This window comes from Fuerstiella sp. (genome assembly GCA_022447225.1).
Taxonomy (GTDB): domain Bacteria; phylum Planctomycetota; class Planctomycetia; order Planctomycetales; family Planctomycetaceae; genus S139-18.
Map to the genome: position 1 here is coordinate 260643 of JAKVAZ010000008.1, position 115343 is coordinate 375985.

Genomic DNA, 115343 nt, shown 5'->3' on the forward strand with positions numbered 1-115343 from the left:
ATTTCCCATCGGTAAACCCGCACCTCCTCGAGTGACTCTCCCGGGAAAATTTCCCATCGGTAAACCCGCACCTCCTCGAGTGACTCTCCCGGGAAAATTTCCCATCGGTAAACCCGCACCTCCTCGAGTGACTCTCCCGGGAAAATTTCCCATCGAATCGGGAAAACCAAATCGAGGACTGGAACAACTCAAAGATGTTCTCAGAGACCGAGTAGGTCCCAAACCGGATCTGACAAAGCAGGTAAACTGGAAGGAACTTCGTGGCAACCTGTCACGGATACGTAACCGCAGTTCATATCACACAAAACTTGGCCTGACGAATCGTTATCGACAGGCTCGCAATGCAGCGTTGATGCATTTGCCGCTAGGGGTACACGGCCAATGGTGGCTGGACTTTGTCGTCGGATACTGCTGGGACATTCACCACTGTCACTGGTGGGACTATTGTGTAACCCCAGGCTACTGGTCCTGCTGGACGCCTTGCCATTTTCGCGTGATCCATTGTCCGCCCAGGGCGGGAGTGGTTGCCACAAGCTGGTATTTTGGTATCGACTGCATTCTGATTCCCGATCTGTCTGCATACGGGATTCAGGAAATCGACGCCGGTTCCCCCGCAGAGGCCGTTGGGTTAGAAGTGGGTGACATGATCGTTGGAATCAACGGCAGTCCGATCAGCAGCGAGTTCGATCTTTCCGAAGCAATCGCGGTTTCGGGTGGACATTTGCAGCTGGACGTGATTCGAGAGGGAGCTGACACCTCTATCGAAATTCATGTGAATCTGGCGCGCCTTTTGGTCCAGTCCTATTGAGCGTTCCGGTGAAACTGTCCGGAACATCGACCGTTTCCCAGCTGCTGCGAGTAACTCGCAGCAGCTGTTTTTGTCTATCTGGTGAACTTGTCGTCTTTTTGTCCACATCACACACGAATGTTTCAATCGACTGCTGTCTGAACATCCTCGCTTATCTGGAAGTGAACTGGGTTACCCCGAATGAGTGAAAGCCGGCAGAACAGAACTTCAAACCGCGAACGGAGCACCCCGAGAAGTTACTCCCCCCCTGGATTTGTACTACTCTCGCCGCACGCCCCACACTGGTTGGCTTAGAGGATGCTGATCAGTGGAAGAAGGTCATCAAAGTGGTTCTGCTCCTCTGAAAATTCATCTGTGGCGGCGCCTCATATTGGCGAACCTGTACCTGCGGAATCGCCATAGAAACAGAATCTGAGTGGCGAACGAGAACAGACTGCCAATTCGACACCTGGCCCGACTGCGCATGCCGAACCCCACTGAAAATTAAGACACAACACGTTTTAAATAAAGGACTTACAACATCCTTTTCATGCCCGGCACGCTGTTTGCTGTTTGCACGCGAGAAGAGCCCATCACTGCCATCTCGAGTCAGAGTGTGTCCGAGAGTCCGGTAGGGAGAAGTTCCTGTCGAGCCGTCGATGTCCGATTTTTCATGGCTCAGCGGGAAATTCGTGATCGCAAATCGATCCGTAACCGGAAAGCGTCATTGCAGAGAAGCGGGTTCGCTGACAGCAGTTTTACAGTTCGGTGACCGAAGCCAGATATTGGCGGATGACTCGTTGAGGAGTAACTGTGGCTAAAATTTTAACATTCGACGAAGACGCCAGCAGAGGACTGTTGTCCGGCGTTGCAAAACTATCACAGGCAGTCAGCAGTACATTAGGGCCTCGCGGCCGGAACGCAGTGCTCGACAAAGGCTGGGGAGCACCAAAAGTCACAAAAGACGGTGTAACGGTAGCTGAGGACATCGAACTGGAAGACCCGTTTGAAAATGTCGGAGTGCAGCTGGTTAAGGAAGCAGCATCAAAAACAAACGATGTTGCTGGCGATGGCACGACGACTGCAACAATTCTGGCCCATGCCATTTACAAGGCAGGACTGAAGTACATTGCAGCCGGAACCGATGCGATGGCCCTGAGCCGCGGTGCACAAAAAGCCGTGGATGCGGTCGTTGAGGAACTGGGTCGCATGTCAAAAAACGTGAAGGCGAATGACAAAGATCAAATCGCCCGCGTAGCGTCGATTGCCGGCAATAATGATCCGGAAATCGGTGAAATCCTGGCCGACGCGTTGCTCAAAGTGGGCAAAGACGGCGTGATCACGGTCGACGAAGGTCGCAATGTCAACACAGAAGTGGACCTGGTCGAAGGGATGCAGTTCGACCGTGGATATCTTTCACCGCACTTTGTGACGGACCAGGACGCTCAGGAAGTCGTCTTGGAGAACTGCCGTATTCTGATTCATGAGGAAAAAATTTCCAATGCCCGTCAGCTGGTGCCGGTACTGGAAGCCGTGTCGAAAGACGGTGCTCCTCTGCTGATCATCGCCGAAGATATCGAAGGCGAAGCACTGGCAACTTTGGTTGTTAATAAGATGCGCGGCATTCTCAACGTGGCTGCTGTGAAAGCCCCGGGATACGGTGACCGTCGTAAGGCCCAGCTGGAAGACATTGCCGTCCTGACCGGCGGAAAAGCGTTCTTCAAAGATCTGGGAATCAAACTGGAGAATATCGAACTTGCGGATCTGGGACGGGCAAAGCAGATTCGTATCGATGCCGACAAGACAGTCATTGTCGAAGGCGGTGGCAAAAAAGGCGGGATCAGCGGACGAGCCGAACAGATTCGTCGCGAAATCGAAGTCACTGACAGTGAGTACGATCGCGAAAAGCTTCAGGAACGTCTGGCGAAACTGGCCGGTGGTGTGGCTCAGATCAAAGTTGGTGCGGCAACCGAAACCGAAATGAAGGAACGTAAGGATCTCACGGACGATGCGTTGTCGGCCACGCGAGCCGCTATTGAAGAAGGTATTGTGCCGGGTGGCGGGGTTGCACTTCTGCGTTCGGCAAAGGCCTTGGATGACCTGAAACTTAAGGGCGATGCGGCATTGGGTGTTGACCTTGTCCGCGACGTACTTGAAATGCCATTGCGAATGATCGCAGAAAACGCAGGCCTCCAGGGATCCGTGGTCGCTAACCGTGTTCGCAAAGAAAGAAAAGCGTCTGCGGGTTACGATGCATTGCATGATCGTTACGGTGACATGTTCGGTTTTGGCGTTGTTGATCCAACCAAAGTGGTTCGGTCGTCACTGCAGAATGCATTTAGTGTGGCGTCGTTACTGCTGACCACGGACTGTATCGTTGTTGACGAACCGGTCGAAGAGACCGACGATCACCACCACGATGACCATCACCATGACATGGGAGGTGGCATGGGTGGTATGGGAGGCGGAATGCCGGGTATGGGAGGCGGAATGCCGGGTATGGGAGGCATGCCGGGCATGGGAGGCATGCCGGGTATGATGTAACCTGCAGCGGCCCTCGGTATCTTCGATACTGAAACATCAGTACCGGTCACTTTGATTACAACTGAGTTCGAATTCTCACCAGGCCACAATCAATCATTTAATGGAATCGCTACGGAGTCAATCATGAAAATCAATCCACTTGACGATCGCGTTGTTGTGCGTACCAACGAAGCTGAAGAAACGACTGCCGGCGGAATCGTGCTGCCGGATGCCGCCAAGGAAAAACCTCAGCGAGGCACGATTGTGGCGGTTGGCCCCGGTCGTCTGCTGGACAGTGGCGAACGTGCATCTCTGAGCATCAATGTCGGAGACGAGATCCTGTTTGGAAAGTACGGCGGAACGGATATCGAAATCGATGGGCAAGAAGTCAAGATCCTTCGCGAGAGTGATATCCTCGCAAAGGTGTTGTAAAAGTTTCCGGCGGTTCTGATTCACTGGCTGTCACATGATTCGGGCAGCATTTTTTAGAATTCCTACTACCTCACAGCAACAAACACCGGCAGGAACAATCACGCTGGTGTGCTGCAGGAGCATTCACCGTGGCAAAGCAAATATTGTTTGACGATCAGGCACGTCTCAAACTGAAGCAAGGTGTCGATACTCTGGGTCAGGCCGTCGCAGTGACAATGGGGCCGACAGGTCGCAATGTCATCATCGACAAGAGCTTTGGCAATCCTGTTGTGACTAAGGATGGTGTCACAGTCAGCAAAGAGGTGGAACTTGACGATCCGTTTGAGCATATGGGTGCCAAGCTGGTTAATGAGGTAGCCAGCAAAACCAGTGATCTGGCGGGCGATGGCACGACCACGGCGACTGTGCTGGCACGTTCGATCTACCAGGAAGGCCTGCGCAGCATCTCGATGGGCGCCAACCCTACAGTCGTTCGACGTGGTATCGAAAAAGCTGTGGCCGCAGCTTTAAAGGCCGTTGAAAAACTGGCTCGCCCGGTTGAATCCAAGGAACAGGTTGCTCAGGTTGGTGCCATCTCCGCAAATAACGACCGTAAAATCGGAGATCTGATCGCTGACGCAATGGAACGCGTTGGTCGTGACGGTGTGATTACTGTTGAAGAGGGAAAAGCCAACGAAACGACCCTGGAATTCTCTGAAGGTATGGAGTTTGACAAGGGCTATATTTCTCCTTACTTCGTGACCGAAGCGGAAGGAATGAAGGCGGTTTTGGAAGACTGCCTGATTCTGCTGTTCGAAAAGAAAATCTCCAACCTGCGAGATCTGGTACCACTACTCGAAAAAGCAGCACAATCCGGTAAGCCACTGCTGGTTGTAGCAGAAGACGTCGACAGCGAAGCTCTGACCGGTCTGGTTGTGAATAAGCTGCGGGGAGTCCTGAAGATTTGTGCTGTGAAGGCGCCAGGTTTTGGTGATCGCCGCCGAGCAATGCTTGGTGACATGGCTGTTTTGACGGGCGGTACACTGATCTCGGAAGACCTTGGCATCAAGCTCGATACGGTTGAACTGAGCCAGTTGGGTTCTGCCCGGCGCGTCGAAGTCGGCAAAGACAGTTGCATTATTATCGAAGGTGGCGGAAGCAGTGATGAAATCGCTGCCCGAGTCAAACAAATTCGAGACCACATCGAGAAGACTGACAGCGATTACGACCGGGAAAAATTTCAGGAACGACTGGCGAAACTTACCGGCGGCGTAGCTGTGATTTCCGTAGGGGCTTCGACTGAAGCAGAAATGAAGCAGACCAAGGCTCGGATGGAAGATGCTTTGCATGCGACGCGTGCAGCAGTCGAAGAAGGTATCCTTCCCGGTGGTGGCGTTGCGTTGCTGCGTGCTGTGAAAGAAGTCAATAAAGTTGAAGCTGAAGGTGATGAAGCCATTGGAGTACGCATACTCGCGAAAGCGATTATGTCACCCTTGGAACAGATTGCTGACAATTGTGGCGAAGATGGTGCAGTGATCGTCGATGAAGTCAATCAGCTGAAGGGACCAAACGGCTACGACGCGTCTCAGGGTGAGTTTGTGGATATGCTGGCGTCCGGAATTCTGGATCCGGCCAAAGTGGTCCGCAGTGCGCTTTCCCACGCCGCATCAATTGCTGGATTAATGCTGACCACGCAGGTTTTGGTTACCAAAACTGATGATGCGGACGGCAAAAAACAGCCAACCGTGGAAGGTGCCGTTCGATAACGAACAGCTTCGTGGTGCAGGGAATCCGTCTGAAATTTCATACTCACCGGCGACTCGTCTGCAGGAACAATGTCATCCGCAAGGACGAATTTTGAAACGACCACGGGACACCAGATTTTGGTGTCCCGTTTTTCTTGCCTGTGACTTTTGGTGCCGCCGCTGTTGGCCGGGAATTTGAAAAATGCCGACACAACGCGACTACTATGAAGTACTGGGAGTCGCACGCAGCGCGACGGCAAGCGAAATCAAAAAAGCCTATCGAACCATTGCTCTGAAGAATCATCCGGACCGCAATCCAGGTGACGAAACAGCCATTGAACGCTTCAAGGAAGCCTCTGAAGCCTTCGACGTTCTGGGCGATGAAGATAAAAGGTCACGCTATGACCAGTTTGGTCACGCCGGTGTTTCCGGATCCCGTGGAGGAGGTACCGGTTTCCAGGATGTCGGTGATATTTTCAGTGCATTCGGAGACATCTTTGAGAATTTTGGATTTGGTGGCAGTGGAGGAGGACGTACACGGGGAGGACGTCGCGGATCTTCGTTACAGGCAACGGCTCAAATCGATTTGACCGAAGCTGCGGCCGGCTGTACTCGTGAGCTTCATATTTCCCGGCATGAACCGTGCGATACGTGTAATGGGTCCGGTGCACGGCCAGGCAGCCAGCCTGTCACCTGCTCCACCTGCGGTGGCCACGGACAGGTGATTCAGGCTCAGGGACTGTTCCGTGTGCAGACCACCTGTCCCGCCTGTCGAGGTGAAGGAAAAACAGTCTCCAGCCCGTGCGTTGACTGCAGCGGCAACGGTCGCACCATGAAGGAAGTCGTGCGAGAAGTCAAAATCCCTGCGGGGATTGACAACGGAATGCAGCTCTGCCTGCGAAGCGAAGGTGAAGCCGGTGCCAAAGGTGGTGCTCGAGGTGATCTGTATGTTGACGTGGAAGTTCGTCCACATCCGTTGTTCGAACGAGACGGAATGGATTTAAAATGTCGGGTTCCGGTAACGTATTCCCAGGCCGTTCTGGGAACAGAGCTGGAAATTCCGACGCTCACCGGACGAAAGGATTTTACTCTGCCTGCAGGAACACAACCTGGCAGCGTGACCCGTCTGCGGGGAAAAGGGATGCCGGATCCGCGGAATGGACATCAGGTTGGCGACCTGCTGGTTGAAATTCAGGTGGAAGTACCGCGAAAGACCGGTGGAAGACAGGAGGAACTGCTCAGAGAACTGGCCGAACTTGAGGCGGTGGACGTGATGCCGGAGCAAAAATCATTTTTCGGTCAGTTGAAGGAATTTTTCGGTGGCGGTGAAGAGGAACAATGACAGAAGAAACCAAAAATGAGCCGGAATTGCCGGAAGACGATGTCCCTGCAGCTGAGGCATCGGAAACGAGTGAACCTGCTGCTGAACCGGTGAATCCGGATGACCTGCGGTTACAGATCGAGAAACTTCAGGATCAGCTGCTCAGAGGACAGGCGGAACTGGAAAATTTTCGACGAAGGTCTCATCGCGAAGCAGATGAAGCCCGCAAATACCAGTCCCTGCCGATGGTACGTGACCTGCTGCCGGCACTGGACAATCTGGAACGGGCCATCCATGCGGCGGAGCAGACCGGTGATGTTGGAACTCTGCTGGAAGGGATCCGCATGGTGTCTCAACAGCTGTTCGACACACTGAAGGGACATGCAATTCAGCCAATCACTGCCGAAGGCGAGCAGTTCGATCCAAATCTCCATGCAGCGTTGAGCCAGGTACCAACTGACGAGCATCCGCCAATGACCGTGATTCAGGTGGTTGAATCCGGGTATCTCATGCATGATCGCATCGTACGACCCGCAAAAGTCATTGTCAGCTGCGCCCTTCCTGAAACGGAGTCAGACGCAACTCCCGCAGCAGATGCAGAAGAATAATAGGAGACAGACATGCCCACTTATGAATATCGCTGTAAATCGTGTGCGCACGAATGGGAAGAATTCCAGTCGATCAAAGCAAAACCGTTACGCAAGTGTCCGGAGTGTGGAAAGCTTAAGGCTGAACGAATCATCAGTGCCGGCGGTGGAATCATTTTCAAAGGTTCGGGATTCTATCAGACAGATTACCGCAGTGACTCATGGAAGAAGGGCGAAAAAGCGGACAAAAAGTCACAGGACTCGTCATCATCAGGTGACAGTAAATCGTCCGGCGACTCGAAATCGTCTGGTACAAAAACAGACAGTTCTTCCGATTAATTGATATCGACTGCCTCCGTTTTCGTGTCCTCTCGGAGGAAAGAACACGCTGCGGGCCTCCCTGTTGTTTACGTTTCCTGAAACCTCGTGCCTGTTCTCATCAGGCCATCGGAGATAGAGTGTTCTGACTGCAGGGAATCATTCGTCTTCGTGTGTTTTCTGCAACTGTCGACTGAAGTTCTCAGCACACTCCCTGTCTCCCGCCAGAGACGAACCTGATCGAGCAGACTGATCATGCATCCGACGTTACAACCGGCCGTTAAACAGCTGATTGACAAACAGGACTTGTCGGCAAATGAGATGAGGGACTGTGTCGGAGCGATCATGGATGGTGAGTGCGACGCAATTGATGTGTCATCGCTGCTCACAGCAATTTCCTGTAAAGGCCCTTCAGCGATTGAAATCGTAGGAGCGGCACAGGCCATGAGGGACCGGGCTTCCCGAATCGCGACGCAACGAAAACCTCTTCTGGATACGTGTGGCACCGGTGGCGATCAGCTGCACACATTCAATATTAGTACGGCCACGGCCATCGTGGCTGCCGCCTGTGACATTTCCGTTGCCAAGCATGGAAACCGCAGCGTCTCCAGCAGCAGTGGATCAGCCGACGTATTGGAAGCCCTGGACGTAAACATCCAGCTGACGCCGGAACAGGCTGCCAAATGTCTGGATGAGGTGGGTATTGCGTTTTGTTTTGCACCGTTGGTTCACGGAGCGATGAAACACGCGGCTCCGATTCGCAAAGCACTCGGTTTCCCTACCATTTTCAACCTGCTGGGTCCGCTCACCAATCCTGCCGGCGCAGAGTATCAACTGCTGGGTGCCAGTCGCATCGAACGAGCAAAACTACTCTCCGGCGCACTTAGCGAACTGGGGACACGCCGGGCACTGGTCGTCTGTGGCAATGATGAACTGGATGAAGTATGTCTGTGGGGACCGACAACCGTCTTTGAGGTCCATGCCGGACAGGTGAAACACAGTCAATGGACACCGGATGATTTTGGATTATCCACATGTGATGTCCGTTCACTGCGCGTGGATTCTGCTCAGGAAAGTGCAGAATTCGTTCGACTGGCGTTGGCCGGACAGGATTCTCCGGCAACCCGAATCGTAACGGCCAATGCTGCGGCCGCACTTTTGGCAGCAGAACGTTTTCAGGATCTCCGGCAGGCTGTGGGACACGTACAGGCTGTGCTGAACAGCGGTGCGGCAACTGAAAAACTTTCTGAACTTGCCGAATGGACTCGGATGCACCGGTAGCAGTTACGGGGAAACGGTCCAGCTGGCTCAACAGTTGTGCACGCACGCCCTTATGAAAGCAGCGGCGCAAACCGACTTTCGAAGACAGTTCCAAATTTTCCCGAGAGGATGATTGTTCCGGAAGCTGTATGATCTGTCCATTGACCGCCGCTGATGATGCAGTCGTCGATGACTATCCCGCTCATGCGCTCCGTTTTGAAATCATCGTTCGCTTTCCACAACACTTCCGATTCCGGTGCACTGGTAAGCAGCAGGACTCGACGTCTGCCGTCTCGCGTCAATACGGCCAACCACAGCTCGGTCATTTCGACTCCGTTACACAACGATGAGGGTTCAAGCTCGATGTCATGGTAGATTCCGGAAACCTGTTCCTCAGATTCCATCAGCCGCAGCAGCTGACGTGCCGGAACCGGCACCTTGCGAGACATGGATACGTCGGGCAGTGTCCGTTTTCCCAGTTGCTGCATCCAGGCATTTGCGATCTGTTGCCGGGTTTCCTCAGCCCCCTGTCGAAAATATCGACCTGTTTCCATCAGTAATGATTCGACTGCGGCGTCCGGGAGTGGAACTCGAACACAGCAATCGATCAAATCATCCAAAAACTCGGATGTCATCGGATCACTCGGATCGAGTTCGGGCGGTTCAAACACAGAGACATCGTCAGTCCTCAGTTCGCTGCACAGTGACGATGCCTCATCGGGGCTCAAACGACTGTAGAGTCGGCTGGACTGAATCGTGTCCAGCGTCTTCTGCTGTTCCAGTCCTCCGATATCTGTCAGGAACATATAAACAGCTCGTAACACGGCTCGCAGGCTGACCGACGGGTCGGGCGTGAACGTGACTGACGCCGGACTCAGTCTTATATCAAGGTGGTCCTCAACACTCGTCCGCCATCGTTCAACGTCTGCATCGCAGGCTCCGTGAATGTGTTTCTGAAAAAACTGTTCCAGTCGACCGGCAATATTTTCCCGCTCGTCACGCGTCAGAACCGTCGGGTCGGTCACCCGCAGGCCGGACGCTTTGTGTTCGGCGAGGCAGCGGTAAAGGTATATGCGATCGTACTCACTGCGCAGCGGCAGTGATGTAATCTCCCGCAGACCTGCCTGCAGGCTGTCACGTGACGGCGGAAACCGGTGGTGCAGTTCTGTGAGTTCAGCTCCATAGGCCCAGGCAGGGTCACGCTGACGAAGACCCGGACCGTACACAGCAGCCACTTCATTTCCAATCAGCCGCACGGCATCGCTGAAGAAGGCAACAGCGCGCTGATCGACGTAGTTTTCGATCAATTTCTTTGAACCACGACGTCCGAGTTCGGATGCCACCCACCACGCTCCCAATGTCAAAGGACTGGCTCCTGCAGCAATTCGGCCGGCATAAATTCCTCGACCAAGCCGCGTCATCCATGGAGACACGGTTTGCCAGGCTCCCCAGGCCGTCACGGCTTTGCGGACATAGTTGTAGAGCTCAGAAATCGTATAGTGCTGCACGTCCAATGGAAGCTGTTCCACAAGGACCAGTGCCTGAAGACACGTGCGACTGGCAGCACGTGCCAGCTGATCGAAACTGGTTTCCATGACCGGGTGAGCGCTGTCCGGTGAGTAAACACGGGCAACCCGCTGAATGATGTCAAAGACTTCCTCCCGGATCATGGACAAATTCAACTGATCCTCTGAGCGATACCCGTCGGCGCGAATCTTTTCGTAAATCCGAGCTGCCTCCGTTTCCAGAATACGATTGACTTCGCGGTCTTTTTCAGACAACTCCGGATCTAAGACGTCATTCGAAGTTTCAGGAGAATCGTTAGCCGGATACTCAAGAAATTCCCGGTATCGCAGCAGACGATCGTTCAACTGCTGCCGCTGCAGGTCCAGTTGCCGCCCCTGGTCTTCCAGTGACTGACACGCCTGTTCACGCCAGGCTTCAAACGTTGCCCGATCATCATTGTGCGAAGGTGAAACGACCGCTGCCACATTCCCGCCCGGATCCTTTCCTGTCTCGTCCGGAACGATTCTGATCGGATCGCGTCCGCCCACAACAAGACTCACCAGTGGAATCATCGAACCCACTGTGATAATTATCTGGCTGAACCCGGAAGCGGTGGACATCAATGTGGCGAGGATCACCGTCACAGTGGCAATGAAACTCAATCCGAAAGCGATCAGGCGTTGTCGGGATTCCATGGATGATAACTACCGTTTTTCGGCAGCATCTCGCGAACGATGTTGCCGAACAGGAGGAGTGGCTGCGGACGGGGCGGAAGATTGTGAACACAAGCAGTCACCGGATCAAAGCCCGTCAGCTGACAAACGGTCGTCAGGATCTCTTTGGAACCCTGCGGCCATTCATAAGCATAGCCGGCTGAGGCTGCAGTTGCGCCACCACGCGCCCCTCACGGAGACCGGCCTGGCAAACCGGCCACAATAAGCGCACGACGGTATTCACTGCTCAGTCATAACAGCGGTTCATCGATCCTCCCGGGGTGGTTCGGATCGTCTGTTTAAGCCGCAGAAACCTGATCAGATTCAGAACAGTTCCTAACCGGGCCGCAGAAAGTTATTACCGAGAGGCATCACCGACGCCATTCCGGCAGGAATAACTAAATCCGTCGTCCATTGCGAATACGACACCACGTCTCGTAACGACTATGCCCGCTGCGGTGTATTTAAGGTGGCGAATTTTCGCTGTCTGGTTGTTTTTGTTCAGTCAGTGAAAAATGCACACCGGGAATCAGCCGGGCGGCGTTCCGGTAATACACATTCTTCAGAACTTCGTCAGGCAGACCGATTCCATAAATGTTCCACATGCCCTGCGGAGGAAACGGATTGTCTTCGTAGGGAAAATATTCATCCCATGTTTCGAGGAATCTCCAGTGCGGGATCAGTTCTGATATCGGCGGCACTCCGTCTGTGCCGAACAGAATTCGGTCCGCGTATTCCAGAAAGAAGCGACGCGCGGTGTAGGGCTGGCGACCAAGTTCGGCAACACGTGCAGCGATCTCAACATTCATATTCGGATAACGATCGAGATAGCGGCCCAGCTTCTGAAGGTCCTCGGGTATGTCCGCCATATGGGCACAGATGAACGTCGTTCCTGGATGTCGGGCGATCACTCGATTGCGAGCATCGATCAGTTCCTGATGACTCGGAAAGTCGTTCCCGTGAAAACTCCACTCCAGGTGTCGATGCAGTTCCTCCCAACGTTCGTTCTTTTCCGAAATCGGTCGAAAAAACGCCACAGGGTCAGCGCAATGCCATAACACAGGTATCTTTAACTCACCCGCCCGCTGCCACACCGGATCGAACCGCCGATCATCCGGGCGGTACAAACGACCGCTCGGATCGCGGAGGGAAAGACCAAGATCCTTGAGCAGCTTCAAACCCGATGCTCCCTGTCGCACAGCCTCAGTCAGACGATCCGCCATCCGGCTGCCATAGGCAGGCTCGTGTACCTGCCACGTTTCCGGGTTTTGGGCCTCGCCATCACCAATGTAGTCCATACGTACGAACACAATGAACCGACCGGGATGTCGGGACGTGAGATTCTGATGATGTTCGGAAAATGCAGCACCGGCCCGTCCGTCGAGGCTGACACTTACAGCAATATTGGACTGATCCATCACACGGACCATCTCATCAATTTGCGTTTCAGACAGTCGACCGGGGTGTGAATGCACATTAACGCAGGGAAACCTGGCCCGTTTCTGCAGGTGCCGGAATGTTCTAAGTTCCGACACGGGCCGGAATTCATCCAGATAGATGCGTCGCGGCACCGGTGGATTCTCAGGATCACTGCCACAGGTTGCACGAACAGAAACACCAATTGCCAAAGCGAACAATATCAATCGAGTCACGGGATAATCGGGAAAACAATGATTGGCCATGTGTACCTGTCTCTTGGTTCGTTACCGATAAACTGCCAGTCCTTCCGCCGGTACTGATCACTCCGGCTTCGTGACATCGCAGTCACCGGAATCAGCGTTTCCACTGGTTTCCTCCAGGTACGACAGCAGTCTGCGGATATCGTGAGCTCCGTTGATGACGATCAATACAGACATGACTGCGAATGCCAGCAGCAGCCCGACAAAAACGATCTGCCAGATCAGGGGCCAGTTCATAACAACACTTTCTATGACAGAGACCTGTCCATCGAATCAAAAGAATCTCATTAATCAGCAGCATCGAACGTCGGGCGGGCAGAAACAGTATTGGCCTGTTCGGGCCGAATCAAAGAACCAACAACTGTCAGGACAATCGCAGTCGCAACAGTCATCAAACCAATTTGAGGACTGGTCAGGCGTTCAACCCATTCACCCGATTCCAGCTGATATTTCAGTCCGACAGTAATTTGGACCGGTTCCAGGGCAAAAAGCATAAGCAAACCGGACAGGAGCCCCAGCAACGCTCCAAAACTGCTGGCTCCCTTCCAGTAGATACCCATCATCAAAACCACGAAAGCCCCGGTGAAGTAAATCCCGCCCGTGACCGCCATGTAGTCCCAAATATGCTCCCCGCCGGTATAGAACATTCCCCAGTACAACACGTATCCGCCCATCAGAACAATCAGGATTCGAGTCAGCCGGACACGAGATTCCGTAGTGAACGGACCTCGTTTCAGAGGAGCAACGATGTCCTGAGTAATCACCGAACTCCATGTCAGAAAATACGAATCATGAGTCGACATAAACGCCGCAATCATTCCGGCTGTCACAATTCCAATGACAACCGTCGGCAACAGTCGCCCCAGGAACACGGGCATCGCGTACAGATTCTCCAACTCGGGTTTGTCACCGGATTGCGCCAAAAACAGATCTTTCAGGTCAGCGCCCGCGGGAGAAGCGGTGATAAACACGAGGGCACAGATGCCCCAAAAGTATGGAATGATAAAACGCGCGGCGAACGACAATGATGACCAGCAATACTGGCGACGAACGGCACGTTCACTCTCCATCGCCAGAGCCCGGGCAACAGCCGTGGGCCAGACAGCACTCCCAACAAAACCGGTTGTCACAACCATCCAGAAAATATAGGACCAGCCGAAACCGGAGCCCTCCAGCGTAGGATCGAAACCGGCAGCACCAAGCTGTTCTTTAACCCCTGTGAAAATTTCGGACCAGCCCAGTGTCCGGATGGCCAGTACTGTTGTGAACAACAAACCTATCGACAGGACGACGAACTGAACGTAGTCAGTCAGAATCACTGAAATCATCCCGCCGAGCGTCGTGTAAATCAGAACCAGTCCCAGTAATGCAATCATCACCCAGCTGAGGGCAGCTCCCTCACTGGCCATTCCGGTCACACCAACGATAAACATGGATCCGGTTTTCAAAAACAATCCCATATTCAGGACGCCGGCCAGTACGAGGATCACACCACCGATGATCCGAATTTTTCTGTTGAACCTTTTCTCATAGAATTCCGGAATTGTCAGCACTTCCATACGACGGAGCGGGCCTACGATAAATCCGGTCAGCCCCACAAACAGAGTCCCGACTCCGGCGATGACACCAACATGAAATGCGGCAAACCCGCCTGTAAAACCTTTTTGTGCTGAATACATCACCGTAACAAGGCCGAGTTCGGTTCCCGTCATCGTCGCCACGCCAAGCCATGTGCCGACTCTGCGTCCTGCACCGATATAGTTCTCCATCGAACCTGCATATCGTTTTACCATCAGACCAATGCCCAGAGACACCAGCAGATAGATAACAACGATGACAGTGTCGATCGTTCCGAAGTTAGTCCGTGCCAGAGCCTGGCTTGCTTCCTCAGTCATGGAATACGCTTCTTTCGTCGATCCCGGTTCACTGTTTCAACGACACGGTGCGATTTCAACGACACGGTGCGATACTTCGTGATTGACGCACAACTGGCGGCAACATGCCGGTCGCATCGTGCAGACAACATTCTTTGAGTCACATGTCCGGTTTGCCCGGCCAGGGTTATCCGTTACCCCGTTATCACCAGTGAACTTATCCGACTGTCCACAGGTAACCGTGCGGCTTGCAGAGTTCACGGCGGAATCCCGCATCCGAGTGGGTGGTGGGTTGTGATTTGCAATCATCGTGCTCACAGTTTCCGGTTCAGCTAGAAATTCAGTGCAAAACACGGCGACGTCGGTTGATTGCCACGCGCGGAAAATTTTCTTATCAGGCTGACAGCTTCGATGCAAACATTCAAAATATGGACAGGTTGACTCCGTGTGACACAGACTCCGGCAACCTGAGAAGACGATTATGGGCAAACGGGTGTTAATCATTGGCGCGGGGGGCGTCGGACAGGTGGTTGTCAGTAAGTGCAGCCAGGCAACTGATGTTTTTTCGGAAATTTGCCTCGCCAGTCGCACAAAATCGAAGTGCGATGAAATTGCAGAAAAACTTCACCGCCCGATCCGCACCGAACAGATCGATGCCGACAATATTGCTGAAACGGTTGAGTTGATGCAACGGGTCCATCCCGACGTACTGATTAATGTCGCGCTGCCGTATCAGGATCTGAACCTGATGGAAGCGTGCCTGGCCGCCGGAGTGGATTACCTGGATACGGCCTGTTACGAACCACGCGATGAAGCAAGATTCAGCTACGAATATCAGTGGCCGTACCACGAGCAATTTGAGAACAAAGGTTTGATGGCTCTGCTGGGAAGCGGCTTTGATCCTGGTGTGACCAACGTCTACTGCGCCTACGCCCGAAAACACCTGTTCGATGAGATTCACCACATCGACATCATCGATGCCAATGCCGGAGAGCACGGCCTGCCGTTCGCAACCAATTTTAACCCGGAAATCAATATTCGTGAAATTTCAGCTACTGGCCGCTACTGGGAACAGGAATGGAAGGAGACCGATCCACTGGCCGTGCATCAGTCTTTTGAGTTTCCGGATCCGGCGATTGGTACGAAAGAAATCTATCTGCTGTACCACGAAGAAATGGAGTCTCTCGTCCGGCACATGCAGGGGCTGAAACGTATCCGCTTCTGGATGACGTTTTCCGACTCGTATCTCACGCACCTGCAGGTACTGGAAAACGTCGGTATGACGGGAATCGAACCGGTTGATTTTCAGGGAGAAAAAATCGTCCCTCTTGAATTCCTCAGGACGCTGCTGCCGGATCCGGCCGGTCTGGGACCTCGCACAAAGGGCAAAACGTGTATTGGCTGCGTGTTTGACGGAACCAAAAACGGAAAACAGAAACAGATCTATCTCTACAACGTCTGCGATCACCAACAGTGTTACGGCGAAGTGGGCTCGCAGGCAATTTCGTTCACGACGGGAGTCCCGGCCATGATTGGCGCGAAACTGATGGTAACAGACGTGTGGAAACAACCGGGAGTCTGGAACATGGAACAATTGAATCCTGACCCGTTCATGGAGGATCTCAATCAGTACGGACTGCCCTGGCAGGTAATCGAAGGTAAACCATTCTTCGATCAGTTACCTCGTTAGTACTGCGTCACAGTAAACATATTCCTGTTGAATCAGATTTGTGCACCGACCGGGCGAAAAGGGCCCGCAACACGACGGTTCACATGGTCACAGAAACAGCCCCGTTAGACTGGTGGACATGGACGAAACTGCATTGATTGACCTTTGCCGGCGGGATGAACTGCCGACACCAGCCTATCTGATTCATCTGGGGTTGCTGGAAAACAATCTCAGAATTCTGGACTCAGTCCGGCAGAGCTGCGGGGCGAGAATTATTCTGGCTTTGAAGGGCTTCGCCATGTTTTCCGTGTTTCCGCAACTTCGCCGATTCCTGCAGGGCACAGCGGCAAGTTCGGTACACGAAGCCCGGCTTGGTCTGCAAGAATTCGGCGGTGAGCTTCACTGCTACAGTGTCGCCTACACCGAACAGGAGATCTCCTGGCTTTCCAAAGTCGCGACACACATCACCGTCAACAGCCTCAGTCAGTGGGACCGCTTTCGGTCGGTAGCAACCGGGCCGGCAAACCAGGCTTCATACGGATTGCGAATTAACCCGGAATATTCTGAGGTGACAACGGAACTCTATGACGCGTGCCGACCAGGAACACGTTTGGGGATCACCGCCGAAAAACTGCAGAACGCCAATCTGGAAGGAATCGAGGGGCTGCACTTTCACACTTTGTGCGAACAGGATTCAGGAACACTCGCCCGAACACTGGAAAAAGTAGAACAGAATTTTGGAAACGCGCTGCGGCACATCAGGTGGCTGAACATGGGTGGCGGCCACCACATTTCCCGAGACGACTACGACATCAACCTGCTGTGCGATTGTGTATCGCGAATGCGTGAAACCTATGACGTGCGTGTGTATCTGGAACCAGGTGAAGCGGTCGTGTTAAACACCGGTTTTTTGATCGCAACAGTTCTGGATCGCTTTCGCAGCAGCGACACAGAGGTCGCTATACTGGATACGTCAGCAACAGCCCATATGCCTGATGTCCTGGAAATGCCCTACAGACCAACAGTTCTTGGGGCGGGGTCCCCGGGCGAACGACAGCATACGATTCAGCTGGGTGGATTGACCTGTCTGGCAGGCGATGTCATCGGTGAGTACTCCTTCGACGAAAATTTGAAACCCGGTGACCGACTGGTATTCACCGACATGGCCCATTACACAATGGTTAAGAACACCACGTTCAACGGAGTGCCGCTGCCAGTGATTGCGTACTACGATCCGCATACAGACAGGATCAACGTCACACGCAAATTCACATACGAAGACTACCGGAACCGTTTATCCTGAATCTGCCCCGTAATCGTCGGCGTTTTGCAGTCCGAATTTTGTCAGACGATCGATTCTACAGCGGTCAGTAAAATCCCGGCGTTCACGGTTTCGGCAACAGCAAGAAGCGACAATCCGTCGGATCTTCCCTGGGTAGTTCAGCGCCCGCGATGCGGTGTCCGTTCGCCAGCCGCCATGTTTCAAGCATCAATGCTGACGGTTAATTGACTCAAGGATTCGCTGCAAAATTCGCAGTGAGGTTTCCGCGAACCCAACAAAGGCGATCAGAAACATTCCGAAGCAGGCCAGTCCCAGACCGGAAACCACGTTAAGAATCAATACCGAGTGCCGTGAGCCTCCCAGTCCATATACCAGAACCATTCCCAGTGGCACGGCAAATACCAGCAGCATGCCGAGTCCTCCGGCAATACCAAGAACGGACGGCAGCACTAACGGCCCGGTAACGTGTTTCTCAGCCGGAGGGATTTCGATGTCCGGCAATTTGGACTCACTGCCATCTTCCGGCATCACAAAAAACTCGGACGAGTCCCAGCGCTGGGTCTTGGGACTACCGATGGTTTCGATTTGGGAACCTTCCGGAATCTGCTCCGATTCAAATGCAAGTTTCAGAGCATCAAACGTCTGTGGCTTCGATTTTCGCCCATCCGGCAAAACGACACAGTATCGAACGGTCTGGTCAACCACGATAACCCCTTTCGTCCGGAACAGGAAAGCACAGCACACCCTATGACGGATCACGTCAGTTGGCAATCCCGGAACTGATTCAGCAGCGTATGGAACGATCCACGTTCGAACGGACAGCGGGAACATGAAGCCATTTGCTGCGGGCTGCTCAGGCAGACGCGGCTGAACGGATGGGACGACTGTTCACTGACACTAACACTGAGGTGGTTGATGTCACAACGGAATCTGGCGGCGAATGGAAAACAGCTGACGTGACGTAAAGTCAAAGAGCGGAAGCGGATGGGAATCGAACCCACCAGACCAGGCAAGCTGATCTCACCGGTTTTGAAGACCGGGACGGACACCAGTACCGCAAACGCTTCCGAGTGACCACATCATCAGACAATGAAATTAACTCATCAACACATCAACATTTACTGCGCAGCAGACTCTTTTTGCCTCCAATGGAGGTGTCCTGACAGGTTGAACCCGGTGGACACGGTATTGCGACTCGATTCAGAAGCAGAAACACAGCTCCAAGCTTACCGATGACTGAGCACCTGTCCAGCATGCACTCAACAAAAGCGCAGGGGAACGAACACAGATCGATAGTCGTTACACACAACTGCCGCCGCAGCGGTTACCGCTGTTCCAAGGCCTGTGGTCAACAAATGGACAGCATGATGCTTCATCGTTAGTCTGCTTAAACCAGTCAGACTCGGCGAAAAAAACGTCCACACATCGAAGGTTGTGTGGTGTATGACCAGAGAACCTGGGTGCGGACAATCGACGTTGCTGCTGTTATCTCAAGCACTCCTCGAGCGTTTTCTGCGCGGACATTTTCAGCCGATGCAAGCGTGCCCGTAAGGAAACGGGCTGGCCGGAATGGTTGTATTTTTCGCTGTCCTGTTTTTTTGCTGAGCACAAAATGATGGCAGACACACTTTTTCCGACAACCGTTATCGGCAGCCTGCCTCGACCTGAGTGGATACGGGAAATCATCCTGGACCGCAAAGACGAAACAATCTCCGAAGACGAAACGAACCGACTGCTGGACCCGGCCGTGGAATCCGTGATGCGACTGCAGGAACGTTCGGGTCTGGATGAAATCACGGACGGTGAATGGCGTCGGGAAAGTTATGTCAAAGTTTTTGCGCAACGTGTCAGGGGCTTCAAACCGGACTTAATCGACATCCGGCAGATGTTGTATCCCGCGGTGGTCGAACCCATCGAATACTACCGCCCTCTCGTCCTGGAAGAGGCTGCGTTTGCCCGTACGAAAACTGAATGCCGTCTGAAAGTAACATTGCCCGCCCCGTATATCATTGGCAGACGGATGTGGCATGCGGACCATTCAAAACAGGCATATCCCGTGCCGGAACGGCTGATGGAAGATTGCGTTCCCATACTCCGACGCGAAATTGAAAACCTCATCCAAAACGGAATCAATACCATACAACTCGACGAACCGTGGCTCAGTACCCTTGTGGACCCCAGGTTTCGTGAACGTGAGGGTCTGACAGATGTTCAATACGAGATGGATCTGTGCGTCGATCTGATCAATCAGGTGCTGGATGGCTTCACGTCCATCAACACAGGTATGCACCTGTGCCATGCACACTTCAATTACACACACGGCACTGAAGGTCCCTATGATCTCATCATGCCTGCTCTGGCAAAAATACGGGTTGGCACCATCTCAATGGAGTACGCCACTCCCGTTGCGGGAGGAATGGAATCCCTGGCACAATTCCCCGACGGACCGCGACTGGGTTTGGGCTGTATCGATCACTGCGACCGGAAGATCGAAACACCGGACGTGGTTATGGAACGTGTCGAAGAAGCAATGCAATACGTAGACAAGGAACGCATCACCCTGCACCCCGACTGCGGGTTCTCGCCTTCCGTGCAGAATCCAATGGACCTGGACCAGGCCTATTTGAAACTGAAATCAATGTGTCAGGCCGCACACACCCTGAGAAAAAAACATGGCTGATAACCCGGAAAACGGCTGAACAAACAACGGTCGATGACATGAATCACGCCCTAACCGGCCGGAATCACACTGGCCTGAAGGTCCGGGAACACTGAACGACAACGACTTCAGATGACCATAGTTTTTACATAACAGACGGCTGCTGAAAGGTTTTGGACATGACTCAGCAGCCGATGTGCCGCAAGATGCGAAGCCCGCAACGGTATCTAAAACTTGTGAAGTACAAAGGACTGACAAACGCCGCACGACGACCCGGTCAATGAACCGTCTATGAAATTCATTCTGCTCATCCATGTGTTCGCCACCCTGTTTATGACGGGACTGATCTGGTTCGTACAGATCGTGCATTACCCCTTGTTTGCCAATATTCGATCTGACGAATTCAAGACGTACGAAAAGCGGCACCAGTATTTAACGACATGGGTTGTCGGCCCGGCAATGCTGGTCGAACTGGCAACGGCATTGCTGTTGCTCAAGTATCTGCCGGTAGAATGCGGGACTCTGGCATGGATCGGCGCCGCACTCGTGGCTGTCCTTTGGCTTTCGACAGCAACTTTATCTGTGCCGGCACACAACGCACTGACGGTGGAATATTCAACAGTGACGCATAACAAACTTGTTGCCACCAACTGGATTCGCACGATGACATGGACGGTGCGAGCAATTCTGGTGCTGATCATTACCTATCGAACGATGAACTGAACAGCGTTGTGCCACCAGGAATCATTTCACCAGTTCCGTTGCCCTGCTTCGTCATAGTCATACACAGCAACATGATAACATCCGGTACTGCCACCCAAGTCGCAAGCACGACGACCAGCCGAAAAGTCAGTCAACTCCTGACGTTTCCGATCAGGACTTGACTGACACCAACGTAAACATGGGCGACCGAAAACTTTCGGTGGCCCACACCGAGTCGCTCATCGCCGGGTAACAGCTAGGGGAGCATGACTCTATCGATGACATGAATTGCCCCATTGCTGGTCTCAATGTCTGTCGCCACCACGTTGGCCCTGTCGATCATAACACCCGCATCACTCACAGTGACACGCGCGGACTTGCCGTTCACCGTCTTTGCACAGCAGATTTGCACGAGGTCACTGGCCAGCACTTTTCCAGGTACGACGTGGTATGTCAAAATCGCAGCCAGCTGGTCCTTATTTTCCGGCTTGAGAAGGCTCGAAATGGTTCCGTCAGGAAGTTTCGCGAAAGCGTCGTCGGTTGGTGCGAATACCGTGAACGGTCCTTCGCCCTTCAGCGTATCGACCAGGCCTGCGGCTTTCACAGCGGCAACAAGCGTGTTGAACCCCCCGGCCTCAACAGCGGTATCGACGGTGTCTTTATCGGCTGGCAGAATCACACGATCGATCACATGAATCACCCCGTTGCCGGTTTCAATGTCGGCCTTCACTACATTCGCACCGTCGACACTCACCCTGTGATCTTTCACTGTAATATCAACCTGCTGACCCTGCACAGTCTTTACGCCGGTCAGCTTCACGATATCGGCGGCCTTCACGCTTCCTGACACCACGTGGTACGTCAGAATATCCTGGAGTTTGGCCTTGTTCTCAGACTTCAGCAGACTTGCGAGCGTTCCTTTGGGAAGTCTGGCGAAGGCTTCATCGGTTGGAGCGAATACCGTGAACGGGCCGGGGCCTTTCAGGGTTTCCACCATCCCGGCGGCTTTTACAGCGGCAACCAGTGTCTTGAATGAGCCCGCTTCAACGGCGGTATCAACAATATCCGGCCTGGCTGCTGCGTGCGCCGCCCGAATGTACGTACCTGGGCACGGTTGGCGGATCTTTCTCGATAGAATCACGGTTCCTTTGCATCTGTCTCCGGCGACTGCAGTGGAAGCAAACATTGCCACAACGATGAGTGTGATTAGTTTGTTCATGGTTCTGACTCCGGTCCGTTAAACAAAAAGGTTGAGTTAGCTGTTTATCAACGCATGGGTTGAGTATTGGCTGTTTATAGAAAGCCACTTTCAGTCGGCCACAACGAATGAAAAACTTTTTCTGCAACCTGTTTCGATCGACGTTTGGGTGTCCTGAACAAAATCGAACTTCTTCAATCATCCCTCAGTACGAGTCAATCACAGTGGGGCTGACGACTCGCCGATCTCATTGAGTGTCAGCAGAACCAAATTGAAAGATCAGCTTCACAATATGCTGTAGGATCTGCCACCGCGGAAATAACGGCGAATACACAACACCGGAACTGGGGAAGCCGATGACACGCCCAAGAGGGCGTCCGGACACGGGTGGCCCGTTTTCATCCGGACTAAATTTCATCTCAATTTTGATTCTACGCAGTGATCGTCTGGTCAAAACGATCGTTGAGTCTAGGAACTGAACAGTGAAGATGTGGTTCTGTAATCTTCAACTCAAATCGGGAGATCACAATCATGGAATCTCGTGATACAAAGACGTGACACGAACCGGCCATCCGTTTGTACGATCAGTTGACGGACCAAGGTGCTGAGATTGCGTACAACTTCGACGTCACCATTTCCGGAACACCGACTCGGGTACAAGACATGCTCACTGGAAGGTAAACGGGGGCATACGCGTGACTGCCTGTAAGGGAGCCTCTTCGTCATGACAGGTCGACTGCTATCCCTCACTGCAGACCTTACGATTGACGTTGGTAACCGACATGTTCACGTTCGTGGCGATGAAACAGCATTGTTGTCGAAGTACCGTCTATTGCGATTGCCTTCGCAAGGATACTTGATCCGGGAAAACCCAGTTCGATTCCATTCAACATATCGGTGTTAAACGGGCTGGTACTGCGGTAACTTGCTACGACAGTTTGGCGGATTGATGGACATTCCGGCCGGCAGACCGGGACGGCAACCCGGACGTTACCATCCGGTGGACCTGAACGTCAGCGACACTCCGGATCGCTGGAACGTGGAAATCATCGATGCCCCACGAACACTGCGTTTACCGGCCGAGATGAAACTTCCTGGTCGGGCAGGGCTGCAGTTTGTCGTCACTCCCAGAGAAAGCAGCAGCGAAATTAATCAAACGGCTATGTTCGACCCAGTTGGTTTATTTAGGATTTGCTACTGGTATTCGATCTGTCCTCTGCACCAGTTCATCTTCTCTGGCATGCTGGCAACATCACAGAACCTGCCGCAAAGATCAGTCAGCATCCCGGTGTCGACAAATTTCAGAAGAAACCCTCTGCGGAACACTAAATGAGCGTTTGAGACACGAGGCGTCTCGCGGTTATCTCAGGACTCCGTTGCCTGCGCATTAATCCGTTAAGGAAACCCGGTTCCCATGAACTCCTGCCATTCATTGAACGAAAGAATCTCGCGACTGCGGCAGTGTTTGCTGCAGCATCCCGCTTATTCGCTGTTGACGTGTGAGAAAACATTGATCACCTTCATGGAGTTCCATGTCTTCGCCGTTTGGGACTTCATGAGTTTACTCAAGTCACTCCAGCGTGAATTAACATGTGTGTCCGTCCCGTGGACTCCACCAAAGAATCGCTCGGCCGCCAAACTAATTAACGAAATCGTCCTGGCCGAAGAATCGGACATGAGTGCCGAGGGAAACCCTGCCAGTCACTTCGAACTGTATCTGTCGGCGATGAGAGCGGCCAATGCCGACACCACCCGAATCGACACGCTCATCGGCACGATTCAGGGCGGTGGATTTTGGCGCGATGCTCTGTCCGTACCACCAACTCCGCCGAGCATTCGCAACTTCGTCGACTCAACCTTTGACATCATCGACAGCGGTGACCTGTGTGCAATCGCTGCGGCTTTCACATTCGGACGCGAGCAATTGCTGCCCGACGTGTTTGAGCAAATTGTTTCGCGGCTCAATTGCGAAAACGAAGGTCGATTTTCTTCCTTCGAGTACTACCTGCAGCGGCATATTCAGCTTGACGGCAATGAACATAGCCATATGGCAGAACAACTGATGGTCGAACTCTGCGGTGACGACAAACGGAATTGGAAATCTGCCGAAGACGCGGCGGAAAAGTCACTTAAGGCACGACTGCAACTGTGGAACGCAATTTCGGAACGCATTCAAGCTGATTCTTCGGAACGTCAGCTCACAGGACGATCGTAACAGGGTCATGGCCCCTGACCCAACGCGAACTGATACCCGGAAACGTTTCGTTGTCACTTTGAAAAGACGTTGCGCAGAATCTGAACATCATTTCCGAGGAAAATTTTCATGACTGACTTATTCGATATTGAGATGTTCTATGACGGCGATTGCCCCCTGTGCATGCGTGAGACTCGACTCCTTGGGCGTCTGGATCAACAGAACAGAATTCGTTTCACAAACATTGCCGCACCGGATTTTGTCGCAGCCGACTACGGCAAGTCGCACGATGAATTTATGGCCGAAATGCACGGACGCCTGATTGACGGCACCTGGGTATCAGGGGGCGAAGTCTTTCGGAGACTGTATTCTGCCGTTGGCCTGCGTCCGATTGTCTGGCTGACTCGGCTGCCGATCATCAGCCACCTGTTCGATCTGAGCTATGCGGTCTTCGCACGACATCGTCTGAGGCTGACAGGCCGTTGCAGGGACCAGTGCGAAGTTGTCCCACACTCAGCAAAGTAAGGGACTGTAAAACAGACCACCTTTGCTCCGTCACCCTTTTTGAACAGGGAAACAATTAGTGTCACCTGTTAATAATCAGATTATCGAAGAACTCAAATTCGCATACTGGATGGAAATTGAGACTGTAACCAACGACGTCGCTAACTCGATCTATCTCAACAGTGTCCAGGCGGAAGACATCAAAAAAACCCTGGAGGCCGACGTACAGGAAGAGTAAACGCACGCACAAACACTGGCTCGTCGCATCAAAACAATCGGCGGAAACATGCCCGGAAGGGCCAACTTCAAATCGACTCAGACTACACTTCAGCCGAACACCGACATCTCGGTCGTCGTTTTGCCTTATTCACAAGTTGATCGACACCTAAAACGGTGCGATTTCTCAGTGCAGCAGCTGATCAAGTTGTGAGATAAAGAGGGTTACATAACTCAGGACGTCTGCATTCAGTATTGTGCTGACTAAGAAGTGCACCGTCATAATTTCACGAGCTGTCTGACTGAGTAGCGGAGCCCGGCTTAACGTTCCGTTCAATCATGGTGATCACTATGACCAAAACCCGGACGGAAAACGCTACTGTCGGCTGCGGTGTGACTGCACGCTATCCATCACTCATCGTCTTCCTGATACTCTGCTTCAGTGCTGCCACCTTCGGTCGGTTATTTCCGCCGGATTCATGGTACGCATCGTTGAATCGCCCGGACTACGCTCCGCCGAACTGGGTGTTTGGTCCGGTCTGGACAGTGCTGTACCTGATGATCGCAGTCGCCGGTTGGCTGGTGTGGAAATCCAGCGTGTCGACCGGCAAACGTCTGACACTGACGATGTTTGGTATTCAGTTGCTTTTAAACGCCGTGTGGTCAGTAATTTTCTTCGGCTGGCACCAGCCCGGCTGGGCACTCTTGGAGATAGGCGTGCTGTGGCTGACGATTGCAACCACGATACTGTCCTTTAAACGACATTCGTCCCCGGCAGCAGTGTTGCTGTTCCCGTATTTAGCGTGGGTGAGTTTTGCCGCAATTTTGAATTATGGATTTTGGTCCCTGAATTAGCTACCCGACCCGGCCAAAGATAACCAAAGCTGTGGGAAACCGAACAAGCCCCGGCACTGTCGTCTCAAAGGCACGCTTTGGGACGTCTGGTTAAACCGAATGATATCGCCGGCGTTATCGCTTTTGTGCTTGGTTCTGCCAACAACTGAATTACGGGACAAACTATCGGCGTCGATGGCGAGCTCGGCGCGGTCCTGACTCGCGCGAGACTGTGAATTCGTGATTCCACATTCAGTCAATTTTCACAAACGACTGTCAATCCGCGACTAAGGCTACTACGTCAACTCCTGACTGCCGGCGCAGCGATCTTTCAAGCCACTGCAACTATTGACACACCTGATCAAGGAGTCTGACAGGACAACCGTGGTCACTGTTACAGGTCCGTTTCCTGAGTTCAGAGGCAATTCATGTAACTGGGGACACCTCGGACGACAACCTGTTCCGGTGAGTGTCCTCGAAGCACTGACCGGTTAACTCAGAACATCCGACACAACTTCGCCGTGGACATCTGTCAGCCGATAATCGCGCCCCTGAAAACGGAAGGTAAGTCGTTTATGATCGTAACCCAGTGTATGCAGGATCGTGGCATTAAGATCGTGAATGTGTACCGGATCGCGGACGATGTTGTATCCGTAGTCGTCAGTCTCGCCGTGCACCATACCAGGCCTGATGCCTCCCCCGGCCAGCCAGATCGAAAAACAACGGCCGTGATGGTCGCGACCGTAATCGACCTTGAGCCCGCCCTGTCCGTAAACTGAACGACCGAATTCTCCTGCCCAAACAACAAGTGTGTCTTCAAGCATTCCACGCTGTTTCAGATCCGTGATGAGCGCCGCCTGAGGCTGATCAATATCCTGGGCCTGTTTTGGAATGTTGGTCGGGATACCTCCATGCTGATCCCATCCGCGGTGATAGAGCTGTACACAGCGAACTCCACGTTCCAGCATTCGCCGGGCCATCAAACAGTTGGCAGCAAATGTTCCCGGCTTCTGCGCATCGTCGCCGTAACGTTTGAATGTTTCAGCCGACTCTGTGGACAGGTTTGTCAGGTCCGGAACTGACGCCTGCATGCGAAACGCCATTTCGTACTGTGCCATCCGCGTGACAATTTCGGGATCTCCCGACTGATTGAGCTGCTGTTCGTTGAGTTTCCCCAGACCATCGAGCATCGTTCGGCGGAGGTCCCGATCGATCCCGGGGGGATCGGAAAGATACAGGACCGCATCCCCACGACTTCGCAGCTTGATTCCCTGATGACTGGACGGCAGAAATCCACTGCCCCACAATCGTTCCAGCAGTCCTTGATTAGCGTCCCTGCCCGAACCGTGTGAAATCATCACGGCAAAAGCCGGCAAGTCTTCCGCATCGCTCCCCAGCCCGTAGCTCAGCCAGGCACCTAACGAGGGTCGACCCGGCTGCTGCGAACCCGTTTGTATAAATGTGATAGCCGGATCGTGATTGATCGCCTCGGTGTGAACCGAACGAATCAGGCAGATTTCGTCCATAACTTTCGCGGTATGCGGCAGGAGTTCACTAATCCACGTTCCTGCCTGTCCGGCTCTCCGAAAGTTAAATTTTGGAGCGATTACCGGGAAGCTTTTCTGACCCGACGTCATCCCTGTCAATCGCTGTCCCTGGCGGATAGTGTCGGGAAGCTCACTGCCGTGTCGTCTTCCAAGGCCAGGCTTATAATCGAACAATTCCAGATGAGACGGACCGCCCGACTGGAACAGATAAACAATGCGACGGGCACGAGGAGCAAAATGCGTCAACTGATCAACCGCAGCGTTCTGAGCAACGCCGTCACGTGCCATCAATCCTGCCAGAGCCGCCACACCAATTGCAGACGAGGAACGCTGCAGCAATCCCCGACGATTGAGCAAGTGCCGGTATTCGATCCAGGGATTTTTCATTGATGTTCCTTCAACATACTGGACTGATCCTGGCAGGTCCGTGGACACGGGCACACTTCGATTCAGAAGTCAACGATTTCATGTTTTTGAGATCGTCTCATCCAGATTCAGTATCAGACTGGTGACGATGGTCCATGCAGCCAATTCTCCGGGACCAATCCTGTCCGTATGCGGCGAGTGTCCGATTGTCAGCAATTTTTCCGCCGCGGCTGGATCGTTGCTGAATCGTTGCCTCGCCTTCCGCAGGACAGACTTCAGGATGACAATTTCATTCGACTGCGGTAATCGGCACAGTGCGATCTCAAACGCTGATTGAAAATGTTCTTCATCGGAGCCGGTCTTTAACAGTACGCGTTCAGCAAAAATCCGGGCGGCTTCGACATAAGTCGGATCGTTGAGCAGTACCAACGCCTGCAAGGGTGTATTCGTTCGCGCTCGACGGATGACACACGTTTCGCGATCAGGTGCGTCAAAAGCCGACATGGCTGGTGGCGGACAGGTGCGCTTCCAGAAGGTGTACATGCTGCGACGATACAAACCGTCTCCCGTGTCGGGTGCGTACTTCTCACGGCGTTCGACCGACACATCTTCCCACAGGCCGGCAGGTTGGTAGGGCTTGACACTGGGGCCGCCGATACGTTCAACCAGCAGTCCGCTGATCGCCAGGGCGTTGTCACGGACTGTTTCAGCGGCAAGCCGGTATCGAGGTCCGCGAGCCAGCAGACGATTTCCGGGATCACGTTCGAGCTTTTCAGGGGTAACATCCGATGTCTGACGGTAGGTGGCGGACAGGACCATCAGTTTCAGCATCTCACGTGTGTTCCAGTTTCGCCGAATCAACTCCGTGGCCAGCCAGTCGAGCAGTTCCGGATGACTGGGAGGTGTCCCCTGGACACCAAAGTCTTCCAGGGTCTCGACGAGTCCGGTGCCGAACAGAAGTTTCCACCAGCGATTCACCGCGACACGCGCCGTCAGCGGATGTTGCGGATCAGTAAACCAACGGGCCATTTCAAGACGGTTCGCTGCCGCGTGAGACGGACCGGACAGAATTTCGGGAACACCGGCCTGCACTTCTTCGCCAGGCTGATCGTATTCCCCCCGCCTGAGTACGTGCGTACGCCGTCGCGGAGACATCTCGCCCATCACCATCGTCACGGGTATTGAGTCATCCAGTTTTTTCAGAAGTTCCAGGATCCTGGTCCGTTCCGTCTGCCACTCTTTGGAGATCGCGTCGATGTGATTCAGATACCACATCTGAAGACGTTGATTCTGATCATCCGACCGGCTGGTGCGGGCTGTTAACAAAATCTCACTGATTTCTTCGGACGAGTCATCGGCCGCGTCCACTGCGGATGCATCACCTGCATCGGCCGAAATGACTTTGATTTGCCCGGGAGTCAGTGACGCCTCCCACTCCTCCAGTGCATTATCGATCTGAGCTGACCTGTTTTTTAGGAGTACGGAAAGTTCATCCCGACGAGACTCCAGTCGGTCCTGTTGTGCCTGCTGAGCGAGCGAAGGAAGTTTCAGTAATGGTTCGGCCATTTTTCCCTTACTGTAGCCGACCACTTTGTCCGGGATGTTGTTGAAGAAGGCCGCGAACTGATAATACTCCCGTTGTGACAACGGATCGTACTTGTGGTCATGGCAGCGAGCACACTGCAGGGAGAGCCCCATGAAGACCGTTGATGTAGTGTGCACCCGGTCAGCAACATATTCAACGCGATATTCTTCTTCGATGATTCCTCCTTCTGTCGTGAGGACATGATTACGATTGAATCCCGTGGCCACTTTCTGACTGATCGTTGCGTCCGGAAGCAGATCGCCGGCCAGCTGTTCGGTCAGAAAACGGTCATAGGACAGATTGCGGGCGAACGCGCTGATGACCCAGTCTCGCCATGGCCACAGCGTACGCAACTCGTCGTTATTATATCCATTGGTGTCTGCGTATCGTGCCGCATCGAGCCAGTGCATCGCCAGACGTTCAGCATGACGCGGAGATTCCAGCAAACGATCAACGACATCTTCATAGGCGTCCGGTGACGTATTCGACAGAAACGCCTGACGATCTGCGGGAGTTGGCGGCAATCCGGTCAAATCAAGTGTCACCCGGCGCAGCCAGGTTTCACGGCCGGCCTCGACCGCAGGTGCAAGCCCGCCGGCTTCCAGCTGTCGCAATACAAATGCATCAATCTCATTTCGTACCCAGTCCGTCTGACTGATACGTGGTCCTGGTAGACGCCGCGGTGCGACAAATGCCCAGTGAACCGCGTACGGTGCTCCCTCTGCAATCCAGTGTTTCAGAATTTCCCGCTGAGTGCCGGACAAACGCTTCTGAAAAGATGCCGGTGGCATCTGCTGATCGTCATGTGCTTCGATTCGCACAACCAGTTCGCTCAATTTCACATTGCCTGGCACGATTGGACGCACACCATTTTCTGTTTTGGCAAGTGCCCCTTCACGCAGATCCAGTCGCAGTCCGGCTTGCCTGGCATCCTGATCCGGACCATGACAGTTCCAGCAGTAATTCGACAGGATCGGACGCACATCGCGATTAAAATCAATCTTCGCGGGTACTGAAGCCACTGCAAAGACGGAGGCATGGCAGACGGCCAACAACGTAAGGAACAGATACTGCAACATAAGACATGATTCCTGTGATCAGCCGTTTGCTGTGGTCGGCAGCAGCACATGTACCAGAAGGCACGACCAGTACACCGACTCCCGTTATCAAGTCAAAGCTCCCGCATACTGATGCCGGACTGTCGAGACAAGTTCCTGCCCGCCCGTTCGAATAATCCGGGAGCCGGAATCCTGATCGTAGCGAGGAATTCCGTACCAACGGAAGGAGGCAGACGATTTTTTGAACACAAAGCAACTGTTGGCCGGTCTCTGCATCTGTCGGCTTCGCAGAAACTACGAACACAGAAGGAACATAAACAGATCACAAATCACGGCAGCAGAACCGGACCTTCTGTGGATGGTGACAAATCAGCAGCAAAGCTTGTTTTTTTGAGAGTCGAGTTAGATCCACTGGTCCGCAGTAACGGAATCGCCGAAATCCGACAGGAAGGACCAGGTGCAGGTGGTTCTGCACACAAACGTTCATTAACCCTGTTATCGCTAAAACCAGCACGACTCTGAAGTCCCGCTGTCGGATTGATTCAGGTTGTTTTACGTGGCATAATGGATCCTCAGAAGTGGTTCCGTGATATCACATCGAGTTCGGAAAAAAAACCGTGATCAATCTTGGAAGCTTCCGTGCCGGATCGTGTCAGGGAATCAGTCGCCGTCCGTTCCTGAAAATCGGCACCTCACTCCCGATTGCATACGGACTTTCAAACGCTGAACAGCTGGCCAGTGCAGCAGAATCAGCCAAAGCCAAATCCGTATTACTGATCTGGCTGTGGGGAGCTCCCAGCCATCTGGACCTGTGCGATCCCAAGCCGAATGCACCGGTTGAGTATCGAGGCCCGTTTGCCACGATTCAAACACGCATACCAGGCGTCCACTTTACGGAACTTCTGCCAAGACTGGCTGAACGCAGCGACCGATTTTCGCTCGTTCGATCGAATATCAATTTCAATGGAGACCATTTCGGCGGCGGCCGACTTTCACTTTCCGGTGCAACGGAAGACGGCCTGAAAGAGGTCCCTCCAAATTTTGGTTCCATTCTTGCCCGGCACCGAAAGTCTGCCGGACTGCCTGGATTTGTCTCGCTTGCTCGTGGTTTACTGGGCAGTACAGACGGCTCACTGCTTGAGGGTTACGGAGGCGGCCCCTGGGGAATTGGCTACGACCCGTTCATGGTCAGTTGTTCAGCAACCGGAAAGGTGGCGATTCCTCAGCTGAATCTGCTGGAGGGTCTGACACCCACGCGTCTGTCGGAACGACGAACGCTCCTTCGGGAACTTGACCACGTCAAACGATTCGTTGACTCAGGCACAACTGACGGTAGTGGCCTGCGGCAGAAAGATGTCGCGCAGGACCGACTTCGCGATCTCGATCGTCTGCGGCAGATTCACCTTTCATCAACCGCCGACGTGGAAAAATGGGACATCTCCTCTCGACGGGCTTACGAACTTCTGACATCGGGGGCCGCGTCAAATGCCTTCGACCTTTCACGTGAATCAGCGGCAGTTCGCGCCGATTACGGACAAACCGAATTCGGTCAAAGTTGTCTGCTCGGTCGGCGTCTTGTGGAAGCCGGCATTCCTTATGTCCAGGTCAACTGGAGTCAGACACTGGAAGTTCACTATCCGAACAGCGACAACGGCTGGGATACCCATGCCGATAATTTTGAACTGTTGTCAGACTGGCACGGTCCGCTGCTGGATCGTGTCCTGCCAACTCTGCTGGATGATCTGGAACAACGTGGTCTGCTGGAAACCACGCTTGTTGTCTGTCTGGGTGAGTTTGGCCGAACGCCTCGGATCAACAATATTGGATCTCGAGACCACTGGCCGCAATGTTATTTTTCCATCTGGGCAGGAGCCGGAATCAAACCAGGACGGGTCATCGGTGAAAGTGATGCACTGGGTCAGTTTCCCTTAACAGATCCCGTTCCACCGGCCATGGTGGGTACGACGATCCTTGATCTTGCCGGTGTGAGTACGGAAGCACGAGCGGAATTAAAAGTTCTGGAAGGGGGACGCCTGATCGATGGACTCCTGTGAGCGACTGACAAATGATGGGACGATGAAACTTGCTCCGGCCTTTGTTGCGGACGGTAGTGCGATCGTCTTTTCCGGACACGATGTCCCCCGTCAGGTATCGCTCATGCAATTGAAGCTTTCCGACGGCTCGCAGAAACGACTGTTTCCATCCATCAACGCGCACCAGCTGGATGCAGCGTTTTCCAACGACGGACGATTTCAGTGCTTTGCGATGTCGACGGGCAGTCCTCAGACCGTCCTGGTGATCAAAGATACACGTGAACAGCAGGAATTTCAGTTTCGGCCGATTGGTGCTCGAAGTACGGCACGCAGTCCGAAGTTCACCCCGAATCAGGAACGGATTATCTTTACGCTGTCGTCAGATGGTGGCCGGCAGATTGCGTCTGTGAACAATCAGGGGCAGGACCTTAAAAAACTGACGCAGTCAAACAGTATCAATCGCGAGCCTTCGATATCGCCGGACGGGCGGAACATCGCTTTCAGTTCAAGTCGAAAGGGAAGCTTCGATATCTACGTAATGAATACCGACGGTGGTGATGTCCACCGATTGACGGATGGCCGCTTCCGTGACCTGAGACCTGCCTGGTCACCTGACGGAAAACGCATTGCGTTTACGAGTGCCCGGGACGGCAACCTGGAAATCTACATCATGCAGGCCGACGGCTCGAATCAGGTACGAGTCACGAACCATCCTGAACGCGATGACTACCCCACATGGCACCCTGACGGCCGGAGACTGCTCAGCGTCTCAGAACGCAACGGCCAGTTCGATCTCTTTCTGAGAGACGTTTCTGTCTGACGCTCAGCCACAACTGTCTGCAGATGTTCAAGCTGACGGCCGCCGACGAGTCGCTGAATGACAGACAAGTCCACTCACACCAAGGTCCACAAAAACACGCACGCCGGCACTCCTAATCCTGGAAGTTCGGACCGGCACCACAGCCCCCAACACCATCGAACCAGGTCATTCATCGGACGAGGCATTACTCTTAGCAACTTTGACCATCTCACGGGTGATCGCAAAAATCAATATCGTGGTTCCGAAGAGAGTCGCGACCGTCCCCCACACTTCGGGCATTGACGCGATGCCCCAGGGATCGCCCCAAATCCACAACAACACCATCAGGGTCGACACCAGAACCATGACGATACTGGCAACCGCACTGAGCTTATACGCATTCTGAGCATTCAATAGGTCACCCCTGAAAAAAAGTTAGGTGTGATCCGGCACGAAATCTAGTTTCAGTTTAAACGTTTCCATGTCGTTCCGCAAAATAACTGCGGCGACTTCATGCAATCACTCGATTCAGTTGCCCGGCGATACACTTGAATCTTTATCGACGGAATGCGAAAAATCGGACCGACTGTTTGAGCGACTGTCGTGACCTGACCAAAATCCGGGGCTTTGCCGGCCTCGGTACAATACCTCGCGACGTGCTTCCACCCGGTGTGACCCGGAAGGAGAGGATTCCCAGGATGACTCAGATAAGACGCAGGACACGTCCTCTACAGGAGTAGCTGATGAAAATCACCGATGTGAATGCTTATGTCGTCGTGCCTCACTACGGGTCGCTGACTAACGACACCAGTGACTGGCAGTGGACATTCGTGACTATCGATACCGATGAAGGAATACAGGGGTGGGGTGAGGCATCCAGCGTTCCGCGAAATGCATCTCTGCTCACCGGAGCCGGCATTCGTGCGGTGCGCGAGGCCCTGGTAGGAGAAAACCCCGCTGACATTGAGCGACTTTGGCACAAACTCTATCGACGCTACACCTACATGGGATCACGCGGATTCCCAAGCACAATCGTCAGCGGCATCGACATTGCACTCTGGGATCTGAAAGGTAAGGCACTCAACACACCGATCTATGATCTTCTTGGTGGCACGTTCCGTGACAGCGTTCGTGTGTATGCCAACGCCTGGTTTGGTGGATGCACGTCTGCCGAGCAGTTTGGGGCCGCGGCCAAAGCCACAGTCGATGCAGGTCATGACGCTCTCAAGCTGGATCCGTTTCTGGAAATGAGTCCGTTCCATACGGCCTATGTGGATGGGCAAATTTCGCCCGCCGGTGAGGAACAGGGATGTGAGATTGTCGCGGCAATCCGCAGTGCCGTTGGCGCTCAGGTTGAAATTTTGATCGATGCGCACGGTCACTTTAATGTTCCCACCGCCGTGCGACTTGCCAACCGTCTGCACGATGAGTCACAGATCGGCTGGTTTGAAGAACCGGTCCCTCCGGAAAGTTATGGAGCGCTTCACCAGGTGCGTGAACAGGTCACAGCTCCCATCTGCGTCGGCGAGCGTCTGTTTACCCGCTTTGATTTTGTACCGGTCTTTGAGCAGCGTCTGGCTGATTTCATTATGCCGGACGTCGTCTGGACGGGTGGAATTTCGGAGTTGAAAAAAATTGCCGGCATGGCTGAAGCCCACTACATTCCGATCAGTCCACATAATGCCCAGGGACCCGGTCAAATTCTGGCCGGAGCTCATGTGTCGATGACCGTACCCAACTTCTACCGGCTGGAGCACGCCGTCAGCTGCAAGAAGTCTTACGACAGTTTTCTGCAGAATCCGCTGCAATGGGACGGGAATGTCATTCAACTGTCGGATCGTCCGGGATTGGGAGTGGACCTGGACATGTCGCAGGTCCGCGCAAAACTTCACCCGGACTGGACCGACTGAACTGCTTCGCTGGTCGCCTGACGGCAGCCGGTCATTTCGGTGTGCACAGACTGACATGACAGGAATTGTCAGAGGCAGCACGCAGATCAGACTCATCATTTCGCACGCAGATGAAGCTCATTCTCCGGTAGACCGGTAAAGGGGGCGAGCCACCGTGCGGGAATGGTGACTCGCCCTGGTGGAAACGCCGACAGATCCACGGAAGACAGCATCGACTTAGGAGGAGGAAGTCAAGCTGACAGGAACGCGGGTCAATAATGACTCGTGTCCTCCGCGCCGGAATCAGAACAATTCCATCTGCCCCGGGAATCCGGCCCATTGCGGGATGGAACCAGTTTCCTCGCTGCGTTTCCGGAAGAGCATTGCGCCAATATAATTATGCCGTTTCACGGACTGGTCATGATGATGTGTCGGCTGAAACCGGGTTCCTTCAGTGAACGGAATAGAACTAGCGTTTTTCGCCGCCAAATCTTCGTCAGTGGCTGTGTGTTCTAATCCGTTCGACACCGTACTGTGTCGTTTGATGGATGATGAATGATGTTGCGGAGCCTGCACCTGGTAGCGACGATCCCGTTTGAACGCGGCCAGTTCGCGGGAAACATCCTGATCTGCCCTCCGCACGGGATTTTCGCCTGGCCGTGGTGACGGACGACGGTCCGAACGATCAGCCTTACGACTGCCGTCCCGCAGATTCTGCCGACCAACAGCCCCTGACGGCCTGCGATCCCGATCACTGTATGGCTTTGCTGTATCACGGGATTCAGTAACCCCCATGGTGATTGCTTCCTCCGGCGAAGTTCCATACCGCGGCATACCAGCCACAACCCAGCTGCGCCAGTCTTTCTCCAGGGCGTCTACCCCTCTGTGGTTGTAGTGTTTACGAATAGCGGCTTCCCAGCGTCCGCCACGTGCATCGTGCAGAAATTTCAGATACGTCTCCTGACCTTCCTGCTGCATAAGAAAATCTACCAAGCCGAATCCCTCCGCATACAGAATGAGCATGGGACGATGACCCGCCGGATAGCGCTTCATACTCAACAATCTTCGCAGCGGAATAAATTCTCGACGACTTCTCACTACGTTTTGCAGCAGGTCCAGCTGCAACTGCTGCTCCGAACGATGTTCGAACAGCGTGGAAGCGCCTTCGTCTGCCCACCGCGGCAGCGGACGACGAAAATAACTGGCAAAAACCGTGTGATTCACTTCGTGCGGAAGGACAGAATCCAGAATACGTTCCGGACTGCCCTGAACCATCATTTTCCAGTTGATGACCGCCGTACCCACAAACTGAAACGTGGTCTGACCCGCGGCGCCCAGGACCCCTGAACGGACATTGATCGTACAGGGGTGTGACCAGTTCTTCAGAGTCCTGCCGGTCCAGAAAACAGCCAGACGTCGACGATACTCTTCGGCGGCCTCTGCGACCGATCTGGCTTCTTTAACGCTGGTTGCCGTCGCAATGAAGTTGCGGGTGCGATAACTGGCACCGGTACTAATGAACAGAGTGATCAGGATCAGTGTCACTCGGTATATCAGAGCATCCATGCTCAGCCCGTCAGTTTATCTCAGTTCGAAATCACAGCTGTGGATCCTTCCACTGCCGGCGAGACAGCTACCGGCAGCAAATGCCGATCCAAACACCGTTTTCCAGTGGAATTATCCGGATCACTGAGCGCAAACCACAATTATGTAATGGTTTACGTCACCTTTTGCTCCTGGGGACGCACATCGGGTGATCAGGTTTCCGATTGCAATTCCTACAAATTCCATTCGTGATTGTTGTTTCTGCACGACTGCAGAAACTGCATGTGACCGCGCAATCACAGCGACTGCTTCAATGGTTCGGTTCAGGCAGAATCAAACATGCTTTACAGAATCCCGGGCGTCTTCGGCGCAGGTCAGACGATGAACATCCTGCTAACTGTCTCAACCTCACAATTCTATTGCACAGCCGTCACCATGATTGTCATTTTACTGCTGGTGATCCTTTTCACCTGCTGGATCCTTTGGGGGCTGTTTGTCGGTGAATCGAACGACATCCGCTGGATTCGCCATTCGTGCGGCGCCGTCTTTGTACTGATGGTTGCTGTTCTGTCTCTGGGGGCAGGTTTTCTGGCTGCCCGAACAGTGGAACGTTCAACCGCCAGACGGGATACATTCACAGCACTGCAATTGATTGCTGATCGCATTGAATCCGGAGATTCTCAGTTAGTCGTCCGGAAGATTCGGGCACTCGATCATCAGGGTGACCCGGACGCAGACGCTTATGATCTGCTCAGTGAACTTCCTGAATTTGTGGCTGAACTCCGACCGAAATCAAAGTCTGCCGCAATTGCAACTGAGGGCTCTGAATCGTTGCGCCGGTGACCGCGACAGACGTCCCTGTACGGCAGACAGTCAAAGACAGCCTGACTGTGCGGCCCTGACGAACAACCAACGAAATTTCGAAATCGTCCACTGACTTTGGTGGTCCCCCTGCCACTTGATGTTCTATGAATCCGGCAGTCAGATAATCACTGTCATTGAACCAGCAGGAACCGGTACCGAGGAAGCAAGAGCTGTGGTAAAATTCATCTCGCACATAAAACCAGTGAGCTACCCGCAGTCCCGATACAGGGATGCTCGGAGGAACACCAGACTATGTAAAAACGCCCGGGCCAGGTCGCTCTCACAGGAAAACTGCCACGTGACGCGAAAACAACAATTTACAAATCCAGATGAAGCGTTTCCTGCTGGCAGCATCCGGAACACTTTATTTCGCAGTCCTGTTGCTATTTGGCTATCCTGCGGACCCAATCACCTCAGTCGATCTGCACTCATCACACCAGGATGATAAACTCGAACTTAGATTGTCGCCTAATCGGAAAAGCATAAATGAAAAACCACCGTATTCAAAAACTGGCTACTGTCCTGTCTCTGGGGTTCCTGATCTCTGTTGCCGGATGCGGTAACCCGGAAACCAGTGATTCGCCTCCGTCACCTGGCCCGAGTACCGATGCGTCTCCGTCGTCCAGCCAGGTCACCACCGACAGCGGGCTCATCTACGAGATTGTGACCCAGGGAGATGGGCCCAAGCCGGGATTGTATGACACGGTTACCGTTCACTACCGCGGCACACTCACAGACGGCACCGAGTTTGACAGTTCCTACTCCACCGGACGGCCGGCAACATTTCCGGTAAACGGAGTCATCAAAGGCTGGAACGAAGCCCTGCGGATGATGCCAACCGGCTCGAAATGGAATCTCATCATTCCGCCAGAACTGGCCTATGGTGAGCAGGGTGCCGGAAGCAAAATCGGACCAAATGCAACGCTGAACTTCGAGGTCGAGCTGCTTAAGATTAACTGATCCTGGCCGACAGCCACTGCAACGATGACAGCATCGACGACCCGGAATCCACCTGGTGGCAGCAGCCGATATCCTGTGGTTTTTTCCGATACGTTCAACTCGGGATTTTGCGTACTGCACCTCCCGTGATTCTTTCCCGACCGAACTGCAAGAATTGGAGACTCCGTCTGACTCACGGTTGCCGACGGAAAGGCTGCAGACATCACCTGGCCCTGTGTCGTTTCACCTGAATCAGCGCATTTCATATCTGCATAAACTCTGCAGTGTCAGCTTTATTAATCATGGTCGGTCAATCAACGTCCTTTGTGTCAGGGTCAGGGTCAGGGTCAGGGTCAGGGTCAGGGTCAGGAGATCCTGCACGAACGTCAGTGCACCGGAACCCATTTTCCTGAGATCACGAATCATTCGGGCTAAAAACTATTTGATCATCAAATCTATGGGTGAGCGGGTATCACAGCACACCATGCGGGTCAGTATTTATGCTCGACAGACAGACCTGCAGACGCGATCATCAGTGTTCATTCTGTGAATTCAATCTGTGAATCAGAATTGATTCCGGAGCTGCAGGAAAGATTGCTCGTCGAGCTGTTTCCCCCATAACCGTCATGGGGAATTTGGTGTGTCGTTGTTTTTCAGCCCGCAATGTTTCCTCCCGGGGAGTTGAGATTGAGCCGATATTCATTCGATGTTGTGGTAATCGGAACCGGTCCGGGCGGCGAGGGTGCCGCAATGCAGGCCACAAAGCTGGGCCGCCGTGTTGCTGTTGTCGAGCGACTCGACTGCATTGGCGGAAACTGCACTCATCGAGCCACAATTCCAAGCAAGGCGCTGCGATTCGCTGTTCAGCAATTAACGACGATGCATCAGACGCCGCAGGTGGATACGGAAGTGCAGTCAGAGGCTCGTTCCTTTCCCGTTCTGCGCAAGTCGGCAGCCTCTGTCATTGCACAACAGGTTCGGGTACGACAGGGATTCTACGATCGTAACGAAGTACCGGTCTTTGGAGGTCACGCCCGGCTGACCGACGAACACACGATTGATGTGGAAGACGATCTGGGTGGTAAACGAACGATTCAAGCCGATTCCATCGTCATCGCCACCGGTTCCCGTCCGTGGCGACCGGACAATATCGATTTTACGCATCCGCGTATCCGCGACAGCGACACGATCCTGCAGATCCCGGAAACACCGCGCAGTCTCAGTATCTACGGAGCAGGTGTCATCGGCTGCGAATATGCTTCAATCTTTCGAAACATCGGTGTGAAGGTCAATCTGATCAATACCCGTGACCAGCTGCTTTCGTTTCTGGATGATGAAATCATTGATGCACTCAGTTACCACCTGCGTGAATGCGGGGTCATCATTCGACACGGAGAAGCGATTGGACGTGTGGAGACGGTTGAAGATGGTGTGATCACTCATCTGATCTCGGGAAAGCAGATTAAGACGGACTATCTGCTGTGGGCAGCCGGACGTACGGGTAATACAAATGATCTGGGATTGTTTAACGTCGGTATCACGCCAAACAGTCGCGGTCAGCTGGAAGTGGATGAGCATTTTCACACCGGGACAGCAAACATTTATGCGGTGGGTGATGTGATCGGTCCCCCCGCTCTGGCCAGTGCTGCCTATGTTCAGGGACGCTATGCCGCTCATCATCTGATCAGCGGACAATGCGATCGCGCATTAATTGCAGACATTCCCACAGGTATTTATACCAGTCCGGAAATCAGCTCGCTGGGACGCACGGAACGTGAACTGACCGAAGCGGAAATTCCGTACGAGGTCGGACATGCAACATTCCGCAGCCTCGCCCGTGCTCAGATCACCGGTCAGACGGTGGGAATGCTCAAGCTGTTGTTCCATCGCGAAACGCTGCAGTTGCTGGGTATCCACTGTTTCGGAGCCAACGCATCCGAAATCATCCACATTGGCCAGGCCGTCATGTCTCAGCCTGGAGACAACAACACACTTGAGTACTTCGTCAATTCCACCTTTAATTATCCCACAATGGCCGAAGCCTATCGTGTCGCTGCGCTCAACGGACTGAATCGGCTGTTCTGATCCCCGGCTGCCTTTTCCTGTCCGGACGGCTGCCGCGAAGTCTCGGAAAATCTGGCCTGATCTGCCTCTGTTCAGCCACTGCCGGAAAAACGGGCAATCCCGTCAGGGGAATGGCAATCAACACCGATACCGCAACTTTCTGAATAACCGGGCCTGATCGACAGATGTAACAACGGCAACGAAGAAGCCGGGCTTTCCGGCAGATTTCATCGATCCACTCAGATTGAATGCCAGCAGTGTTGAGGATGCCACAGGATCCGTTCTAATGGGCTGACTGAGACACCTTGGAGTCCGTTACGACCATGGAACTGTACCGAATCGCCCCTGCATCCGGTGGGAGGTTCACACAACAGGCAACAGTCGTACACGCTGACTCCACACGTGATACAGCATCCTCTGTTTACGCTGCTGTTTCAATGGAATGGAACGATTATGACTCAGCATATTTTTGTGACCGGTGGCGTTGTCAGTTCACTTGGCAAAGGACTTACCTCTGCCTCCATCGGTATGCTGCTGGAACGACGCGGGCTTACAGTCCGTATGCAAAAACTGGATCCGTATATTAACGTCGATCCAGGCACGATGAGTCCCTACCAGCACGGCGAAGTTTATGTACTGGATGACGGTTCTGAGACAGACCTGGATCTGGGACATTACGAACGTTTTACATCCAGCCCGCTGAATCGTGATTCGAACTATACCACCGGGCAGATCTATCAGACGGTGATCGAGAAAGAACGTCGAGGAGAATATCTGGGTGGCACCGTTCAGGTTGTTCCACATATCACTGATGAGATCAAACGCTGTATCCGTAAACTCGCCTCTCCGGACGTTGATATCGTCATCACCGAACTGGGAGGAACCGTCGGTGATATTGAAGGCCTGCCGTTCCTGGAAGCAATCCGTCAGATTCCGCTTGATGTGGGGAAGGAAAACTGCCTGTTCATCCACCTGACTCTGGTGCCTTATCTGAAAGCAGCCCGCGAAGCAAAGACCAAACCTACGCAACACAGTGTTCAACAGCTTCGTGAAATCGGAATCCAGCCTGATATTCTGATATGTCGTACAGAGCGGGCCATCGGTCGCGAACATACCGACAAGATCGCGCTATTTTGCAACGTGGAAACACGAGCTGTCATCGAAGAAATCGACAAGGAATATTCGATTTATGAAGTCCCCGTCGGCCTGGTTGAGCATCAGCTGGATGAATTAATCGTTGAGAAACTCAACATTACCGCCGGTCCGCTGGAACTGGAAGATTACCACGACCTGGTTCACCGCATTCGGAATCCACGACACGAAGTTAAAATCGCAGTCGTTGGTAAGTACATCGATCACCGTGACGCTTACAAATCAATTTACGAATCCCTGGATCATGCCGGGTTTCACCATTCTACTCGCATTATCGTAAAACGTATCGAATCGGAAGAGCTGGAGCGACAGGGGGCCGACGCTCTTCTTGCCGGTATTGACGGTGTCCTGGTGCCAGGCGGATTTGGGATGCGGGGCATCGAAGGCAAGATTCAGGCGGTTCAGTACGCCCGCGAAAACAACATCCCGTTTTTCGGGATTTGTCTGGGGATGCAGTGTGCTGTAGTGGAATTTGCACGCAATGTCATGCATCTGAACGACGCCAACAGCAGTGAATTTGAACGTGATACTCAACACCCGGTCATCTGTCTGCTGGATGAACAGGAGGGCGTGGTTGCCAAGGGAGGAACCATGCGGCTTGGTGCACAACCCTGTTTGCTGGCAGAGGGATCACGGTCCGCCGAAGCGTACGGAACCGGCGAAGTGAATGAACGACACCGACATCGTTACGAATTTAACAGCGAATATCGTGAAAAATTCATTCACGCCGGAATGACACCGGTCGGAACCAGTCCGGACGGAACATTGGTAGAAGTGGTGGAAGTACCGGATCATCCGTGGTTCGTTGCAGTACAGTATCATCCGGAATTCCGGTCACAACCCAACAGTCCGCATCCACTGTTTACCGGATTCGTGGGAGCCGCACTCAACATACGTCAGCACAGTTCCCGTCGTCTGGTCCAATAGGATCTTTGGACGCGGATTTCTGAACGTGTTCTGATCAACTGTTCCGTCGCGCGTGCACCGGAAGGCCTGATTCGACGGCGGTGATGATGCGTGAGTCCGACCGGGACACATCAGGCTTGCCGAAAATCTTCGCAAATAGGTTTCCCGAAGAACCACATTTCGTGCGTCCACAACCCCGCAAAACGATTCACGACGTCTGCTGTCCGACGCCGTGTCTGCTGTTCTGCATCATCAAGCGGTGTCCACAGCCAGGATGATCCGTAACACCGATTTCGCTTTGTGGTGATCAACCGAATTCCGTCATTCGGACCACCGAACCATTTTGACACAACGCATACTGCATGACTGTTGTCAACGACGACTCAGACAACCGAACGCGTCCTGCTGCAGGTCCGGGCCCCAACTGCCGGGAGGCAGTTGGGGCCCGCAAATCGAATTCGTACCTGAGCTGATCCCGGTCAACACAAAGAAAATTGCGTGTGACCCAATAACATGACTCAACTCAGAGACAGGTTCTTTTAAAGGCGACCCAGGTTCTGTCTCAGAATTCTCACAGGAGGATACACACTCAACCCATAGTTGACCAATTCTACCGGATAACCCAGCACCTGATTCGGGCGAGGCATTGGAACAGTATTCAACTCATCTGGACTTGGCATCGCGCGTGACAAATCGATTAACGGAAACGTCAGGCGGTTCAGTTCCACATTGACAACCTGTCGGGGAATAGACATCACATCTTTTAGCGGACCAGCCTGGAACACGTCGTCCAGCAGCCCCGCCTGAAGCGAACATGACTGTGCAGCCACGCACAGCGTCACTGCGGCAGCAATCATAAAACGTTTCATATTTTTGGAATCCTCAACACTGGAATTGAAAAATCGAATCCACATGATTCGAGTGCGCTTAAAATCATGAACAGTCTGCAATACCTGTTAACAGACCTTTCCTGGTGCCAAAGACATCACCTGGAAAAAAGGGGCTTTCTGTTCCGTTGACAACAGTTGCAACGATTATGGCGCAGATGAATATGCCGCGATGCTCCTGATCTGGTCAGAACCTCTTACGAAAAATCTGTGCTCGCCGGAACGACGGAGTCTGCCACAGTCTGGTGTCGCCACTTGTCTGAATCAGCAGACACCTGCGTTTAACAAAACGTCCCGGAAGCAACTACCGGCAGACCTGCAGTCACGTCCCCGCTATGGGGTGAGTTGAATGACGAATGGTGTTCGATGTGACAGGATCGAAAACCGTCAACCGATCGGGGATTCGGTGATTCCCTGAGAAATCGACTTCGCATCAGGACTCGCTAAGCAAGGTCCGTTGCCGCTGTCCAGATACTGCTGAATTGCGCACCTGATTTCATCGCGTACACGACGAAAAACTTTCATCTTATCTTCGTCGGTACCGCCGGCGTCTGCCGGGTCGTCAAACGGCCAGTGCAGGGTCTGCGTTGCTCCGTGAAAGACCGGACACAACTCTTTGGCGTTGTCACAAACGGTGATCACCAGATCAAATGACTGGTCCCGGAACGGATCCAGTGATTTGCTTGTGTTCCCGGAGATGTCGATGTTCAGTTCGGCAATCGCGAGAATGGCCAGACGGTGTACATACCCGGACGGCTTCGAGCCGGCCGACTCGGACTGCCAGTCATCCTTCCCAAGGTGTTCCCATAGCGCTTCAGCCATCTGAGAGCGGCAGGAATTTCCGGTGCAGAGGATCAGGACACGTTTCATGAAACAGTTTCAGGTTGATGAAGTATTTTCACAGACGGTGTCTGTGGCAGACGTATCGCCGTCACAGCAACCGGCAGGCTGCACGCAGCGGCAACCGGGTACGGCCAGCGCCGCGCCAAACACCGGCGCGGCAATGTAAATCCAGAGATGGTTCAGGTTGCCGCTGACGATTGCCGGAGCAATTGACCGTGCGGGATTCATGGAGGCGCCGCAGATCGGTCCAGCAAACATCGCTTCCAGAGCAACCACGCCTCCGATCGCTGCCCCGGCCATGATCCCCTTCTCTTTGGCTCCGGTCGATACGTTCAGGATCACGAACATCAGTATGAATGTGAGCACAACTTCAAAGACAAACGTCTGCCACCACGCTCCGGCCGGCAATGTCGCTCCCAGATAGGGATGATCAGGAAACAGCATTCTCAGCAGGGCACTGGCGGCCACCGCTCCGCTCAGTTGAGCGATCAAATACGGAACAACGTCACGAACGTGAAAACGATTTGTGAGGCAGAAGGCGATTGTGACGGCCGGATTGATGTGCGCTCCCGACACGTCGCCGACTGCGTAAATCATGGCCATCACGACCAGTCCGAACGTCAGCGCAATCCCCACATGAGTGATTGTTTGCTCAGAGACATCGTTGACGATGATTGCACCGGTCCCGGCAAACACCAGACAGAATGTACCAATGGCCTCAGCTGTGTACTTCTTATTCATGCTTCACCGACCTGCTGCTGCGCGACAAAAATGTCTAAAACTTCGGCGATCCGCTGCCGGAACATTTAAATACGTTCGTGCTGCGTACCGTGGCAGGCAGCAGATTCGTCGTCTGGCCGGCTGATGTTACCAAAAATAACGGGCCACCTGCACAGACACGACGGTTCTGCACGACCACGTGCCACAAGGTTACACCATACACCGGGGCCTCACTAAGCTCATCACGGAACAACATGGATCCATAGATTCCTCATGTCAGCCCCCAAAACAATGCATACTGCTGAGCAATGGCAATGTGACCATGATAGATCCAAAACACGATGTCAACGCAGTCTTTCGGTGCTTTACGTCCGACGTATCGCTGAGCGGTGTGAGAAGTGTCCCGGAGAAAAACGGGAGTTAGCCAATCTCTATAAAGAAAAGATGGCGCCTAAACATCCCAGGCAGGTGTCACGATGAAAGCAACGAGGACCAGCCAGATTTTCCGGACGTGGGGTGATTCAGAAATCACCGAACCACTGCACCTTTGACCAGAGGGAACTGGCAGGTACTTGCCTTGTTCTGCTCATAAAGATTACCTGCGAAGACCAATGGTCACTTCTTCCAAACTCGGGGTGTTCCCACCATCAGGAGTCGTAAAGACGACGCGATACTGAACCCAGCGATGCCCGTCGGGTGTTTTCAGTTCCACATCTGGTTTCCGGAAGTAACTGTCCGATCCGGCGGGCCCCTGAAACAGTTCCTGTTCGAGGGCCTGACGGGAGACAGCGGTGCGAGTTTGAAACTTGATGCCCGTTCCGTGCGGGGTTTGCGCTTTCCAGCTGAGGCGATTAGGGGACTTTCCTTGCGGACAGTAGAGCGGCGCTGAAACATACTGCTCGGCAAGACGACGATCGTAGATGTTGCCGATATCTCTGCCGACGCCAAAGTGGGGACCAAAGCTCGGCACCCATTGTCGACGTGCAGCGGTGTATCCTTCCGGGCCGCCCCAGAAGATGTTTGATCCGACGGTATGGTCCCCCTGGATCACATGGTTGCAGATGAACAGATCCAGCCAACTGTCCTTATTAAAATCGGCAATTGTTAATGCGCTGGATGATTCGGCCGGCAGGAGTGTTCGTCTTGCTTCGCTGTATGATTTGTCAGCCCCCCCCCAATAAATCAGCGCTGGAATTCGGCGGGTGAAATACGCATGGTAATTCGTGAACACAATATCCAGATGGCCGTCCTTATTCAGATCTGCCACCGATGCTTCTAAGGAATTAAATGTTTCCAGTCGGAGTGACCTCTCCTTTGAATAACCGTCAGCCCCCCCCCACAGAATGGAAGCAAATTTGGTCGGCCGCGCTCCGTTATTGATATCCCATCCCCCGCCGAAAATCAGGTCCAGCCAACCGTCGCTGTTTAAGTCGGCGATCTCGATAGTCGAGGCATTGTGGGCCTTTAAAGTTGTCTCACGATCATTGGTGTACATTCCATCAGGAGCACCCCAGAAAATGTGTGTGAGGCCTGTCTCCAGTCCCGGAAATATCAGATCGAGAAACCCGTCCCTGTTCAGGTCTGCAATGTTAACACTTTGACTGAAATGCGTCTGTAACCTGAGCACGGTGGTGTTGCCGGGATTGAAACCGTCCCTGGACCCCCAAACGATCTCGCCGCGCGTCGATTCGATTTCCTGCCCCGCCTCAGAGTACAACGGCCTGAACCCTTCCGGCATTACGAGATCAAGGTAGCCGTCACGGTTGAGATCAGCGATCCCTACCCCCTGTCCTTCCAATTTGCCGGAGGGCCTGATCCGCTGAGACTCAAACCCGTCATGCCCCCCGTAATGGATCACTCCCTGATAGCCGCCGATCACGTCGACATATCCGTCCTGGTTTAAATCGGCGATCCCCAGTGCCGCACAGTCGGGCAGGGTTGTCATCGACGAAGTCGAATAGCGATGACGAACGTTTCCCCAATAGATGAACGAATCGATACCGGCTCGAGAATCAGTCCCGCTGATATGACTGGCAAGGACAAGATCCTGATGGCCGTCCTGGTCCAGGTCCGCAGCGTTGGCACCGCTGGGTGAAAATCCGATAACTTCGCTGCGGTCAGCAACTGTGAAGCCCTCCGGACCATTCCAGTAGATGTACGAGTTAACATCGAGCGTTTTCGCGTCGGATGTATTCGAAAAAGCGATGTCGGTCTGGCCATCACGATTGAAGTCAGCCAGCACGACGTCGCTCGGTTCCAATGTCGGTAGTTCCGTCCGGTGCATCTCCCGATACCCTTCCTCACTTCCCCAGTAGACCAACGAAACCTGCCGGGACGGCGTCCCGGCATCAGCGAACACAAGTTCCGGAAAACCGTCTCCGTTCAGATCACCGGCAGCACAGCGTGTTGCCCGCTGAGTGGCCAGTGTCAGCCAGGCAGACCGTTCAAATCCTCGAGCGGTGCCTCGAAGCAGTTCAGCTTCGCCGCTTTTGTGAACGACGACCAGATCCGGATGTTTGTCACGGTCGAGGTCGGCAAGATACAGCGACCCGGGATCTCTTGACTTCCATGTTTCGCGTCTTTGTCTGGAAAATCCGTCGGCGCTTCCCCAGTAAAGATAAAGACTCTTCTGCTGCAAATTGTTGTTCGCAAAGATAAGTTCCGGGTAGCCATCGCCGTTGAGATCTCCGGCCACGCAGTCGACTGCGGTGACGGTCGGAACCGACGTACGACGTTTCGCGTCAAAACCGGTGGGACCGTTCCAGTACACGTACGATTCGAGATGTCCGTGGGGCTTGACCATAGACAGATGCTCAAAATTCCCCCGGTTGGCAAAGGCCAGGTCGACAAATCCATCTTGGTTAAAGTCTGTTGCCACAACGCCCCCCGCCAGCAGCGTTGGCAATTCGGTCCGTTTTTTCGGATCGAACCCCCCCCTTTCATTCCAGTAAATCAGTGCACCGGAATTGATCGTGTAATTGTGCTTAAAATTGCAGAAGATGATCTCTTCATAGCCATCGTTATTAAGGTCTGCCAGAATCGATCGGCCTCCGCCGTCGCTGGGCAGCCGGGTCGCAGCCTCCTGCCGACTGCGAATTTCATCGAGAAGTTTTAGCCGCGGCAATTGTTCAGGAATGGGCGGCATCAGGGAGCGGGGACCCTGACTGCTGCCCCAGTAGACCAATACATCAGCACCTTCAACGTGGTTATGATCATTGGAAATAAACAAGTCCAGGTAGCCGTCATTGTTCAAGTCAAGACGGTTGATCATCTCGATACGTCCGGCTTTCGCAACGTACAGATTCACGCCGCCATCGCCAGGTGTGCCGGCCGCAAAATCTTCAAAGCTCGAGTGGACCAACTGCGACTCACCACCCACTAACTGCTGGACGGGGAGGACTGCAATCCATGCGGACACATAAAGCGCGGGTAGATATTGCATCATGGATTGTGTCTGTCTCTCTTCGTTGAACTCGTCGCAAAGTCTGCACCCCGTCGCAGAACACACCTCTAACGACACGACTCAGTCGGACACTACAGATCTGGCGATGTCCGAATCCATTTACGGACTGTCAGCCGTCCCGGCACTTCCTGTTGTAGTACCACTCCGAAGTCATCGCGGGATTCAGCAGACCGGTGATAATCCTGCTTAGTATGATAATATCTGCGAAAGATCGCTGCAGCACACAGTCGCACTCTTTCAACAAAGCAGATCATTCTGTTCGGTATCTATGATCGAAGCAGTCTTTGCCCCCTGGAATCACTGCCATGCCACAGAATTTTGCGACAACAATCGGAGGGGACCGTCATCTGAGTCCTTCATGACGGTCAGGAGATCGTGAAAAAAAAAATTTTTCCGTTACCGTCCATCCGGACAGGTATTGGTCAGCAGATAATCGCCAACGTGCGACGATGACGCAGTTATCTGTTCTTCAAAAACACGACAAGAACTGAGACTCCGTGTACGACGGCTTTGTCATATCAGACAACGACTGAATCAGGCGTCGCCTGAACCTGTTGTGCCAGGGCAAAATAGTCCGGCCTGTCCGAAGCACGATCATGCCGAAAACCGCCAAGAATATGACGACAATGGTACAGGTACACACCAGGCATCTGAAAAGTGTTGCGACGGATAATACCATGTCCATGCAGTAAACCGGCGAACAGCCCCCTGACCAACACACGCAGGCCTAACAATTCTGCAAAGGCGCCAAGTTCCAGGCCGAACTGACGATACAACCGCAACGACGGATCGCTAATTCTTGGAACATCGTGCATGTTGTACCCGGAAAAAACATGATTGGGGTCATCCTCGCCAGGATAGACAAGAACAATACCACATCCAGCCGCCTCAATCTGAGTCCGCTGGGCTGAAATGTCTGCCAATGCTTCGCGACAAAACATGCAGCCCGTATCTCGCAGAAAAACAACAAGCTGTGGCTGTTGATCTGCCAGATCATCCAGACGTCTGCCATCGTTGGTGCTCAATTCCCGAATAGGATCATCAGCTTCGGGCATGTCGTATGCCGATGACATCGCCTGGTGGTAGCGCACAGCGCCCCACAAAATCATGGCAAACGGAATCAACCAGACCAGATCATTGGTCACAATTGTCCAGCCGAGTGACGCCGGCAACGTCCCTCCCGCAACACCGAATGCAAAACCAATCGGCCCGAAGATCTTTCCCAGAAGTCCCACCAGCGTCACTGGCCAGTGTCGGTAAGGACCACGAGCGGCAATCAAATAGCCTATCCCGTACACACCAACGATCATCCCGATACACTGCCAGAAATGTACGGAGACCGCAGTCGTTTCCACACCCAGCCAGCCCAGCATTCTATTGGGGATCACGATCGCGATCAGGGCCCACAACAAATTGTAGAGACCAGCCCCGATTAACAGAGGGCTCATCCATGGTCGCGGCTGGTAAGTCGTATTCATATTGTATCACCGTACAGATAACTATTTAGGCCCAAACGTTGCTTCAAACGGTTGGGCCACCCTTCCAAGTTTCTCAATACTCTTCTGAAGAATCTGCCGAACTCGTTCCTTGCTGATTCCCAGTTCTTCACCCAGTTCGCGCAACGACTGACCTCTCCCGGACGGGACAAGCCCAAACCGTCCACGCACAATGGCACACTCTCGCGGATCAAGCAGTTTGTCTAACTGAGTCAGAATACTGTCAGCCGCCGCGGTGATGTCTTCGGGAGTCGGAATGTCGGTGTCATCTGTCGAAGCATTTGATAACAGCAGCTCCTTTTCAGTCACTTCTCGCCGTTTCTGCCTGTTTCGCCGATTCATCAATCGATAGAGGTGTCGCTGAACCGCGTGGGTTACATAGGTGCTGAATCTATATCCTCGGGCAAAATCAAACTTGTCGATCGCATTCAGCAGAATCGCATTTCCTTCAGCAACGAACTCTTCACGTTCATCCTCTGAAGAAGCCTGTTTCCCTGCGATCGATACCACCAGTCGCAGGTTTGCCCGTGCAATTTCCTCCCGTGTCTTTTCGGCATCAGCAAGCAATCGCGACACTTCTTTTAACTTTTTCGCAGAAGGTCGATTTTTCGCGTGCAGAGTTGTCTGAAGGGCACTGGCGCGAAATCGCAGAAAGTTCAGTTTCTTGAACAGAAACTGCTCACCTTCAAATGACAATAATCGACTGTTTTCCAGTGCACTCAGAAATGTTTCCGCTGCCTGACCTGGGTCGAGCGGGCCCGGTCGGCCAGCTTCGGCAGCATACAGGACTCCGTCAATTTCCTGAAAATCACGTTCCGATGCTGACTTAAAGCTGTCATTCGGAATGAACTGAATGTCCGGATCAGCCAACTCAACCTCAGCTTTTGAGTGACCACAAACACCCAAAATGGAATCAAAAATAACGGAAAACCTTCGAATCAGTATTTTGGAGTCGGTGGGGGCCCGATCATGAACCACTGATCCTTCATCTTACCTGGTGCATTGCCTGCTTAACAATTTTAGACTGATTCAGGTGTATGACCACACAATTTAGATCGATTGATACGAGTCGGCCCGGCACAATTCCTGAGGTCGTCTCAAACCTGGAAAAACGGGGATCCTGCGAGCGCAATAGCCAGCTATTTTCGCTGAAATCCAGTGGCACCCCATTGACCACTGGTCAGGCCGTGGCCGGAGTCTAAAAATCTGGTGGTACATCAACCGTGGCCGGAGAAACGTGTGCGTATTGCTGTGATCGGATCGGGGATCTCCGGCCTTGTGTGCGCTCGCCTGATGATGCGGGACCACCAGGTCTCTGTATTTGAAGCCGATTCCCGAATCGGTGGTCACTCCAATACGGTTTCGGTGCCAGTAGACGACACGGTTCATCACATCGACACGGGATTCATCGTCTACAACGATAAGACCTATCCTGTTTTCTCAAGCATTCTCGACGACCTGGGTGTCAGAACGCAGCCCACGTCAATGAGTTTCAGCGTCCGCTGCGACCGAACGGGACTGGAATACAATGGTACGTCGCTAAACGGACTTTTTGCTCAGCGACGGAATCTGGTCCGCCCGTCGTTCCTCAAAATGCTGCGGGACATTCACCGCTTTAACCAACAGGGCCCTCGCGACTGCCACACTGTGTCACCCGAACTGACCGTGGCCACCTATCTTGCTGAACGAGGTTACTCCAGGCAGTTCGCTGAACAGTACCTGCTGCCAATGGGAGCCGCTATTTGGTCCTGTCCGTGTCGAGATTTTGCTCAGTTCCCAATCCGTTTTATCCTCGAATTCTACGTTCATCACGGATTACTCAGCCTGAGAGATCGTCCGGTGTGGCGAATCGTTCAGGGCGGGTCGCGGGAATATGTGCGACGCCTGTCAGCCCCTTTTGAACACCGAATTCAGCTGAATTGCCCGGTGTCGTCGGTTCATCGCGCCATGGACCATGTGACCGTCTGTCACCGCAACGGTCAGGAAAAGTTCGACGAAATCGTGTTCGCCTGCCACAGTGACCAGGCTCTTCGCCTGCTGAGCGACGCTGATCAGCTGGAGACAGAACTGCTTTCTGCCTTTCCTTACAGTTCCAATACTGCTGTCCTTCACACAGACGAAACAGTCCTTCCAGTCAGAAGACGTGCCTGGGCCAGCTGGAATTACCACATTGCCAGACAGGATTCCGTCCGTCCTGCTGTGACGTACAATATGAACATCCTGCAGCACATTCAGTCCCCACATACATTTTGCGTCACACTCAATGAACAACACCTGATTGACCCCGGAAAGGTTCTGGCAGAGTTCCGCTACTCACATCCACAATTCACCACGCAGCGCACGTCTGTCCAGCAACGTCATCCCGAAGTGATTCGTCATCGAAGGACATCGTTCTGCGGTGCTTATTGGCGCAACGGATTTCATGAAGACGGAGTGCTCAGCGCCTTGGCGGTTTGCAGACAATTCGGAATCTCCGGCTGGACCGCGGATACGGAAGCATCGCCGTCGATTGTCCGACGCCACAACATCTCGCCCGTGGATTCGTCTAACGCCACATCTCCGGGAGATGCTTAATGCCACTGGCCCCCCGGAAACAATCGTCCAGGAAACTGATAAACCGTCAGCAGAAAACGTCGTCGGACAGCGACTCTGAACAACTGCGCAGCTGTCTTTACCAGGGAATGATCCAGCACCACCGCCGACGTCCCGTACGGCACCTGTTCAGAAACCGGTTATTTCTGATGTACCTTGACCTGGACGAGATTGAACGAGTGTTTCAGATTCCACGGATCTGGTCCACAAAACGCTTCAGTCTGGTCCGGTTTCGACGAGCCGATTATCACGGAGACCCCACACGTCCGTTGTCAGTATGTGTGCGTGATACCGTGTTCCAACACACGGGACAGCGTGTGAATGGCCCGATACGTCTGCTGACACATGTCCGTTACTTCGGCTTCGTGTTCAATCCAATTTCAATTTACTACTGTTTTGACGAATCAGATACGCGTGTTGAAGCCGTCATGGCGGAAGTCACTAATACACCCTGGAACGAACGACATTGCTACGTGATTGCCTGTAAACAACAGGATCACGTCATCCGTTTCAAAAACGACAAACAATTTCATGTCTCGCCGTTCATGGAGATGGAAATGACCTATCACTGGCGATTGACAGTTCCGGCAGTCCGCACTTCGGTCTGTATCACCAGTCACGATTGCCAGGGTCGTTTATTTGATACCAAACTATTGCTGCAACGTCACCGGCTGTCCCCCTGGAGTGCGATCCTCATGTTGCTGCGTTTTCCGCTGATGACAGTTCAGGTTGTCCTTGCCATCTACTGGCAGGCACTGCGTTTGTGGCTGCGGCGTGCACCATTTGTCCCTCATCCCCGTCGACGCAGACCGGCCTGACCACAACTTCCTGTGGAAGGGCACCCGTGTTCAAACTGCATGGATTCCACCCGTTTCAGAACAACGAAATGACTTCCAGTACGAAATCAATCCAAGCTGTATCACAGACGCAGTCTTCCGGTCTAACGACCACTCCGCAGCAGACAGGCGGCATCAACACTCTGACCTGGATTCAGCGTGTCTCACGTCGAATCGTACTGTCCTGGCTGGAAAAACTGGAAGATGGCCAGATCCATTATGTCGACGCGGAACGACAGATCGCCTGTGGCAGTCCCGGCACAACAGAACTGCAGACGGAGTGGATTGTAAATGACCCTCGCTTCTTCAGTCAGCTGGCCGCCGGAGGCAGTCTCGGACTGGCCGAATCATACCTGCGGAACTACTGGCAGACTGACGATCTGACTGACCTGCTGCGGATGCTGTATCGCAATCTGGCTCGTGTCCCTGCCGGTTCCTCCGGACTGGCCGTACTGTCACGGGTCCTGAATCGTGTGGCCTTTCGAATCAACAGCAACACCCGACAGCGCAGTCGACGCCACATTGCAGCTCACTACGATCTGTGTAACGAGTTCTTTGAGCTGTTTCTGGACCCGACGATGATGTACTCGTCAGGCTGGTTTGAAACGAGTGATTCATCCCTGCACCAGGCATCGGTCGCCAAACTGGACCGCATTTGTCGCAAACTGGATCTGAGACCCACCGATGAGGTCCTGGAAATCGGCACCGGCTGGGGTGGATTCGCACTGCACGCTGTCAGGAACTTCGGTTGCGGACTGACGACGACCACAATCTCCGACGCCCAGTTCAGCAAAGCCCGCAGTCGAATCATCGAAGCGGGAATATCCGATCGCGTGCAACTGCTGAATAACGACTATCGTGACCTTGACGGGCAGTATGACAAAATCGTTTCCATTGAAATGGTGGAGGCGGTTGGCGAGAAATACCTTGACACCTATTTCCAACACTGTGCCCGGTTGCTCAAACCCGGCGGACGTTTCGTGATCCAGGCGATCGTTATGCCCGAAGATCGATATGACAGTTATCGACGATCTGTCGACTTTATTCAGCAATACATTTTTCCAGGAGGATTTCTGCCATCGGTGTCCGCAATACAGAATTCTGTAGGCCGAACGTCAAATCTGCGGCTTGAGTCACTGGAAGATCTTTCCGAACACTACGCCAGAACGCTGAAGGAATGGCGACATCAGTTTTTTGATCATATCAGTGATGTACGGAAACTGGGTTTCGACGACCGATTCATTCGTATGTGGGAGTATTACTTATGTTATTGCGAAGCTGCTTTTCTTGAACAGGCCGTCAGAGTAGTACAGATCGTATGGGACAAACCTTATCATCAGCCGGTCAATCGATGACTGCACCAAAAAGTCGTCACCGGGTTCCGGGAATACTGTTGCGGGCAGCGGAACGCGGCTGCCTGCCGGATTCTTTGATCCGGCTGGGCATTCGCCGACTGCTAAGAAATCGACTGCGCGATCTGAGAAACCGATCGGACGAATACCGGTTTAGCGAATTCCTCAAGTCTGCTTCCTCAGAAGACATCGCGGTGGTCCCCGAGAAGGCAAATGACCAGCACTACGAAGTTCCTGCATCATTTTTTCAACAGGTTCTCGGTGCACGGCTGAAATACAGCAGTTGCTGCTGGCCGGACGGAGTGGACAGCCTCAATGCTGCAGAAGAAGAAGCACTGCAACGCACCTGTAAAAATGCTGATGTGCACGATGGCATGGATGTTCTCGAACTCGGCTGTGGATGGGGTTCACTGTCACTGTGGATGGCGGAGAGATTTCCAAAGAGCCGCATCACCGCCGTTTCGAATTCACAATCTCAGCGCGAATATATTCAGCACCAGGCAACGTCACTGGGGTTCAGAAACCTGACGGTGGTGACTGCCGACATGAATGACTTCGAATCAGATCAGCGTTTCGACCGAATTGTCTCTGTGGAAATGTTTGAACACATGCGTAACCATCAGAAACTCTTACAACGAATTTATAACTGGTTGCGACCGCAGGGCCGATTGCTCGTTCACATCTTCTGTCATCGAAAGACTCCCTATCTTTTCGAAACAGACGGAGAAGATAACTGGATGGGGCGCTATTTCTTCACCGGAGGCATGATGCCCAGTGTGGATCTTTTACCCAAATGTGACGGTCCAATGTCACTGATCAATCAATGGAACTGGAATGGAATACACTACGCAAAGACGTGTCGAGCCTGGCTCGAAAACCAGGATGCGGCGTCCGACAGCCTGCGGCCCGTGCTAATTGAATGTTACGGTCAGGAGCAGGCAACTCGCTGGCATCACCGCTGGCGTCTGTTCTTCATGGCCTGCGAAGAATTGTTTAAATTCAATGGCGGAAATGAATGGTTCGTGTCCCACTATCTTTTTGAGCGATGTCCGAACAACTCTTCAGCGTAGTTGCCAATTCTGCATGCGTCATTAGTACTTTGATGATCTTGACATGGATCATCAGTCTGTGCCTCAAAGATGTCAGCATCGTGGATCTCATCTGGGGACCAGGCTTCGTACTCACTGGATGGACCGCTTTTCTGACGACATCCGGGTCCGCAGGCTGGCTTCTGCCGTTGCTAACTTCCGTCTGGGGCCTGAGACTGTCTTGCTATCTGGCATGGCGAAATCATGGCCAGCCGGAGGATTACCGTTACCAGGCCATGCGGAAACGCCATGGAAGAACTTTTCCAATGCTCAGTCTGGTGACGATATTCGGATTACAGGGTGTTGTGATGTGGATCGTATCGCTGCCTCTGCAGTGGGGTGCGATTACGATCGATTCCGGCTGGCACTGGCTCCGGATCCCCGGGGTGACTCTGTGGGCAATCGGATTATTTTTCGAAACCGTCGGCGACTGGCAACTGGCTCAATTCAAAGCGAATCCAGACAGTTCAGGAAAGGTGCTCGATACTGGATTGTGGCGTTTCACACGACATCCCAACTACTTCGGGGATTTCCTCGTTTGGTGGGGGCTGTACTTCGTTGCAGTGTCAGCCAGTGGAGCCTGGTGGACAGTGATCGGTCCAGCCGTGATGTCGTTGTTTCTGATGCGAATCTCCGGGGTCACGCTGCTGGAGAAAACACTGAAAAAAACAAAGCCACAATACGCCGATTACATTTCCCGAACAAACGCGTTTTTCCCCGGGCGGCCAGAGACCTCACACGAATCCTGACCGGACAGACTGCGGTCAAAACTGCCAGCCGGTCAACAACGTCGTCTGCATCGGAACCCGTCTCGACCGCCCCGCGTTTCCAGTTCGAATCCAAAAGCCGCCAACATTCAGAGGAATCCACTGTCAAACGACAGGGGACCTGGTTGCTGAAAACTTCTCTGCCAGACACTGTTGTCGATAACGGAATATCTTTTTCAGATCCGGCTCGACCAACAGCCGGTTGACCAGACGACCACCGGGAGCCGAATACTCTACCATGTCCTTCATCAGAGTCTGGTTACCTGATTCCTCAAATGTATGTGTGTGCCGCCACAATCGATAGGGACCTCGAATTTGAGTGTCAACAAATTGAAAGGGCGGGTCCCACTCGGAGATCACCGTCCGCCAGCGAATCGGAATCCAGTGCAGACGCAAACGGTAATCAATGAGAGTACCGTTCTGCATATCGATGGGCAGCGGTGTTCGAATCCGGAATTTGAGCCACGGGGGAGTAATCGCTTCCAGATTCCCTGCATCGGCGAAGAAGGCAAATACGGATTCCACCGAACCACAAAATTGCTGCTCTGCCGTGAGTATCGTTGTGCCGGCATCTGTGGGGTTGATCTGAATCATTGGTCTGATTAGGTTCTCGAACATCACATGGTCCGCAAATCAACTCTGAAACAGCTGGGCATTCTGTCCGCTGCGTCTAAACTAGAGAAGCGTCATTCGGATTCAGTTGAAGATTAACTGGTGATTAGACATGCCCCGATATTTGACCATCGGCTTGTTGTTGTTCGCATCCGCTGACACACAATCGGCAGACTGGCCGCAGTGGCGAGGTCCCACCCGTGACTGTCGAATCTCCACACCGGCAGAGTGGCCGGACTCACTGAGTGCGGAACATCTCACACGGTCGTGGCGAATTTCTCTGGGGCCCGGCTATTCGGGACCCATCGTTTCAGGACCTCGTGTTTTCGTAACTGAAACACTTTCAAAAACTGACGAAGTTGTACGAGCACTGGATCGCCGAACCGGCAAACAACTCTGGAAAGCCGAATGGCAGGGATCTCTGAACGTCCCCTTCTTCGCGAGGGAAAATGGAAGTTGGATTCGTTCAACACCCGCCAGCGACGGTCAAAATCTGTATGTGGCCGGAATTCGCGATGTTCTTGTCAGTCTGAACGCTGAAACCGGACACGAAAACTGGCGAGTGGACTTTGTCAAAACATTCAATGCGGCTGTTCCGGGATTCGGAACGGTCTGTTCGCCTCTGCCGGACGGTGAATTTATCTATCTGCAGGCGGCTGCGTCAGTCCTGAAACTGAATAAATCCGACGGCAAAATCATCTGGCGATCAACACCCGAATCCGGCGGGTTGCTGGGGTCAGGAATGAGCACCAGTGCTTTTTCTTCTCCTGTGATGGCAACCATTGCAGGCCATCGCCAACTGGTCGTGCAAAGCCGAAAATCACTCTTTGGGCTGGATCTGAAAACCGGACAGCGGCTGTGGTCCCGCAATGTCAAAGCGTTTCGCGGCATGAACATTCTCACTCCAACAGTAGTCGGAAACACCGTTTTCACAAGTACCTATGGTGGCGGAACGTTTCTTTATGAAGTGACCAGGTCAGACAGCGGATTTCAGGTCAAAGAAGCCTGGAATACCAGCAAACAGGGCTACATGTCGTCTCCGGCTGTGATCAACGGACGTGTTTTTCTACACCTGCGGAACCGACGACTGACCTGTATCAACCCTGCGAATGGTGAAACGAACTGGACCACTCGGCCGTTCGGTAAATACTGGAGCATGGTTTCCAACGGCAAACGTCTGCTGGCACTGGATCAAAACGGGGAACTGCGTCTGATCGATGCGAGTCCCGACGAATATCGCGAATTGTCCCGGCGCCGTATCAGCGAATCAGAGACCTGGGGCCACCTGGCAGCTGCGGACCGACAATTATTTGTTCGTGAGCTGAACGCACTCACCGTATGGAAATGGCAGTAAACCCCGTCATCCGAAATTTTCGGTCAACAGATCTTTCCACTGACAGCACCGAAACGTTTCAATAGTCCGGAACGGTATTCCGGAACCGGTATTCCGGACACATGGGGACGTGTTCCAGATCTCAACACAAATCCATCCCCAAACAGACGGCTCCACCCCCAAACAGACGGCTCCACAATTTGACGCCATCGTGTACGCCATCATCGAACCGGACTCAAACGAACAGGTATCCGCTGAGCCTTGTCCGGACAGCCACCAATTTAGACTTCGTTGCCCACCACCTGAATAAGTGCCTTGATATAACCAAAGCCGTAGGCAAACGCCTGGCGTCCTCGCGGGTCGTCCTTATGGTGAGGCATGTGGTCAGGCATGACCAGATAGGGATAATCAACATCGCGGAGGGCCTGCATGACAGTGAGCATGTTCATATCACCTTCGTCAGGGTACACCTCTGCAAAATTGTCACGGGTGCCGCGGATATTCCGGAAATGGATGTTAAAAATTTTGTCTCGTTCGCCGAAGTAGCGAATCACATCCACGATTTCACCTGCAGGGTCGAACAGCATTTCCGCCGTGCTGCCGATGCACAAATTAAGACCGTGATAAGGATTCTCGGCAATATCCACAAACCGCTTCATCCCGGCGACAGTCCCCAGCACACGATCAATACCGCGGTAACCCTGCGGAGGCATGCCGGGATCATGCGGATGCAGAGCCAGTCGAACCTTGTTCTCTGCCGCAACCGGCACGACTCTTTCAAGAAAATACGTGATCCGCTCCCAGAACAGATCACCGGGTACCTCACCGGCACGTGTGAGTGGTAATTGGGGAGCCTTGTCATACACCCATGTGCTGTACTCTGAACCGCCCCGACCGGGCGTGGGTTTTGTTCGAGTGACCTTCATGATGCTCAGGTTATATTTGACACAGGGGATCCCGGCCCTGGCAGCGGTGCGAATCATGTCACAGAACAGATCAATTTCCTGGTCCCGCTGCGGATCTTTGCCCAGCAGAATATTCGGAAACGGCCCGTAAAGTGTGCCGGAACTGAGAGCCCCGCCGAGCACTTCCAGTTTGAGTCCCGATGCATCACAGGCATCCTGCATGTAACGAAGTTCGTCCAGGTCCCAGCGACGTTCTTCTGAGATCGTAGGGAAGCCGCAAATTCCTTCGACGCCGTGCCGGACGCAGAACTGCAGCAGTTCGTCCGACATAATGTTTCCGCTGGGGTCGTGGTGAGACCGCTGACTGCCAAGCCGCATACGGACCTTTTTGGGTGCGGAAGCACCGGATCCCTGGTTCCGGGCCTGCACCGGCGTGATGGCTGCTGCTCCCGCAACTCCTGCTCCCAGCGTGTGAACGAAAGATCTGCGGTCCATGGGTCGCCCCCTTCTACAAGTGCCAGATGATGTATTGTGTGCCCTGATCTTACCAGATGACCTGTGATCGTGGCAGTTGCAGTTGATGCAAGTCATTAAATGGTTTGATGTCGGGCAGATGCCGCCGCGGTTGATATCAGACACACCTGGTGACACTCAAATCCTGTTCCCCTTGATCCGGCGGCCCGTTAACAAGTTTCTCTAACACGGGCTGAGCCCCCCCGTGTCCCCGACCAAATCACAGTCCGTTTTTTTTCGTCGGCTTTTTTCGACCGGTCTGGGTCTCGCCTCAGCAATGACCTCAGAGGCCACTCACATCACTCATCTGTAATGATCACATGCCATCACAACATCAGCCTGTGTTCCCGACAAACCCGTGACCAAACTACTGAGTACCTGACGCTGCCAGGCAATCAACAACTCCATCACCGCAGCCGGAAATATTTGCGTACACAGTCCCGACCTCGGCAGTAAACCGGTCACAGTAGATTCAAAGGCCGACCGTACTGTGATTGTCGGAGACGACCGAACATTTCGTTGCCGGAAAGAAGGACAGAAATGCAGTCCGGTGGGACGGCAGACTGAGCCTCGACGCTAACCGGCCTTTTTTCGATTGGTTACCCCGGATCTTTCAATACTTCAGTCGATGTTACAGAAACAGGTTCGCAACCTGCCCATCCCTGATGTTTCCCGATAAACTCTTTCGGTTTCCTGTTCTGTGCGTCTTTCCGGACATTCTGAACGAGACCAAATACCTGGCCAATTTGGAAGGAGAATCGAGCTGAACATCAACGTAGATGATGTGCGAGACTTCAATGCGGTGCTCGTCCGCCGGGTTGCCGGGTTCCGCGAAAAACTTTCTGCATGGCTGGCGCCACACCGACTCACGGTGGGCGAGATCAAGGTCCACAAGGTACTGATCCCGACGGTGGGGGTCTACACACCGGGCTGGCAGGCTTTGCCGGCCGTGTCATGGGCATTTGTCGAGATCCGGACAAATGAAGGACCGGTGGGAACCGGAGAATGGTCCATCGATGTGGGTGATGACACACGGTCCTGCCTTGAACGCCTCAAACAAAACCCTCACAAAAACCTGCTTGATCCGGATCTGGAGGAACCACTGTTCATGGTATGGTGGGACCTGGTCGGCCAGGTATTGAAAAAACCCCTGCATGTCCTGTGGGCTGAATTGTTTGAACGCGACTGCACAGTGCCGCGCAAAGTGCCCATGGCTGCGTACACCTGGCAACGTTTTCCCGACGCCAGCGGTCACGGAGAAGTCACCCTTGACAGCTGGCCTGACCACGCAGCAGCCTGGGCCGACAGGGGGTTCCCGTCGATTAAAGTTTCCATGACCGGATACGATCCCGACAGCTACGTGGATCTGATTCATCGCATCCGGGAAAAGGTGGGTCCCGATACGGAGATTCGTATTGATGCCCACGGCACCTGGAATTTTCAGGAAGCGCGCCGCATTCTTCCGCAGCTTGAGGATTGTAAACCGGAATACATCGAACAACCGGTGAACGCACTGCTGCCCCGGCGTTTCTATCCTCAGGGCGAACAGCCTCCCGCTGTCAGCGCCACCGGGGGGAGTTATCAGTCGGAATATTATTTCCGCAGGATGACGGAACTGCGTCATAGTCTGCGGACACCACTGTCCTGCCACTGGTGGACGCCACCCATCGTACATCCGCCCGGTGCATCGGTTATGTCAAATCAGTGGGAACCTCACTGGTACATGCTGGAACGTTACGAAGCCGCCGACGTTTCGGTGCCGGACATCGGTCTGGGACCGTGGGGTCTGTGGCGTCTGGCCGAACTCAGCCGATTCATGGGTATGCACATCACCGTACACAGTAACTTTGAACTCTGCCTGCAACTGGCGTTTCGGGCAGCAATGGTGTCGGCAGTGGTCTACGACACCGAAAGTGCGGGACTCTACCTGGGAACGACACCGCGCCGCTGCCATCCAATCGACAACGAGACCATTACAATCAGTGATGATGTGATCACCGGTGGACCGTTCGACTGGACCGGTGGACACCTGCAGCTGTCGGACTGTCCCGGACACGGACTGACGCTCGATCCCGAACGTCTGAAACGCTATCAGTACAGCGCGGAGGCGGTTTCGGAACACAGAGCCTATTCCGAAAAGATCTACGCAAACTACCTGCTGGACCGTCCGCGCCGCTTCAATCAGGCCGGCTGGCCAAAACATGAAAAACCTGAGCGTTTTGGTCGACACGCTTTCCCTTACGAGGTCGGCGGCATCCTGGGTGTGGACCCGGCGCAGCAGGTGGATACGGAACTCAACAAATGAACCAAGAAAACTCGTCGAAGTCCGTTTTGATCACGGGAGGTGCCGGCGACATCGGCCTCGCCGTTGCCCGTCAAATGGCGGCTCGTGAATTCGACATTGCTGTGCTGGATGTGATTTCCACACAAGTCGCCGAAGAACGGCTTGCTCCGCTGAGAGATCAGGGAGTGAACGTCCTGTACCTGGAAGCGGATGTGCGGGATCGGCAAATGGTGGAAACGGCCCTGACAACGCTTTGGAATACGTTCGAACGACTGGACGTGTGCGTGTGCAATGCGGGTGTGGCCAACGATCAGCCGTTCGCGGATGTTTCCGTTGAGGAATGGCAACGACATATCGACATCAATCTGAATGGATATTTTCACGTCAGTCAGGCCGTCGCTCGTCGGTGGATTGCCGAAAAACATCAGGGGAAATTCATCTTCATGGGTTCCTGGGTTCAGGATGTCCCCTATCAGCTGATCACCCCTTATTGCGTCTCCAAGGCGGGCGTCTGGATGTTGGCACGCTGCATCGCGATCGAACTGGCGCCGCACGGGATCACCACCAATGTCGTCGCCCCCGGGATTCTGGATGCCGGGTTGTCGAAACAGGAGATGGAAGAACACCCCGAATTTCGCGAGAAATTCAGCAGGATCATCCCCCGCGGCCGGATGCAGACCCCCGACGACGTGGCTAACGTCGTCACGTTTCTGACCTCAGCCCAAGCGGACTACCTGACCGGGTCCTCCATCCTGTGCGACGGTGGTTGCCTGGTGGGGGCACCTTCCATGAACATGCACGAAGACGAATCATAGTCGACAGTCGCCCTCAAGTTCAGAACGGCTGCAAAACGGGTGTTTCAGTGCGGGGCCTGAACCGTCCGCGCCGCAGCCTTACAGGTTTGTCGCGGTTTGAATCCACTTCTGTCACACTGGTCTCACATTCGCCGGGTCTGCCCGGCGTTGCCCGCTGCCCGTGCTCTGCGAGGTTCAACATGAAAGTGATCGCTGTCCTGACATCTGCTGTCGTTTGCGTTTTTGGAGTGTCTGCGTCGTCGGCAACCGCAGATGTAACGATCTCTGTAAATCACGGTCCGGTGAACGGAGTCCTGCTGGAAACAGGGGGGCACCGACTGGCCGTGTATGGCTGGACGCTCGGGGCTGCGTCCGGCATCGATCACCTGCTGCTGGCACACGGGCGCCGGGATGTTGTCTGGAAAGCCATGCCACTGATCAAATCGGGCGCGAAGGTGATTGCCCCCAACCGCGAACGCTTCGGACTGGAAAAACCGGAAGATTTCTGGAATGAATTCACAACAGGTCGATTTCACGATTACGGTCAGCAGTCCACCAAAATTCTTCCGGCCAGGATTCCTGTTGATCGATGGGTGAATGACGGTGACACCATCGAATGGCAGGGCCTCGCTTTTCGTGCGATCGAAACGCCTGGGTACACTCGGGGATCCGTTTCCTGGCTGACAGAAGTCGACGACACAAAGATCGCATTTACGGGCGATCTGATTTATGGAGACGGGCAGATCCTGGATCTGTATAGTTTTCAGGATGCGATCCCGGATGCTCAAATTCGGGGCTACCACGGCTATGGATCGCGTCTGGCGGATCTGGTGACCAGTTTACAGCGAATTGCAGCCGAAAAGCCGGACCAGATCATTCCCGCTCGCGGACCCGTCATTCACGACCCTCAGAAAGCCATCGAACTTCTGATTCACAGAGTCCAGGAGTTATATCGCAATTATCTTTCCACCAACGCACTGCACTGGTACTTCAAGGAAGACCGTATGCGGTTGTGTGGTGAGCGTGTGTTGGGAAAAGACGCAGACGTTGAACTGATGCCGTATTCTCACCACGAGCAGACTCCGTCGTGGGTTTTCGAAAATGGGACCAGCCGACTTCTGATTTCTGACAGTGGCAACGCATTTCTGCTGGACTGCGGTTATCAGCGAATCATCGATGAGGTGAAACAGCTGATCACTCAGGGAGTCATTAAAAAAGTGGAAGGTATTTTCGTAACGCACTTTCACGATGACCACGCCGACATGGTCCAGGTCGCCGCAGAAACCCTGCAGTGTCCGGTCTATGCCATGAGCGAATATGCGGACCTGCTGGCGAAACCGGAGGCGTATCATCTTCCGGCGATGACGGCTAATCCAATCAGGGATATCAAAATCCTGCAGGACGGCCATCAGCTCAAATGGCACGAGTTCCAGTTCACCTTCCATTTCTACCCCGGCCAGACATGGTACCACGGTGCTCTGTTTGCCAGAAAAGCTGAACAGAAACCGATTTTTTTTATTGGAGATTCTTTCGCGCCTTCCGGGCTGGACGACTATTGCGTACTCAATCGCAACCTGGTGCATGAAGATTCGGGATATCTGCTATGTCTGAAGAAACTGCGCGCCATTGACGAACCGTTCTGGCTCGTCAACGAACATATTCCGTTCGTATTTTCATTCACGGATGATGAGCTGGACTTCCTGGAAACTCGATATCGCGAGCGGATCGCGATCCTGCGGGAATTGTTTCCCTGGGATGATCCGAATTACGGAATCGACGAGCAGTGGGCCGTGCTTTACCCACACGGTGTCACAATTGCTGCGGGAGAGACACTGAACCTTGAAATGCGGATCACGAATCATTCTCCGGTTGAGCGGACATTTACCGTAACTCCCCACGTGCCCGAGGACTGGAAACTGACTCAACCCCAGGTCACGCTGCATCTGGGTCCACGACTGTCGGGAACGGTTAGTATTCCGGTGACGGCATCATCGGCAAGCGGACAGTTTTTGGTCACTGCTGACGTTGCCGGCGACGGGATGGAGTTTGTTGAGTGGGCAGAGGCTGTGATCATGGTGAAGTGATGAATCTGCGAGATCACAGGCAACCGCCGTTGTCCGCAACACGGGAGTTCCGGCACCAGCGAATAGTCACGATTCTAAGCTGCGTTGTGTTGACCGTTCTTATCTCAGGCTGTCCGTCATCCGCCTTCGCAGTCCATCCGGTGTCAGTTACTCGAACACTGGTTTACGTGGCTCGTGACCGGGTTGATGTGACGATCGAAATATTTCTGGAAGACCTGTATCTGTTTCATAATCTGCAGCCCGACGAAACCGATTATCTGAACGCTGCAACTATTCGACGAGGAATAGAACAGCATCGCGAATTTGTGAGCACACGATTCCTGATTCAGGACGCAGAAGGATTGATACGCTCGCCGGAAACACCTCCCAAAGTCACGGCCGACATTCCGGACAAGGGGGTCTCATTGGCGGAACTGATGGCCCACAAACTCATATTTGAAATGCAGTACCGCTTCGATGCGCCTCCGGAATTCCTGACGTTTGAGCAAAGATTCACCGATGCAGACGGCGTGTTGCCTTCTGAAATGCAGTTGCAGGTCCGGCCCGAACATGCAGACCGGACAATCAGCAAAGCCCTGGTCCCCCACGCACCCGAAACAATTCGCTTCAACTGGACCAGTCCACCTCTGTCAAAGGATGCATCTGACCAGGAACGTCGGCAGTGGTCAAAACAGCAACAGCAGGCGACACTGGGAATTACCAGTTACAGTTCGGTGTATTCGTTTCTGTACATCGAAGACCATGAGGTCCGTCATGAGATCCTGATTCCGCTGCTGACACTGGAAAAAATCCTGCCGCTGAAACGCGAACAAACGGACTTCCTGACCGTCTCCGAACAGGATGCACTTCGACCGCTGATTGAAAAGTTCTTCGCGTCCGGTAATCCCGTGGAAATCAACGAAGAGCATCGAACACCGGTCGTCGACCGCTGCGATTTCTATGGTGTCAGCTTCCGCGATTTCGCTCAATTGACGAAGCGAAAACCGGTGGCAATGTCCAGCGCCCGTGTGGGAATCATCTTAACCTATCCACTCGACACCGCTCCCCGGAAACTCAGGCTGACATGGGATCGTTTTCACAAATCGCTGTGGGCCGTCAACATGGTCGTGTTTTCGAGGGACAGCTCTTTTCGCAGGACGTTGTCCCGAATCGGATCCAACAATGTCTTCAAGTGGAGTTCACCAAACGATTCTCCCCTGACACAGAAACGAGCTCCGGCAGCGGTCGTGGCAGAACTTTCCGAACTCCCCACGATTCGTTTGCCTGTCTTATCGCTGGTTCTGCTGGCGACTGTTCTGGCCTCAGTAATGCAAATATTTCGTCGTAAACTCAGTCGCACTGCAATCGGCACAACCATCGGTCTGATGTGTGTCGCGGCAGTGACATACAGCTTTGACGCCGGCTCTTTAAAAATGCGCTGGGGATCCCCCCAGGAAATTTCAGATAATGAGGCACGACACGTAATTACGCAGCTCCTGTCCGGTGTCTACGATGCCTTTCACTTTCGAGATGAAGACGAAGTCTACGAGGCTTTGGCCGTCAGCACGTCCGGTGATTTACTTCAGGATCTGTATCTGCAGATTCAGCAGAGTCTGCGGATGGCAGAACAGGGTGGCGCGGTTGCACGAGTCAAACAGATCGACATCATCGACACGCACAGACAAACGATGACACCAAATCCTGACTCACCGTCATCAGACTATGCTTTCAGGTGCCTTTGTCGCTGGAACGTATCCGGAACGGTTCAGCACTGGGGACACATCCATGAACGCATCAACCAGTTCCATGCCGATTTTCTGGCAGAACCTGTTCCCGTACTGCGAAAGGATGCAACTTCAGAAACACACCACTGGAAGTTCACCAGCATCGACGTTCTCAACAGTCAACGTGTGCACTTTGAAACACGTCTGCGAAACCTGACCTCGTCGCAGTGACTCCACGGTACTGAAGTCCACCTCCAGTTGATTACCCCCCTCTTCTCTGATGTCAAAATCGCAACGGTGCCTGTGGAAGTACCGGCGATCAATTGAGAATCAGACTTCGTGGCAGCTTGATGAGGGGGTGTCAGGGAGGCAATATGTTTCCTGGGGGCACTGCCCGGGCAGACTGGTCAGGGCAAAGATCCATCCCATTTTTGCAGGGAGTCCGGTTTCGCGGCGGACACGCGTTTTTTGCGGTATCCCTGGTGGATGTATTTACCGGCCGCAGAGTGTGCTGCAGGACGTAACCGACGATTTCCTGTCTGTTACTCGGTGACGCCGCCTGAGCCTTATACCCAAGGATGTGCGTGCGCAACCGATCGTCTGCGCACGGCAACGATCAACAACAGAAAGTCCCCGGAAATTTTGTTATGATCCGATACAGGCAGCGGTTACCTCGTCTGTGGCACACATGCTGTTCAATCGAATCGACCGAACTTAAAAAACCCACAGGTTTTCGCCTTAATCCGGAACACGTTTTGACATTGATCGTGATGACGGTTCGCAAACCGCAACCTGACAAAAAAAACACCGCCCTCCGATGCTTCTTCGGCGGATCCGTTGGGTTGATTATCTGAACACGGTCTTGGCAAATGACGCGGTTAAGGCCGGCCTGCACGATTGAAAACTGATGTATTTCTTCAGCAAACCGGACAGAGAACGGATCAGCAGCTTTCTCAAGTCACAATCCCGACTCAACTTCACCTATCGCGCTGTTGGTTCAACCCGAAATGGAGACCATCCGTCGGGATTCATTACGGACCACAACCGTATTCATTTGGGAACCGGTCGAGCCACTTTCGAAGCAGCCAAACGAGCCTTGCAGGAATGGCATCATTATCGGTTTGACTGGATTGAGCTGTATCGGCCCGATACGGCTCCTGAACCTCAGCAGTCGGTGGGAATCCTGGCCCGTGCTTCGGGGCTCTGGGTTTTGAATGCATGCCGAATCGTCTACGTGATTGAAGAAGAAGACGAACGACTCTGCAGATTCGCATTTGGTTATGGCACGCTGCCGAAACACGCCGCATCCGGTGAAGAACGGTTTCAGGTGGAACTGAACCGTGAAGATGAATCAGTCTGGTACGACATCTTCGCCTTCTCGCGGCCTAACCAGCTTTTGTCAAAATTGGCGTACCCGTATGTACGTCGAAAGCAGAAGCAGTTCGCCCGTGATTCCAAACAGTCGATGAAGACGGCCGTTGCCCTTCAGGTTTCAGAATCCCGTCAAAGTACTGCCAAAATTTCTTAAACGTAAACGGTTCGGGTTTCGTTAAACCCGTCATCTTTTACTTCTGATGCGTACCGGCTTCGGCAATCGTTTCCCGACCGCCTGTATGCGGAGAATATCCGGAACCACGAATGAATCGTAAAGTCAGTCCGAACAGCGATGGAATCGATCCCTGAACTTCGGCAACGGTCGCTGCCTCAAACATCTGAGTTTCCACACCAAGCTGGCTTTTCACCGCTTCCGGATTTCCAGCCAGGCCGTCAATCAGCATCTGCAGTTGAGCCGGCGTGGACAACGGGTTCCGGAACAACACGTTCATCCCCCACACAGACACTCGCTGAAACCAGACCGGGGTCGGAAGGATCCACACATTCAAACCTGTTCCTCCGGCAACGGTGCGCACGACATCTCTCAACATCATGGGTTGAGGACCAACGACATCGTAGGATTTTCGGATGGAAACATCACGTTCCAGTGCTGCCGCCACCACCCTCGCCACTTCCTCCCCTGAGACAGGCTGAAGAACCGAATCTCCTCTGCCAACCACGGGAAACAACGGAGTCAAGCGAATCATTTTGACCAGATGAGTGATCATATCATCGCCGCGTCCGTAGATGACACCGGGTCTGAGGATCGTGAAATCCAGACCGCTGCCACGCAACAACTCCTCGGCCCGCCACTTGGTGTCATGATAGGCATGACGATCATCCGGACGGGCAGCCACCACGCTGATATGAACAAAACGCCGCAGGCCCAGCTGTCGAGCTGCCTCGATCAGATATTTTACACCATCGACGTGAACCTGCTCAAAAGTTTGAGTACCCGACGAACGTTTAATCCCCATCAGGTTCACAATCACATCACAGTTCCGCAATCGTTCCAGCGGGAGCTTGCCGGACGCAACGTCACACGCGATGTACTCAACATCATCGGTGTCCGGAACTTCCGGAGTCCTGCGAGACAACACGATGACGTGATGTCCCCGGGCAATCAGCTCCGAAACAACATACCGCCCCAGGAACCCGCTGCCTCCGGTGACGATCACGTTCATTTTTCCCGTTCCTCTTAAAAAGAAAACGACCTGCTGTGTCAGATTCTTCACCGCAAAACGAAAATGCAGTTAACTCATAACGAAACCTCAAACGCAAAAGAAACGTCCGATACAGAACACTCCGTCACTTATGCCCGATGCGTCCCCGAATTTCCCGACCTTTTCAGACTGCGGAATCGATAGGATTACCTCCCATACCGAAAGATCATTCGTTCGATCTCCTTGCCATTCATCGCCTGCCGGAGTCTTCGCTCTTACCGACCGCTCAAACAGAGCGGCGGTTTTCCGGTTGTACCGAACGTCATCACCCACGGTTCCGCTTCGCACCGCCCGGTTCACCGCAGCCCCAGGCCTGAACGACACGTGACTCATGTTCTCCTGTCCGTCATTGGTTTTACAGTGGTAACTCAGACAACGTACGCAGTGCACAAAGACCGACAGCTTCCCCGGCATCCCATTGAATTATGTTTCCGACTGTGGTTCCATTTGTTTCTCAAAAATCTGGCTGTTTGCATACCGTGTTTGAACCAGTCCGTGAATGATCCAGGATGAGGACACACAGCATGACGCCTCTTTCAGGCTTATTTTCCATGTTGAGATAGCTTGATCATTACAGTGAGAACAATTCAATGCGTCCATTCTTCTGTATACCGGCGTTGGTCATCCCAGGCCTCATCCTGACGGCCACTCCCGGTCTGAGTGGTCCCCGTGTGACAATTCATCAGTCAATGTCACCTCCCGAATGGGCACTTCTGGAGCGTGAGTTGCTGCGGGCCAATACTCAGGCATGTCAGAAATTTTTCGACCGATATTTCGACGAACGTGGATTCCTGCTTTGCGTTGAACGCTGGGGGGGCGATGACGGACCTGACGACGCGATTGAAAATATGATTTACTGGCCCGTTCTGCACGCTCTGGGTGCGTCTGATTCCATTCTGCAGATGTACAAAAAAGCCTGGGAAGGACACCTCCGACAGTACACGGCAGCCAAAACGGTTGAAGTTCCGTTTGCGCGTGACGGAATGTATTACAAAGAATTCCCTGTCATGTTCGACTGGCTGCACCACGCAGAAGGATTGAGTGTCTTTTGCCTGCAGGGGCTTTCCGACCCATACGATCACCGCTTTCAAAAGCGAACACGACGTTTCGCCGGGTTTTATATGGACGAAGATCCGCAGGCCCGGAATTATGATCCGAAACACAAACTCATTCGCAGTCTGATCAACGGTAGTCGCGGTCCGATGCTGCGCAAAGCCACAGCACTGGACTGGGCCGGTGATCCGATTGAAGTTGAAAACCGGTTTGTTCTCGGTCACGGTGAACAAAGCTATGAAGAAGTCCTCGCACACTTCAGAGATTACAACGATGTGGCCGGTGATCATCCCTCAAACCTGCTGTCCACCGCGCTTGCCCTCAATGCCTACATGATTGGTCACCAGCCCAAATACAAAGAGTGGGTTCTGGAGTACGTGGAGGCCTGGCGGAATCGAATGATTGAAAACGGTAACGTGATTCCCAGTAACATCGGTCTGGACGGAAAAATCGGAGGAGCCGCCGGTGGGAAATGGTACGGTGGAGTCTACGGCTGGGGATTCACGGTGGAAGGTGTGGGAGAATCGTCCGGTCCCTCTCATCGCCAGACGTTTGATCGTGGATTTCAAGGGTTCCTGAACGCAGTTCTGTTGACCGGCGATCTCAGTCTGCTCGACCCCTGGCGGAAACAAATGGACACCGTTAATGGTAACAAACGCATTGAGAACGGCAGGACGCTGTATCCCCACAAATACGGCGATGAGGGCTGGTACAACTTTCAGCCGCAGCCTTACCGTGCCGGAGCCACGGGAATCTATTACGCCAGCATGCAGGAGGAGGATTTTCGACGAATCCCTGCGAATCCATGGTTCGATTATCTGAATGGCAGGAATCCTCAGTATCCCAAACACGCACTCAGAGACGACTTCGAACACATTCGGGCGAGAGTAGCCGGGATGCGCTCCGACACGACAACTCCCGACACGCGACTTTCTGACGATCCTTTAAAATACACTCCGACCGCCGTTCGATCGCTGACCGAACTGATGCTGGGTGGTATGTATCCTGCCCGCACGGGAATGGTGTTACATTGCCGGCTGCGCTACTTCGATCCGGATCGACGGAGGGCCGGTGTTCCGGAGCACGTTGCTGCACTGGTTGAAAAAATGACGAGCGATGAAGTCGTGGTGACTCTGGTGAATACCAGTCCGCTTGATTCCTGCAAAATCGTGGTGCAGGCCGGTGGCTATGCGGAGCACCAATTCATGTCTGTGGAAATCGGCGGACGGAAACAAAGCATCGACGACTCATACTTTTCAGTCGATCTGGCTCCCGGTGCAGGCGACCGAATGACAATGAAGATGCAGCGTTACGTCAACCAGCCCACCCTGCGGTTTCCGTGGGATCGCTGACAGCCATTCGACAGTCCCGATTGTCAGGTCGAAATGTTCAGAGTAACAGCGAGACCCTCAGCCTCTGGACATTACTCCCCACATCAAACGTTCAAAGACTTGTCACCGGCACCAGTTGCAACGACTTCAAGTCGATCATCACACCCTTAATCCCGTCCCGCGGGCGTACGGCCAGCCGCTGAGCTCCCTCAGAAAGGTCCAGAGTTCCAAATTTTTCCCGCTGATAGGTGTCCCCACTGCCGGTCGCGGCAACTTCGTGTGTCAGGCTGCTGCTGCTGCATTCGATCACCATGGAATTTCCCGCGTTCACTCGGTCACATGCCCATGTGGCCCACACTTCGTAACGTCCGCCACGAGCGACGTAAATCGGCCAGACAGCTCGATCGTTCATGGTTTGCCAGTGTCCGAGACTGTCGTGCGTCCTGTCCACTGTCAGCGTGTCCCCATAAACTTCACATTCGGTTGCCAGCAGCAAAAATGAATTGTCCTGTCCGGGACGGACACGCCGTACAAACCAGCCGCGCTGATTGGGCTCAACTTTTCGTGCAGCGGCCTGCCGCACATACGCGATCACGTCAGCCAGATCCTGCGTGTTGAGATCCTTCTCAAGTCCTTCGGGCATCGTTGATTTCGCTGTACTCCTGAGCAGCTCCAGTTCATTTCGCAGCAGCGAAACGCGTTCACCTTTGGGTGCCAGCAGTGTGATGCCGGCCCCGGTTTCCTCCGCAAGGATGCCGCTGTGAGTTTTTCCGGCATCGGTGACCGCAACGTAATTGATATACTTTGATTCAACATTACGGTTGGGATCCAGCACCGCGATCAACAGAGACTCAGACGACTTATCTTTTAACGACGCCAGATCAGGACCAACCTGGTGGCCAAAACCGTCAAGCTTGTGACAGGTCGAGCAGACTTTGCGGTAAACTTGTTTCCCGCGTTCCGCGTCTGGCGGCAGGGTAAGTGCGGACCGGAAGTCTGCCACAACCTGGTGACGACCTGCATCAACCACAGTGGAAAACATGTGAGTCGCACGCTGTCGAATGGATTCCTCAGGATGATTGATCAACTGCCCGCGCCGAGTCGCATTGATTTCGCCAACGGCAAATTGTTCCTGTTCCATCGCATCCAGAATCGCTGCTGACCAGAGCGTACGGCTGAACAGCACGTCGAGAACCTGTGAACGCAACTCGGGCCCCATTGATTTCCATTCGGATAACAGCAGCGCCGGGATCTGCTCGTCTTGCAGTTCGCCCAAACGCTGCACGGCCGCCAACTGGATTTCTCCCGTATGACGAGGCTCAAGCAAACCCGCAAGAATCTGTAGATCCGACTGATGTCGCTGTTCTTCACGGGCCATCAGTCGGATGGCGGCAACGCGTTCGGTCTCATCGGCATTCTCGTCGACAGCAATTTGCGACGCTGTTCCGAACAGACCGGACAGACGCGAGAACGCCTCCTGACGCAAAACATCGATTTCCGGAATTAAAGATTCCGTCTGACTTTGGCCGCGATGGTGAAGTGCCTCCAAAATCTCCGCCACGGCGTGCATTCTCCAGCTGTCGTCTTTTCCGGACGGCGACTCCGCAATTCTGTCAAAGATCCTGTTCAAAACCTTGTGATTGCCCAGCAACGATCCCTGACGCAACAAACGAACGACCAGTTCCTGATGTGACACGGAAGCTGTCGGAGAAGCCAGTACAGCATTAAGCACCTCACCGATGTTTTCAGAGTTCAGGGAACTAATGATAGCGGTGGACAGGTATTGATCGTCAGCGCAGGTCTGTGCCAGCCTGCCCAGAGCCGCCCCCGCCTGGCTGTCGTTCGGCTGGCCCAGCGAATAGGCAAGCTGTAACCGTACATGGGGATCCGTATCGGCCGTTCGTGCCCGCATGGCAACAGCGAGTTCGTCCGACTGATCCGCAAATTCTTCGCCAAGACGCACCGCATGCCGCCGCACGCCAGGATGGGAATCGGCAAGAGCCACCAGGACTGTGCCGGCTTTCAGTGCCTTCAGGCCGTCCAGCGTACATAAAGCGTGGAGTCTCGCCTCAGGATGCTTTCCGGACACAACCATGGTTTCCAGCAGCGCAACAGCCGCGGCGTCCTCCCGATGAATCAGCAGTCGTTGAACGGTGTCGCGCTGCCAGCCACCGGGACTTTCCAGCATCTGCACCAGCTCGGCCGTGTTCATTCTGTCGAAGCGAGGCACACGGCGCAAAGTTTTTTCGGCAGGATAGACACGATAGATGCGCCCTCGATCCTCCCCGGCGCGGACCGCCAGATCTTTCTGTAACTCCCTGGGAATATACTGCGTATGTTCTATCACCTCACGGTACATGTCAGCGATATACAGGGCCCCGTCGGGCCCCACTTTAATCGTGGTCGGGCGAAACCAGTTGTCCCGCGAGGCGAGGAATTCAGATTGCTGTTCATCATCAGCACGGCGACTGTTAAACACGACGCCTTCGGCGGACATCACCTCTCGATGTATTAGGTTGTGCACCGGTTCGCTGACGAATGAGTTGCCGACAAACGCTTCACCAAAAAGCTGATCACGGTACACAATCGAGCTGCAGGCAGATGTAAAATGGTCTGCTCCGTCCAGAAAGTTAAACCGTGGCAGCGTACGACTCACGGGATAACAGGGAGACGCTCCCGGCTTGACCGATACCTGCCGACGACCTTCCGGCGGAATGACATACGGGTTGCGGCGGAGATATCGGTCTGAAAACATGTACTGCCACATCGGATGGCTGTTGTTGCTGCCAAACCAATTGCCCCAGTCGTCCCGGCTGCGTCCGAATTGCGTGCTGCCCATTTCTTTTTCGATCTCACCCACGTCGGGAAGAATACGAATGTCGTGTCTCAGCAGATTGATCGACTTCCCGGTCCTGACCGATTTCACCCGTCCACCACTGTCGCCATTGGCACAGTAGACCCAGTTGTCCAGTCCCCAGGTGAATCCGTTGAGCCGATGCTGCTGGTTTCCCTGTCCAAACCCGGTGAACAGGATTTCGCGGTGATCCGCTCGTCCGTCACCGGTGGTGTCTTCGGCATAGAAGATGTCCGGAGCAGCGGTCACCAGTACACCGTTTCGCCACGGCATCACTCCGCTGGGAAAACCGATCCGGTCCAGGAAGACGGTTGACTTGTCGTAAGTTCCATCAGCATCACGGTCTTCTAAAACACGCACGCGTCCCCCCGGCTTTCCCTGGCCGTCAAGGCCCAGAGGATAGTCGGCCATCTCCACAACCCACAAACGTCCGTCGGGACCCCAGTCAAAGGCGACCGGGTCCAGCACCATTGGTTCGGCGGCCACCAGTTCAACTTTGAAACCAGGCCGCGGCACCATGGATTTGAGCGATGCCTGAGGTGTTCGGGGACCGGGGGCAACGTCCTGAAGGAGGTCATCGAAGGAACGCCGATCGACCAGATTATCCAAGGTGGCAGTATCTTCGTTCTGCCACCACAGATGACGGGAATGGACCCAAAAGCCGTTGTTGGTTCCGTCCCCGCGGACGATCATTGGTAACTCTTTCAAAGAATCCCTGTCGCCGCGTGTGCCGGAAAGAATTTGCCGGCTCCAGCCGGTCTGCATCGAATCAAACAGATGAATCGAATAGCGCTGAGCATTGGAAAACACGATGTCGTCAAATCCGTCCTCGTTGATGTCGACAAAGCGGAGACCGGCGTCGGTTCCAAACCCGCGAAACTTCCACAATCCGTCTTTGGTATACGGTGTGCCCAAAGTCGTACCTTCGGGCAGCTTAAACGGAAGTTGCTTCCAGCGACTGTCGGCCATCGACCACTGCAGAATGACATTTGTGTCATGATCCCTGGCAGAAACAATGACTTCATTGATTCCGTCCCCATCCAGGTCACGGAAGCTTGTTTTGATTCCTGTCGGAGTCTCTGCAGTAAGCTCAGCAACAGCATCAACGTCCGGCAGTGAGGAAAGACGAGGTTCCGCAACCCACTTGGTGCCGTTGAAACACCATGCTCCACCGGCAGCGGTTGATTTCCCCGCTGACAGGTCACCCGTATCAACAGACACCGGTGTTTGCCAAACAGTCGGCCGCGCGGTGTTGCGCAGGACGGAAAAATGCACTTCAAAAAATCGACTGTGCTTCGATTCCTGTTGTACAAGCAGGGCAGGAAAACCGGATGAAGACCAACTCTGTTTTTCCGGTGACCAAATGCGGGTCTTCTTTGAACGACGATTGCCGACGACAACATCCAGGAACCCGTCATGGTTAACATCCAGCAGTCGTACGCCGTTGTCACGTCCTGTTTCGTCGCGAAGAGGCTGTCCATCCAGCAGGTTGTCATTCAGCCGGTTCAGTGCCTCGCCGAACGTAAGAAACTTCACCTTCCTGCCGTGTTTTTCCACGGTATGATCAATCAGTTCGATGATCTGGTCGTTACGAATCCAGCCGTGTGGATGGAAGACCAGATTCAGTACTCCCTGTTTGATCACCGTAATATCGATAGCTGCCTTCAGATCGCGGACCGTTTTCGGTGAGCATTTTTCCTTGTGGTAATGCTGAGCGGACCAGTCGCTGGGCGTCACACAGGGAAACTCCCAGCAAAGGCGGTTGATCACGTACGGATACGGATAATTCTCGATTGAGTTGACGAACGATCGGTCATAGGGAACGTACTTCCCAAATTTCTCTTTGCCGTCGGCATCAAAAATCAGTTCGCGGGGAATTTGGGGATCATGCGACGTGAAGATGTTAAACACCGACGAATCGATGTGTAAAAAGCGACCTTTTTCACTGGTGTCGTTGAAAATCTCCGAGAAAAACCGCGGACTCACCGTGTTCAGAGAATCACAGCAGGGCATACGGTAGGCAACCGGGTTGTTGTTGGGGATGGCCCCCAGCATGTCGATGCAGCGGTCATAGGTTGATTTGGCTTTGGCAAAATCACTTTTCTGCAGCAGCGGGCAGGGATGGTCGATCGTGTGCACATCGATGGTCAGCCCTTCGTCCAGCCAGGGCGGCAGCAGGTCGTCGTCGGGGACAACGCGGTTGGTCATAATGCTGACCGGCGCCCGGCCGTCGATCTGCTTGAGCCGCTGCAGAATGGGTCGCAGGTAATTCTCGTACGTGGCCGACATCGCCTTGCCCGAATCACGCATGTCGTCGATGGCCAGGACAACCACGGCTTCCACAGCGTCATCACCCACCCATTGCGGCGTAATCAGCTTTGGAAATTCGTGTGAGACATAGTACGGACTGTCACTGCCAAGATACGTCAGCCGATTTCCGTCGCCCGCCACGGCCGGAACCGTCATATGCAGCAGACAGGTGACCAGAATTCCGCAGCGTGCAAACCACATCTGTCCAACTCCAGGATTCATAATGAACGATTACTGAAACCTTCAGATTACCCGAAACCTCGGCCTGATGCTCGCTCGAAACACACCTGCAGTCGCCACTCGTCCAGGGAAATTGTGTTGACCAGTGCTGTTCGCTCTCACAACGATTCCGGACTTTCGATCAGGAGTTGTCGGCGGGGCGGGAAGGCAGGTCACGTCCGCAGCATTCGTGTTCGGTGACTCGAATCAACGCGGTGCGAACGTCGCTGAGATCAGGCGTCCCGGTTGGCAGAACGCGATCCGGACAGCAATCAATGGCGTTTACTTCGTGAAGCCAATGTCAATCCTGCCTACCCTGAGACTTGACTGTCTGCAGCAACGTGATGCCGGTGTCATGATACCGCTGTATCGTTTGAGTCTGAATTTGTCCTGTATGTGTATGTGTGTAAACAGCAGCAACCAGAACAAGTGCGACAAAACTACGTCATTCGCAGGGAAATCCTCCGGGCGCCAGAAAAAGCATCCGACAGCTCGACGACAGTAAACTCCAAGTTAGCTATAAAGTCGGTGGCCGAATGGAAACAGGATTAAACGATGCGTCAGTTCGCACACACCTAAAAACACGTTGGATATGAAGAAACCAGGTCCGGTACTCATGGCAGCCACCCGTTGTCTCAGTGGCTGCGTGTTTGGTGCACTGTGCGGATGGGGATTCGCGTTTGAGTTTCTGAAATCCCCCAGGGACGAACTGCTTGCCGTCTTGATCCTCGCAGGGGGATTCGGGCTGATCGCCCTGGTATCTACGGAATCCTCATGGCGTAACCTTAAAGAATGGCTGGAAGACCTCCTCTGTTGGCGCCCCTGGTAGAATGTTGAAAAAACGACAGAACAATCTGCTTCACGGTAGCCCAAAGCCGAATGTTATGTTTACCACTCCAACGTGATCTCACTGTCACCATCATGCAACTCGACAGGCCGGATATTGAACCTAACCGCCTGGAGTGGATCAGATTTTTTGAAGCGCCGTGCGATTGCCGGCATGCGAGGCGGGAGTGAGTTCGGAACAACGGCTGGTAGGGTTTTAGAGGCCGGCCTGATTGCAGACGCTGTGCGGATCATGCGTGCGTTGACTGTCGCAGGCGCTCTGACACCGTTGCCGGTCCATCGTCTGCCGGGACGAATTCCTGACACACATCGCCAAAGAATTTGCGGTGTTTTGGCGGGGTCATGCATTCTGAGTGAAACACACATCGCGTGTGTCTGTTTCCACGGTTCACTCAGGGATGTACTCAGATGACACCATGGCAAAAACGCGTTACCGCACTGACTCGTCGTATGGCCGACGATATAAAACGGCATAACTACTTACAGAAGACGATTGACAGCGACACGTATCACGTGGGCCGATTCGCTCAGTTTCCGGGCATGTCACCCGAACAGGAGCAAGGTTGCACCGGAGTTGTTTGAACGAAAGCACACCCTGTTCTGATGTGCTTCAAACGAGTACCGACATTCATGTAAAATCCATCCGCACTTTGCACCCACTGTTCAATATATTTTTTACACATCGCTCGTCGCCTACAAGACACAAGAAACTTCGGGATTCACTGGTGACCTCACAAGACCGACGATAAGATGTTAGGCATGGTCCGACTTCCCAAATCACCTCGACCAGGACTGACACTTCGCAGCGTGTGCAGCGTGCTTACACTCCTTGTGTATACCACGGTGGCAACTGGTGTGCCGATGGGAGGTCACCGGAACAGTCAGAACACTGCGTGCAGGTGCAGTCAGGACGTCCGAAAATCAACAGCGTGCTGCTGCAGAACGGTTTCCGTCGTACCCGACAGCAACGACACGGATCGGGTCGTCCGCACCGGCCGATCCAGTTTTAAGCAAAACGCGGCGAGGTCTCATACCAGCAAGCAGCGAGCGGTAAAAAACACGTGTTGTTCGTCGAAGATTGCAAAATCCCGGCCCGCGAACAACAGATCGTGTTGTCAGTCCGGCGGCCGGCGGGATGATACGTCGGCGGGCAGGCAGGTCATAGATTCTGACGGCGACTGTCGCCAACCACATGCAGGCCAGTTCGGCGTTCCCGCCGTTGTTAATGCGTGCAACTGCGGAAATGACGCTGCAGTTGGATTTTACTGCAATACCGATCCACGACTGCCGGTAGAATCTGTGAACATTCTTCCCGGCGTGAATTGGCAGACCAAATTTAAAATCACCTGCCAAATCCTTCCCCATCATATCACTACTCCTGAAACTCCTCCTCCGGAAGTGTCAGTCGCCTGATTCGACTGAATGTACCGAACGGACAGGACAACGCCCTGCTCAGTATCGGTCTTTTGCACTTTCTGAGTCCCTCAGATGAGGATTTTCGACAGATGCGTTTCCTGCCAAATTTCCGCGCCCGAAGTGCGCATGGCTTCACGTTAATCGAACTGCTTGTGGTCATCGCGATTATCGCAATCCTGATTTCTCTGCTGTTACCGGCTGTTCAGCAGGCTCGCGCTGCAGCGCGCCGGATCCAGTGCCGCAACAATCTCAAACAAATCGGGTTGGCACTGCACAACTACCAGTCCGCCATGAACGTTTTTCCACCAGGGAGGCTCGATTTTCCCTATGTCTATTCGCCTCAGGCCTACCTGCTTCCGCACCTGGAACAGGCCAACCTCGAGGATCTGATTGACTATGATGTCAATTTCTTTGGCGCCGACGCACCAACATGGGGCAATGCAGTACCGGCGAGAATATCGGTTTCGATTTACACGTGCCCTAGTGACCAAAATGGTGTACCGGGTTCTGAGTTTGGAGCCACAAGCTACGTGGGTAACGTTGGTACCGGACTGATAGACAATGGTCGTCTGACAACGTTCGGAGTCTCAGGCCCACTTCCGGACGGAGTTTTCTTTGAAGGCTCGAAGACAAAATTCCGGGACATCAGGGATGGAAGTTCAAATACCGTTGCGTTCAGCGAGATACTGCTGGGAAGTGGTGTTGCTTCGCCGTCGGGTAGCCCTCCGAACGACGCACAACGGGAACTGCTGCTGCTTCCGGGCGGTCCGCCCACAACGGAGGCAGCCTGCACACCCGGCGGTGGTGGAACCTGGTGGGCTAATCGCGGCGTCCGCTGGATGCAGGGATCCTACGGATACGCTCTCTACAACCATTTCTACGGTCCCAACTCTTCGACATATGACTGCAACAATCAATTTCGGACACATGCACTGACATCGGCGCGGAGTGCCCACTCCGGCGGAGTCACCGTGCTGTTGTGTGACGGCAGTGTTCGCTTTATCGGCGAGAACATCGACCTCGACACCTGGCGAGGCCTGGCAACTCGCAGTGGCGGGGAGATCCTCGGCGAATACTGACGGAAATCCCGTCACAGTTTGCATGTTTTCATCCGCGTTCCGGTTTGGCGACATACCGGTTTCGCGGGATGAAACAGGCGTTTCATTGCTGCAAATCGTGGTGACGTGCTGTAAACACCAAAAGGGAAAATCCAATGATTCGGAACTGTTTGATACTTCTGCTGGTGTCTGCTTCATCAGTGCTGGCTCATGATACATGGGTTGAAACCAACACGAATCTGATCCGTACCGGCGATGCCGTCTACGTCGACCTGAAGCTCGGTAACCATGGCAACGACCATCGTGATTTCAAACTGGCCAGCAAAGTCGGCTTACAGGGCTGCACACTCAATGTACTAAGCCCGGATGGAAAAAGTTACGATCTCAAGACTGAACTCTTCGATACGGGTTACGCTCCCAAAGAAGGATACTGGACGGCAAAGTTCGTTCCGGCACACCCAGGCTTGTACATGGTCGCTCATCAGCTGGATCGTGTTGTCAGTTACGCGCCCATCCGATCGATCAAGAGCGCAAAAACATTTTTCGTCGTGAGTCCGTCTCTGGACAGAGTCCCAATAGACAATCCAGGCTTCGATCAGGTACTGGGTCATTCACTGGAGATTGTCCCGGTGGCCAGCCCGGTGACGCCGATGGGCCCCGGTCAACCAATCACCGTTCAATTGTTTTACAACGGAAAGCCGATGGCCAATGCCCGCGTTTCTTTTATCCCAAACGGACACCAGCTGAAGAAAGATTTTGATCCCGATTACGAACGAAAAACGGACATTGAGGGCCTGGCAACTTTTACTCCCAGAGCCGGAAACGCCTATCTTGTCGTAGCACACCACAAGGAGCCGGATGAAGCGGGCGAGAACTACGAAAGTACAAAGTATTCTGCCACGCTGACTGTTCTTGTGCCGGAGATCTGCCCCTGTTGTGGCGAGTAGCATAATCATCCGGCGAGAATTACGGGTTGCTGAAAATCGCAGGTCATTATCACGTCTGCCCCCCCCCGTGGACAGGCACCTGCAACACGCAACTCAGCCGAATTCTCGTGTTGTGCCGATCAACTCCGGGACCAGTCTGCGAGCTTTTTCGGTACACCAAACGTTAAACATCAGGGGTGTTGATACTCGAGTTCGCTTGGCGATTCATTGTCAGTTTGCAAATCCCTGGCAGGTAGACTCTCCACGTTCAGCTACCCTTCCGCAGTTACCCTGATCTCGTACTTGATCGATCGAAATAACAATTGGTATTGTACCGTGCTGAGAACTTCGTTCTGGTACAGGGGACTTTGAGCCCACAACTCACACGCCGTCCCCGGCGTATCCAAACGGATGCACCGCGGGTCGCGCGGGGTCTAAAATCAACGTCATTCGCCGCGGCCCGGTGTACGACAGCTTTATCGATGCGCGAAACCTGCCTGCAGCAGGTGCAATCCACAGTTTAGACGCTTCGACGACAATCATCGGAGCAGAACTTTTCTGCAACAGGTGTTTTTATGGCCGGAAAACAAAACGACATCTCTCACCAGACCGCCCTTGACCTTTTGCAGGACGGCAACGCCAGATACATGGCGGACCGGACAAGTCGCCCCAACGCCACACCCAGACGGCGTTTGGAGACGGGAAGCGGACAATGGCCTTTTGCCATTGTGCTGACCTGTGCCGATTCGCGAGTCACACCCGAATTGGTTTTTGATCAGGGAATCGGTGATATCTTCGTCGCGCGTGTGGCCGGAAACGTAGCCACGAGTGAAGTCATCGGCAGTATTCAGTACGCAGTGCAGTACATTCATACTGAATTAGTCGTCGTGCTGGGGCATGAAAGCTGTGGGGCGGTGGATGCGGCCATCAGTCCACCAGACGACGCTCCCCAGGAACTGGGCCATCTGGTTGGGCAGATACAGAATGCCATCGGTCAGGAACAAACGCTTCAGAAGGCTGTAGAAAAAAATGCGAAGACTCAGGCCACGGAACTAAGCAAAGCACTGACCGGAACTTCGATGTCACACGCAAAGGTCTGCGCGGCAACATACGGTTTGAGTAGCGGGGAAGTGACTTGGCTTTGAGTCGGTCAGCGCCAACCGCCCTCCCCACACAGGTTGATGTCCAGTATGACGATCCGGAACCATGAAATTCGCAGCAGTCTGTGCGGGTTTATCCGCGATGGTTTCGTGCTAAATCAAAGTTATGCGGACATCAACAACGCGTGAGAATCAATGCCAATGGATGATACAGGCACACCTTCCGGGCCGATATTGATCCGCCATGAGGGCCACACTCCGCGCGAGCGCAGCACTTGCGGCTGGCGTGACCGACTGATCAGCCACGAAGACGTTGCGACATCACCAGTGGCCTGGGCACATGCTGTGGATATCGACGGAGCCAAACTCCACTTTCACAAGCGTTCCACAGAACTCTATTACGTTCTCGACGGCAGTGGCAGCGTCATCCTTGATGGCGTCGAGCAACTCGTTTCCAGGGGGTCTCTCGTTCACATTCCTCCAAATGTTGTTCACGGTGCCCGTGGACGGATGCGTGTACTCGTCGTTGGTGTTCCGGACATTGCGGATGACGACTACTTCGAGGTGGCGCAACAATGAGGACACACAGCTCAACGCCCGAGCCAGGCACTTTTATTATCCGCCCCGAGTGTTGTCAGATGTTCTGCATCTAGTGTGAATTCAGAAGGACGCCTAACAATACAATCCACCGGAGTTGCCGTCCGGTCCAAGTTGGAAATCAACGCCGCTGGTGGCAACCCGATCTTTGTGGTCGTTATGTTGCAAGGCCGGTTGAGGTGCAACGTGAAACAGTCGCTCACCCTTACCACGCTTCTGTTGCTCGGAATTTCACTGATTCGACCGATCTATTTGCGCGAGCAGTCTCTGCAGCATGCGCCGACCATGATCGCGATCATTGCCCTCTGGGCTGACTCACGTAACAACTGGATATCGGGCCGATCGTTCATCTGTTTCGTAATGTTCCTGTGGCTCCACATAATCGGTGCAAGATACATTTACTCGTTCGTACCGTACGACAAATGGGCGGCCATACTCACCGGATCCACCGTGTCAGATTGGTTTGGCTGGAATCGGAACCATTTCGATCGACTCGTCCATTTCCTGTTTGGTGTTCTATTCGTTATCCCGGCCACGGAACTTGCCGAACGCTACGGAAATCTCTCATGGAAATGGTCACTTGGCTTCTCAGTGCTTGTGGTTCTGTCGCTCAGCGCACTGTATGAAGTCATTGAATGGCTGTTAACGATCGTTATGACTCCTCGTTACGCGGAAGCGTACAATGGCCAGCAAGGTGACATATGGGACGCACAAAAAGACATGGCCCTCGCATTGGCTGGTTCAGCTGCCATGATGACTGTCCTGCTGATATTCCGCACACGAAAAGCAACATAACACCAGTGGATCAGAAACTTGTGAAGCGCAGCCGAAACGAGTTCTCCTCTTTTGTTCATTAAGCCCGGCAAAGATCTGAGGGCTTTTTTGTGCGCCGAACGTCGAACAGCGGCCGGAACTGAGCCGATGCTGGTGGTTGTGAACGCGTCATCAGTCGGAATGGTTGAATTCCGAGCTTGATGTTGCTGTTAAGAAGGCTGTTTTCAGATAGAGATCGTATGAAGTCAGGGAGTGTCGGTCCCGCGTTTCAATCTGAAGCGAACTCTCCGAATTTGGCGATTCGTCAATCGAATCAGACAGCCCCAAATCCGCCGACGCGCCCGTAAGTTCCTCCTCAATATTTGATCAAAACACTGACCTGGAACTTACTGAATCAGGCTTAGAAACTACCTCCCGCCTTCTTTGACCCATTCTTCGTTGAACCACACGTGTTTGATGGTCTCGTTGGGTTTAGGCGTGTAGGTGTAGGTGACGTGGATCATACCGTCGCGGGTCTGGATAACGGTGGGGTACGAGGCATGGGGATTGTCATCGGGGGGCGTGTGATTGTCTTCGATGTTGCGGTGCCATTTCCACGTGGCTCCCTCATTGTCGGAGATGTAAGCGGTTAACCGGGAGCGTCCATGGCGTCCGTCCCGTCCGTCGAGATCGTTGCACACAAGAATCCAGTGACCGTTGTGGAGCTTAGTGACCGACACACTCGACTCAGGATTGCGAATTTTCAGGTCGTGGAAGTTGCCCCAGGTCTGACCGCCGTCCGTGGATTCCGCAGCACGGATGTAACGAAGCGGGCCTTTATCGCGGCCGTAGGCCACGATCGTACCGTCCTTTTTCCGGATGAATGCGGGCTGGATCAGTCCGTAGTCAGCCATGGGCTCGCCATATTCCCACGTCTTGCCACCGTCTTCAGTGAAGCACGACAAAGAAGTGCAGTACACGTCCGAGTAAAGCCCGATCATCATGCGGTTGTCCGAGAGCATGATGGGCTGGCACCGGGGCATCCAGGTGAGCATGCCGGTGAGGCGTCCCCAGACACGATCCTGCCAGTCGGCCATATAGGTTTCGTCAATCCGCGCCATACGTACTCCGTGTTCCAGGCGTTTGCGGTACTTCTCTTCGAAATCGAACATCGTATCGAACTTCTCATCCACTCCTGCGGAGATCCTGTCCATCACGGTCACAAGATTCTTCGGCTGGCACATGATCGTGTCGTTCCATTCCCATGTGGGTGGTCCGTCGGCCTCGTAGGCGGTCGCGGTTCGGTATTGCAGCAGGTAGGTTTCCCGGGTGTTGGCCAGGGAGGAAATCCACCAGAGGTAGAGCCTGCCGGCGGGGTCGATGTAGAGAACGGGGTTCTGGTCCGGAAGATTCTGATTGTCTGCCATGACGAACGGCTTGCTCCACTTGGCTGCGCCTTTGCGCTTCCGCGCACCGCTGATGACGAGAGTGTCGTCCGTTTTCTCTCCCCGACCGTGGAACCAGGTGATGAGCAGATCGCCTTTAGGAGTTTCCACAAGACTCGAACTGTGGTTGTGCATCGGCTCCGGCGGAAACACGACTTCGTCGAAGAAGACAGGGTCAGCAGACGCGATGAGTGTCAAAAACAGCACTGGATTCATTCGAAGGACTCCCGTGTGCACACCGTCATACAGAGGAATTCAAACCCGCGACAAATACGTATGACCGTACTTTACGTTTCTGAATACGAGGGAGTCCAGGTACGGACCATGGGGACCGTTGCCGGAATTGTCCCGTACGTGTTGTGGAATGCTTCGCCGCTGTTTAAGAAGCGTGTTTCCGCAGGTAGATCGCATGGAGTCGGGGGGTGTCCAGTCCGCGTGTCAATTCGAAGCGAACTCGAAGCGGACTCTCCAGATCCGGCAGGTGCGTTCGGTGAGTGGTCCACTCCAAAGGAATATCATAACCGTCCTTCTCAATCGGCACTGCCTCTGCCGTCGTGAACCCCTCGATCGGTTGATTATCCGATGCAGACACCAACTGAGCGGTCAGGCGTCCGCCTTTGGAAAGTCCGCTGACATTCACCACAAGCTGATATGGTCGCCATCCTTCCCTGGGTGGGTCTAACCCAATCGAGGTTACCTCGCCCGTTTGTGTTTCCGGATTGAGCTGAACACCGTACATTCGGTGACGTCCGACTTTGGCGAGTCCGACGCCGCCTTCACAGTCGTAGTAGATCCACCATTCGTTTCCCACTTCCAGAAAGCTGCCAATGTTGACACTCTCACGATCCCAGGATTGAGGGTTGGGAGCCAGATGAGTCCGCCGGGAGTTCCACAATCCAAAGCTGATATTTTCTTTCTCCTCAGGCTCAACCACCCACCCGGTAAAACGCATACGATATCCCCTGTCCTCTGCTTCATGGTGGCCGACGAAAGCCCACCAATAATCCGACTCATGGAGGACCACGGCGGCACCGTGCAGGGTACTGTTGCGTGGCGTCGTATCGAAAGCATAGTGCCGGGCGTTATGAGGCGCCCGAACGAAGCGTAAGCCGTCCGGCGAAGTGGCCACATCCACGATGAAACCGTGCGGGCCCTGCGTGTGCAAAAATAACACATAGCGACGATCGGAAGGGGCAGCTTCGTCGCGGACAATGTTCAGAGGTAACTGGTATTCGTTACAGTTGGGTCCCGGCTGAAGTGAGAAGCAGATATTACCTGGCCTGCCTGCGAACTGAGCCACGCCGAGGTCAGGTTTTTTCCAGTGAATTCCATCAGGTGATTCGGCATAGCCTGCCCTGCCCTGCTGCAGCCGGAATGCATATCCGCCATACCACATTCGGAATCGCCCGTGTTCCTTGCGCACCGCCATCTGGCCAAGACAGCCTGCGTCCCAGCTTCCTGGCTCGCCTGGTTCGAGCACGGGTGTTTTGGGATCCACCTTCCAGTCCGTTCCGTTTCGGGAAAAGGCGCGATAAATCCCAAACGTGGTTCTGCCGATGTCCTGACTGAATTCGTTGACCCCCATAAAGTACATGTGGAAGCCCTGCTCATCACGGACCACACTGACGGCTGATGCTCCGGAATGCCGGTCTGAAGGATCCGGAACGTCGGCCTCATTCAACACAGGCTGGTCTTCGAAACGAGTCAGGGTGTATTCGACCTTTTGAGTACCGTTCAATTCCCAGTCCAGGTCCAGAAGAACCGGTAATGATCTGCGCCGGGTGGCCATTGGTTCCTGTGAGATTTTAAAGTGGTCGATGTCAATGATCTGCCCCGGATGGCGACTCTCGATGAATACGTAATCTTTCTGTCCTGGAGTCTCCGGAACCAGTTGCTGAATGGATCCGTGTCGGTTGTTTTGGTTCGCTGCATTTTTTTTGCGTTGAGCGGCAGTGATCGGCTGCTGCAAATCCAGCACATGTTGACCGTCACAGTAAACCTGAGCCGGGCCTTCCGCGTTGGAAATTTTCAGAACAAATGTATGCCAGTCACGGTGATCCAGACCTGCGATCGGAACTCGCTCTTCCCAGGGGGCGGCTGCATTGACGAGGAGATTCCACCCGGTGATTCCAAACGAGATCCCTTGTGTCGGACAGGCTCCCAGACTAAAGGCCCAGGTCCCCAGATTTTCACTCTTTATCCCCAGTGTGAACAACGTGCGGCCCGCTTCTCCGGAACACAGAATTTTAACCTGCAGAAAAACGGGACGGTCGTCCAGAGTTGAGACGGGTTGCTGACAACGCGAATAGAGGGCGTCGAGACTCGTTGTCAGCCGATGAAACGCAGGGAACTCCTGGTGTTCAAACGGATTGGTTTGCCAGTCACTCCAGATGTTTGTGAAGGAACTTCGGTCGTTCGCCGTTCCATACGGCTGCAGTCCACGGGTTGTTGTCACAGCCAGCTTCTTCGGATTAGCTGACTGTGACGTTCCGGACAGTGCAGGCAATGCTGCCGCTGCTTTTACAAATTCTCTGCGACTGAAGGAGGCCATATCAGAATCCTTAACCTGTTCAACTCGTTGGTTGAAGTAATAACACATGCCGGAGGAGATTATAGTATTTCGGCTTCCCATAGTGACAAAACGCAGATCGAATTCACGCGTCTAACGTTCCATGAAATTCCAAGCAGCCAGGAACGCTTTATCCACGATAGCTTTGTGATAAATCAATGGCGCTGGTGGTATTGCTGTTTCTTCACCGGCATATTTCATGTTGCCTCAACGATACCTGACAAGAAGAAGCAGCTTCATTCGTTTTTTTGATCAGCGATGAATCCGGATAGCTGTTAACCGGTGCTCGGAGCCGTTCCGGGGATTAACGGCTTCTGGATGCCTGGCTCAGCGTCATCGGTCGGTTGACGTTCGCTGTGGGCGGGTTCGACCAACTCACGGTGGTGATCGGCGCATTCTGCACCTTCCCCGGCTGCTTTCCCACTGTCGATTACCCGCCTGCAGTTGCCGTGGTCGGGTCCTTGTTCGATCGTAATTACAGTTGTTATTCTGACTTGCTTAGATCTTCGTTCTCGTACAGGGAACCTGTACTCCACCAACTTAAGCCCTGCAGACACTCCGCAGCCGTGACACCCCGGCGGCAGTCAACCCGGTCTCTGGTGCCGGTAAATCGTTCGTCACCCTGCAATGAAGCTCGATGACTGACTCAAAGGGATGAAGAGGAAATCATGAAATTCATCACGTCATTCGCATTGCTGTGTGCCGTTTCGTGTCTTACGTATGCGTCCGATGCGTGGAAGGAGTATGCGGGTGAACCCGGAGCGAGCAGATGGCGTTGCCATGTTGTTCAACCCGACCCGGAAGATCACGGTCCTGACGGAATCAACATTCACGACTGGGACGGCGATGGTGATCTGGATCTGTTTGTAAACTACGAAGAAGGCAGCTACAGCCGCCTCTACTTCAATCCCGGAGGTGACACGGTACGTGACATCTGGTCGGAGTATACGGAATTGAAACACGGCCAGTGTGAAGATTCAGGTATGGGCGATCTCGATAACGATGGTGATATCGACTACGTCGCCAACGGCGGCTGGGTCTATTTCAATCCAGGCAGATCCGAGGTACATGATCCGTCGAAATGGACAAAAATGACCCTATTCGATTATGAACGACGAGTTCCCACCGTGGCGGATCTTGACCAGGACGGTCTCAATGACCTGATTGTTGGTGCCCAGGAGTGGTACAAACAGCCGGAAAAGGACAAACACCATGCAGAGAACTGGGTCAGGTACACGATCGGCAGTAATCGATGGCCCATGAACTGCATCATGACAGACGTCAATGCAGACGGTTACACCGATATGGTTGTGCCGGACCGCGGAGTGGAAATCTGCTGGTACGTGAATCCCGGTATCGAAAAAGTCACGCAGACATGGGAACGCCGGACCCTTCACAGGCATCACGAACCCATGTTCATGCTGGTCACTGATGTCAATGACGACGAACTTCACGATTTCGTGATCACCGGCGGCAGCAAAGGCGCACTGGCCAAGAAGCTCATTGTGCTGCTGCGCAGCAACAAACAAGGCACTCCTACCTTCAGGGAGATACTGATCGATCAGCCGTCCGGGAGCTTTCCCAAAGGCGTGGCGGTGATGGATCTGAATGACGATCCAAACAGGAACGAAATTCTGGTCATTCCGAAGCAGGGCGATATCTGGACAGCCACCTCTACCGGTGACCCCGCACAGGGAGGGAACTGGAACACCACTGTTCTCGATATGCCAGGATCGGAGACCCGCAGGAAGATGGACAATGCCTGGCTCGGCGATCTCGACGGGGATGGCGACCTGGATGTGATCACAACCGAGGAAAACGGTGGCTGGGGAGTCATTTGGTTTGAGAACCCCTCAACAAACAAAGCCCAAAACCAAAGTGCACCCGACAGGAATTAGTCGAGCCTGTTTCCTTTCGGGGATTCACGACCATCCGGGGTTCATTTGATCCTGGTGAATACCGGAGCTCACTCGACGTCAAGGCTTCGGAAAATCTTCTGCTATTCATTCCACTCGACGAACACAACGGTCTTCATATTCAGAGCAGTTCGGCGATTGGTCGTGCGTCGTTTGCAACATAAAGCAGGGGACGACGGTCGGGCCCGACATATGCTGCCTGATGTGAAATGCCCAGCAACTGATAAAGGGTTGCCGCAATTTCGGGTGGCGAAATGGGTCGCGTCAGTACCTCACCTCCGATTTGGTCGGAAGCTCCGATGACCTGCCCGCTTCGAACACCACCACCTGCCAGGGCGACACTGAAGACCTGTGGCCAGTGATCTCGACCGACGGCGGGATTAATTTGTGGTGTACGGCCGAATTCGGTCATCCAGAGCACCAGAGTTTCGTCGAGCAGACCACGTTGCTCAAGATCATCGAGCAGGGCGCAGAATGCACTTTCTGTTTTTGGCAGACGACTGGTGAGTGCCGGGAAAATATTTCCATGGTGGTCCCAGCCTGACTGACCGATGGTGACGACGCGAACGCCGGCTTCGATCAACCGACGGGCAATAAGAAAACAGGCCGAAGCTTTGTCTTTTGCGTTGTACCGGTCGCGCACACTTTGCGGCTCCTTGTCGATGTCAAACGCATCAGCGGCTACGTTCGAACGAATCAGATCGACAGCCTCGTCTGTATAGCGATCATACAGCCTGAACTCATCAAGTTGTGTGAGACGCCCACTGGTGGACGAGAGGCCGTTAAACCGCGTTCGTAGAGACGTACGCTGCTCCAGGCGTTTCGACGGCACCTGATTCGGCATCAAAGAATCCCAGTCATAGCTGTAATATGGCCCGTCACCTTGCGGGAGAAAACCGGTCGCATACAGTCCTTCCCGACTCGTAAAGGTCCCGCGATATTCAAGCACAACGTAGGGAGGAATTTTCGCACGTGGTCCGAGTTCGTGAACCACGACAGAGGCAAGGTCGGGATGATCTGTCGGCTTGCGAACCGGAGAGACAGGCTGGCGAAACGTCAGCATCTGACGCGTACCGCGTTCGTGTGCGTTTTCTCGATGAGTCACTGATCGCAGAACCGCCAGACGGTCCATCCGCTGCGCGATACCAGGCAGGAGTGAGCAAACATGAGTGCCGGGCAGAGTGGTCGAAATCGGTTGAAACGGTCCGCGAATTTCTACCGGTGCATTCGGTTTCATATCAAATGTGTCGTGGTGTGACACACCGCCCTGCAGCCAGACCATGATGACCGATTTTGCTCTGGGTGCCGGAGAACCGGTGGTGGCTGATGCCGGACGACTCAGCAGATTCGCGAGACTGGTCCCCAGACCAGGAAGTACGCCGGACTGCAGGAAGCCGCGACGCGACGGTATAACGGATGTTTCTGCTGAGCTGGAAGATCGGAATCGATGACAAAGACTGCTCATGACAACACCACACATCAGATGACGGATCATGAACCGGAATTTGATTCTGAACGAAACTCCGTCCGCCCCGAGGCCAACTGTTAGACAAGCTCCGAAATCGGTTGCGTATGGTTGTCCACCAGATACTGCGGACGTCCGGAAAGGTCCGTGACTGTCGTATTCATGGCGTTAATGCCGACGTTATGGTAGAGCGTCGAAAAGATTTCCTGGAATGTGACCGGACGACTGGCAGCCTCTCCTCCGATGCGATCCGTGGTACCGATCGCCTGTCCGGTACGCATGCCGCCACCGGCCATCAGAGCGCAGGACACGTTCGGCCAGTGATCCCTGCCTCCACGATCATTGATCTTTGGTGTGCGTCCGAACTCACCCCACACGATCACGGAAACATCGTTCGCCATTCCGCGATCATGAAGGTCCTGAACGAGGGCTGTCACCGACTTGTCAAGTCGCGGCAGGAAATTCCGCAGGGTCTCGAAATTCGACACTCGATCAAAATCGTGGTCCGAGTGGGTATCCCAGCGACCGAAACTGAGTGTCACGCAGCGAACGCCGGCCTCGACGAGCCGCCGGGCGACCAGAAAATGTTCGTTGTACAGGGGCGGTCCATCCACGATGTTGTCGAGAGAACCGCGTCCGTAGCGTTCACGCACCTGCGGATCCTCTCGCTCAAAATCCAGAGCATCGACAAGCTTGCTGGATGTCAGAACACCGAACGCCTGCTGACGAAAAGAATCAAATCCTTCCAGCACCGGTCCGGCATCAACCTCTCTGCGAAACTGATCAAAATTCGACACCAGCTGACGCCGGTCCCGCAGTCGCTCCAGCGGCATGTTGAGAACCATGTTCGATCGGGCGTTCCCTCGCAGTCGCATCGGACCGTGAGCCGGGCCGAGAAATCCGTACTGCCCCGCATCTGACCATGGTCCGTGTTTGGTGGTTCCCGCCAGACCGACAAAGGGCGGCACGCCCGGCTCCCGTATGCCCTGAATCTTCGACAGAGTGGATCCCATCGACGGCCAGTAATTCGAACTTGTGCGGCCCGTATGGCACTGATGGAGTACATGCGACGGCTGAGCGCCGACCACAGAACGAATGATGGCCAGCTTGTCCATCATTCCCGCCATCAGAGGCAGATGCTCACAGATCTCGATGCCTGATACGCTGGTCGAAATCGGATTGAACTCACCACGAACCTCTTTCGGTGCCTCCGTCTTCAGATCAAACAGATCCTGGTGCGATGGTCCCCCCGACAACAGAACCATGATGATCGCTTTTTTCGATCGACTGCCTGATGCCGCCTCCGCCGCGAGAAGCTGAGGCATTGACAGTCCGCCAAACCCCAGACCGCCAATCGTCAGGAACTCGCGCCGACTGATACCGTCGCAGAGGCCGTGAGTTCGTTTACTGACGAGAGAAAGCATCATTCTTACCTGTGATCGGGCGCAGTTATGAGATTACCAGTATATTCGATCAGTGGTGGTTCGGCCACCTAAATCCGACCCTTCTCCGCAGGATCGAATTCACAATGACAGCGATCAGTGCATGTGGTGACGAATGTGACAGGTGAGACTGTGCTTACGGGAGTGGTTCCCGGCACAACTCTCCGGATTGTTGATCTAAGCGTTCTACGTTGCGATTCTTCTGATCTGTCGTGCACGGATCCGCGGCACGATCTGCTCACCATCAATCAAATTCGGATGTTTGTCCCGCCCGCGTTCAGCAGGAGATTCACCGACCCACTGACTGTCACATCCCTTCAGGTCGATTCTCCCGTTGACTGGATCGATTGTCAGTGTGGTGAACAGTGGTTCCCGATAAGGACAGGCAGACGCCAGTTTTGGATAGGCAGCGTGAACTTCAGGACTGTAAGTCTGACGCCTGTATCTCCGTCCGACCCACACGTACGACGCTGAATTCAAGTGCAGGTACCCGATGTTTCCCTTACGGACGAGATGATCGATGTGAGAATGCCCGTTCACAGCCAGTAGAACGCGATCTGCCGCTGTGTTCAGGACATTCTGAATGTCATCGGCGTTATCGACGGCCCATGGACCGGCCAAAGGCTGATGACTTAAAACGAGGATCGGACCATCATGACTTTGGAGTGTGGTTTGCAGCCATGTCATCTGCGTCAGTCCGATGTGCGACGGATAGCCACTTATGTGATTTGGTGGTTTTTCGTTCCCGTCGAGTACGATCACACGCAGACCTCCAATGTCACGGTAGTAGTATCGTTCTTTCATTCCCCACGCTTCGAGTGTCTGGTCGTATGAATATCCACCATCGGCATCGTGATTTCCGAGCACGTGCATTGCGACAGGATGAGCATGATTGAAGGAGTCTGTGAGCGTCTGATTTTCTTTGGAGGGAACCGCAAAGTCACCCAGCTGAATGATCGCATCCGGCGGCTCTTTCTTCATTTCTTTCAGAAATTTTCCAAGACGTTCCGGACCATCGTGCATGGTGTCCTGATGCAGGTCGGTGATCATGCCAAGTCGAATTGGCGATGAAATATTCGACAGACGGGAACGAGCAGATTCGGAAACCAAAATTGATGTTGCGGCCCCCCCGACAGACTGCAAAAAACGACGACGAGTATTGAGGCCTGATAATGGATTTCTCAACAGGTGTTCAGTCACAACAATTGTCTTCAGGTACAGATGAACGGTTCTTTACGAGTAGAACGTCGGATTCTCTTAATCACTCACCACCAGCAGAGCCTCCGTAACGGGACCGTGCGAACGATCACCAACCACAACATGAGCAGTCACCAGATGTCGACAGTGCATCTGAGAAGGAGCATTTGCCGGGATATGTGTTTTGAAGGTCAGTTCACCTGTGGCACCTGGCGCCAATCTAATCTGAGCCTGTTCCGGGTGAGTTACAATCGGGAGCGCGCTGCTGAGGTGTGCCGAAAACATCGCTTCTTTTTCGAATGAGTTACGCAACTCAAGAGTGTACTCGACCTCGCTGCCGGGACTCACACGAGACTGATACGGCAACAACCGTGCCCAGAAGAGATCCACGCCGAGTTCTTCCGGCGGCGGAAGGAGGTCTCTCCAGACAGCTTCCTTACGCTCCACGTATTCACGATGGGACTGGAACGCCTCTTCAGGAATTTCGTAGTACGGCCCGTGACCGGGACAAAGCAGATCCGGATGCAAACGCTCAAATTCATCGGCACACTTGCGATGCATGGCAAACGTCAGTGAGTTGCGGAGAACAGAATTAACCATCCACTCCTTCTGTTTCTCAGGCAGGTAACGTTTGAGAGGATACGTGCTGTCGCCGGAGAACAACACACGCCGACCGTCGATGTCCGCAGAGATCGCAGCGTGGAATTCGGTCTGACCAGGATAAAAGACGATCTCGAATGGAATTCCCTCCCACTCAAAACGTTCGCCATCCTGGAACCGTCGATCGACACGTACCGCTGGCTGCATGATACAGGGAGTGTTCCAGCGTTCCGGTGCCTCGATTACCTTGGCAACGTGCTCCAGAGTCCAGCATTTCGTGCCATGATGCTTCTGGAGATAGGGAATGCCGCAAACGTGATCATCATGAATGTGAGTGGCAATCACCACGTCGAATTTACGAATGCCCCAGCGTTCGCAGAGTTCGTCCAGATGGTGCTCGGTGAAACGCAGTTGAGCAAAGGGTTCGGGAGAATGCAGGCCGGTGAGAAAGATTCCGGCTGAGAAATACGGATAGTCGATGAACAGCGCTTTACCGCTGTCCGATTTAATCACATAAAAATTGGAGCAGGTGTGCTCAGTCCCCCAAAGTAAGTGCGGACTAATCTGCTCAAGCTGAATCTCATGCGGGAACCGATTCCCAGGCGGAGCCCCCACGCGATCACGCATGAGATTAAGCAAAGCGTGAAGTCGCTGGTCAAGTCGGTCGATGCATTCGTTGGGAGATTCAATGATCGGTCCGTGTGACGGAAGCGCCAGAGAGACATTTTTCTTTCTGAGTGCCGTGATCGATTGAGCGGTCAACGTGACACCGATGAGATCTCCATACTCGTATTCCATCGCGTGGAGCTGGTAAAGCTTCCCGTCGTCGTGCATCAGATCTCCGGTAAACGCGATCGTCTGTCGGTTCATCAGGGTCACAATCAGGCTGACACTGCCGTACGTGTGGCCTGGCGTGGGCAGGATGAACAACGAGTAGGGCCCCCATTCGAAGCGTTCGTAGTCTTCTAATGCTCTCGCGACGGGCAGATCTTCACCGATTGTGAAAAAAGTACTGCGGTCGTTGTAGTTGTCGAAGATTCGTTTTTGCTGCCAGTAATCGTGAGCACGATCGAAAAGATGGCGTTCGTACTGGGGGGCCGCCAAACGCGCCCCCTGCTGCAGCAGTCGGTTTGCCCCGAAACACTGATCACGATGATGGTGCGTAAACAGCACCCAATCGATCTGTTCCACACCGATCTGCGGGAGTTGATCGACGACAGCGCCGCTGCCGCAATCGATCAGGATCGCGCGATCACCATCTTGAAGAACGTAGACATTGCAGGTGTCGTCGAAGACGTACAGATCAGGAGCGATTTCGTTCAAGAGAGTGCTCTGTGCTAAGAGTGATAACGCTGCAACTGTCTTTGTTTACCCCACAGGGACCTGACTTCCGGGATGTCGGAAACACACCAGGAAAATTACTGAATGTCTTGTTCGACCGTACAACGGACTCATCGGCGGAACGTAATTCTGGATCAGTCGTCGATCGCCTGACCGACCAACAAACGAAATTTCCAGCCGGTCTCGTCATCGCTTTGTTCCCGTGTCTGCTTCATAATCACACCGATCGTTCCCTCTTTGGGATCCGCAAAATACTGTGTGTTGAAATAGCCGCCCCAGTCAAATGCACCAGGACTTCCCAGACCACCGGTAACCTGTCCCTGCTCGGTGACAACGCCAAAGGCAAGTCCGTAATACTTGTCGTCACTGCCAAAGATCGCCCCCGTCTGATCTCTCATCATGGTTTCTATTGTTGTGCGGCTGAGAACACGGACTCCGTTGAACTTTCCACCATTAAGATACATCTGCAGGAAGGTTGCGTAGTCCATGACCGTACTCGACAAACCGGCTCCACCCGAGAAAAACGTCCTGGCCCCTTTGATGGGGTAATCCGGATCGTAAAAGGTCACCGGATAGTGGCCCCACACCTGATTCTCCGGTTTTTGCAGACGGACCAGCCGGTGTGCTTTTTCGTCCGGCAAATAGAAGGCCGTGTCCTTCATGCCCAGTGGTTCAAACAAACGTTCTCTCAGGAACACATCGAAGGGCTGACCGGACACAATCTCGATGAAATAGCCTAAGACATCCAGTCCCTCGCTGTAGGTAAACCGCTCGCCTGGATGATGATGCAGAGGCAGGGTCGCCAGCTTCTTCACATTTTCGGCAATAGTCACAGGTTCTGTAGTGACCAGATCCGTGACACCGACTCTGGCATACATCTTTCGAAACCGCTCATCCCCGTCGAGCACGCCATAGCCGATCCCCGAAGTGTGGGTGAGCAGATGGCGAATCGTGATCGGTGTTTTGACCGATTCCGTTGTCCAGGTGACATCCTCCTCATTAAAAGTCTTCAGCACACCCGTGTCTGCGAATTCGGGAATGTATTTGGCAATGGGATCGTCCAGTTGAAAGTGTGCCTCTTCCCATAACATCATCACTGCCGTGGCAGTGATGGCTTTGCTCTGCGACGCAATCCGGAAGATGTCGTCTTTCTTCAGTGCCCGTCCGGCTTCGTTGTCCGCCATGCCGAACGCCTTGTGGTAGACGATTTTTCCGTGTCGCGCGACTAAGGCCACCACTCCGGGGACGTCACCTTCCTGAACGGCGTCCTCACAGATCCGGTCAATGCGTTCCAGACGTTCCGCCGACATTCCCACGTCACTCGGCAAACCGCCGGTCAGTGGTGCTGTCGCCGGCACAATCTGCCCGTGAGCGGGAATCGTCTGAGCGAACGCAATCGCGAACAACAAGACTGATCGAGCAGGTAATCGGAGCAGGATTCGATTCATAAGATCAGGCTTTCTCACAGAACAACATTCTGCACCGGGTTGGCAGCCGGCAATCTGTTCATCTCTGCGCATTCGGCCGGCAGTGATTGCAGTTAAGGAAGACATCGTACTCACGTGTCTTAGCGTCGCAGCAACACTGATTGACCATCGGTGTGTCTCAGCAAGGCATATCCTACGGATGCATTGAAGGGAGTTTCAACCAACACAACAGGTCGTAACCGGCAATGCCGTGAGTCACGATCATCAGGGCATCATCCAGGACAACTCACACTCTGTGCACAGATCAGCACTGTCTTTGCGACCTGGTTAAGACAGCACGGTGACATCTAATTTGGTGGTCCGTCATCGTGTCCTCAGGTCGACGACACCCAGCTGAACGTATGAACTGTACCTGAGGCAACCCGGCAGAATCCACAATTCCGGCTCGGCATCACCGGTACGTGCAGTGTCAAGTGCGGGCAATGGACTTATAGTCAGGGAGGCGGTTCCGAAGATCCGCCTTCATTCAAAGACACTCCCGGTGTTCACTCAGAAATGCACACAGTCAACCAACACCGGCTGTTTATTGTGCAGCGGACCACGAGAACAGCAGTCAACAACTTCACTGGTGACAACGCGAACAGCCCGCTAACAGCGGTCACGCCATCAATTTTCACATTTCAGAAAGAAAGCAACGATCACCATGAGCAACGAACATTCATCAAAACGTCTGAGTCGTCGTGACCTGCTGGCAGGTCTGGGTGCGGCCGCCGCCGGTGTCGCGGTGCTGGAGGAGGCAGTTGGCCAGGACAGGAACCCCGCGGCACAGGTCGCCGATCGCGCATCGGGTGTGAAGATTACAGGCATGCGCACACATCTTGTTCAGAATAAAGTCTACGTTGAAATTAAGACCAGCCGGGATGTCACCGGCTGGGGCGAAATAAGTGCCTTGGTTCCCTCCGCGGCCGAAGCCCTGGCCAGGCGAATGTTCGATCTGCTCGACGGAGAAAACCCGACTCGCATCGAATACCTGTGGCAAAAGTTATTTCGCGCCCATCGCGACATGCGCGGCGGGCCGTTTATGTGTCACACGATTGCCGGCATCGACATGGCTTTGTGGGACATCACCGGCAAACTGTGGGGCGTGCCCGTGCACCGTCTGCTGGGCGGACCATGCCGCGACAAGGTCAAAGTCTATCCCACGTCAAAATCACGCAAAGCTCCGCCGGCAGGCATTTACGATCACGCCGTCACGCCGCTGGAAATCGAGCGGATGATCAATCAGATCAGAATCGACCGCGAGCGTGTCGGCCCGGACGGCATCGTGATGTTCGATGCTCACTGCGCGATACCGCCCGCAGCCCTGATCCAGCTGGCGGCAGCAGTTAAAGCCTACGACGTACTGTTCATCGAAGAGGTGGCCGTGCCGGGAAATATCGAAGTGTTCAAGCGATTGAAAGCGGCCATTGATATCCCGCTGGCCACCGGCGAGCGGGACCGGACGATCTGGGAGTTCATCCCGTATCTTGACCAGCGGTGTATCGACGTGCTCCAGCCGGATGTGGCCCACTGCGGCGGCATCACGCAGATGAAAAAGATTGCCGTCCTCGCGGAGACCTATCATGTGCCACTGGCGCCTCACTGCACAACGTCGCCGCTGGGTGCGACCGCAAGTCTAAGTGTGGGTGCGTCCATCCCGTTTTTGTTGATCCACGAAACGGCACCGGGACTCCTCCGATGGGGCGAGCAGTTTATGAACCGGCCCTGGACCGTTGACGATGCAACCGCCTACGCCACATTACCCGAAGGTCCGGGCCTGGGTGTCACGATCGATCGCGACAGGATGGCCACCGCCGCCGCAGACCCCAACTACAAATGGCGCTGGCCAGGGGCGAAGCTCCCGGACGGCTCCGTGGCCGACTATTAAAAAAGATTGTCTGCGTTCAGTGATTCAGGTGAAGCATCGGCGACAGTCAGCCTGCATACAGAAACGGTGCCATTCACTGTATGATGCGGGAATGGGGTATGGGAGTTTGTCTCAATTCGTCTTTGTGTTGTGGGCAGGATCCTTTTACCCAGTATCAAAACAAATAGCCCCAGGTGAATATGATGACAGCGACCAGACTGACCGGAATGATTCTGATGTGTCAGATGATGCTGAGTTCGACGGCGATCAGCATCGAGGAGGCGAATCAGGTATCGGGTTCGCAAACGATCCTGGTTTCGGGAGATGAGGAACTCCATCAATTGTCGCAGAAAAAAGGAAGCGGCGTGACAGGAGGCCCCGGCACGAGCGTGGACGACGCCTATGTAATCCAGGACAGGAATTTCACGGTCAAGGATAACGGTGATCCGATCACGATTAAGAATACCAGACGCCATCTCAAAATCGTACGTGTGCAAATAACAGGATCCCGCGACCGAGCTGCCCAACTGGGCGGCCTTGTCATTGAAAACTGTCACAACGTGCATGTTCAGGATTCGCAGGTCACAGGCACCAAAGGAGTCTTCGTCAATAAGTCGAAACAGTTCGACATGACCGGGTGCCATTTTGAATCGAACATGCGGGTCTATGTGTATTACTCGAGTCATGGAACGTTTGTGCGGAATACGATCACCAGAAATCAGGAAAAAGGTTTGATACTGGCCAACAGCAGTCACATCGTGATCGAAGACAACGAGGTGCACAATAATGCTGCGGAGGGAATCGTGGCCTGGGGACACGGCGGTCTGAAAGAACCACTGCCGCCTTCTCCGACTCATCATATTACGATTCGCAACAATCGAGTCAGCGGAAACAACTGGCATGGAATTGGTACTGAGTTCGGACAGGATGCGGAAATCAGTGACAATGTGGTTCGGGATAACGGAGGCTACGGAATCAATGTGGGCAGCTGGTCACACCGCAATCATATTTTCGGGAATGTTGTTGAAGACACCGCCGGTCAGGGAATCATTGTTGAAACGTCCCAGGACAGCATTCTTGAAAACAATCAGGTTCGGCGCAGCGGAGATAACGGCATCTGGCTGATCAATTCCGCCGGGACCGTTATTCGTAACAACGAAATCTCCCATGCTTTTACCGGAATCAAAATCGAGTATTCAACGACCGGACGTCATGCTCTGAAAGTCCGTCAGAAACCCGACGGAACCCGCAACCGGTTCGAAAACAACAAGGTGGAACAATGTTTCACCGGCGCACAGATCTCTTCGTTAAAAAACATTTTCAGAGGGAATACATTCAGCAGGAATCGCGATGCCGTAGCCATTGGCGGCACCATGAACGTGTTTGAAGAAAACACGATTCGGAAAAGCGTAAACGGCCTGCTTAATTCCGGTAACAGTAACCGGATCGAGAACAACATATTCGACGGAGCAAGTAATGCCATCGTGATTAACAAAGGCAGCGGTAACCACATCCTGTCGAATCGGATCAGAGATGTTTGTTTTGACAACATTGAAGTCCGTACGAATGCCCGGCAGAACACGATTGCCGGCAACGACCTTCATGCAACAGCACCCGGTATTATGCTGAAGGGCAAAGACAACATTATCGAGAAGAATACGATTGTCAGTACCGGCTGGTTCTACAGCACGCCGGGAGCCATCGTGATCAACGGCGGAGTCAGCAATACGATCCGGCAGAATACTTTTGCGAAAAGTATGATTGGTATCACCTGCCTCAAAGGCAGCGGCAATAACATCACCCACAACATCTTCACTGAAAACGAAACAGCGATCTGGCTCAAACCCGACGTCACAGAGGACAACCTGATTCAGGATAATATATTCACACAGAACGATAACAATCTTATCGATACGCAGTCGCCTCCTGCATTTCGGACATGGTGATTCCGGCTGCACAATCGTTTCCCGGTCAGGATAGATGCCTGAACCGGCTTTTCTGTCAACTTTGCTGAATCATGTCAGGTATGACCTGCTGCGAAGAATTTTTGTCAGGGATCCATACATTCGGCTTTCATGAACCGACGATTAAGACAGAACACCGAAGGTGAAGGTGGCTGTCCCGCCAACAACAGATCATCGGCCGGTATCTGTTGCCGGATACTGATTTGCAAATGTCAGTGACGCCGGGATCGAGGGAGTCGCACCGGATTCGGAACAGACGAAAGACGCGACCTGGCCGGCCCACTCGTGCAGTTGCGGAAGCGGGACCTGGTTCAACATTCCAATGGCCACCGCCGCGCCGAACGCATCGCCGGCTCCAACAGTATCCACGACGGAAGCTGATTCGGCAGGGCGTTCACTAACCTGACCGGCGCTGTCGATGATGATGGAACCGGCCCTGCCCCGAGTCAGGACCGCCAGACGCAGTTTCCAGTGAGACATCAGTGTTCGTAACACCTCTGTCTCGTTTCCTGAACATTCCAACAGAGAACCGAGTACCGGTAGTTCTTCGTCATTGCATTTGAGCACACTGGCCAGTTCCAGTGACTGCAGAATCATTTGTTCGGACCAGTACGGGGGACGGAGATTGACGTCCAGAATTCGGATGCAGTCCTCGTGCGTCGATTTCAGAAAACGGGTGATCGTCTGTCGACTCAACTCGCTGCGCTGACACAACGTTCCAAAACTGACAGCCCGGGTCCGTCGGGCCAGCTCCGCGAGGGTCGGATTCCAGAGGAGGGCATCCCACGCCGTGTTCGGAGCAAATGTATACGTCGCCACTGCCGACTCATCCAGAGACACGTCCACACGTCCGGTAGGATCTTCGGTCTGAACCACACCTTCAATGTTGACACCGCGTTCTGTTAACCTTTGCAGTGCCTGACGTCCGGGATCGTCTCGTCCCACCGCGCTGACCATCCCGGCCGTGACACTGTTCGCTCCCAGCCTGGCAGCACAGCAGGCAAAATTGGCCGGAGCCCCGCCGAAACGCCGTCCGTCCGGAAAGACGTCCCACAGGATTTCTCCCAGGCCAATCACCAGCGGCGGAACAATGGAACTTAGAGATGAGCTCATCGATTTTCCGTCCGGAGCAGGAACAGCTCAAACAGCCTGCCCCGCAGCTAAAAGCCGATCAATGGTCGGTGCGGATGAATCAAACTGTCCTCCGGCCACCTCGCAGCTCGCAGAATGACCTGACAGATCCCAGGCAGTCTGCATTGTAGCTGAAACCGAACGACTCGCTCAGTGCTGGCCCGGAGCTGCAGGCGTCAGTTTAACAGCGGGTGCCAGGTCCCGATCCTGACCACCTGGAGTTTCGGGACTTTTCGGGAATCGGCATTGAAACAACAGGAATCTGCACGGCCAGGCACAGAAAATTTCTGCTCTGTTGCCCACACAGAACAAGGGCGTCTGTTCGGGCCTCATAATTTCTTCCACACGAGCACCACGACTCAGACCACATCAAACCAGCGGCACCCCTCGAGAACTCCGGATGTGGCCCGCTGTCTGGCAAGATACAGACGATCGTTCCAGCCATTCTGCCGATGTGTTTTTTTTACTGCGGACACCACGGAGGAAGCAGCATTGCCGACAACGATCGCACGGTAGCCTGCAGTGAGTGCCGCCAGATCGTTTCCCGAATCGCCGGCGAAAACCACGTGTTGTGGATCCATGCGACGGTGACGGATCCACCAGTCCAGCGCATAAGCCTTGGAAACTGAGGCAGGCAGCAGATCAATCAATCCGTTCCCGTTGAACGGATCCACGCTGGAAATGATACGACACGAGGCGGAAAGCGATTTCAGTATGGCTTCAATCCGGACCTGCAGTGCCTGCAGCCGGTCGGCGTCAACGTACAGACTGAGCTTGAATTCCCCCTGTTTTTCGGGTTCCTGCAGCCGCACTCCGGCCACAGAAGTCAGCCTGGTTCCCAGTTCGGACAGCGGTATACCAGACTGAATTTCCTGCAGGTGACTGAAATAACCTGACACCGGTACGAATTCCGAAGCCGAAATTCGCCGGAACATCGATGTTCCCACGTCAGCGATTAGCCAGTCGGGTGGAGGCAGCCGATGCTGCCTGATCGCGTCGAGCGTAAGAGCAAGATGTCGCCCCGTGACATACACCAAAGTCAGTGACTGTTGTCGAATCCGTTCGGACAGATGCATCAGATCGAATTGGTTCTGCGGTTCATCGGGAAGCGGGATCAGTGTCCCGTCAAGGTCCGTGGCCAGAACGGTGGGCCTGCAGGAATGCTGTTTGGGATTCGTCATGCCGCCCCCGCGTCAGCTCCGGTTCAGCCAAAGTATCTGATAGGGCTCCAGTTCAACCGGTTCGGACATCACATACGTTTCATCAGAAATTACGTCTCGAAAGAAGCGCCCCAGCCCGATCGTTCGCAGTCGATTTCCGTCGATCGTTCGGGACTGATCAGAAAAGCTGGCCAGTACGAGCAACCGATGACCATTAAAGATTCTCACATAACCCAGTACATGGTCATTACCGGTGGAAAACAGTTCCATCTGCTGTCCGGAAAATGCCGGCTGACCTTTGCGCAGACTGATCAGTCGCTGGGTCATTGTGAAAATCCGACCCCGAATGGACCCATTGCCTGACGCAATATGATCATCCAGTTCCTGCAGGTAACCCCACTGCATTTTCGGCCGATGAATCCAGCGTGTATCTCCGGATTTGGCAGGATCTTTCACAAATTCATAATCATTGAGCATGCCCCATTCTTCACCCAGATACAGCAAAGGAATACCGCCGATACTTAAGATCACACCGTGCAGCAGCATCATCCGTCGCACTGCCATTTCCCTTTTTTCTTCATCGTCCTCTTCAATCGCCTGCTCCAGTCCGGCCAGCGAAGCCATCGTACCGGAAATCCTCATGTCACCGGTATCCGCGTTTTCCTGAAACGGCACGCCACGGGCAAACGATCCAGGAAACTGTCCGGTGTAGAAACTGTTCAGAAACTGCCGATGGTCATAGCCGTTGATTCCCACAGCAGACGCGTCACTGTCATCAAAGGTCCAGCCAATGTCGTCGTGACAGCGCAGGTAATTGACCCACGAAGTATTTTCCGGCAGTCGGTGTCGATGGCTAAGCGTCTGCGACAGCAGTGTCGTTCGGCGAGTGGCCAGTGATTCCCACAGCAAAGCCATTAAAGTCGGGTTGTAAGATATCTGACACTCCTGTGAACTGACATAGCTCACCACATCGTCGGGATGCACAATCGCTTCTGACTTAAACAGTAGTCCGGGCGAAGCAATTTTGGCCAGTCGATTGAAGGCCTGAATCAGCAGATGAGCCTGCGGCAGATTTTCACAGGGAGTTCCCGTTTTTTTCCAGATGAATGCCAGTGCGTCCAGCCGCAGGATGTCGACACCCGTATTGGCAATGAAAAACATTTCTTCCAGCATCGCACGGAACACAGCCGGATTACGATAATTCAGATCCCACTGAAAGCTGTTGAAGGTCGTCCATACCCAGCGCTGCATTCCGTCATGCCAGGTGAAATTACCGCGACGAACTGTAGGAAATACCTCGCGCAAATTCTGTTCGTACTGGTCCGGTTCGGTGCGATCCGCAAACAGATGATAGAACTCCTGATACTCGCGATGACCTGCCTGCGCCGCCTGCGCCCATTCATGGTCGTCTGACGTATGATTAAACACGAAATCCAGAACCAGAGAGATACCGGCTTCCCTCAGATCCTCTGAAAGAGCTCTCAGGTCATCAATGGTCCCCAGCCGCGGGTCCACAGAACGATAATTGCTGATGGCATACCCGCCGTCGTTATCACCGGGACGTACTGCAAACAGCGGCATCAGATGCACATAAGTGAGTCCCAGCCGTCTGAAGTAATGGACGCAGTCCCGCAGCTTCTTCAGATTTTCGCTGAACAGATCCACATACAGCGCACCACCAACCACCTTTTCTGACATGAACCAGTTGGGTTCACGGACACGGTGCTCGTCCAGCTGACGCAGAACAGCGGGACGTTCTATGCAGGCACGAACCGTCGTTTCGAGAACCTGCTCAACATGGTAAAAGAAATCGTACCGGGCGCCATATAGTCGGTACAGCAATGCAAACAGCGGTTTCCACTGTTCAGTAATCCGCCGATCAAAAACGGTCCTGGCGTCGGCGTCCGGCGAGGCCTCCCAGATCCGGTCAATCCGCGGCTGCAGCCGCTGCAGTGTCAGATCTGCCCTGAACTCGATGTCATCATCGGGACTGTCATGACTCTGTCCGATCATTGGGAATGACTATCTGGTCCAGGAAATTATAGTAACTGATGCCCTCAAGAATGCCTGCAGCATGATGGGCTGCGGCAAAGTAGACCCGGGGGCGATCGGCCAGTCGATCCAGTTCTGCGCTGTGGTTTCCAACCACAACGCCCAGCGTCCGCCCCAGCAGCATCCCGGCGTCATTCCCGGAATCTCCTGCAACCAGGACATTTTCAGGCGTGAAACCCCACTTCCAGAGCACGTGACGCATGGACAAATCGGTACCGCCACGAACCGGGATAATATCGAGGAACATCCCGTGTGACAGAACAACTTTGGCTCTCAGCCCGGATTCTCGCAGAGTCTGCTTTATGTCTGCCAGACCGGGCGCCCTTTCTGCATCGATTTCATAACTGATCTTGAATGCAGACTGGTGATGTTCAATCTGCGGAAACACACCTGGCAGCGGGTTCAGTACTGCCCGAATCTCATCCGGTTTCCATGCATAACTGATCGACTTCTGCCAGCTGCGATCTTCTGTGAGGTTCTCGCCGTAATGCAGCTGAGTGCCGACATCCGTATCAATCAGATCCGGCATGGGCAGTCCAAGTTCATCGATCAGTTCCCGGGCAGAATCCAGACGGCGACCCGTTGCAATTCCAAACCCGATGTGATCATTTTCACGAATGAGTGCAATGAATCGACTGAGCGAGTCACTGTCACCGGTGAGCGTGTTGTCAAGATCCGTGATGATCAGTCGGTCGAATTCCGGCAGTCGACGGGCCCGACGATTCACCGCCTCCGGGGGCCGGGAGTGCGACACGATATCGGTCACGTCACGCAGATAGCGACCGACGTGGTTCTCCCATGAGTAGTGCTGTCGAGTCCCCCGGATTCCGTTGTGGGACCAGTCTACCCATTCATCCGGTTCTGTGAGTGCTCGTAACAGCGCGCACTCAATAGCTTTGTCATCGGTCACATCCACCAGCAGACCGTTCTGACAGTTGGCAATGATATCACCAGGCCCGCCATTATTGGTCGCCACCACCGGCAGTCCAGTGGCCCCGGCCTCCAGCAGTGTCAACCCGAATGGTTCAGTCAGTGCCGGGTTGATAAAGACCCCCCTGTTGCCGGATGCCCAGCGGTAAAGTGCCGGAACGTCATCGGGAACATGGGTTTTGGGATAGGCCACCTTTCCGTACAGATCATAACGATCAATCAGGTACAGGATGTTTTCAATAACAGTTCTTTGTGCTTTGGGCAGTTGTCCAAGGTCGTCTCTGGTTCCCATAACCAGAACCAGATTGGCCAGATTCTGAAGCTGATGACTCTCTCCGTAGACACGAACGAGTGCTTCCAGATTTTTTCTTTCGTCCGGTCGGGCAATCGTAATGATTGCCTGCTTGTCAGGGCAGCTGAGAAAATTGGCCAGTTTGTCGGCAATCACAGGCGCTGCCAGGTTCTCACGAACCGGATAAAAACGCGACAGGTCAACTCCGGGCGGAATGACTTCCATGCGGGACGGAACGTAATGGTCGTAGAGTTCATACTGTTCACACACTTCCTGACTAGTACTGGTAACAACCATCGAAGCCGTTTCCAGAGCCACTTCCTCGGCTTCAATTCTAGTCCTCAATCTGTACTTCTTTTCCAGGGATTCCGGACTGGACTTGCCCATCGACAGACGCTGCCGCTTCACCCGCCCGAGGGAATGTCCGGTGAACACAAACGGAACATGCAGCAGACGGGCCAGCTGAGCACCGGCGAGACCGGCATCCGCATAGTGACCGTGAATAACGTCAGGAACCCCGAACCGTCGAAAGTGAATCAGTGTCTGATCAATAAACATTTCCAGGTACGGCCACAGAGATTCTTTCCGCAGGTAACGTTTGGGACCAAACGGAATCCTCACAATCCGCGCTTTGTCGGTAATTGTTTCCTCCAGCCGGGCATAATCATCATCAATGCGAGGATCGATGACCTGACGTGTCAGCAGCTCAACCTCAGCAACATTTGGCATTGTGGACAGTTGCCGGGCCAGTTCCAGCACATAGGCCACCTGTCCTCCGGTGTCAGCATCTTTACCAAGTTCCGGTTCGCGGGCCCGGATCAGACCGTGCAGACTGATCAGACAGATCTTTAACGGTCCTGGGTGGCTGCCGCCGGTCCTGATCGATTCGTCAGCGGCATCCTGTTGAAACGAAGAATCTGTCCCGAGAGCAATGGGGGCATCCAGATGCATTGCACTATCCGTTATGGTGCGTTTGGATTGATGTGCCCCCCGATTAACCAGGACCAGTTCTCAAGATCTCCAATCAGAATTTGGTCCACATGAGGAGGCATAATCTGCCACCAAAACGATATCAGGCAGATCAGATGATTCCGAGGCTTCCGGAAGCTAAATTTCAGCGGTTTATCGGGATAAGTGTATTTCGAACAACATGTCGGCCGACTGACATGACCGGTCGTAATCAGGGTAAGAAATCCTGTCACTGGTGGAACAACTGTTCGATGAACTGCGGATGTTTATCAAAAGGTTCCTGAAGGGACCAGCGGGCCAGAACTCTTAACCGGAACACCTGTCGGCTGTCACCAGACCGGTCACGAACATTCTTCGAGGAACCACGTTTTCAAACTTACAGACCCCGCAACTTGAGATCATGAATTGTGTTCGTGATAAACCGGAAACGAACCTGCGACTCAGAATGTGCAGCCTGCCGAAGCCACAAACAAGGCAATTTAACCACGACAGGAGTCCTGCGGGCCTGAGTGAACCACAGCTAAACTTTTCTTGAAATGAAAGTACAACATTGACTGGCTCAGTCACGTTGCAGATCAATCAGAAAACAGTTGCATCGTTTCAGACACACTGTGACAAACTCACAAAACCCGCGACGGCCGGGGCACTTGTCTGCCGATAGCCCCGGACTGCAACGGCTCTTCGTATCGCGATTTGTGACTCGTATATCTTCGCTGCTCTCACCGGATCGGGACGGTAGCAACGGATAATTTGGAAATTGACCGCTAAGCAGAAGGACGTTGTTACCGGGGCGTTTGCCTGATGTGCAAAATCATATGCTTACCAAACCTCAACCTGTCGACAGGACTATGTTCACAGCGTGTGTTGTGAGTCACCGTTCAGGTCTGCTCCTGTTCTGAGAAGACCAGAGAACCTGCCTTGCCACAGAACGGGCGAAAACAACATGACCATGCTGAAAACAATCATAATTTTTCTGACGGTGGTGCTGTTTACTGTACCGCGCGTTTCATCCGGCGGTGAGGCGATTTTGACCAGCCGTCACTCTGACACAGTAAGCTGGACATTTGTCAACATTCCCGACTGTCTGAACGTTGACATCGAGTATCCTTAGAAAGACCGGGAGGAGGTTGATCCGGGGTGGCGATGGTTTACCTCCCCGAATTTTCCGGTCAGACCGTGCTGAATATCACCCTGCACGGAAGAAGCCGAAATCGATCAGGTATGAATGGCTGTCACCTGTCTTATCCGGTTGACTGAGGCAGTTGATCATCTGCCGGCCCTGCCATGCACTCCCGGATTCCACCGTGCCACTGCGTTTTGTAGCATCGTGAATTATCTAAAATTCGGACATTGCTCATATTTTAACAACCGGCCTGCGTCTTTTATCCGTCTACCGGAAAAACGTCGCGTCAATTCATTTCAGTCAGGAGTCAACTTCTATGCCGCTGCTTGGTGTGAATATTGATCACATTGCCACCGTTCGACAGGCTCGGATGACAAACGAACCGGATCCCGTCCACGCTGCAGTGCTGGCAGAAATGGGTGGAGCCGACGGCATCACTGTACACCTGCGGGAAGACAGGCGACACATCCAGGACCGGGATCTGGAACTGCTGCGACAAACAATCAGGGTGGGCATGAATCTTGAAATGGCAGTCACGGAAGAAATGACTCACATCGCGCTAAAAACCGTTCCCGAGCAAGTGACCCTTGTACCTGAAAAGAGAGCAGAACTTACCACTGAAGGCGGCCTGAATGTCATCGGTCAGCGGGACCGTGTGGCCAACTGTGTAAGTCGGTTACAGGCTGCCGGCATTCGTGTCAGTCTGTTCATTGACCCGGACGAATCACAGATTGAAGCTTCCGCAGCGCTCGGTGTCGATGCCATTGAAATTCACACAGGAAATTATGCCGATGCCACGAAAGCCAAAGCCCGGTCCATCGAATTTGACAGGGTCGTCACATCCGGTCATCAGGCTGTGAAGCATGGTCTGCGACTGAACATGGGACACGGTCTTACCTACCGCAATGTTCGGGCGATTGCACAGATCCCTGAACTCCACGAACTGAACATCGGACACAGTATTGTGAGCCACGCATTACTGGTCGGATTCGAAAGAGCGGTTCGTGAAATGAAAGACCTCATTACCATCTGATCGTCCCCTCCACCAAACCAACCCACAGACCGACGGCGTACTCGTTCCATTTGATGATTGCTTGCGGCGAAGCACGAGGAACCTGGAAACACTCCGCAATGCCAACCGCGAAACAGTCCGGAACGGATCTGTCAAGACGCCGATTCACAGCCGGTCCGCTGTTGCAGGTTCCGACTGAACGCACCCGTTATCTGGCTCGAACCAGCTTTATGATGCGGCCGGAAATATTCCAGTCCTGGACATAAAGATTGCCATCGTTGTCCCAGTAAGACCCGTGTGTTCCACTGAAGACACCTTCAATCCAGTCTTCCTGAGGTATCCGGTAGCTGCGTCCTTTATCGCGGTCAAGATTGTGGCCCAGTACGGCGACAATCGTGTTGGTCCCGTCCAGAATTACGACTCGCCCGTGCAGGTCCGGCACGGAAACGAATTCACCCTGAACGGCAACAGACGTCGGCATCCCCAGTCCTGTGATGACTTCTTCGATGAAGTTGCCGTCGAGATCGTAATGCAGCAACCGACCTTTGGGCTGATGATTGCGGTCACAAATTAACAGACGCGGGGGATCATACCGTGTATCAAGTGTCATTCCGTGAGCCGTGTTGAATTCTCTAAGTCCGTTGCCTTTTTTGCCAAAGTGCATCAGGTACCGACCATCGCTGTCAAACTTAAAAACATGATTACTTGCGTAGCCGTCTGACAAAATGATGTCACCGTTGGGAGCAACCGTGATTGCGGTCGGACTAAATTTCTGCAGATCGAGTCCGGATTCTTTGGGAAACGGAAGCCTGAGAACAATGTCTCCGGTTTCAGAATCAAATTTGATTCCTTCGGCATTACTGTTTCGCGCTCCGTAAAGAAACTCGCGATCACCCTCTTTTCGAATTTCGATATCATGAATATTGGAATACTCGTCTCCGATAAACCGTCGAATGAGTTTGCCTTCCGGTGAGAAGACGAACACACCAATGTTGGCGCTGGTGTAAATACTGCCGGCACTGTCAACAACGACCCCGCCATGAGTAGGACCGATAATTGATTTGCCGTCTTCATCCAGTCCCCAGCCAGGGACGGTATCAAAAGTCATGGCTCCGCTGCCCATCCGTACCGGAGCAATGTCGTCTGCAGCGGAGGCCTGGAACAAGATGCTCATCACCATTACGAGCACAAACGAGAATTCTGTGTTCTTCATCATCCACGGTCCTGATCGTATTTCGTTAGAAGGCTGAGTAGCTCGGGTGAATTGCCCCGATTTGTGACTGTGGCCAACGTGTACGACACAGTGGTCACCTGATCCGGCGGCACAGAGTATGGCTGCGACAGCTCGCCAGACCGAAGCCTGCAGCCAGTTCGACATTGAGACGTCCTGTGTTTCGTCTCCTCGAAGTCTTTTGTTGTGACTGCAGTATCAGTTCGCCCGACGCTTGTTGCAACCAATTCGGTTGGAACTGTCGGTGCCGGTGAACAGATAAGATGATATTTCATTTCCTTTTTATGTCAGTGCAGAGACGTTCCGGTTAGCCGAGGATTCGCCCGAAAACCCACAGTATGAATCTGGAGTTACAGATTTCGGAACGGATCCACAAAACAGTTTGCAACAGTCGTTTGCACAAAACACGGCAGGAGACGCCAACTGCAAAGCGGGATAACAGTTCGTCTGGTTGGGATCTTTGTCTTTCTGACTGAGGACATATATGGCGGTTCGGCACGTAAGATCGGTACGACTGCGGTCTACTAAGGTCAATTTCCCGGGATCACCGCCTTTTTTTCGTTTCCGGCGTTGTAATGCTGCCGAATAAAAAATTGAGTGTGAATTCCAGGGTTCTCTTTCCGTTTCGCCTGAATTCCAGGATACTATGTGTTCAGCTTTGGTCCTGCGATTTCCGGAGTCGGTAGCCGTTCTATCATGTTGACTATTCCTGGTTCAAAAACACGATACTGTGATGGAGTCGATCGCCGCAGCTTCCTGCAGATTGGCGGTCTGGCAATGGGAGGAGCCTCCCTGGCAGATATTCTGCGCGCCGAACAGCAGCAGGGACATTCTCAGTCGAACAAGTCGATCATCATGATCATTTTGCCAGGCGGCCCACCCCACCTGGATATGTTCGACATGAAACCAAACGCGCCGACGGAAATTCGCGGCGAGTTTGATCCGATTGATACCAGCGTCCCCGGCATTCGAATCACAGAACTGATGCCTCGCACGGCGGCGTTGATGGACAAGCTCACGATCATTCGATCGCTTCACGGAGGAATCGATGACCACAACGTCCACATTAATCTGACTGGGTGGGAAACACATCCGCAGCAGGGTGATTCGCCGCTGCGGCAGGGATATCCAACCGGTGGCTGGCCTTCGATTGGCTCTGTCATTTCGCATCTGAAAGGTCCGGCCGTTCCGGGAATGCCTCCGTTTGTGAGCCTCGCACCGCCGAATGCGGAATCAACAACCCGTGCCTCTCTCAATCAGCCGGGTTTTTTGGGTATCGGTCAGGCAGGGTTTGAACCGAACCGCAAAAAACGTGATGACATAACTTATAAATCGGGAGTAACAAGAGAACAGGTTGCGCGTGACGGCGAACAGGAAGCAGAGATTACTCTGCGGGACATGTCACTCGACCGATTTGGGGACCGTCGAGCGCTGCTGCATTCTTTTGACCGCCTGAGACGCGACATGGACGGCTCAGGTGTGATGTCAGGCCTGGACGACATTAATCGTCAGGCTTTCAGCATCCTGACGTCCGGCCGGCTTGGTGATGCACTCAATTTTAAACTCGAATCACATCAGCTCCGCAGGGAGTATGGAATCAGTGATGCAGAAGTTCCGGCACATGGCGGACCGGAGTTGCTGAAGCAGTTTTTAGTCGCCAGAAGGCTGGTACAGGCGGGGTGTCGCTGTGTGACCTTGGCATTCAGTGTCTGGCCGATGGATCGGGAAAGTCGGGGCGGATTTAACTGGGACTTTCATTCCGACAACTTCAATAAATCACGTCTGTTCGTTCCTATGCTGGATACAGGGCTGTCAGCTTTGATCCGGGATCTGGATAATCACGATCTGCTCGAGGATACATCAGTGGTCGTGTGGGGAGAATTCGGTCGTACGCCTCGAATCAATAAACAGGCCGGACGCGATCACTGGCCCAATGCAGCTTCTGTCCTGCTTGCCGGTGGAGGCATGAAAACCGGTCAGACAATAGGCTCAACAAATCGGTACGCCGAAGAACCGAAAGATCGACCGATTCATTACCGGGACGTGTTTGCTTCGCTTTATCGCAATATCGGCATCAATGCCGCACATACCCATGTGACTGACTTACGTGGTCGACCTCATCCTCTTGTCGACGGTCGCATGCCGATTCACGAACTGTATTCGTGATCAAATCTGAAACGGACACTGTCCTCAGGCGGCTCGCTTCAAATGCTGTTCATTGATGCGGCGACTGACCAGTTTCAGGTGCATCCGCAGGTTGTAAAACTCTTCCATGTAGGAAAGTGGAACGTCAATCGCCTGCAGTTCTTTTTCAATTCGCTCCAGTTCAGTTCGATATATCATTACCGAACGTGAAGTGTTTTGGTCCGACAGTTGCTGATCAATTCTTCGCAGCACTTCATACCAGCGATAGATTCTGGAACGAATCCGCCAGCGGTAAATGGGTGGAGTCAGTCGGACCAGAGGTATCAGCAGCGTGAGCATGGGCACCAAAAGAATTCTGGTTCGTGAAATCAATGAAGAGACCCAGAAGGGCAGATAGCGGTCGAACAGCGACGGACCGTGCTTGAAATATTCAGCTGCCGAGGCGTTCAAAGGGTGTTCAGACAGCCGCACGTTTGGAAAATCACCGGGACGCACAAACAGGCCTCCGCCGCTGTGGACTTCCTGGGCCGCCTTCAGGAAAAGCGGGATAAAGGCTTCGTGCAGATCGGTTGAAGCAACCAGGTTTGCAGCCGGAGCAATCATCTTTATATCCCGGGAAGGAAGGTCGGTCTGCAGATCCACGACACCCTGAGCCAGAGTTAAGGACAGCATCCACGGAAACAGTTGTGCATAGGCGGCCTGCCGTTTAAGACTCACTAGGTTCACAGCGGGTGACCGAATCAGTTCCTCGATGTAACCCGAATCAGCCGACGTCACAAAAAAAGCCGCGTCAAGTTCGCCTCGACGCAGCGCTACTGCCGCGTCAAACCCCGTGCGGGAATCAGGGTAAAACGACCGACTGGCTGCGGACAGTCCGCTGGCACGCAGGACCTGTTCGGACATACAACGGGTCCCGCTCCCCTGAGGACCGACAGCGACACGCAGTCCCCTGAGTTCACGAATGTCACTCAGAACGCTGTCCCCACGGCAAAAAATCCACAGGGGCTCCGGATAGAGACAGGCAACCGTCTCCAGTGTACTGTCGGATGTCAGAGAAGGAGCTGTTCCTCCCTGAACGATTGCGATATCGACATCGTCATCGGAGATCAGTAAATCGTAGTTTTCGACAGATCCGTTTGTCTCACGAATGTTTAACGTAATTCCATTTCGGGCCAGGCGGGTGGCATACTGCGTGCAAAAGCGGTAGTAAGCTCCGTCACGATGTCCGGCGGCGATGGTGATCTCTTTAGGCGGAGCAGGGGCCATGTACATCCATGCGACGGCGAATCCGGTCAACGCGATGGCAACGGCCGGACCAAACGCTTTCCACAGTTCACTGCAATCGTCAGACGAACCATGCCGACCGGCAGCGGGATCCTGTTCGGAATCAATGCCGGTCTCCAGTCCGGATTTGCGGCGGACCATTCATTTCCTCCACTTGACACAGAATCGCCGACTTTTCATCGGTAATTCATGCCGATTCAGACATTAACAGCCGGAATTTCATCCGCTGTGCGGACAGACGAGGGTCACCTTCTGATGTAATTCGGCCTCCACATTCGTTAGGACGTATCCGGATTCTCCAAATACGAACAACGCACTCCCGAGTCGCATGCAGGTTCAGCCCGAATTACCTGGTTTCAACCTGGACCGTGACGTCCTGGGCAGGAATGGATTCGAAAACATTGAAAGCCGTTGATCGAGTCGCTAATAATTCGGCTCAATTCGTAAACATCATTCCGAACTTTTCGTCCAGGACAGCGCGGCAGAACCAGCTATGCAAACCGAACTTCAGCAAGTTAAAGACCGAGTGGCGGAAAAGGCCGAACAGATACATCAGCTCAACGGCGAATTGCGAAAAATCGTCGTCGGGCAGGAACAAATGATGTCGCGACTGCTCACAGGGCTGCTTTCGGGCGGGCATGTGCTGCTGGAAGGCGTGCCGGGACTGGCCAAAACCACTGC

Annotated in this window: 84 protein-coding genes, 1 tRNA gene and 1 pseudogene (1 of these 86 only partly in view); 51 read left to right on the top strand and 35 right to left on the bottom strand. The window is 53.6% G+C overall.

What is annotated here, in order from left to right; translation table 11 throughout:
• The 8 genes from MK110_10300 to trpD all read left to right on the top strand — a co-directional run.
• Positions 1 to 808: PDZ domain-containing protein (locus MK110_10300; protein ID MCH2211685.1), on the top strand; the 808-nt coding region annotated here is incomplete at its 5' end.
• Between the two features lie 792 nt (positions 809 to 1600).
• On the top strand, positions 1601 to 3331 hold the full coding sequence (groL, locus tag MK110_10305) for a chaperonin GroEL (GenBank protein ID MCH2211686.1): 1731 nt from the start codon (positions 1601 to 1603) through the stop codon (positions 3329 to 3331).
• Between the two features lie 123 nt (positions 3332 to 3454).
• Complete coding sequence (groES, locus tag MK110_10310; protein ID MCH2211687.1) at positions 3455 to 3742, top strand: co-chaperone GroES; 288 nt, start codon at positions 3455 to 3457, stop codon at positions 3740 to 3742.
• A 128-nt stretch (positions 3743 to 3870) separates the two neighbouring features.
• On the top strand, positions 3871 to 5487 hold the full coding sequence (groL, locus tag MK110_10315; GenBank protein MCH2211688.1) for a chaperonin GroEL: 1617 nt from the start codon (positions 3871 to 3873) through the stop codon (positions 5485 to 5487).
• A gap of 181 nt (positions 5488 to 5668) precedes the next feature.
• Positions 5669 to 6808: a molecular chaperone DnaJ gene (gene dnaJ, locus MK110_10320; protein ID MCH2211689.1), complete on the top strand. Its 1140-nt coding sequence runs from the start codon at positions 5669 to 5671 to the stop codon at positions 6806 to 6808.
• The gene (grpE, locus tag MK110_10325; protein ID MCH2211690.1) at positions 6805 to 7395 is read left to right on the top strand and encodes a nucleotide exchange factor GrpE; all 591 of its coding nucleotides are present in this window, start codon (positions 6805 to 6807) and stop codon (positions 7393 to 7395) included. The genes dnaJ and grpE overlap by 4 nt, the downstream gene beginning before the upstream one ends.
• Positions 7396 to 7407: 12 nt before the next feature.
• Positions 7408 to 7713, top strand: coding sequence for a zinc ribbon domain-containing protein (locus tag MK110_10330; protein MCH2211691.1), 306 nt, complete (start codon positions 7408 to 7410; stop codon positions 7711 to 7713).
• 234 nt (positions 7714 to 7947) lie between these two features.
• On the top strand, positions 7948 to 8973 hold the full coding sequence (gene trpD / locus MK110_10335; protein ID MCH2211692.1) for an anthranilate phosphoribosyltransferase: 1026 nt from the start codon (positions 7948 to 7950) through the stop codon (positions 8971 to 8973).
• Between the two features lie 50 nt (positions 8974 to 9023).
• On the opposite strand, the gene MK110_10340 is transcribed toward trpD, so the two are convergent.
• Positions 9024 to 11153, bottom strand: coding sequence for a hypothetical protein (locus tag MK110_10340; protein MCH2211693.1), 2130 nt, complete (start codon positions 11151 to 11153; stop codon positions 9024 to 9026).
• A 2-nt stretch (positions 11154 to 11155) separates the two neighbouring features.
• On the opposite strand from MK110_10340, the gene MK110_10345 reads away from it, so the two are divergent.
• Positions 11156 to 11335: a hypothetical protein gene (locus MK110_10345; GenBank protein ID MCH2211694.1), complete on the top strand. Its 180-nt coding sequence runs from the start codon at positions 11156 to 11158 to the stop codon at positions 11333 to 11335.
• Between the two features lie 300 nt (positions 11336 to 11635).
• Here the strand turns inward: MK110_10345 and MK110_10350 are convergent, their stop codons facing one another.
• The 3 genes from MK110_10350 to MK110_10360 are packed head-to-tail and all read right to left on the bottom strand — an operon-like array spanning position 11636 to position 14745.
• Entirely contained in the window at positions 11636 to 12853 is a 1218-nt protein-coding gene (locus MK110_10350; protein ID MCH2211695.1) for an amidohydrolase, read from the bottom strand.
• Positions 12854 to 12910: 57 nt separating this feature from the next.
• Complete coding sequence (locus tag MK110_10355; protein MCH2211696.1) at positions 12911 to 13087, bottom strand: hypothetical protein; 177 nt, start codon at positions 13085 to 13087, stop codon at positions 12911 to 12913.
• A 50-nt stretch (positions 13088 to 13137) separates the two neighbouring features.
• Positions 13138 to 14745, bottom strand: coding sequence for a sodium:solute symporter family protein (locus MK110_10360; protein ID MCH2211697.1), 1608 nt, complete (start codon positions 14743 to 14745; stop codon positions 13138 to 13140).
• Between the two features lie 460 nt (positions 14746 to 15205).
• On the opposite strand from MK110_10360, the gene MK110_10365 reads away from it, so the two are divergent.
• Both MK110_10365 and nspC read left to right on the top strand, forming a co-directional pair.
• Positions 15206 to 16414, top strand: a complete 1209-nt coding sequence (locus tag MK110_10365; GenBank protein ID MCH2211698.1) for a saccharopine dehydrogenase family protein — start codon at positions 15206 to 15208, stop codon at positions 16412 to 16414.
• Positions 16415 to 16532: 118 nt separating this feature from the next.
• Positions 16533 to 17696 (top strand): carboxynorspermidine decarboxylase, encoded by a 1164-nt coding sequence (nspC, locus tag MK110_10370; GenBank protein MCH2211699.1) that lies wholly within the window; start codon positions 16533 to 16535, stop codon positions 17694 to 17696.
• A gap of 186 nt (positions 17697 to 17882) precedes the next feature.
• On the opposite strand, the gene MK110_10375 is transcribed toward nspC, so the two are convergent.
• Positions 17883 to 18380: a hypothetical protein gene (locus MK110_10375; GenBank protein ID MCH2211700.1), complete on the bottom strand. Its 498-nt coding sequence runs from the start codon at positions 18378 to 18380 to the stop codon at positions 17883 to 17885.
• A 270-nt stretch (positions 18381 to 18650) separates the two neighbouring features.
• Positions 18651 to 18743: transfer RNA gene (locus MK110_10380), tRNA-Sec, on the bottom strand.
• Between the two features lie 547 nt (positions 18744 to 19290).
• Between MK110_10380 and MK110_10385 the strand changes: the two genes are divergently transcribed.
• Entirely contained in the window at positions 19291 to 20355 is a 1065-nt protein-coding gene (locus MK110_10385; GenBank protein ID MCH2211701.1) for a cobalamin-independent methionine synthase II family protein, read from the top strand.
• 270 nt (positions 20356 to 20625) lie between these two features.
• Positions 20626 to 21057, top strand: a complete 432-nt coding sequence (locus MK110_10390) for a hypothetical protein (GenBank protein MCH2211702.1) — start codon at positions 20626 to 20628, stop codon at positions 21055 to 21057.
• Positions 21058 to 21292: 235 nt separating this feature from the next.
• Here the strand turns inward: MK110_10390 and MK110_10395 are convergent, their stop codons facing one another.
• The gene (locus MK110_10395; protein MCH2211703.1) at positions 21293 to 22255 is read right to left on the bottom strand and encodes a fasciclin domain-containing protein; all 963 of its coding nucleotides are present in this window, start codon (positions 22253 to 22255) and stop codon (positions 21293 to 21295) included.
• Positions 22256 to 23183: 928 nt separating this feature from the next.
• On the opposite strand from MK110_10395, the gene MK110_10400 reads away from it, so the two are divergent.
• The 5 genes from MK110_10400 (at position 23184) to MK110_10420 (ending at position 26003) form a co-directional block, all read left to right on the top strand.
• Positions 23184 to 23567 (top strand): DUF2867 domain-containing protein, encoded by a 384-nt coding sequence (locus MK110_10400; GenBank protein ID MCH2211704.1) that lies wholly within the window; start codon positions 23184 to 23186, stop codon positions 23565 to 23567.
• 81 nt (positions 23568 to 23648) lie between these two features.
• Positions 23649 to 24449: a DUF3050 domain-containing protein gene (locus MK110_10405; GenBank protein MCH2211705.1), complete on the top strand. Its 801-nt coding sequence runs from the start codon at positions 23649 to 23651 to the stop codon at positions 24447 to 24449.
• 108 nt (positions 24450 to 24557) lie between these two features.
• Entirely contained in the window at positions 24558 to 24953 is a 396-nt protein-coding gene (locus MK110_10410; GenBank protein MCH2211706.1) for a DUF393 domain-containing protein, read from the top strand.
• 58 nt (positions 24954 to 25011) lie between these two features.
• A complete protein-coding gene (locus MK110_10415) occupies positions 25012 to 25170 on the top strand; it encodes a hypothetical protein (GenBank protein ID MCH2211707.1) in 159 nt (52 codons plus the stop codon).
• 329 nt (positions 25171 to 25499) lie between these two features.
• Positions 25500 to 26003 carry a tryptophan-rich sensory protein gene (locus tag MK110_10420; GenBank protein MCH2211708.1) on the top strand — a complete coding sequence of 168 codons (504 nt, stop codon included), beginning with the start codon at positions 25500 to 25502 and terminating at the stop codon, positions 26001 to 26003.
• 470 nt (positions 26004 to 26473) lie between these two features.
• Here the strand turns inward: MK110_10420 and MK110_10425 are convergent, their stop codons facing one another.
• Positions 26474 to 27916 (bottom strand): DUF1501 domain-containing protein, encoded by a 1443-nt coding sequence (locus MK110_10425; GenBank protein MCH2211709.1) that lies wholly within the window; start codon positions 27914 to 27916, stop codon positions 26474 to 26476.
• A 78-nt stretch (positions 27917 to 27994) separates the two neighbouring features.
• Positions 27995 to 30559 carry a PSD1 and planctomycete cytochrome C domain-containing protein gene (locus MK110_10430; GenBank protein ID MCH2211710.1) on the bottom strand — a complete coding sequence of 855 codons (2565 nt, stop codon included), beginning with the start codon at positions 30557 to 30559 and terminating at the stop codon, positions 27995 to 27997.
• A gap of 111 nt (positions 30560 to 30670) precedes the next feature.
• Between MK110_10430 and MK110_10435 the strand changes: the two genes are divergently transcribed.
• From MK110_10435 to MK110_10445, 3 genes are all read left to right on the top strand, one after another.
• Positions 30671 to 31060: a hypothetical protein gene (locus tag MK110_10435; protein MCH2211711.1), complete on the top strand. Its 390-nt coding sequence runs from the start codon at positions 30671 to 30673 to the stop codon at positions 31058 to 31060.
• A gap of 95 nt (positions 31061 to 31155) precedes the next feature.
• Positions 31156 to 32592 carry a DUF1501 domain-containing protein gene (locus MK110_10440; protein ID MCH2211712.1) on the top strand — a complete coding sequence of 479 codons (1437 nt, stop codon included), beginning with the start codon at positions 31156 to 31158 and terminating at the stop codon, positions 32590 to 32592.
• Positions 32593 to 32614: 22 nt separating this feature from the next.
• Positions 32615 to 33391, top strand: a complete 777-nt coding sequence (locus MK110_10445) for a hypothetical protein (protein ID MCH2211713.1) — start codon at positions 32615 to 32617, stop codon at positions 33389 to 33391.
• 165 nt (positions 33392 to 33556) lie between these two features.
• Here the strand turns inward: MK110_10445 and MK110_10450 are convergent, their stop codons facing one another.
• On the bottom strand, positions 33557 to 33784 hold the full coding sequence (locus MK110_10450) for a hypothetical protein (protein MCH2211714.1): 228 nt from the start codon (positions 33782 to 33784) through the stop codon (positions 33557 to 33559).
• 329 nt (positions 33785 to 34113) lie between these two features.
• Between MK110_10450 and MK110_10455 the strand changes: the two genes are divergently transcribed.
• Positions 34114 to 35280 carry a mandelate racemase/muconate lactonizing enzyme family protein gene (locus tag MK110_10455; protein MCH2211715.1) on the top strand — a complete coding sequence of 389 codons (1167 nt, stop codon included), beginning with the start codon at positions 34114 to 34116 and terminating at the stop codon, positions 35278 to 35280.
• 282 nt (positions 35281 to 35562) lie between these two features.
• On the opposite strand, the gene MK110_10460 is transcribed toward MK110_10455, so the two are convergent.
• The gene (locus MK110_10460) at positions 35563 to 36825 is read right to left on the bottom strand and encodes a hypothetical protein (protein MCH2211716.1); all 1263 of its coding nucleotides are present in this window, start codon (positions 36823 to 36825) and stop codon (positions 35563 to 35565) included.
• A 318-nt stretch (positions 36826 to 37143) separates the two neighbouring features.
• Between MK110_10460 and MK110_10465 the strand changes: the two genes are divergently transcribed.
• The 4 genes and pseudogenes from MK110_10465 (at position 37144) to MK110_10480 (ending at position 42750) form a co-directional block, all read left to right on the top strand.
• Positions 37144 to 37647, top strand: coding sequence for a hypothetical protein (locus MK110_10465; protein ID MCH2211717.1), 504 nt, complete (start codon positions 37144 to 37146; stop codon positions 37645 to 37647).
• 651 nt (positions 37648 to 38298) lie between these two features.
• Positions 38299 to 38628: pseudogene (locus tag MK110_10470) on the top strand (FKBP-type peptidyl-prolyl cis-trans isomerase).
• A gap of 666 nt (positions 38629 to 39294) precedes the next feature.
• Positions 39295 to 40692: a Si-specific NAD(P)(+) transhydrogenase gene (gene sthA, locus MK110_10475; GenBank protein ID MCH2211718.1), complete on the top strand. Its 1398-nt coding sequence runs from the start codon at positions 39295 to 39297 to the stop codon at positions 40690 to 40692.
• A gap of 432 nt (positions 40693 to 41124) precedes the next feature.
• Positions 41125 to 42750: a CTP synthase gene (locus MK110_10480; protein ID MCH2211719.1), complete on the top strand. Its 1626-nt coding sequence runs from the start codon at positions 41125 to 41127 to the stop codon at positions 42748 to 42750.
• 518 nt (positions 42751 to 43268) lie between these two features.
• Here MK110_10480 and MK110_10485 read toward each other — a convergent pair.
• From MK110_10485 to MK110_10510, 6 genes are all read right to left on the bottom strand, one after another.
• The gene (locus MK110_10485; protein MCH2211720.1) at positions 43269 to 43643 is read right to left on the bottom strand and encodes a hypothetical protein; all 375 of its coding nucleotides are present in this window, start codon (positions 43641 to 43643) and stop codon (positions 43269 to 43271) included.
• A 360-nt stretch (positions 43644 to 44003) separates the two neighbouring features.
• Entirely contained in the window at positions 44004 to 44486 is a 483-nt protein-coding gene (locus tag MK110_10490) for an arsenate reductase ArsC (GenBank protein ID MCH2211721.1), read from the bottom strand.
• Between the two features lie 9 nt (positions 44487 to 44495).
• On the bottom strand, positions 44496 to 45200 hold the full coding sequence (locus tag MK110_10495) for an aquaporin (GenBank protein MCH2211722.1): 705 nt from the start codon (positions 45198 to 45200) through the stop codon (positions 44496 to 44498).
• A 574-nt stretch (positions 45201 to 45774) separates the two neighbouring features.
• Positions 45775 to 48624, bottom strand: coding sequence for a VCBS repeat-containing protein (locus MK110_10500; protein MCH2211723.1), 2850 nt, complete (start codon positions 48622 to 48624; stop codon positions 45775 to 45777).
• Between the two features lie 536 nt (positions 48625 to 49160).
• Positions 49161 to 50120 carry a redoxin domain-containing protein gene (locus MK110_10505; protein MCH2211724.1) on the bottom strand — a complete coding sequence of 320 codons (960 nt, stop codon included), beginning with the start codon at positions 50118 to 50120 and terminating at the stop codon, positions 49161 to 49163.
• A 21-nt stretch (positions 50121 to 50141) separates the two neighbouring features.
• Complete coding sequence (locus MK110_10510) at positions 50142 to 51116, bottom strand: sigma-70 family RNA polymerase sigma factor (protein ID MCH2211725.1); 975 nt, start codon at positions 51114 to 51116, stop codon at positions 50142 to 50144.
• A gap of 231 nt (positions 51117 to 51347) precedes the next feature.
• Here MK110_10510 and MK110_10515 point away from each other — a divergent pair, with 231 nt between their 5' ends.
• The 5 genes from MK110_10515 to MK110_10535 all read left to right on the top strand — a co-directional run bounded on the left by MK110_10515 (position 51348) and on the right by MK110_10535 (position 56755).
• Positions 51348 to 52712 carry an FAD-dependent oxidoreductase gene (locus MK110_10515; protein ID MCH2211726.1) on the top strand — a complete coding sequence of 455 codons (1365 nt, stop codon included), beginning with the start codon at positions 51348 to 51350 and terminating at the stop codon, positions 52710 to 52712.
• 107 nt (positions 52713 to 52819) lie between these two features.
• A complete protein-coding gene (locus MK110_10520; GenBank protein MCH2211727.1) occupies positions 52820 to 53548 on the top strand; it encodes a DUF1365 domain-containing protein in 729 nt (242 codons plus the stop codon).
• Between the two features lie 68 nt (positions 53549 to 53616).
• On the top strand, positions 53617 to 54921 hold the full coding sequence (locus MK110_10525) for a cyclopropane-fatty-acyl-phospholipid synthase family protein (protein MCH2211728.1): 1305 nt from the start codon (positions 53617 to 53619) through the stop codon (positions 54919 to 54921).
• Positions 54918 to 55988 (top strand): cyclopropane-fatty-acyl-phospholipid synthase family protein, encoded by a 1071-nt coding sequence (locus MK110_10530; protein ID MCH2211729.1) that lies wholly within the window; start codon positions 54918 to 54920, stop codon positions 55986 to 55988. The genes MK110_10525 and MK110_10530 overlap by 4 nt, the downstream gene beginning before the upstream one ends.
• Entirely contained in the window at positions 55964 to 56755 is a 792-nt protein-coding gene (locus MK110_10535; protein ID MCH2211730.1) for a DUF1295 domain-containing protein, read from the top strand. The genes MK110_10530 and MK110_10535 overlap by 25 nt, the downstream gene beginning before the upstream one ends.
• A 123-nt stretch (positions 56756 to 56878) precedes the next feature.
• Here the strand turns inward: MK110_10535 and MK110_10540 are convergent, their stop codons facing one another.
• Positions 56879 to 57367, bottom strand: a complete 489-nt coding sequence (locus MK110_10540; GenBank protein MCH2211731.1) for an SRPBCC family protein — start codon at positions 57365 to 57367, stop codon at positions 56879 to 56881.
• Positions 57368 to 57497: 130 nt separating this feature from the next.
• Between MK110_10540 and MK110_10545 the strand changes: the two genes are divergently transcribed.
• Positions 57498 to 58739: a PQQ-binding-like beta-propeller repeat protein gene (locus MK110_10545; protein MCH2211732.1), complete on the top strand. Its 1242-nt coding sequence runs from the start codon at positions 57498 to 57500 to the stop codon at positions 58737 to 58739.
• A gap of 260 nt (positions 58740 to 58999) precedes the next feature.
• Here the strand turns inward: MK110_10545 and MK110_10550 are convergent, their stop codons facing one another.
• Entirely contained in the window at positions 59000 to 60118 is a 1119-nt protein-coding gene (locus tag MK110_10550) for a mannonate dehydratase (GenBank protein MCH2211733.1), read from the bottom strand.
• Between the two features lie 802 nt (positions 60119 to 60920).
• On the opposite strand from MK110_10550, the gene MK110_10555 reads away from it, so the two are divergent.
• The 5 genes from MK110_10555 to MK110_10575 all read left to right on the top strand — a co-directional run bounded on the left by MK110_10555 (position 60921) and on the right by MK110_10575 (position 68529).
• Entirely contained in the window at positions 60921 to 62441 is a 1521-nt protein-coding gene (locus tag MK110_10555; protein ID MCH2211734.1) for a mandelate racemase/muconate lactonizing enzyme family protein, read from the top strand.
• Entirely contained in the window at positions 62438 to 63235 is a 798-nt protein-coding gene (locus MK110_10560) for an SDR family oxidoreductase (protein MCH2211735.1), read from the top strand. Before MK110_10555 ends, MK110_10560 begins: the two co-directional genes overlap by 4 nt.
• Positions 63236 to 63414: 179 nt before the next feature.
• Positions 63415 to 65298, top strand: a complete 1884-nt coding sequence (locus MK110_10565) for an MBL fold metallo-hydrolase (GenBank protein MCH2211736.1) — start codon at positions 63415 to 63417, stop codon at positions 65296 to 65298.
• Between the two features lie 140 nt (positions 65299 to 65438).
• Positions 65439 to 67232, top strand: coding sequence for a hypothetical protein (locus tag MK110_10570; protein MCH2211737.1), 1794 nt, complete (start codon positions 65439 to 65441; stop codon positions 67230 to 67232).
• A gap of 676 nt (positions 67233 to 67908) precedes the next feature.
• The gene (locus MK110_10575; protein MCH2211738.1) at positions 67909 to 68529 is read left to right on the top strand and encodes a DUF1990 domain-containing protein; all 621 of its coding nucleotides are present in this window, start codon (positions 67909 to 67911) and stop codon (positions 68527 to 68529) included.
• A 37-nt stretch (positions 68530 to 68566) separates the two neighbouring features.
• Here the strand turns inward: MK110_10575 and MK110_10580 are convergent, their stop codons facing one another.
• Positions 68567 to 69559 (bottom strand): complex I NDUFA9 subunit family protein, encoded by a 993-nt coding sequence (locus tag MK110_10580; GenBank protein MCH2211739.1) that lies wholly within the window; start codon positions 69557 to 69559, stop codon positions 68567 to 68569.
• Between the two features lie 728 nt (positions 69560 to 70287).
• On the opposite strand from MK110_10580, the gene MK110_10585 reads away from it, so the two are divergent.
• Positions 70288 to 72003 carry a hypothetical protein gene (locus tag MK110_10585; protein MCH2211740.1) on the top strand — a complete coding sequence of 572 codons (1716 nt, stop codon included), beginning with the start codon at positions 70288 to 70290 and terminating at the stop codon, positions 72001 to 72003.
• A gap of 91 nt (positions 72004 to 72094) precedes the next feature.
• Here MK110_10585 and MK110_10590 read toward each other — a convergent pair whose 3' ends face one another.
• A complete protein-coding gene (locus MK110_10590) occupies positions 72095 to 77347 on the bottom strand; it encodes a c-type cytochrome (GenBank protein MCH2211741.1) in 5253 nt (1750 codons plus the stop codon).
• A 610-nt stretch (positions 77348 to 77957) separates the two neighbouring features.
• Between MK110_10590 and MK110_10595 the strand changes: the two genes are divergently transcribed.
• Complete coding sequence (locus tag MK110_10595) at positions 77958 to 78194, top strand: hypothetical protein (protein ID MCH2211742.1); 237 nt, start codon at positions 77958 to 77960, stop codon at positions 78192 to 78194.
• 938 nt (positions 78195 to 79132) lie between these two features.
• On the opposite strand, the gene MK110_10600 is transcribed toward MK110_10595, so the two are convergent.
• On the bottom strand, positions 79133 to 79579 hold the full coding sequence (locus MK110_10600) for a hypothetical protein (GenBank protein MCH2211743.1): 447 nt from the start codon (positions 79577 to 79579) through the stop codon (positions 79133 to 79135).
• 137 nt (positions 79580 to 79716) lie between these two features.
• Between MK110_10600 and MK110_10605 the strand changes: the two genes are divergently transcribed.
• The 5 genes from MK110_10605 (at position 79717) to MK110_10625 (ending at position 84103) form a co-directional block, all read left to right on the top strand.
• Entirely contained in the window at positions 79717 to 80706 is a 990-nt protein-coding gene (locus MK110_10605; GenBank protein ID MCH2211744.1) for a DUF1559 domain-containing protein, read from the top strand.
• A 134-nt stretch (positions 80707 to 80840) separates the two neighbouring features.
• On the top strand, positions 80841 to 81632 hold the full coding sequence (locus MK110_10610) for a DUF4198 domain-containing protein (GenBank protein ID MCH2211745.1): 792 nt from the start codon (positions 80841 to 80843) through the stop codon (positions 81630 to 81632).
• 554 nt (positions 81633 to 82186) lie between these two features.
• Positions 82187 to 82756: a hypothetical protein gene (locus MK110_10615; GenBank protein ID MCH2211746.1), complete on the top strand. Its 570-nt coding sequence runs from the start codon at positions 82187 to 82189 to the stop codon at positions 82754 to 82756.
• A 156-nt stretch (positions 82757 to 82912) separates the two neighbouring features.
• The gene (locus MK110_10620) at positions 82913 to 83290 is read left to right on the top strand and encodes a cupin domain-containing protein (GenBank protein ID MCH2211747.1); all 378 of its coding nucleotides are present in this window, start codon (positions 82913 to 82915) and stop codon (positions 83288 to 83290) included.
• 204 nt (positions 83291 to 83494) lie between these two features.
• Entirely contained in the window at positions 83495 to 84103 is a 609-nt protein-coding gene (locus tag MK110_10625; GenBank protein MCH2211748.1) for a DUF2238 domain-containing protein, read from the top strand.
• Positions 84104 to 84489: 386 nt separating this feature from the next.
• On the opposite strand, the gene MK110_10630 is transcribed toward MK110_10625, so the two are convergent.
• Positions 84490 to 85722 carry a glycoside hydrolase gene (locus MK110_10630; GenBank protein ID MCH2211749.1) on the bottom strand — a complete coding sequence of 411 codons (1233 nt, stop codon included), beginning with the start codon at positions 85720 to 85722 and terminating at the stop codon, positions 84490 to 84492.
• Between the two features lie 163 nt (positions 85723 to 85885).
• Complete coding sequence (locus MK110_10635) at positions 85886 to 88057, bottom strand: hypothetical protein (GenBank protein ID MCH2211750.1); 2172 nt, start codon at positions 88055 to 88057, stop codon at positions 85886 to 85888.
• 686 nt (positions 88058 to 88743) lie between these two features.
• Here MK110_10635 and MK110_10640 point away from each other — a divergent pair.
• Positions 88744 to 89973, top strand: coding sequence for a VCBS repeat-containing protein (locus tag MK110_10640; GenBank protein ID MCH2211751.1), 1230 nt, complete (start codon positions 88744 to 88746; stop codon positions 89971 to 89973).
• Positions 89974 to 90112: 139 nt separating this feature from the next.
• On the opposite strand, the gene MK110_10645 is transcribed toward MK110_10640, so the two are convergent.
• The 5 genes from MK110_10645 to MK110_10665 all read right to left on the bottom strand — a co-directional run bounded on the left by MK110_10645 (position 90113) and on the right by MK110_10665 (position 97484).
• Positions 90113 to 91486 carry a DUF1501 domain-containing protein gene (locus MK110_10645; protein ID MCH2211752.1) on the bottom strand — a complete coding sequence of 458 codons (1374 nt, stop codon included), beginning with the start codon at positions 91484 to 91486 and terminating at the stop codon, positions 90113 to 90115.
• Positions 91487 to 91536: 50 nt separating this feature from the next.
• The gene (locus tag MK110_10650) at positions 91537 to 92880 is read right to left on the bottom strand and encodes a DUF1501 domain-containing protein (GenBank protein MCH2211753.1); all 1344 of its coding nucleotides are present in this window, start codon (positions 92878 to 92880) and stop codon (positions 91537 to 91539) included.
• 204 nt (positions 92881 to 93084) lie between these two features.
• Positions 93085 to 94098: a metallophosphoesterase gene (locus tag MK110_10655; protein ID MCH2211754.1), complete on the bottom strand. Its 1014-nt coding sequence runs from the start codon at positions 94096 to 94098 to the stop codon at positions 93085 to 93087.
• A 57-nt stretch (positions 94099 to 94155) separates the two neighbouring features.
• Positions 94156 to 96018 carry an MBL fold metallo-hydrolase gene (locus tag MK110_10660; GenBank protein ID MCH2211755.1) on the bottom strand — a complete coding sequence of 621 codons (1863 nt, stop codon included), beginning with the start codon at positions 96016 to 96018 and terminating at the stop codon, positions 94156 to 94158.
• A 152-nt stretch (positions 96019 to 96170) separates the two neighbouring features.
• Positions 96171 to 97484 carry a beta-lactamase family protein gene (locus tag MK110_10665; protein ID MCH2211756.1) on the bottom strand — a complete coding sequence of 438 codons (1314 nt, stop codon included), beginning with the start codon at positions 97482 to 97484 and terminating at the stop codon, positions 96171 to 96173.
• Positions 97485 to 98166: 682 nt separating this feature from the next.
• Here MK110_10665 and MK110_10670 point away from each other — a divergent pair.
• Entirely contained in the window at positions 98167 to 99390 is a 1224-nt protein-coding gene (locus MK110_10670) for a mandelate racemase/muconate lactonizing enzyme family protein (GenBank protein ID MCH2211757.1), read from the top strand.
• A 182-nt stretch (positions 99391 to 99572) separates the two neighbouring features.
• Positions 99573 to 101315: a right-handed parallel beta-helix repeat-containing protein gene (locus MK110_10675; GenBank protein ID MCH2211758.1), complete on the top strand. Its 1743-nt coding sequence runs from the start codon at positions 99573 to 99575 to the stop codon at positions 101313 to 101315.
• Between the two features lie 189 nt (positions 101316 to 101504).
• Here the strand turns inward: MK110_10675 and MK110_10680 are convergent, their stop codons facing one another.
• Complete coding sequence (locus MK110_10680) at positions 101505 to 102446, bottom strand: carbohydrate kinase (protein MCH2211759.1); 942 nt, start codon at positions 102444 to 102446, stop codon at positions 101505 to 101507.
• Between MK110_10680 and MK110_10685 the strand changes: the two genes are divergently transcribed.
• Entirely contained in the window at positions 102437 to 102595 is a 159-nt protein-coding gene (locus MK110_10685) for a hypothetical protein (GenBank protein ID MCH2211760.1), read from the top strand. The two genes, MK110_10680 and MK110_10685, sit on opposite strands and share 10 nt — an antisense overlap.
• Positions 102596 to 102823: 228 nt before the next feature.
• Here MK110_10685 and MK110_10690 read toward each other — a convergent pair whose 3' ends face one another.
• From MK110_10690 to MK110_10700, 3 genes are read right to left on the bottom strand one after another with little or no spacing between them, the layout of a single operon-like run.
• Entirely contained in the window at positions 102824 to 103645 is an 822-nt protein-coding gene (locus MK110_10690; protein MCH2211761.1) for an HAD family hydrolase, read from the bottom strand.
• 12 nt (positions 103646 to 103657) lie between these two features.
• A complete protein-coding gene (locus MK110_10695; GenBank protein MCH2211762.1) occupies positions 103658 to 105637 on the bottom strand; it encodes an alpha-amylase family glycosyl hydrolase in 1980 nt (659 codons plus the stop codon).
• A complete protein-coding gene (locus tag MK110_10700) occupies positions 105618 to 107849 on the bottom strand; it encodes an HAD-IIB family hydrolase (GenBank protein MCH2211763.1) in 2232 nt (743 codons plus the stop codon). The genes MK110_10695 and MK110_10700 overlap by 20 nt, the downstream gene beginning before the upstream one ends.
• A gap of 1457 nt (positions 107850 to 109306) precedes the next feature.
• On the opposite strand from MK110_10700, the gene MK110_10705 reads away from it, so the two are divergent.
• On the top strand, positions 109307 to 110023 hold the full coding sequence (locus MK110_10705; protein ID MCH2211764.1) for a pyridoxine 5'-phosphate synthase: 717 nt from the start codon (positions 109307 to 109309) through the stop codon (positions 110021 to 110023).
• Positions 110024 to 110210: 187 nt separating this feature from the next.
• Here the strand turns inward: MK110_10705 and MK110_10710 are convergent, their stop codons facing one another.
• A complete protein-coding gene (locus tag MK110_10710) occupies positions 110211 to 111215 on the bottom strand; it encodes a 6-bladed beta-propeller (protein MCH2211765.1) in 1005 nt (334 codons plus the stop codon).
• 714 nt (positions 111216 to 111929) lie between these two features.
• Between MK110_10710 and MK110_10715 the strand changes: the two genes are divergently transcribed.
• A complete protein-coding gene (locus MK110_10715) occupies positions 111930 to 113399 on the top strand; it encodes a DUF1501 domain-containing protein (protein MCH2211766.1) in 1470 nt (489 codons plus the stop codon).
• A gap of 24 nt (positions 113400 to 113423) precedes the next feature.
• Here the strand turns inward: MK110_10715 and MK110_10720 are convergent, their stop codons facing one another.
• Positions 113424 to 114803, bottom strand: coding sequence for a TAXI family TRAP transporter solute-binding subunit (locus tag MK110_10720; GenBank protein ID MCH2211767.1), 1380 nt, complete (start codon positions 114801 to 114803; stop codon positions 113424 to 113426).
• A 352-nt stretch (positions 114804 to 115155) separates the two neighbouring features.
• Here MK110_10720 and MK110_10725 point away from each other — a divergent pair, with 352 nt between their 5' ends.
• Positions 115156 to 115343, top strand: the 5' end (the start) of a protein-coding gene (locus MK110_10725; GenBank protein ID MCH2211768.1) for a MoxR family ATPase. 802 nt of this gene lie beyond the right edge of the window; the window shows 188 of its 990 coding nt (coding positions 1-188); its start codon is at positions 115156 to 115158; its stop codon lies off the right edge, out of view.

Bases quoted from the DNA above. Each gene is read 5' to 3' on its own strand.
- MK110_10525 (MCH2211728.1), top strand. From the start codon at position 53,617: ATGACTTCCAGTACGAAATCAATCCAAGCTGTATCACAGACGCAGTCT.
- MK110_10665 (MCH2211756.1), bottom strand. From the start codon at position 97,484: ATGAATCGAATCCTGCTCCGATTACCTGCTCGATCAGTCTTGTTGTTC.
- MK110_10445 (MCH2211713.1), top strand. From the start codon at position 32,615: ATGAAACTTGCTCCGGCCTTTGTTGCGGACGGTAGTGCGATCGTCTTT.
- MK110_10650 (MCH2211753.1), bottom strand. From the start codon at position 92,880: ATGCTTTCTCTCGTCAGTAAACGAACTCACGGCCTCTGCGACGGTATC.
- MK110_10580 (MCH2211739.1), bottom strand. From the start codon at position 69,559: ATGAACGTGATCGTCACCGGAGGCAGCGGGTTCCTGGGGCGGTATGTT.
- MK110_10550 (MCH2211733.1), bottom strand. From the start codon at position 60,118: ATGGACCGCAGATCTTTCGTTCACACGCTGGGAGCAGGAGTTGCGGGA.
- MK110_10535 (MCH2211730.1), top strand. From the start codon at position 55,964: ATGTCCGAACAACTCTTCAGCGTAGTTGCCAATTCTGCATGCGTCATT.
- MK110_10695 (MCH2211762.1), bottom strand. From the start codon at position 105,637: ATGATCGGACAGAGTCATGACAGTCCCGATGATGACATCGAGTTCAGG.
- MK110_10645 (MCH2211752.1), bottom strand. From the start codon at position 91,486: ATGATCCGTCATCTGATGTGTGGTGTTGTCATGAGCAGTCTTTGTCAT.
- MK110_10680 (MCH2211759.1), bottom strand. From the start codon at position 102,446: ATGAGCTCATCTCTAAGTTCCATTGTTCCGCCGCTGGTGATTGGCCTG.
- MK110_10390 (MCH2211702.1), top strand. From the start codon at position 20,626: ATGAAATTCATTCTGCTCATCCATGTGTTCGCCACCCTGTTTATGACG.
- MK110_10615 (MCH2211746.1), top strand. From the start codon at position 82,187: ATGGCCGGAAAACAAAACGACATCTCTCACCAGACCGCCCTTGACCTT.
- MK110_10670 (MCH2211757.1), top strand. From the start codon at position 98,167: ATGAGCAACGAACATTCATCAAAACGTCTGAGTCGTCGTGACCTGCTG.
- MK110_10710 (MCH2211765.1), bottom strand. From the start codon at position 111,215: ATGAAGAACACAGAATTCTCGTTTGTGCTCGTAATGGTGATGAGCATC.
- MK110_10565 (MCH2211736.1), top strand. From the start codon at position 63,415: ATGAAAGTGATCGCTGTCCTGACATCTGCTGTCGTTTGCGTTTTTGGA.
- MK110_10360 (MCH2211697.1), bottom strand. From the start codon at position 14,745: ATGACTGAGGAAGCAAGCCAGGCTCTGGCACGGACTAACTTCGGAACG.
- MK110_10720 (MCH2211767.1), bottom strand. From the start codon at position 114,803: ATGGTCCGCCGCAAATCCGGACTGGAGACCGGCATTGATTCCGAACAG.
- MK110_10490 (MCH2211721.1), bottom strand. From the start codon at position 44,486: ATGAAACGTGTCCTGATCCTCTGCACCGGAAATTCCTGCCGCTCTCAG.
- MK110_10410 (MCH2211706.1), top strand. From the start codon at position 24,558: ATGACTGACTTATTCGATATTGAGATGTTCTATGACGGCGATTGCCCC.
- nspC (MCH2211699.1), top strand. From the start codon at position 16,533: ATGGACGAAACTGCATTGATTGACCTTTGCCGGCGGGATGAACTGCCG.
- MK110_10465 (MCH2211717.1), top strand. From the start codon at position 37,144: ATGCTTTACAGAATCCCGGGCGTCTTCGGCGCAGGTCAGACGATGAAC.
- MK110_10495 (MCH2211722.1), bottom strand. From the start codon at position 45,200: ATGAATAAGAAGTACACAGCTGAGGCCATTGGTACATTCTGTCTGGTG.
- MK110_10430 (MCH2211710.1), bottom strand. From the start codon at position 30,559: ATGTTGCAGTATCTGTTCCTTACGTTGTTGGCCGTCTGCCATGCCTCC.
- MK110_10560 (MCH2211735.1), top strand. From the start codon at position 62,438: ATGAACCAAGAAAACTCGTCGAAGTCCGTTTTGATCACGGGAGGTGCC.
- MK110_10705 (MCH2211764.1), top strand. From the start codon at position 109,307: ATGCCGCTGCTTGGTGTGAATATTGATCACATTGCCACCGTTCGACAG.
- MK110_10530 (MCH2211729.1), top strand. From the start codon at position 54,918: ATGACTGCACCAAAAAGTCGTCACCGGGTTCCGGGAATACTGTTGCGG.
- MK110_10520 (MCH2211727.1), top strand. From the start codon at position 52,820: ATGATCCAGCACCACCGCCGACGTCCCGTACGGCACCTGTTCAGAAAC.
- MK110_10585 (MCH2211740.1), top strand. From the start codon at position 70,288: ATGTCACCTCCCGAATGGGCACTTCTGGAGCGTGAGTTGCTGCGGGCC.
- MK110_10590 (MCH2211741.1), bottom strand. From the start codon at position 77,347: ATGTGGTTTGCACGCTGCGGAATTCTGGTCACCTGTCTGCTGCATATG.
- MK110_10350 (MCH2211695.1), bottom strand. From the start codon at position 12,853: ATGGCCAATCATTGTTTTCCCGATTATCCCGTGACTCGATTGATATTG.
- MK110_10600 (MCH2211743.1), bottom strand. From the start codon at position 79,579: ATGATGGGGAAGGATTTGGCAGGTGATTTTAAATTTGGTCTGCCAATT.
- MK110_10635 (MCH2211750.1), bottom strand. From the start codon at position 88,057: ATGGCCTCCTTCAGTCGCAGAGAATTTGTAAAAGCAGCGGCAGCATTG.
- MK110_10340 (MCH2211693.1), bottom strand. From the start codon at position 11,153: ATGGAATCCCGACAACGCCTGATCGCTTTCGGATTGAGTTTCATTGCC.
- MK110_10630 (MCH2211749.1), bottom strand. From the start codon at position 85,722: ATGAATCCAGTGCTGTTTTTGACACTCATCGCGTCTGCTGACCCTGTC.
- MK110_10540 (MCH2211731.1), bottom strand. From the start codon at position 57,367: ATGATTCAGATCAACCCCACAGATGCCGGCACAACGATACTCACGGCA.
- MK110_10545 (MCH2211732.1), top strand. From the start codon at position 57,498: ATGCCCCGATATTTGACCATCGGCTTGTTGTTGTTCGCATCCGCTGAC.
- MK110_10575 (MCH2211738.1), top strand. From the start codon at position 67,909: ATGTATTTCTTCAGCAAACCGGACAGAGAACGGATCAGCAGCTTTCTC.
- MK110_10355 (MCH2211696.1), bottom strand. From the start codon at position 13,087: ATGAACTGGCCCCTGATCTGGCAGATCGTTTTTGTCGGGCTGCTGCTG.
- MK110_10715 (MCH2211766.1), top strand. From the start codon at position 111,930: ATGTTGACTATTCCTGGTTCAAAAACACGATACTGTGATGGAGTCGAT.
- MK110_10400 (MCH2211704.1), top strand. From the start codon at position 23,184: ATGGACATTCCGGCCGGCAGACCGGGACGGCAACCCGGACGTTACCAT.
- MK110_10480 (MCH2211719.1), top strand. From the start codon at position 41,125: ATGACTCAGCATATTTTTGTGACCGGTGGCGTTGTCAGTTCACTTGGC.
- MK110_10675 (MCH2211758.1), top strand. From the start codon at position 99,573: ATGACAGCGACCAGACTGACCGGAATGATTCTGATGTGTCAGATGATG.
- MK110_10395 (MCH2211703.1), bottom strand. From the start codon at position 22,255: ATGAACAAACTAATCACACTCATCGTTGTGGCAATGTTTGCTTCCACT.
- MK110_10685 (MCH2211760.1), top strand. From the start codon at position 102,437: ATGAGCTCATCGATTTTCCGTCCGGAGCAGGAACAGCTCAAACAGCCT.
- MK110_10365 (MCH2211698.1), top strand. From the start codon at position 15,206: ATGGGCAAACGGGTGTTAATCATTGGCGCGGGGGGCGTCGGACAGGTG.
- groES (MCH2211687.1), top strand. From the start codon at position 3,455: ATGAAAATCAATCCACTTGACGATCGCGTTGTTGTGCGTACCAACGAA.
- MK110_10505 (MCH2211724.1), bottom strand. From the start codon at position 50,120: ATGAATACGACTTACCAGCCGCGACCATGGATGAGCCCTCTGTTAATC.
- MK110_10345 (MCH2211694.1), top strand. From the start codon at position 11,156: ATGATAACTACCGTTTTTCGGCAGCATCTCGCGAACGATGTTGCCGAA.
- MK110_10405 (MCH2211705.1), top strand. From the start codon at position 23,649: ATGAACTCCTGCCATTCATTGAACGAAAGAATCTCGCGACTGCGGCAG.
- MK110_10330 (MCH2211691.1), top strand. From the start codon at position 7,408: ATGCCCACTTATGAATATCGCTGTAAATCGTGTGCGCACGAATGGGAA.
- MK110_10610 (MCH2211745.1), top strand. From the start codon at position 80,841: ATGATTCGGAACTGTTTGATACTTCTGCTGGTGTCTGCTTCATCAGTG.
- MK110_10460 (MCH2211716.1), bottom strand. From the start codon at position 36,825: ATGGATGCTCTGATATACCGAGTGACACTGATCCTGATCACTCTGTTC.
- MK110_10605 (MCH2211744.1), top strand. From the start codon at position 79,717: ATGCGTTTCCTGCCAAATTTCCGCGCCCGAAGTGCGCATGGCTTCACG.
- MK110_10690 (MCH2211761.1), bottom strand. From the start codon at position 103,645: ATGACGAATCCCAAACAGCATTCCTGCAGGCCCACCGTTCTGGCCACG.
- MK110_10435 (MCH2211711.1), top strand. From the start codon at position 30,671: ATGCCGGACTGTCGAGACAAGTTCCTGCCCGCCCGTTCGAATAATCCG.
- MK110_10595 (MCH2211742.1), top strand. From the start codon at position 77,958: ATGAAGAAACCAGGTCCGGTACTCATGGCAGCCACCCGTTGTCTCAGT.
- MK110_10640 (MCH2211751.1), top strand. From the start codon at position 88,744: ATGAAATTCATCACGTCATTCGCATTGCTGTGTGCCGTTTCGTGTCTT.
- MK110_10455 (MCH2211715.1), top strand. From the start codon at position 34,114: ATGAAAATCACCGATGTGAATGCTTATGTCGTCGTGCCTCACTACGGG.
- MK110_10385 (MCH2211701.1), top strand. From the start codon at position 19,291: ATGGCAGACACACTTTTTCCGACAACCGTTATCGGCAGCCTGCCTCGA.
- dnaJ (MCH2211689.1), top strand. From the start codon at position 5,669: ATGCCGACACAACGCGACTACTATGAAGTACTGGGAGTCGCACGCAGC.
- grpE (MCH2211690.1), top strand. From the start codon at position 6,805: ATGACAGAAGAAACCAAAAATGAGCCGGAATTGCCGGAAGACGATGTC.
- MK110_10425 (MCH2211709.1), bottom strand. From the start codon at position 27,916: ATGAAAAATCCCTGGATCGAATACCGGCACTTGCTCAATCGTCGGGGA.
- MK110_10485 (MCH2211720.1), bottom strand. From the start codon at position 43,643: ATGTGGATTCGATTTTTCAATTCCAGTGTTGAGGATTCCAAAAATATG.
- MK110_10620 (MCH2211747.1), top strand. From the start codon at position 82,913: ATGGATGATACAGGCACACCTTCCGGGCCGATATTGATCCGCCATGAG.
- MK110_10700 (MCH2211763.1), bottom strand. From the start codon at position 107,849: ATGCATCTGGATGCCCCCATTGCTCTCGGGACAGATTCTTCGTTTCAA.
- MK110_10420 (MCH2211708.1), top strand. From the start codon at position 25,500: ATGACCAAAACCCGGACGGAAAACGCTACTGTCGGCTGCGGTGTGACT.
- MK110_10500 (MCH2211723.1), bottom strand. From the start codon at position 48,624: ATGATGCAATATCTACCCGCGCTTTATGTGTCCGCATGGATTGCAGTC.
- trpD (MCH2211692.1), top strand. From the start codon at position 7,948: ATGCATCCGACGTTACAACCGGCCGTTAAACAGCTGATTGACAAACAG.